The organism is Roseisalinus antarcticus (genome assembly GCF_900172355.1).
Lineage (GTDB): Bacteria > Pseudomonadota > Alphaproteobacteria > Rhodobacterales > Rhodobacteraceae > Oceanicola > Oceanicola antarcticus_A.
Window position 1 is genome coordinate 1 of sequence record NZ_FWFZ01000010.1, and the last position, 115,343, is coordinate 115,343.

Annotated in this window: 83 protein-coding genes and 3 pseudogenes (1 of these 86 running past the window's edge); 60 read left to right on the forward strand and 26 right to left on the reverse strand. The window is 66.7% G+C overall.

Annotated features, from left to right (window positions below; genetic code table 11):
• Positions 1 to 640 precede the first annotated feature (640 nt).
• The 4 genes from ROA7023_RS24425 (at position 641) to ROA7023_RS11155 (ending at position 4,174) form a co-directional block, all read left to right on the forward strand.
• The gene (locus ROA7023_RS24425; protein WP_159458484.1) at positions 641 to 1,030 is read left to right on the forward strand and encodes a type 2 periplasmic-binding domain-containing protein; all 390 of its coding nucleotides are present in this window, start codon (positions 641 to 643) and stop codon (positions 1,028 to 1,030) included.
• Positions 1,027 to 1,632 (forward strand): TRAP transporter substrate-binding protein DctP, encoded by a 606-nt coding sequence (gene dctP / locus ROA7023_RS24430; RefSeq protein WP_159458485.1) that lies wholly within the window; start codon positions 1,027 to 1,029, stop codon positions 1,630 to 1,632. The genes ROA7023_RS24425 and dctP overlap by 4 nt, the downstream gene beginning before the upstream one ends.
• 64 nt (positions 1,633 to 1,696) lie before the next feature.
• A complete protein-coding gene (locus ROA7023_RS11150; RefSeq protein WP_306372486.1) occupies positions 1,697 to 3,664 on the forward strand; it encodes a TRAP transporter large permease subunit in 1,968 nt (655 codons plus the stop codon).
• Between the two features lie 51 nt (positions 3,665 to 3,715).
• Entirely contained in the window at positions 3,716 to 4,174 is a 459-nt protein-coding gene (locus tag ROA7023_RS11155) for a RidA family protein (RefSeq protein ID WP_085879126.1), read from the forward strand.
• 416 nt (positions 4,175 to 4,590) lie between these two features.
• Here ROA7023_RS11155 and ROA7023_RS11160 read toward each other — a convergent pair whose 3' ends face one another.
• Together ROA7023_RS11160 and ROA7023_RS11165 are read right to left on the reverse strand one after the other, a co-directional pair.
• Positions 4,591 to 5,079 (reverse strand): MarR family winged helix-turn-helix transcriptional regulator, encoded by a 489-nt coding sequence (locus ROA7023_RS11160; RefSeq protein ID WP_200812490.1) that lies wholly within the window; start codon positions 5,077 to 5,079, stop codon positions 4,591 to 4,593.
• A 123-nt stretch (positions 5,080 to 5,202) separates the two neighbouring features.
• On the reverse strand, positions 5,203 to 5,679 hold the full coding sequence (locus ROA7023_RS11165; protein ID WP_085879127.1) for a MarR family winged helix-turn-helix transcriptional regulator: 477 nt from the start codon (positions 5,677 to 5,679) through the stop codon (positions 5,203 to 5,205).
• 51 nt (positions 5,680 to 5,730) lie between these two features.
• On the opposite strand from ROA7023_RS11165, the gene ROA7023_RS23795 reads away from it, so the two are divergent.
• On the forward strand, positions 5,731 to 6,117 hold the full coding sequence (locus ROA7023_RS23795) for a hypothetical protein (RefSeq protein WP_159458486.1): 387 nt from the start codon (positions 5,731 to 5,733) through the stop codon (positions 6,115 to 6,117).
• A 211-nt stretch (positions 6,118 to 6,328) separates the two neighbouring features.
• Here the strand turns inward: ROA7023_RS23795 and ROA7023_RS11170 are convergent, their stop codons facing one another.
• Positions 6,329 to 7,294: an IS1595 family transposase gene (locus ROA7023_RS11170; RefSeq protein ID WP_085879128.1), complete on the reverse strand. Its 966-nt coding sequence runs from the start codon at positions 7,292 to 7,294 to the stop codon at positions 6,329 to 6,331.
• Between the two features lie 256 nt (positions 7,295 to 7,550).
• Between ROA7023_RS11170 and ectA the strand changes: the two genes are divergently transcribed.
• From ectA to dacB, 5 genes are all read left to right on the forward strand, one after another.
• Positions 7,551 to 8,081: a diaminobutyrate acetyltransferase gene (ectA, locus tag ROA7023_RS11175; protein ID WP_085879129.1), complete on the forward strand. Its 531-nt coding sequence runs from the start codon at positions 7,551 to 7,553 to the stop codon at positions 8,079 to 8,081.
• 55 nt (positions 8,082 to 8,136) lie between these two features.
• The gene (gene ectB, locus ROA7023_RS11180) at positions 8,137 to 9,426 is read left to right on the forward strand and encodes a diaminobutyrate--2-oxoglutarate transaminase (protein WP_085879130.1); all 1,290 of its coding nucleotides are present in this window, start codon (positions 8,137 to 8,139) and stop codon (positions 9,424 to 9,426) included.
• A gap of 5 nt (positions 9,427 to 9,431) precedes the next feature.
• Positions 9,432 to 9,824: an ectoine synthase gene (locus ROA7023_RS11185; protein ID WP_085879131.1), complete on the forward strand. Its 393-nt coding sequence runs from the start codon at positions 9,432 to 9,434 to the stop codon at positions 9,822 to 9,824.
• Positions 9,811 to 11,283, forward strand: a complete 1,473-nt coding sequence (locus tag ROA7023_RS11190) for an aspartate kinase (RefSeq protein WP_268807991.1) — start codon at positions 9,811 to 9,813, stop codon at positions 11,281 to 11,283. The genes ROA7023_RS11185 and ROA7023_RS11190 overlap by 14 nt, the downstream gene beginning before the upstream one ends.
• A gap of 159 nt (positions 11,284 to 11,442) precedes the next feature.
• Positions 11,443 to 12,957 (forward strand): D-alanyl-D-alanine carboxypeptidase/D-alanyl-D-alanine endopeptidase, encoded by a 1,515-nt coding sequence (dacB, locus tag ROA7023_RS11195; protein WP_085879133.1) that lies wholly within the window; start codon positions 11,443 to 11,445, stop codon positions 12,955 to 12,957.
• Between the two features lie 15 nt (positions 12,958 to 12,972).
• Here the strand turns inward: dacB and ROA7023_RS11200 are convergent, their stop codons facing one another.
• Complete coding sequence (locus ROA7023_RS11200; protein ID WP_085879134.1) at positions 12,973 to 13,392, reverse strand: tellurite resistance TerB family protein; 420 nt, start codon at positions 13,390 to 13,392, stop codon at positions 12,973 to 12,975.
• 138 nt (positions 13,393 to 13,530) lie between these two features.
• Here ROA7023_RS11200 and ROA7023_RS11205 point away from each other — a divergent pair, with 138 nt between their 5' ends.
• From ROA7023_RS11205 to ureG, 17 genes and pseudogenes are all read left to right on the forward strand, one after another.
• Positions 13,531 to 15,111, forward strand: coding sequence for a lysine--tRNA ligase (locus ROA7023_RS11205; protein ID WP_085879135.1), 1,581 nt, complete (start codon positions 13,531 to 13,533; stop codon positions 15,109 to 15,111).
• Positions 15,112 to 15,196: 85 nt separating this feature from the next.
• On the forward strand, positions 15,197 to 15,607 hold the full coding sequence (locus ROA7023_RS11210; protein WP_085879136.1) for a DUF4864 domain-containing protein: 411 nt from the start codon (positions 15,197 to 15,199) through the stop codon (positions 15,605 to 15,607).
• A gap of 201 nt (positions 15,608 to 15,808) precedes the next feature.
• Positions 15,809 to 18,097, forward strand: a complete 2,289-nt coding sequence (locus ROA7023_RS11215; RefSeq protein WP_085879137.1) for a glycosyl hydrolase family 28-related protein — start codon at positions 15,809 to 15,811, stop codon at positions 18,095 to 18,097.
• 166 nt (positions 18,098 to 18,263) lie between these two features.
• On the forward strand, positions 18,264 to 19,061 hold the full coding sequence (locus tag ROA7023_RS11220) for an urease accessory protein UreD (protein ID WP_503128314.1): 798 nt from the start codon (positions 18,264 to 18,266) through the stop codon (positions 19,059 to 19,061).
• A 6-nt stretch (positions 19,062 to 19,067) separates the two neighbouring features.
• Positions 19,068 to 19,370, forward strand: coding sequence for an urease subunit gamma (locus ROA7023_RS11225; protein ID WP_085879139.1), 303 nt, complete (start codon positions 19,068 to 19,070; stop codon positions 19,368 to 19,370).
• A gap of 83 nt (positions 19,371 to 19,453) precedes the next feature.
• Positions 19,454 to 19,756, forward strand: a pseudogene (locus ROA7023_RS25050) (urease subunit beta); the annotation flags it as partial.
• 90 nt (positions 19,757 to 19,846) lie between these two features.
• Entirely contained in the window at positions 19,847 to 20,122 is a 276-nt protein-coding gene (locus ROA7023_RS25055) for a lysozyme inhibitor LprI family protein (RefSeq protein ID WP_234992173.1), read from the forward strand.
• A gap of 41 nt (positions 20,123 to 20,163) precedes the next feature.
• The gene (locus ROA7023_RS11235) at positions 20,164 to 20,463 is read left to right on the forward strand and encodes a hypothetical protein (protein ID WP_085879140.1); all 300 of its coding nucleotides are present in this window, start codon (positions 20,164 to 20,166) and stop codon (positions 20,461 to 20,463) included.
• Entirely contained in the window at positions 20,460 to 20,972 is a 513-nt protein-coding gene (locus tag ROA7023_RS11240) for a GNAT family N-acetyltransferase (protein ID WP_085879141.1), read from the forward strand. The genes ROA7023_RS11235 and ROA7023_RS11240 overlap by 4 nt, the downstream gene beginning before the upstream one ends.
• Positions 20,969 to 21,232, forward strand: a complete 264-nt coding sequence (locus ROA7023_RS11245; RefSeq protein WP_085879142.1) for a hypothetical protein — start codon at positions 20,969 to 20,971, stop codon at positions 21,230 to 21,232. The genes ROA7023_RS11240 and ROA7023_RS11245 overlap by 4 nt, the downstream gene beginning before the upstream one ends.
• A gap of 18 nt (positions 21,233 to 21,250) precedes the next feature.
• Positions 21,251 to 21,484, forward strand: a complete 234-nt coding sequence (locus tag ROA7023_RS11250; protein ID WP_085879143.1) for a hypothetical protein — start codon at positions 21,251 to 21,253, stop codon at positions 21,482 to 21,484.
• Between the two features lie 18 nt (positions 21,485 to 21,502).
• On the forward strand, positions 21,503 to 23,212 hold the full coding sequence (ureC, locus tag ROA7023_RS11255) for an urease subunit alpha (protein WP_085879144.1): 1,710 nt from the start codon (positions 21,503 to 21,505) through the stop codon (positions 23,210 to 23,212).
• A gap of 155 nt (positions 23,213 to 23,367) precedes the next feature.
• Positions 23,368 to 23,580 (forward strand): DUF1127 domain-containing protein, encoded by a 213-nt coding sequence (locus ROA7023_RS11260; RefSeq protein ID WP_085879145.1) that lies wholly within the window; start codon positions 23,368 to 23,370, stop codon positions 23,578 to 23,580.
• 137 nt (positions 23,581 to 23,717) lie between these two features.
• Positions 23,718 to 24,161, forward strand: a complete 444-nt coding sequence (locus tag ROA7023_RS11265; RefSeq protein ID WP_085879146.1) for a hypothetical protein — start codon at positions 23,718 to 23,720, stop codon at positions 24,159 to 24,161.
• Positions 24,158 to 24,709 carry an urease accessory protein UreE gene (locus ROA7023_RS11270; RefSeq protein ID WP_085879147.1) on the forward strand — a complete coding sequence of 184 codons (552 nt, stop codon included), beginning with the start codon at positions 24,158 to 24,160 and terminating at the stop codon, positions 24,707 to 24,709. The genes ROA7023_RS11265 and ROA7023_RS11270 overlap by 4 nt, the downstream gene beginning before the upstream one ends.
• Complete coding sequence (locus ROA7023_RS11275) at positions 24,699 to 25,343, forward strand: urease accessory protein UreF (RefSeq protein WP_085879148.1); 645 nt, start codon at positions 24,699 to 24,701, stop codon at positions 25,341 to 25,343. The genes ROA7023_RS11270 and ROA7023_RS11275 overlap by 11 nt, the downstream gene beginning before the upstream one ends.
• Before the next feature lie 118 nt (positions 25,344 to 25,461).
• A complete protein-coding gene (ureG, locus tag ROA7023_RS11280; protein WP_085879149.1) occupies positions 25,462 to 26,091 on the forward strand; it encodes an urease accessory protein UreG in 630 nt (209 codons plus the stop codon).
• A gap of 66 nt (positions 26,092 to 26,157) precedes the next feature.
• Here the strand turns inward: ureG and ROA7023_RS11285 are convergent, their stop codons facing one another.
• The 4 genes from ROA7023_RS11285 to ROA7023_RS11300 form a co-directional block, all read right to left on the reverse strand.
• Positions 26,158 to 27,117: a 2-hydroxyacid dehydrogenase gene (locus tag ROA7023_RS11285; RefSeq protein WP_085879150.1), complete on the reverse strand. Its 960-nt coding sequence runs from the start codon at positions 27,115 to 27,117 to the stop codon at positions 26,158 to 26,160.
• Positions 27,114 to 27,452, reverse strand: coding sequence for a tRNA-binding protein (locus ROA7023_RS11290; RefSeq protein ID WP_085879151.1), 339 nt, complete (start codon positions 27,450 to 27,452; stop codon positions 27,114 to 27,116). Before ROA7023_RS11290 ends, ROA7023_RS11285 begins: the two co-directional genes overlap by 4 nt.
• Positions 27,445 to 28,260 (reverse strand): pyrroline-5-carboxylate reductase, encoded by an 816-nt coding sequence (gene proC / locus ROA7023_RS11295; protein WP_085879152.1) that lies wholly within the window; start codon positions 28,258 to 28,260, stop codon positions 27,445 to 27,447. Before proC ends, ROA7023_RS11290 begins: the two co-directional genes overlap by 8 nt.
• 84 nt (positions 28,261 to 28,344) lie before the next feature.
• Positions 28,345 to 28,845 (reverse strand): type III secretion system chaperone family protein, encoded by a 501-nt coding sequence (locus tag ROA7023_RS11300; protein ID WP_085879153.1) that lies wholly within the window; start codon positions 28,843 to 28,845, stop codon positions 28,345 to 28,347.
• 376 nt (positions 28,846 to 29,221) lie between these two features.
• Here ROA7023_RS11300 and ROA7023_RS11305 point away from each other — a divergent pair, with 376 nt between their 5' ends.
• Complete coding sequence (locus ROA7023_RS11305) at positions 29,222 to 30,253, forward strand: M42 family metallopeptidase (RefSeq protein ID WP_085879154.1); 1,032 nt, start codon at positions 29,222 to 29,224, stop codon at positions 30,251 to 30,253.
• A gap of 71 nt (positions 30,254 to 30,324) precedes the next feature.
• On the opposite strand, the gene ROA7023_RS11310 is transcribed toward ROA7023_RS11305, so the two are convergent.
• From ROA7023_RS11310 to ROA7023_RS11320, 4 genes and pseudogenes are all read right to left on the reverse strand, one after another.
• Positions 30,325 to 31,410, reverse strand: a complete 1,086-nt coding sequence (locus ROA7023_RS11310; RefSeq protein ID WP_085879155.1) for a calcium-binding protein — start codon at positions 31,408 to 31,410, stop codon at positions 30,325 to 30,327.
• Between the two features lie 72 nt (positions 31,411 to 31,482).
• Positions 31,483 to 31,596 (reverse strand): annotated as a pseudogene (locus ROA7023_RS25665) (calcium-binding protein); the annotation flags it as partial.
• A gap of 23 nt (positions 31,597 to 31,619) precedes the next feature.
• Positions 31,620 to 55,661 (reverse strand): annotated as a pseudogene (locus ROA7023_RS11315) (tandem-95 repeat protein); the annotation flags it as partial.
• Complete coding sequence (locus ROA7023_RS11320; protein WP_234992162.1) at positions 55,658 to 56,215, reverse strand: toxin-activating lysine-acyltransferase; 558 nt, start codon at positions 56,213 to 56,215, stop codon at positions 55,658 to 55,660. The gene ROA7023_RS11320 and the pseudogene ROA7023_RS11315, both read right to left, overlap by 4 nt.
• Positions 56,216 to 56,812: 597 nt before the next feature.
• Here ROA7023_RS11320 and ROA7023_RS11325 point away from each other — a divergent pair.
• The 16 genes from ROA7023_RS11325 (at position 56,813) to ROA7023_RS25815 (ending at position 74,178) form a co-directional block, all read left to right on the forward strand.
• Positions 56,813 to 57,130 carry a hypothetical protein gene (locus ROA7023_RS11325; protein ID WP_085879157.1) on the forward strand — a complete coding sequence of 106 codons (318 nt, stop codon included), beginning with the start codon at positions 56,813 to 56,815 and terminating at the stop codon, positions 57,128 to 57,130.
• A 183-nt stretch (positions 57,131 to 57,313) separates the two neighbouring features.
• Entirely contained in the window at positions 57,314 to 57,991 is a 678-nt protein-coding gene (locus ROA7023_RS11330; protein ID WP_159458488.1) for a TMEM175 family protein, read from the forward strand.
• Complete coding sequence (locus ROA7023_RS11335; RefSeq protein WP_234992163.1) at positions 57,988 to 60,114, forward strand: amylo-alpha-1,6-glucosidase; 2,127 nt, start codon at positions 57,988 to 57,990, stop codon at positions 60,112 to 60,114. Before ROA7023_RS11330 ends, ROA7023_RS11335 begins: the two co-directional genes overlap by 4 nt.
• A gap of 45 nt (positions 60,115 to 60,159) precedes the next feature.
• Entirely contained in the window at positions 60,160 to 62,889 is a 2,730-nt protein-coding gene (locus tag ROA7023_RS11340; protein WP_143535530.1) for an MGH1-like glycoside hydrolase domain-containing protein, read from the forward strand.
• 55 nt (positions 62,890 to 62,944) lie between these two features.
• Positions 62,945 to 64,837, forward strand: a complete 1,893-nt coding sequence (locus ROA7023_RS11345) for a GMC family oxidoreductase (RefSeq protein WP_085879159.1) — start codon at positions 62,945 to 62,947, stop codon at positions 64,835 to 64,837.
• A complete protein-coding gene (locus tag ROA7023_RS11350; protein ID WP_085879160.1) occupies positions 64,834 to 65,898 on the forward strand; it encodes a ferritin-like domain-containing protein in 1,065 nt (354 codons plus the stop codon). Before ROA7023_RS11345 ends, ROA7023_RS11350 begins: the two co-directional genes overlap by 4 nt.
• A complete protein-coding gene (locus ROA7023_RS11355) occupies positions 65,895 to 66,380 on the forward strand; it encodes a hypothetical protein (RefSeq protein WP_085879161.1) in 486 nt (161 codons plus the stop codon). Before ROA7023_RS11350 ends, ROA7023_RS11355 begins: the two co-directional genes overlap by 4 nt.
• Positions 66,373 to 67,287 (forward strand): myo-inosose-2 dehydratase, encoded by a 915-nt coding sequence (gene iolE, locus ROA7023_RS11360; RefSeq protein WP_085879162.1) that lies wholly within the window; start codon positions 66,373 to 66,375, stop codon positions 67,285 to 67,287. The genes ROA7023_RS11355 and iolE overlap by 8 nt, the downstream gene beginning before the upstream one ends.
• Before the next feature lies 1 nt (position 67,288).
• Complete coding sequence (locus ROA7023_RS11365) at positions 67,289 to 67,828, forward strand: PPC domain-containing DNA-binding protein (RefSeq protein ID WP_085879163.1); 540 nt, start codon at positions 67,289 to 67,291, stop codon at positions 67,826 to 67,828.
• Positions 67,825 to 68,715, forward strand: coding sequence for a sugar phosphate isomerase/epimerase family protein (locus ROA7023_RS11370; protein ID WP_085879164.1), 891 nt, complete (start codon positions 67,825 to 67,827; stop codon positions 68,713 to 68,715). The genes ROA7023_RS11365 and ROA7023_RS11370 overlap by 4 nt, the downstream gene beginning before the upstream one ends.
• Positions 68,716 to 68,724: 9 nt before the next feature.
• Positions 68,725 to 70,110 (forward strand): peroxidase family protein, encoded by a 1,386-nt coding sequence (locus tag ROA7023_RS11375; RefSeq protein WP_143535531.1) that lies wholly within the window; start codon positions 68,725 to 68,727, stop codon positions 70,108 to 70,110.
• Between the two features lie 13 nt (positions 70,111 to 70,123).
• Entirely contained in the window at positions 70,124 to 70,912 is a 789-nt protein-coding gene (locus ROA7023_RS11380) for an oxygen-binding di-iron domain-containing protein (protein WP_085879165.1), read from the forward strand.
• Positions 70,913 to 71,149: 237 nt separating this feature from the next.
• Positions 71,150 to 71,548: a GFA family protein gene (locus ROA7023_RS11385; RefSeq protein WP_085879166.1), complete on the forward strand. Its 399-nt coding sequence runs from the start codon at positions 71,150 to 71,152 to the stop codon at positions 71,546 to 71,548.
• Positions 71,549 to 71,696: 148 nt separating this feature from the next.
• A complete protein-coding gene (locus ROA7023_RS11390) occupies positions 71,697 to 72,554 on the forward strand; it encodes a LysR family transcriptional regulator (protein ID WP_234992164.1) in 858 nt (285 codons plus the stop codon).
• Positions 72,555 to 72,688: 134 nt separating this feature from the next.
• Complete coding sequence (gene wrbA / locus ROA7023_RS25810; RefSeq protein WP_442475987.1) at positions 72,689 to 73,681, forward strand: NAD(P)H:quinone oxidoreductase; 993 nt, start codon at positions 72,689 to 72,691, stop codon at positions 73,679 to 73,681.
• A 311-nt stretch (positions 73,682 to 73,992) separates the two neighbouring features.
• Positions 73,993 to 74,178: a hypothetical protein gene (locus ROA7023_RS25815; protein WP_442475988.1), complete on the forward strand. Its 186-nt coding sequence runs from the start codon at positions 73,993 to 73,995 to the stop codon at positions 74,176 to 74,178.
• Here ROA7023_RS25815 and ROA7023_RS11405 read toward each other — a convergent pair.
• The 3 genes from ROA7023_RS11405 to ROA7023_RS11415 are packed head-to-tail and all read right to left on the reverse strand — an operon-like array spanning position 74,175 to position 79,174.
• Positions 74,175 to 75,824, reverse strand: coding sequence for a hydantoinase B/oxoprolinase family protein (locus tag ROA7023_RS11405; RefSeq protein WP_085879167.1), 1,650 nt, complete (start codon positions 75,822 to 75,824; stop codon positions 74,175 to 74,177). The two genes, ROA7023_RS25815 and ROA7023_RS11405, sit on opposite strands and share 4 nt — an antisense overlap.
• Positions 75,821 to 77,893 (reverse strand): hydantoinase/oxoprolinase family protein, encoded by a 2,073-nt coding sequence (locus ROA7023_RS11410; protein WP_085879168.1) that lies wholly within the window; start codon positions 77,891 to 77,893, stop codon positions 75,821 to 75,823. Before ROA7023_RS11410 ends, ROA7023_RS11405 begins: the two co-directional genes overlap by 4 nt.
• Positions 77,894 to 77,899: 6 nt before the next feature.
• Entirely contained in the window at positions 77,900 to 79,174 is a 1,275-nt protein-coding gene (locus tag ROA7023_RS11415) for an NAD(P)/FAD-dependent oxidoreductase (RefSeq protein ID WP_085879169.1), read from the reverse strand.
• Positions 79,175 to 79,298: 124 nt separating this feature from the next.
• Here ROA7023_RS11415 and ROA7023_RS11420 point away from each other — a divergent pair, with 124 nt between their 5' ends.
• The gene (locus ROA7023_RS11420) at positions 79,299 to 79,703 is read left to right on the forward strand and encodes a rhodanese-like domain-containing protein (RefSeq protein ID WP_085879170.1); all 405 of its coding nucleotides are present in this window, start codon (positions 79,299 to 79,301) and stop codon (positions 79,701 to 79,703) included.
• Between the two features lie 14 nt (positions 79,704 to 79,717).
• On the opposite strand, the gene ROA7023_RS11425 is transcribed toward ROA7023_RS11420, so the two are convergent.
• The gene (locus ROA7023_RS11425) at positions 79,718 to 80,494 is read right to left on the reverse strand and encodes an IclR family transcriptional regulator (RefSeq protein WP_200812491.1); all 777 of its coding nucleotides are present in this window, start codon (positions 80,492 to 80,494) and stop codon (positions 79,718 to 79,720) included.
• A gap of 308 nt (positions 80,495 to 80,802) precedes the next feature.
• Here ROA7023_RS11425 and ROA7023_RS11430 point away from each other — a divergent pair, with 308 nt between their 5' ends.
• The 6 genes from ROA7023_RS11430 to ROA7023_RS24760 all read left to right on the forward strand — a co-directional run bounded on the left by ROA7023_RS11430 (position 80,803) and on the right by ROA7023_RS24760 (position 87,259).
• Positions 80,803 to 81,801: a TAXI family TRAP transporter solute-binding subunit gene (locus ROA7023_RS11430; protein ID WP_234992165.1), complete on the forward strand. Its 999-nt coding sequence runs from the start codon at positions 80,803 to 80,805 to the stop codon at positions 81,799 to 81,801.
• 133 nt (positions 81,802 to 81,934) lie between these two features.
• Positions 81,935 to 84,199, forward strand: coding sequence for a TRAP transporter permease (locus ROA7023_RS11435; RefSeq protein ID WP_085879172.1), 2,265 nt, complete (start codon positions 81,935 to 81,937; stop codon positions 84,197 to 84,199).
• A gap of 137 nt (positions 84,200 to 84,336) precedes the next feature.
• Positions 84,337 to 84,702, forward strand: coding sequence for a RidA family protein (locus ROA7023_RS11440; protein WP_085879173.1), 366 nt, complete (start codon positions 84,337 to 84,339; stop codon positions 84,700 to 84,702).
• Between the two features lie 200 nt (positions 84,703 to 84,902).
• Entirely contained in the window at positions 84,903 to 85,982 is a 1,080-nt protein-coding gene (locus ROA7023_RS11445) for a Gfo/Idh/MocA family protein (RefSeq protein WP_085879174.1), read from the forward strand.
• Positions 85,983 to 86,077: 95 nt separating this feature from the next.
• Positions 86,078 to 86,809, forward strand: a complete 732-nt coding sequence (locus ROA7023_RS24755) for an alpha-amylase family protein (RefSeq protein WP_200812492.1) — start codon at positions 86,078 to 86,080, stop codon at positions 86,807 to 86,809.
• Positions 86,810 to 86,926: 117 nt separating this feature from the next.
• Positions 86,927 to 87,259 carry a hypothetical protein gene (locus tag ROA7023_RS24760; protein ID WP_200812493.1) on the forward strand — a complete coding sequence of 111 codons (333 nt, stop codon included), beginning with the start codon at positions 86,927 to 86,929 and terminating at the stop codon, positions 87,257 to 87,259.
• Here ROA7023_RS24760 and ROA7023_RS11455 read toward each other — a convergent pair.
• Together ROA7023_RS11455 and ROA7023_RS11460 are read right to left on the reverse strand one after the other, a co-directional pair.
• Positions 87,190 to 89,295 carry a hypothetical protein gene (locus ROA7023_RS11455; RefSeq protein WP_234992166.1) on the reverse strand — a complete coding sequence of 702 codons (2,106 nt, stop codon included), beginning with the start codon at positions 89,293 to 89,295 and terminating at the stop codon, positions 87,190 to 87,192. The genes ROA7023_RS24760 and ROA7023_RS11455 overlap by 70 nt on opposite strands.
• Positions 89,295 to 90,521, reverse strand: coding sequence for an ATP-grasp domain-containing protein (locus ROA7023_RS11460; RefSeq protein ID WP_085879175.1), 1,227 nt, complete (start codon positions 90,519 to 90,521; stop codon positions 89,295 to 89,297). The genes ROA7023_RS11455 and ROA7023_RS11460 overlap by 1 nt, the downstream gene beginning before the upstream one ends.
• Positions 90,522 to 91,124: 603 nt before the next feature.
• On the opposite strand from ROA7023_RS11460, the gene ROA7023_RS11465 reads away from it, so the two are divergent.
• Positions 91,125 to 91,901, forward strand: a complete 777-nt coding sequence (locus ROA7023_RS11465; protein WP_085879176.1) for a transglutaminase-like domain-containing protein — start codon at positions 91,125 to 91,127, stop codon at positions 91,899 to 91,901.
• 32 nt (positions 91,902 to 91,933) lie between these two features.
• On the opposite strand, the gene ROA7023_RS11470 is transcribed toward ROA7023_RS11465, so the two are convergent.
• The 7 genes from ROA7023_RS11470 to ROA7023_RS11500 all read right to left on the reverse strand — a co-directional run bounded on the left by ROA7023_RS11470 (position 91,934) and on the right by ROA7023_RS11500 (position 104,121).
• Positions 91,934 to 93,877 (reverse strand): acyl CoA:acetate/3-ketoacid CoA transferase, encoded by a 1,944-nt coding sequence (locus tag ROA7023_RS11470; RefSeq protein ID WP_234992167.1) that lies wholly within the window; start codon positions 93,875 to 93,877, stop codon positions 91,934 to 91,936.
• Positions 93,852 to 94,829, reverse strand: coding sequence for an alpha/beta fold hydrolase (locus tag ROA7023_RS11475; RefSeq protein WP_085879178.1), 978 nt, complete (start codon positions 94,827 to 94,829; stop codon positions 93,852 to 93,854). The genes ROA7023_RS11470 and ROA7023_RS11475 overlap by 26 nt, the downstream gene beginning before the upstream one ends.
• Positions 94,826 to 96,625: a PHA/PHB synthase family protein gene (locus tag ROA7023_RS11480; protein ID WP_085879179.1), complete on the reverse strand. Its 1,800-nt coding sequence runs from the start codon at positions 96,623 to 96,625 to the stop codon at positions 94,826 to 94,828. The genes ROA7023_RS11475 and ROA7023_RS11480 overlap by 4 nt, the downstream gene beginning before the upstream one ends.
• A gap of 71 nt (positions 96,626 to 96,696) precedes the next feature.
• Positions 96,697 to 99,210 (reverse strand): CoA transferase, encoded by a 2,514-nt coding sequence (locus tag ROA7023_RS11485; protein ID WP_085879180.1) that lies wholly within the window; start codon positions 99,208 to 99,210, stop codon positions 96,697 to 96,699.
• Positions 99,211 to 99,287: 77 nt separating this feature from the next.
• Positions 99,288 to 100,850 (reverse strand): BCCT family transporter, encoded by a 1,563-nt coding sequence (locus tag ROA7023_RS11490; protein WP_085879181.1) that lies wholly within the window; start codon positions 100,848 to 100,850, stop codon positions 99,288 to 99,290.
• 101 nt (positions 100,851 to 100,951) lie between these two features.
• Positions 100,952 to 102,613, reverse strand: a complete 1,662-nt coding sequence (locus ROA7023_RS11495) for a GMC family oxidoreductase (protein WP_085879182.1) — start codon at positions 102,611 to 102,613, stop codon at positions 100,952 to 100,954.
• 14 nt (positions 102,614 to 102,627) lie between these two features.
• Positions 102,628 to 104,121: a CoA-acylating methylmalonate-semialdehyde dehydrogenase gene (locus ROA7023_RS11500; protein ID WP_200812496.1), complete on the reverse strand. Its 1,494-nt coding sequence runs from the start codon at positions 104,119 to 104,121 to the stop codon at positions 102,628 to 102,630.
• A 116-nt stretch (positions 104,122 to 104,237) separates the two neighbouring features.
• Here ROA7023_RS11500 and ROA7023_RS11505 point away from each other — a divergent pair, with 116 nt between their 5' ends.
• The 3 genes from ROA7023_RS11505 to ROA7023_RS11515 all read left to right on the forward strand — a co-directional run bounded on the left by ROA7023_RS11505 (position 104,238) and on the right by ROA7023_RS11515 (position 106,381).
• The gene (locus ROA7023_RS11505) at positions 104,238 to 105,179 is read left to right on the forward strand and encodes a LysR family transcriptional regulator (protein WP_085879184.1); all 942 of its coding nucleotides are present in this window, start codon (positions 104,238 to 104,240) and stop codon (positions 105,177 to 105,179) included.
• A gap of 115 nt (positions 105,180 to 105,294) precedes the next feature.
• Complete coding sequence (locus ROA7023_RS11510; protein ID WP_085879185.1) at positions 105,295 to 105,975, forward strand: spermidine synthase; 681 nt, start codon at positions 105,295 to 105,297, stop codon at positions 105,973 to 105,975.
• Between the two features lie 199 nt (positions 105,976 to 106,174).
• A complete protein-coding gene (locus ROA7023_RS11515; RefSeq protein WP_085879186.1) occupies positions 106,175 to 106,381 on the forward strand; it encodes a cold-shock protein in 207 nt (68 codons plus the stop codon).
• On the opposite strand, the gene ROA7023_RS11520 is transcribed toward ROA7023_RS11515, so the two are convergent.
• A complete protein-coding gene (locus tag ROA7023_RS11520; protein ID WP_159458489.1) occupies positions 106,369 to 107,943 on the reverse strand; it encodes an AGE family epimerase/isomerase in 1,575 nt (524 codons plus the stop codon). The two genes, ROA7023_RS11515 and ROA7023_RS11520, sit on opposite strands and share 13 nt — an antisense overlap.
• A 382-nt stretch (positions 107,944 to 108,325) precedes the next feature.
• On the opposite strand from ROA7023_RS11520, the gene ROA7023_RS11525 reads away from it, so the two are divergent.
• From ROA7023_RS11525 to ROA7023_RS11545, 5 genes are all read left to right on the forward strand, one after another.
• Positions 108,326 to 109,171 carry a 4-helix bundle domain-containing protein gene (locus ROA7023_RS11525; protein WP_143535532.1) on the forward strand — a complete coding sequence of 282 codons (846 nt, stop codon included), beginning with the start codon at positions 108,326 to 108,328 and terminating at the stop codon, positions 109,169 to 109,171.
• A gap of 3 nt (positions 109,172 to 109,174) precedes the next feature.
• Positions 109,175 to 109,834 (forward strand): Fe2+-dependent dioxygenase, encoded by a 660-nt coding sequence (locus tag ROA7023_RS11530; RefSeq protein WP_085879189.1) that lies wholly within the window; start codon positions 109,175 to 109,177, stop codon positions 109,832 to 109,834.
• A 318-nt stretch (positions 109,835 to 110,152) separates the two neighbouring features.
• Positions 110,153 to 112,381: a 1,4-alpha-glucan branching protein GlgB gene (glgB, locus tag ROA7023_RS11535; RefSeq protein WP_085879190.1), complete on the forward strand. Its 2,229-nt coding sequence runs from the start codon at positions 110,153 to 110,155 to the stop codon at positions 112,379 to 112,381.
• Positions 112,378 to 114,762: a glucosylglycerol hydrolase gene (gghA, locus tag ROA7023_RS11540; protein WP_234992168.1), complete on the forward strand. Its 2,385-nt coding sequence runs from the start codon at positions 112,378 to 112,380 to the stop codon at positions 114,760 to 114,762. The genes glgB and gghA overlap by 4 nt, the downstream gene beginning before the upstream one ends.
• A 146-nt stretch (positions 114,763 to 114,908) precedes the next feature.
• Positions 114,909 to 115,343 carry the 5' portion of a formate/nitrite transporter family protein gene (locus tag ROA7023_RS11545; RefSeq protein WP_085879192.1) on the forward strand. Its footprint extends 381 nt past the window's final position, so 435 of the gene's 816 nt are visible here — the first part of the coding sequence; its start codon is at positions 114,909 to 114,911; its stop codon lies off the right edge, out of view.

Here is a 115,343-nt window from a genome sequence, read left to right on the forward strand (position 1 = left end):
TACGCGCAAGCGCGTCAGAAATCGCAAGGTTTTCGTGGGTATCGACCAGAAACCTTGCGATTCCGGATATTATCAAAACTAGAATAAGAATACATTGTCAGATGCTTACGGGAAAATCACAGGCGACTCGGCTACGATCTTCAGTCTGGAAGAAAGCCTCGACCGACGCGGTGTCGTCAGCACCCCTGCGCCTGCTCGTCGAGATCCGGATGCCCTTTCGGCAGGGCGGGAATGTGACCTCAAGTGACAGGTGTGGGCTGGTCGCAGGTGCGCGGGAGGCCAAAGCAAGATGGGGTGCGACAACTGCGGGACATCGCTTTGGCCGATTGCGCGATGCCCCGGGCACCCGATGCTGGGTCCTGCGGCAGCAGCCTGCACAAGCAGGGCATCCAAGAAGTAGGCAGAGGCGCTCAAATCCTGTGCCGCTGACCGTCGGACCATCGGCGGGGTTGATAGCCCGGGCCGGTCCACCGAGGAGCGTTGACAGCGTGCAAAGGATTGCGCGATGGTTCGGGCATGGCTGAGATTCCTGGCCTTTCGGCCCTGTCGCCCGGAGATGGAGAAGAAGATGAAATATGTTGGAAATGCCACTAAGATTTTGGGTTTGCTTATTTTTCCCGCACTGGCAACCGCGCAGGAGATGGTCCCGATCACCATTTCCGCGAGCCATCCCACGGCCGTGCCATGGGTCGGCGCCCTGCAGACCTTCGTCGTCGAGCCGTCGAACGCCCGGCTCGAGGAGATGGGCTCCGACTACCGTATCGAATGGACCGAGGCCTTCGGCGGCTCGCTTTACGATTTCAACGAGACGCTCGAGGCGGTCGAGACCGGCCTGACCGACATGGGGTGGGTCGGCGCCCTCTGGGAGGGCTCGAAGATGCCGCTGCAGAACGTGATGTTCTCGACGCCCTTCGTGACCAGCGACCCGGTGCTGGCCGTCGAGGTCCTCAACGAGATGAACGCGACCATCCCGGCGAGGAACACGAGGAGTGGACCAGCCACAACCTCGTGTTCCTCGGCGCTTCGGTGAATGACACCTACCACCTGTTGACCACCTTCCCGATCGAGACGCTCGATGATCTCGAAGGCCGGACGATCGTCGGCGCTCCGCCGCTTGCCCCGTGGCTCGGCGGCACCGGCGCGATCGCGGTCGCGGGCGGGCTTCCGTCCATGTACCAGCAGATCCAGACCGGTGTGGCCGAGGGCACGATCATCATTCCGACCGGCGCCTATCCGCTGCGTCTGCACGAGGTCGCGCCCTATGTGACGCTCGTCGACACCGGCGTCACCACGACCGGCGGCCTGGCCGTCAACGCGGACAGCTGGGACCGGTTTCCCGAGGATGTGCAGACCGTCCTAACGGAACTCGGGCTCGAATACAGCCTTGGCCACGCGCAGATCGTCAAGGACATGAGCGACGAGATCGTGCAGCGTATGGGCGACGAAGGGTCCACCATCTACCCGCTGCCCGACAGCGACCGCGCCGCCTGGGTCGCGGGGCTTCCCGACCTTGGCGCCAACTGGATCGAGGCTGTTTCGGACCAGGGCCTGCCGGGCGCCGAGGTCATGAGCGCCTTCATGGAAGGTGCCCGGGCGCGCGGTGCCGAGCCGCTGCGCAACTGGGACGAGTAGCAGGCGGCGCAGCCGACGGACGCGGGGCGGTGCCCGACGCCGCCCCGGAGCCGACGATCGAAAGATGACACAACCCATGGCAGAGCCGGTCAAGACGCGCCGCCCGACCGGCGGCGCAGGGGCGATGATCTCTCGCGGGCTCGACCTGGCCACCAAGACCGCCGCCGGCGTCAGCTCGGTCTGGATCATGCTGGTCATGCTCATGGTCTGCGTCGACGTGATCTCGCGGTCGTTCCTGAACAATCCGCTCGCGGGCGTGGCCGAGATCGTGTCGTTCTCGGTCCCGGCCTGTGTCTTCCTGGCGATCCCCTACACGATCGGAACTGGACGGTTCCTGCGGGCCGATTTCCTGTTCGGGGCCTTCGTCGCAAGATCCTATCGCGGCGGTGCGCTCCTGAGCTTGGCGATCAATGCCGCCGGCGCACTGGTGTTCCTGCGCATCTTCGGGGCTGTCTGGCCGCGCCTCGTGGACGAGATCGTCGAGAGCGAGTTCTTCGGCTCCATCGGCGCCTTCACCGCGCCGACCTATCCCTTCACCGCCGGCATCGTCATCGGCACCGCGCTTGCGATGCTCCAATTCGCGGCCCTTGCCCTGGCCGACGTTCGGCGGGTCGTCGCGGCGGACGCGGCGCATCCGGTGCGGAAAGAAGTGCCCGGCCTGCTGATCGCGGGTGCCCTCCTCCTGCTGGCGGTGTTCGGTGTATCATACCTCTTCATGACGGATCTGACCCGGCAAGGCGTCGGGCTCTTTGGAATCGTGGCGATGGTCGCGCTGGCCTTCGCGGGGATGCACCTGGCGACCGCCCTTCTGATCCTGTCTTTCCTGGGCATCTGGGTGATCCGCAACACCGTGGCGGTCGCTGACGGCTCCCTCGGCATCGCGGTGACGGGCTCGATCAATGCCTATGCCTTCGCCGTCATCCCGCTCTTCGTGCTGATGGGCCTGTTGATCGAGGTCGCCGACGTGGGCCGCGACGCCTTCTCGGTCGCCGCGCGGCTGCTTCGGCGCGTCCGGGGCGGGCTGGGCGTGGCCACCGTCTTTGCAAACGCGGTTTTCGCCGCCATCACCGGCAGTTCGATCGCCTCGGCCACCGTTTTCACCCGCGTGGCCACCCCGGAGATGGAGCGTCACGGCTATACCAGCACTTTCGCCGTGGGCGTTGTCGCGGGCAGTTCTGTCCTCGGCATGTTGATCCCCCCGAGCATCCTGTTGCTGATCTACGGCCTGATCGCCGAGGTCTCGATCGGGGCGCTGTTCACGGCCGCGCTCCTGCCCGGGCTTCTGCTGGCGGCGGCGTTCTCGGCGCTGGTCCTGTTGCTCGCCCGGTTCGCGCCGGGCTTCGTCGGGGATGCCGTGCCCTCCGAAGACCTCGACGACGTGTCCCCGACCGAGATCTCGCGCCGGCTGCTGCCGATCCTCGCCCTGATCGCCCTTGTCCTGGGCGGAATCTACGGTGGCTTCTTTACCCCGACCGAATCCGGCGCGGTCGGCGCCGCAGGGGCCCTGGTCATCGCCTTGGCACGCCGCAGCCTGACCCTGAGCGGGCTGAAGGAGATCCTGCTGAAATCCGCCGAGATCTCCAGCGCGATCCTGTTCCTGGTCGTCGCCGCCAACCTCTACAGCCGGATGCTGACGCTCAGCGCGATCCCGCAGGACATCACCGCCTGGGTCATCGGGGCGGAGCTGGGCCTCTTGAGCTTCCTGTTCCTCTACCTGCTGATCGTGATCGTCATGGGCATGATCCTGGATTCCGTCTCGATCATGCTGCTGCTCTTGCCGCTGATGCTGCCGATCGTCATCTCGCTCGGGGGGGATACGGTCTGGTTCGGGATCGTGACCGTCGTGGCCGTCGAGATCGGACTTCTGACCCCGCCCTTCGGGTTGGCGGTCTATGTGGTCAAGGGCACCCTGCCCGACGGCAAGGTCACGCTTCCGCAGATCTTCCTCGGGACTATGCCGTTCGTGCTGGCGATGGTTGCCGTCGTCGTCCTGCTCATTCTCGTTCCGCAGATCAGCCTGATGTTCCTGTGATCCGGGCGTCATCCTGACCCAAGTCATTCACCCAGCGAAAGGAAAGCGCTCATGCCCCTGACCAAACCATTCAAGACCTCGCCCTCGAACCCCGCCGTCTCCGAGATCCAGACCCGGCCCGAGCGGATCGCCGACATGCCCTATGCGCCCGCGATCCGGGTGATGGCCGGCACCAACATGCTGTGGATCTCGGGCGCCACCGCGTCGGACCTCTATCACAAGCATCCCCACGATTTTTCCGAACATGACCATTCCGCGCGGATCGAGGACCAGGTTCACAACGCAATGGCCAACATCAAGGAGATCCTCGACCAGGAGGGGCTGACCTGGACGGACATCGTGTTCTCGCGCAAGTACATGACCGACATGCGAGATTTCGAGACCATCATGATGACCCTCAAGGAATATTTCGGAGACTGGACCCCGGCGAGCACGGCGATCTGCGTCAACGCCCTGTCGACCCCGGGCGCCAGGATCGAGCTGGAGATGGTCGCCGCCTACCCGGAGTAGGCCGCCGCCCCCGAGGACGCCCATGAAACGGTGCGACCGGCCGTTGTCGCGTGAGCCATGGCCACGCGCCGACGCGGATTTCCGCGGGCCGGGGCTGTGCACGGGCGTCGCTCCGGGTCGGCGGGATGGATTTTCGACCAGGCGGTGTGGATCAGATAGCTGCGCCGGATCGGACCGGGTCCAGCCATGCTTGCCGGCAGATCGTTGTCATCGAGAGCTTCGAAGATCAGCCCGCCGAAGCGATTGGGTGTAGAGGGTCGACTGGTCCCGGCTCCAGATCGAGCCGCGGATGCGGCATGATCTGGACGGTCCGGAAATTGTCGAGAGTGGCTCCTTCGATACGCGTCGAGCTTGCGAACCCCGGGGCGGGCGCAGTGCCGTGCAATGAACCGTGGGACCGGGCGCCCCTGCAGGTGTCACGGATTTGCCTGCAGCTCCGCGACATTGGCCAGGATTCGGCGCATCACGGTGAGGAAGACCTCGACATCCGCCTCGGGCACACCCTCCAGCAGCCGGGATTCCCGCTCCAGTGCGATGGTCAGGATCCGGTCGTGGATGTCCCGGCCCGCGGCCGTCAGGGTCCAGGACTTCCGGCGGGGGTCGGAGCGTTCCGCCTGGGGACGCGCGAGGCCCCGGGCCTCCAACGAGGCGAGCGAGCGGCTGACCGCGCTCTTGTCCAGATGGATCACGCGGCAGATCCGGCGCGCGGCACATCCCGGCTCTATCGCGAGCGTCGTCATGACCCGCCACTCCATGATCCCGACGCCGAACCGGTCGAGGTAGACACGGCTCGCCCCGCGCGAAATTGCGTTGGTCACGGCGACGAGGAAATAGGGAACATAGCGATCCAGATCCAGCAGCCGCTGGCCGTCGCGCATCTGGATCGGCGGGGGGCGGTGTTCCACGGCAGCTCCGGGACAATGGCGTGTTGCCAAGTCAACCCACCATCCACATGCGACCGCATCGGGTCAACCGTTTTGCTTTTGCCCGGCGGTCAACGACGGAAAAGCTGAACGCGGTGGAAGAGCCTAGTGGCGGCCGCGGATGTCGCCGATCTCGAGAACCGGCGAGGCGTCGATCTCGTCCGCGTCAAGCAGGGCCGCGACCCGTTCCAGCGACGCCACGATCTGCGCCTGCTCCCAGTCCTTGAGCGCCTCGAACTTGCGGACATAGCGCTGTTGCAGGGCGTCCGGCGCCTCGGCGATCGTCTCGGCGCCGCGTTCGGTGATCAAGATGTTGATCTGCCGTCGGTCGGTCACGGATTTCTCGCGATGAACCATGTCCTGCGCGACCAGCTTGTCCACCAGAGAGGTCACCGTGGCCTGGGAAATGCCCATCTTGACCGATATTTCCTTCGCGGTCCGGCTACCCGTTTCGGCGACAAGCTGAAGGACGCGAAACTGCGCCGCCGACAACCCCGAGGCCTGTGCAAGCTGACGCCCGAACTGCTCGGTCACGCGAAGAATGCGCCGCAGCGCAATCAGGCTTTCATCGGTTCTGTCCATCCGCGTCCCTTCGGCCACCAGCGAAGTCACATTTACAGAGGATATCGAAGCGTGGTGCGCTCAGAGGTGTTTGACTTTATCGCCAATAGTCAAGGCATACGGGCTGATGCAACACTTTTGGAGAAGTCGAAAGCGCAGCCGCATATACGATCGAGCACTGCAGCATTTTACAAGTATGCTTGGTTTTATCATTTCAAACACATCGGCCCCAAAATTCTCAGAAGCCGAACAGAGGCGATGATTACAGCCGCAGCACTTGGTACGAAAAAAGGGCAGGCGGTATACACGTCTGCTGTCAATGACGTGATGCAGCAAACCGTTCAACGACAACAGTGGAAAACGTTCTTTCCTAGAGCAGTCGCTGACCCGTGCCTGCAAATTGCCGATTATTTCGCCTGGTCAATCCAGCGGAAGTGGGAGCGTGGCGACACAGCCTAGTATGACCAAATCGGCGATAAGATCGCAACGGAGTACGATCTTTGGCGCACGGGGACGACGCATTATTATTAGGGAAAAAGCGCGGCCCGCTATCTCAGCTATCCTGTGACGGAAGCGCCCGAGGGGGCTTATCACTGAGCAAGGGCCGCTCTTCATATATGGCGCACCGAATGGATTCTGTCAATAGAATCAGGTGCTTTTGTCGATTTTATTAGTTAGGTCCTTGATATGTAAGGCGCTTGCCGACCACGGCCCGCAGCGCAATCTCACCGCGCTCAACATCCTCAACACCATTGGCAGAGCGATTGTTATAGCGGAAATCGAACTCCGCTGCGTAACGGTGCAGGTGCTTCTTGGCGCAGTGCTGATACACGCCCTTCATGCCGCGCTTGAAGATGCTGTAGAAGCCCTCGACGGTGTTCGTGTGAACCTCGCGATCCTCGCGACGCACATACTCACCGGCACTGTGGTTTACCCAATCGTGACCGGAAAAATCCGGGCTGGCAACGAGGCCTTGATACTGGCGCGCTTCGTCGGTCAGAACAAACGCCTCTTTGGCGATGTTCTCGCGCAGGATCGGAACGAGGGTGGATTTCTTAAGGTCGTCCACGACAACGCTCTTGGCGCGCTTGGTGTCGCGGTCAACGAGGGTAAGCACCTTCATCTTGTGAGCGCCGCCACGGGCGTTCTTTGCCTTGGTGACGCCCGGCTCCTTGCCGATGAACGTCTCGTCAACCTCAACCGCGCCGCCATTGCCGCCAAACGGGGACAGCGCGCCATCGCGCATACACTCGCGGATGCGATGCGCCATGAACCACGCGCTCTTGTGCGTGATTTCCAGAACGCGGTGGAGTTGGTGCGCGCTGATGCCCTTCTTGCTGGACACCATAAGGTGAATGGCTTGCAGCCACTTGTGCATGGGGATGTGGCTTTCCTCGAAGATGGTGCCCTTGCGCACGGTGAACTGCTTGCGGCACTCGCGGCACTTCCACAGGCCGTGACGCTCGACGCCCTCGGGGTTCTTCTTGCTCGGCTTGGAACGAACGCCGGTCAGGCGATACGCACGGTCCACCACGCCGCAATGCGGGCAAACCGGACCTTCGGGCCAGATGATGCTCTCGACGTGCGCAAAGGCTGCGGCTTCGTCGTGCATATACGGTTTGCTCAGAACGGACATGGCGGTTTTCCCTAACTGCTTAACCCCAATATAGGAATCTCAGTTGGGTTTGTCAAATATACAATCGCCTATCGAAGCGTTCAATGAATGTCTTTGGCTCATACTTCATAGGATAAAGCAAAATTTGGCAGAATATCTAGGTCTTTTTGGACCTCGATCACTTGACTTAAGGAAATCTGAGTATATTTACTTCGCCATGCTAAGCAAAATCAAAACCAACGCTTAGAGAACCGAAGTAAACGAGGGAGGCCCCGCAATGGCCCCGACAGTTGAAAACATCCGCGCCCCGCGCACCACGTTCCGAAAACCGTCCGCCGAGGACGGTGCACAGGTCTGGGACCTCATCCGCGCCTGCAAGCCGCTCGATGAAAACTCGATGTATTGCAACCTTCTGCAATGCGACCACTTTCGCGACACCTGCATTCTGGTCGAGCTCGAGGGTGAAATCGCCGGCTGGGTTTCGGCCTACGTGCCGCCGACCGACCCGGACACGGTGTTCGTATGGCAGGTCGCCGTGCACGAGCGCGCCCGCGGGATCGGACTTGGCCGCAGGATGCTGGACGCCCTGCTTGCCCGCCCCGAAACGCGCGGCACCCGGCGCCTTCAGACCACCATCACGAGCGACAACGAGGCCTCCTGGGCTCTCTTCCGGAGCTTCGCCGACAAGCGTGGCGGCACCTTGACCGCCGAGCCACATTTTGAAGAAGAAGACCATTTCGATGGTCATCACGCGACCGAGAACATGGTCACGATCGAGTTCGCAGCCGAGGCCCGCAAGGCCGCCTGATCGGACCTGTCCGATCCGCGCGAACCCGACACCACACTCCCTGAAAGGAAATCCCATGCCGAAGGACAACTCTGTCCCGACATCCATCTTTGTGCGCCGCGAATCCGAGGCGCGCAGCTATTGCCGCAGCTTCGACACGGTCTTCAGCTCCGCCTCCGGGTCGGAGATGACCGATGAAGACGGCCGCACCTATATCGACTTCCTCGCCGGATGCTCGTCGCTGAACTACGGACACAACGACCCGGACATGAAGCAGGCGCTGGTCGACCACGTCATGGCCGATGGCATCGCCCACGGCCTCGACATGTACACGACGCAGAAGCAGGCGTTCCTCGAAGCCTTCGAGGAGAAGATCCTCAAGCCGCGCGGCATGGACCACAAGGTCATGATGACCGGCCCGACCGGCACCAACGCCGTCGAAGCCGCGATGAAGCTGGCCCGCAAGGTCACTGGCCGCACCAACATCATCGCCTTCACCAACGGCTTTCACGGCATGACCATGGGCGCCCTGGCGGCGACCGGCAACGCCGGCAAGCGCGCCGGCGGCGGCATGGCGCTGCACGGGATCACCCGGATGCCCTACGAGGGCTCGCTGGGCGACGTCGACACGCTCGCCTTCATCGAGGCGATGCTCGACAATTCCTCGTCCGGCATCGACGCCCCGGCCGCCTTCCTGGTGGAGCCGGTCCAGGGCGAAGGCGGGCTGAACGCGGCCTCGGCCGAATGGCTGCAAGGCATTGCCCGCCTTGCGAAAAAGCATGGCGCCCTGCTGATCGCCGACGACATCCAGGCCGGCATCGGCCGCACCGGCACGTTCTTCTCCTTCGAGGAGATGGACATCGAGCCGGACCTGATCCCGCTGGCCAAGTCGCTGTCCGGCATGGGTCTGCCCTTTGCCGCGCTGCTGCTGAAGCCCGAGTTGGACATCTGGAAGCCGGCCGAGCACAACGGCACCTTCCGCGGCAACACCCATGCCTTCGTGACCGCCCGCGTCGCGCTCGAGAAATTCTGGAGCGACGACAGCTTCCAGCGGAAGATCGCGGCGAAATCGGTCGCGCTGACCACCGCGCTCGGCCAGGTGGCCGACATGGTCGACGGTGCGCAGCTCAAGGGACGGGGTATGATGCAGGGGGTCGACGTCGGCTCTGGCGAGCTTGCCTCCGACATCTGTGCGCGAGCCTTCGACAAAGGCCTGATCATTGAGACGTCGGGTGCAGAGGACGAGGTCGTCAAGGTCCTCGCCCCGCTCACCACGCCCGACGCAGTCTTTGCCAAGGGCCTCAACATCCTCATCGACGCGGCACGCGACGCGCTTGCCGCCCACACATCCATAGCAGCGGAGTAACAGACATGATCGTCAGAGACTTCCACAAGATCGTCGAAAATGACCGGGACCGCGTGGTCTCGGCGGAGCAATGGTCCTCGGTCCGCATGTTGCTGGCCAATGACAAGATGGGCTTCTCGTTCCATATCACCTTCCTCGAGGCCGGGTCGGAACACACGTTCCACTACAAGAACCACTTCGAGAGCGTCTATTGCATGGAGGGGTCGGGCTCGATCACGGACCTTGCCACCGGCGAGACGCACGAGATCCGGCCGGGTGTGATGTATGCGCTCGACCAGCACGACAAGCATATCCTGCGGGCCAAAGAGCAACTGGTCATGGCCTGTTGCTTCAACCCGCCGGTCACCGGCAATGAAGTCCACCAAGCGGATGGATCCTATGCTCTTGAAGACAGTTAACGACGCAGACCGTGCTGACCCGTCCTGGGCGGGCCAGCACACGGTTGAAAAGATCGGCGGCACCTCGATGAGCCGCGTGCGCGACCTGCTCGACACGCTCTTCATCGGGGACCGCGAGGATCCCTACAACCGCATCTTCGTGGTGTCCGCCTTCGGCGGCATCACGAATCTCCTGCTCGAACACAAGAAATCGGGCGGCGCCGGGGTCTATGCCGCGTTTGCCAACGACGAGGAAGACAGCGGCTGGCTGACCGCGCTCAAGACCGTGGCCGAGGCCATGGCGAAGGCGCATCGCGAGGTGCTCGACCATCCCGGCGACCTGGCCCAGGCCGACGAGTTCGTCCGCGAGCGCGTCGAGGGCGCCCGGTCCTGCCTCTTCGATCTGCAGCGTCTGTGCTCCTACGGGCACTTCCAGCTGTCGTCGCACATGATGTCGATCCGAGAGCTTCTGTCCGGCATAGGCGAGGCGCATTCGGCTTTCGTCACCACGCTGCTGTTGCAGCGCCACGGTGTGAACGCCCGGCTGGTGGACCTCTCCGGCTGGCGTGACGAGGGCAATCTGAGCCTCGACGAACGGATCCGCGCGGGGCTGTCCTCGGTGGAGCTGACCGAAGAGCTGGCGATCGTGACCGGCTACGCCCAGTGCGGCGAAGGCCTGATGCGCGAATTCGACCGCGGCTATTCCGAGGTGACCTTTGCCACGATCGCCGCGCTGACCAAGGCGCGCGAGGCGATCATCCACAAGGAGTTCCACCTCTCCTCGGCCGATCCGAAACTGGTCGGTCAGGACCGCGTCCGCAAGCTGGGCCACACGAACTACGACGTGGCCGATCAGCTGTCCAACATGGGCATGGAGGCGATCCATCCGAAGGCCGCCAAGACCCTGCGCCAGGCGGATGTGCCGCTGCGCGTGACCAACGCGTTCGAGCCCCATGATCCGGGCACGCTGATCGACGACAAGCCGGCCGAGACGCCGGGTGTCGAGATCGTCTGCGGCCTCAACGTCGTGGCGCTGGAGCTGTTCGAGCAGGACATGGTCGGGGTCAAAGGCTACGACTCGACCATTCTCGAGGCGCTCAAGCGGCACAACGTCTGGATCGTGTCGAAGACGACCAATGCGAACACGATCACGCACTACGTGCAGGCCTCGCTCAAGACCGCGCGGCGCGTGATTGCCGATCTGGTGGAGATCTACCCCTCGGCCGAAATCAGCGCCCGGTCGATTGCGATCGTCTCGGCGATCGGTCGCGACCTGAGCGGTCTCAAGGGCGTCACGCGAGGGCTCGCCGCGCTGGAAAAAGCCGGCGTCAATGTCATCGCCGTGCACCAGACGCCGCGCAATGTGAATCTCGACTTCGTGTTGGCAGCCGAGGACCGCGATGCGGGAATCACCGCGCTGCACAATGCGCTGATCTCTCCGGATCAGTCGGATACGGCGCAGGACCGCGCCGCCGCCTGATCCTTCAGGGAGGGGCGGGACATTGCGGGTCCCGTCCGAAGGACGCCTCGCAGCCTTTTCCAGGGCTGCGGGGCAGTTTTGTGTCCGGACACTGCGAAGTGAAAGCTGCGCCGAAACATACCGTTGCCGCCCGGCAGCGGCCCGAATAGGGTCCGCGTCATGCGCGGTCATATATCAAGACGAACAGTTCTCGGCGCACTGGCGTCTGCCCTCGGAACGGCGGCCCTTGCCGACGCGCCCCTGACATCCCTGCGCCCGCGGGCCCGGCCATCGGGTGCCGCCGCGGCCGCCACCGACATCGCCCCGATCCCCCCCGAGGCCCGCGCCACGCTCGAACAGATCGTCGCGGACGCCCGGCTCGAAGGCACGGTCAGCATCGCCGTCGCCGACACCTCGGGGCGGATCATCGAGGGCCAGGCGCAGGACACCGCCCTGCCCCCGGCCTCCGTCACCAAGTCGCTGACCGCGCTCTACGCGCTGGAAACTGTGGGGCCGGAGCACCGCTTCGTCACCAGGCTGATCGCGACCGGACCGGTCACCGATGGCCGGCTCGACGGCGACATCGCCCTTGTCGGTGGCGGCGATCCGACGCTCGAGACCGACCACCTATTTTCGCTCGCAGCAGAGCTCAAGGCCGCCGGCATCCGCGAGGTGACGGGCCGTTTCCTCGTCTACGGCGGGGCGCTGCCCTACGAGGACGAGATCGACGAAGGCCAGCTCGACCATCTGGGCTACAACCCGGCGGTTTCGGGGCTCAACCTCAACTACAACCGGGTGCATTTCGAATGGGCGCGGACCGGGTCCAGTTACCGGGTGACGCTGGATGCGCGCAGCGCGACCTATCGGCCCGAGGTGACGATCGCCGAGATGCGCGTCGCCGACCGGTCGCTGCCGGTCTACACCTATGCCGCCGCCGGGGATCTCGACCAGTGGACGGTCGCCCGCGGGGCGCTTGGCGACGGGGGCTCGCGCTGGCTACCGGTGCGGCGTCCGGCGCTCTATTGCGGCGACGTCTTCCGGACCTTCGCCCGGTCGCACGGCATCGTCCTGCCCGCCGCCGAGCAAGTGGCGACAGAGCCCACGGGCAGCGAGGTCGCCCGCCACAGCTCCGGCCGGCTCCAGGACGTGATCCGCGACATGCTGCGCTATTCGACCAACCTGACCGCCGAGGTCGTGGGCCTCACCGCCACCGCGTCCACCGGCAACACGCCCCCCGACATCCCGACCTCGGCCGCCGCGATGAACCTCTGGCTCGAGGACCGCTTCGGGGTGGAGGCCGGTTTCGTCGATCATTCCGGTCTTGGCGACGCCTCGCGTATCTCGGCCGCGCAGATGGTCGGGATCCTGACGTCCCCGGGCGTGATGGAGCGGCTGATGCCGGTCCTCAAGGAGCATGACCTGAAGGATGCCGAGGGCGCCCCGATCGCGAATTACCCCGCGACGGTGCATGCCAAGACCGGCACGCTGAACTTCGTCAGCGCCCTTGCCGGGTTCATCCGCACGGCCGAAGGAGCCGACGTCGCCTTCGCGATCTTCTGCGGTGATCTGGACGCGCGCGAGGCCGCGAAGGCCTCGGGCGATGAGATTCCGGCCGGATCACGTTATTACAATGGCCGCGCCCGCAACATGCAGCAGCGGCTTTTGCAACGCTGGGGGCTGATCTACACCGGCTAGGCGGCGCCGGCCGGGTCACAACCGGATGTGCCTGGCCCGTGCGCCCCTTTCAATTGCTGCGGCGTGCAGGCGGTCGATATCGAATTCGTAGCGGATTTCCTCGAGGATCCGGACCTCGGTCTGCGCGACGATTCCATCGGCGGCCGCGACATCGCAGGCCAGCGCATAGGCAGTCTCGTTCAGGCGGTCCGGCAGCGCACCCTTCACCAGGCCAAAGATCGCATCCAGCCCGTCTTCCTGCTCCAGCAGGTCGAAAACGGTCTGGGACACCCGCTTGAGATTGTCCGAATCGTATTCCGCGAAGATCGGCAGATTATTGATAAGGTTCGATATTTCCATCAACTCGGCGGTGCGGATCGTTTCATCCGATGCCGAGACCGTAACCATCAAAGCCACAAGCGCATCCTGTGGCGAAAGTGAAAGGCTGTCTGTCATTGTCCTGCTCGTTGGCTCCCTCTGGTCGTCAACTTATTGACGCAGCACTCCCCCCGCAATAGGACGACCCGCGCCCGTCGGTTGCCGGCCGCACTTTCCGCGCCCGTCCCGGGGCCGACCCAAATCCACGAGGAAGAGATGTCCGATCTGCGTGACGCTGCCATGAACTCCAAGGCCTGGCCCTTCGAGGAAGCGCACCGCCTTCTCAAACGCTATGAAAGCGACAAGGATCCAAAGGGTTACGTCCTGTTCGAGACCGGTTACGGCCCATCCGGCCTGCCCCATATCGGAACGTTCGGCGAGGTGCTGCGCACCACGATGATCCGGCGCGCCTTCGAGGTTCTGTCGGACGTCCCGACCCGGCTGATCTGCTTTTCCGACGACGTGGACGGCATGCGCAAGGTGCCCGAGAACGTGCCCGACCGCGCGGCTCTGGCAGAGCATCTGCAAAAGCCCCTGACCTCGGTCCCCGACCCCTTCGGCACCCACGACAGCTTCGGCGACCACAACAACGCGATGCTGCGCCGCTTCCTGGACACGTTCGGCTTCGAGTACGAGTTCTACTCGGCAACAGAATTCTACAAATCGGGCCAGTTCGACGCGGTGCTGCGCCGCGCGGTGGAACGCTACGACGACCTGATGGCGGTGATGCTGAAATCCCTGCGCGAAGAGCGCAAGCAGACCTATTCCATCTTCCTGCCGATCCATCCCGAAACCGGCCGCGTGCTCTATGTGCCGATGAAGGCGGTGAACCCGGCCGACCACACGATCACCTTCGACGACGAGGACGGCCGCGAATGGACGCTCCCCGTGACGGGCGGCAACGTCAAGCTGCAGTGGAAGCCGGACTTCGGCGCCCGCTGGGCCGCCCTTGGTGTGGATTTTGAAATGTATGGCAAGGATCACAGCACTAATACCCCGATCTATGATCGCATTTGTGAAATTCTCGGCGGCCGCAAACCCGAGCATTTCACCTACGAGCTGTTCCTCGACGAGGCCGGACAGAAGATCTCCAAGTCGAAGGGCAATGGCCTGTCGATCGACGAATGGCTGACCTATGCGTCCACCGAAAGCCTCAGCTATTACATGTTCCTCAAGCCCAAGACCGCCAAGCGGCTGCATTTCGACATCATTCCCAAGGCTGTGGACGAATATCACCAGCAGCTGCGCGCCTATGCCGATCAGGACGCGGCCCAGCGGCTGGCCAATCCGGTGTTCCACATCCACGGCCACAACGTGCCGGCCTCGACCATGGTCGTGCCGTTCTCGATGCTGCTCAACCTTGCGTCGGTGGCAGGCGCCGAGGACAAGGAGACGCTCTGGGGCTTCATACGCCGCTACGCACCCGAGGCCACGCCCGAGGGCAATCCCGACCTCGACGCCGCGGCGGGCTTCGCGGTGCGCTATTACAACGACTTCGTCAAACCGTCGAAGACCTTCCGCGCCCCGACCGACACCGAACGCGCCGCCCTCGCGGACCTGCGGGACCGGCTCGCGGCCTGGGACGGGCCGACCGACCCCGAAGAGCTGCAATCCATGGTCTTCGCCGTCGGCAAGGCCCACGGGTTCGAGCCGCTGCGCAGCTGGTTCTCGGCCCTCTACGAGGTCCTGCTCGGTGCCAGCCAAGGCCCGCGTTTCGGCGGCTTCATTGCGCTCTACGGCGTTGAAAACACGCGTGATCTGATCGACGCGGGCCTCTCGGGCGATCTTGCCGGCTGAGGCGAGCGTCGGATCATTTGAAACTGATCGGCCCCGGCGGCCGTATCTTCGGGCAGGATCCACGAAACCTGCCCGGAGGCCCGCCATGCTGCGCCAGATCGCCCTGTCCCTGACCCTCGCCCTCTTCGCCCTCACCGCCCAGGCCCAGGAGCCGCCTGCCCCCGCCATCGAAGAGGTCATCAGCAGCCAGCTCCAGGCCTTCAACGACCGGGACCTGGCAGAGGCTTTCCAGTTCGCCTCGCCGATGATCAAGGGGATGTTCGGCAACCCGGCCACCTTCGGCATGATGGTCCAGCGCGGCTACCCGATGGTCTGGACCAATTCCGAGGCCCGTTTCCTCGAGCTGCGCGAGATCGGCGGCGCCCTCTACCAGAAGGTCATGATCCGCGACGCGGCCGGTTCCCTGCACGTTCTCGACTACAAGTTGATCGAAACCGCCGACGGCTGGCAGATCGACGGCGTCGGCCTGCTGCCCGCGCCCGACCTCGGCGTCTGACGGCGCCCCGGGCGCGGCCGGGCGGGCGGGTGTCATTGCCCTGGGCAATGCAGGCGCCCGCAGGGCCGCGCAACACCCACCGTGACGGTGGCCAAGGCCACGCTTAACGCCGAGCGGATACCCCTTTCGTCGACGCCGAAGGTCCCTGACCCCGGCGGCCGGTCATATCTGCGCCCTCAGGGCGGCAGGAAAGGGGATAGAATGAACAAGGCGATTACCGACGGTGTGGTGTTCATGCCACCGCCCTTTGCCAACGGGCTCGATGTCTGGTCCAGCGGAGACGGCACCCCCGGCTCCCCGACTTACCAGGGCGCAGGGCCCGGTATCTTCGTCGTGGCAGACCAGAATTTCGACGGCTGCCTCGAAGTCATCAAGATCGACAACATCCAGAAGGTCCGCCACATGGGCGAGACCCCGATCTTTCCCGGCTGCTACCTGCGGGTAACCGCCCGGGTCAAGGTCGTGGGCGGCCCGCTGCCCTCCGTCAGGATCGCCGGCTGGGCCGGCAGATCGGGCGGAAACCATGTCACCGGCGTCACCGAAACCGGTCCCGCCACGCAGCTGACGGCCTTCGGCGAGGTGGTCGAGATCTCGGCCATCGTCGGCACCGGCGCCCGGCAAGGGGTCGACATGGTCTGGCCCAGCGCCCTCTACGGCCATTTCGGCATCGACATCATCGGCCCCAATTCCTCGATCGTCCGGGTCGACGACATCGTGATCGAGGACGTGACCTCGGTCTTCCTGCGCGACATCATGGCATTCGTCGACGTCCGGGACTACGGGGCGCTCGGCGATGGCAGCACCGATGACAGCGCCGCCTTCGAGGCCGCCGACGCCGCCGCCAACGGCCGCACCGTCAACGTGCCCGCCGGCACCTATTACCTCGGCAGCAACGTGACGCTCGAGAACCGCGTGTCCTTCGAGGGCACGGTCGTCATGCCCGACGACAAGGTCTTCGTGATGCAGAGGAACTACGATTACAATTCCTACCTGCTGGCCTTCGGCGACGAGGAGCTGGCCTTCCGCAAGGCCTTCCAGGCGCTCTTCGCCCCGTCCGATCACGAAAGCCTCGACCTCTGTGGCCGGCGGATCGCGATCTTCGGCCAGATCGACATGCAGGCCGCCGTCGGGACCACCGCCACGTTCGCCCAGCGCCGGGTGATCCGCAACGGCCAGATCCTCGCGGCCTCCACCGGGGATTGGGATGACACGGTGGTGACCTCCCAGGCGACCTATTCGACCTTCAGCTCCCGGACCCTGAGCAATGTCGCCAACATCGCCGCCATAGAGCGCGGCATGCTGGTCACCGGCAGCGGTGTGGGCCGCGAGGTCTATGTCGTCTCGCGCAATCTCGCGCAGAACAGCGTCACCCTCAGCCAGCCGCTCTACGATGCGGCCGGCACGCAGAATTTCACCTTCCGCCGGTTCAAGTATCTGCTCGATTTCTCCGGCTTCGACGCGCTGTCGCTGTTCCACTTCGAAGACATCGAATTCCAGTGCCAGGGCTATGCCTCGGCGATCATGCTGCCGCGTGACGGCGTCGCGAACCAGGTCCGGGATTGCTTCTTCACGCGGCCGAAGGACCGCGCGATCACCTCGATCGGCTCGGCCTGCCAGGGCCTGCAGATCGACGACTGCCAGTTCCTGTCGGACGAAAGCAACAAGACCGCCCAGCAGCGCAAATCGATCGTCCTGAACGCCAACAACAACGACCTCAAGATCCGCGGCAACCGCGTGGTGCACTTCAAGCATTTTGCCGTTCTGGCCGGGTCGGGCAACCTGATCGTGGGCAATCACTATTTCCACGGCGACGGGGTGATCCAGGGCGTCCGCAACGGCGGCGTGGTCCTGACCCTGCCCAACTGCCAGACCGTCTTCACAGGCAATTACATCGACAACAACTTCATTGAGTGGACCAACGAGCATGACCCCACACCGGCGCTCGGCGCCCAGTTCTCGTTCGGCGGACTGACGGTGACGGGCAACACCTTCATCGTGTCGAACCCGGCCTCGAACTTCTCGTGGATCGTGATCAAGCCCTACGGGCCGGGCCATTTCGTGCATGGCTTCGCGGTGACCGGCAATGTCTTCCGCACGCTGAACGGCAATATCGACAAGGTCGAGAAGATCGACACCACCTTCGCGGATCTCAACTATGCCCGGATGCGCAACATCGAATTCCGTGGCAACGCCTATACCGGGATCAACCGCGAGACGTTCAACCCCGCCTCTGTTGTCCACAGCCAGAACACCCTCGCCAAGAACTGGATCATCGGCACCAACGATGTGCTGCCGTTCCGCGGCCGGCCGCGCTTCATCGAAAGCGTCGTCCCCGAGGGGCGGCTGCTCAACGGGGCGAACAACACGAACTTCGACTACTTCTATACCAACGGGGATTACGACCCCTCCAACAAGACCTTCAGGGTGGTCTTCAGCGAGCAGGTAACCGGCACGATCCGCTGCATGGTGCGGACCGACAATCCGACCTGACAATCCGATCTGAGACACCGCGCGACCGGGCTGCCCAAATCTTGGGCAGCCCGCCACCGGGCCCGGGTCGCCTTGCCCTTGCGCAGGGGCAAGGCTCTGGCACCTCTCGGCGTTCCGGGGCAGGATCCCCGCAAAGGAGAGCCGGGCCATCAACGCGCCACTTGCCATAGCCGCCGTCCAGCAACCCCGCACCCGCGGGGCGGGGCGACTCGTTGTGCGGCGCTCGGGGGCGGACAGCCGCATCGCCGATCTCTACCAGCAGGGCTCCCTCAAGGTTCTCTTCCCCGGACGGCCCGCCCAGACGCTCGAGGCGGTCACCCTCAATACGTCCGGCGGCCTCACCGGCGGCGACAGGATCTCGTTCGAGGCGGAGGTCGGCGCCGGGGCCCGGCTTTGCCTCTCCACCCAGGCGGCCGAACGCGCCTATGCCAGCCGCGACTGTGAACCTGCCCGGGTGACGACGGGTTTGACCCTGGGCGAAGGGGCAATGCTGCACTGGCTCCCGCAGGAAACCATTCTCTTCGACCGCGCCGACCTCTGCCGCACGCTCGCCGTGGACATGGTCGAGGATGCGACGCTGCTCGCGGTCGAGCCCCTGGTCTTCGGCCGCCATGCCATGGGCGAGACGCTGCGGACGGGGCATTTCACCGACAGCTGGCGCGTGCGCCGGGGCGGGGTCACGATCTACGCCGAGGCCCTGCGCCTGGCCGGCGACATCCCCAGGCTTCTGGCCACGACGGGCGCCGGGGCGATGGCCACGCTGCTCTATGCCGCCCCGGACGCCGAGGCCCACCTCGCCGCGACCCGCGCCAGCCTTCCCGCGCCCTCGGGCACATCCCTCTTGCGCCCGGGCGTTCTGGTGGCAAGGGTGCTGGCGAAGGACGCATACGAACTCCGGCGCCTGATCGTGCCGCTCATAGAGCGGCTGTCGGCGGCGCCACTGCCGAAAGTCTGGAGGCTCTGACCACATATGCAGCTTACACCCCGGGAAAAGGACAAGCTCCTCGTCGCCATGGCGGCGGAAGTCGCGCGCAAACGCCGCGAGCGCGGTGTCAAACTCAACCATCCCGAAGCGATCGCCCTGATCACCGAGGCGGTCGTCGAAGGGGCGCGGGACGGCCGGGCCGTCGCCGACCTGATGCAGGCCGGTGCGCAGGTCCTGACCCGGGCGGAGGTCATGGAGGGCGTGGCCGAGATGATCCCCGAGGTGCAGGTCGAGGCGACCTTTCCCGATGGCACCAAGCTGGTCACCGTTCATGAGCCGATCCGTTGATCCGCCCCGTATCCGAATATTCGCGAATATTCGGTCCGATTATTCGCGAATAATCGGGGGCCCCAGAGACAGGAGTACCAGACATGATCCCCGGAGAGATCTTTACCCTGCCCGGCGACATCACCCTCAACGAGGGCCGCGAGGCGATGACGTTGATGGTTGCCAACACCGGCGACCGGCCGGTTCAGGTCGGCAGCCATTTCCACTTTGCCGAGACCAACGCAGCGCTCGACTTCGACCGCGAGGCGGCCCACGGCATGCGGCTGGACATCGCAGCGGGCACCGCCGTCCGCTTCGAGCCGGGCCAGCGGCGGGAGGTGCAACTCATCGCGCTTGTCGGCGACCGCAAGGTCTTCGGCTTCAACGGCAAGGTCATGGGGCCGCTGGCCCTTGTGCTCGCCCTGTTCCTGGCGGCACCTGACCGGGCCGCCGCGCAGGACCTCGACTGCAGCCGCAGCGACTTGCCCCAGCAGGCCATGAACGCCTGCGCCTACAGGGAATTCGAGGCCGCCGACGCCACGCTGAACGCCGTGTGGAGCGATGCCATAGCCTTCGCGCGCAGCCACGACGCGGGCGATGCCCTGCTCTCCGCGCAGCGGGCGTGGTTGCCCTATCGCGACGCGGCCTGCGCTGCCGAGGCCGCGCTCTTCGACGGCGGCAGCATGGCCCCGCTGATCCGCAACACTTGCCTGACCGCCCTGACCGAGGAACGCACCGACCACCTGCGTTTCTTCGCCGAGATGGGCGCCTAGGCGATGGCGCGTGCGGCACGGGCAACGGAAGGACGCTAGAAATGCGCATCGAGGATGCCACCCGCCTCGGCACGGTCTGCTGGCGGCTCTGGAGCGAGAGCCAGGCGGTCATCGCCTACCGGCTGCTCGACGTGACAGGCCTGAAACCCACCGCACCGTCGGAGCTGGCGCGGATGGCGGTCGAGAAGCCGCTGGCCTTCGCCGAGGCGACCTTCGCGGCGACCGAGGCCGCGATGCGCGGCCGCCGCCCGGACCAGATCGCCGTGACCGCGCTCGAGACCCTGCAAGCCCGCACCGGCGCCAACAGCCGCCGCCTGCGCAACCCCGAGGCACCCCGATGACGCAGCCCGTCGCGATCGCCCCTGTAACCACGGCGCAGGACGGTCGTGCTGTCGTGGCCCTGGTCCGGGAATTCTTCGATTTCCTGTTCGAGCGCTACCCCGACAGGAAAGCGATCATCGACGACTACATGGTCCAACAGGACATCGCCGGCGAGCTGGAGCGCCTCGCCACCAACGGCCCCAGGGAAGGCGGCGCCTGCCTTCTGGCCCGGCTCGACGGTGACCCCGTCGGCACATTGATGCTCAAGCGGACCACGCCAGAGCTGTGCGAGATGAACCGGATGTTCGTGCGCCCGGCCGGCCGGGGAAAGGGCGTCGGACGTGCGCTCATCTCGGCGCTGTTCGATACGGCCCGCGCCATGGGCTATACCGAGATGCGGCTCGAAGCGCTGGATCGGCACCACGAGGCGCTTCCGCTCTACCGCGCCATGGGTTTCGAGACCGAGGCCGACCCGCCCCCCTTCGTGCGCGACACGCCCGGCGTCGTCTCGCTCTGGCGCAAGCTGTGACCCGGCTTTTCCTCCTCCTCGTGCCGCTGCTGCTGTCGGCCTGCGCCACGGCGCCGCCGTCGACCGAGGGCACACGGGGCTTTTTCTGGGGGCTGCTCGACGGGGCGGTCGCGCCGATCGCGTTCGTGCTGTCCCTCTTTTCCGAAACCATCGCCGTCTACGCCGTCCCGAATTCGGGCGGCTGGTACGATTTCGGCTTCCTCCTCGGCCTGACCTGCTGGGCCGGCGCAGGAGCTGCCGCCAACAAAAGGAGCCGCTGATATGTGCCCGAAAGGAGAATGAATTGGCTTGTGAAACCACTCTCGCAGGCTGACCTCCAAAAGAATTCGATCCACAAGCCAATTGAAGCAACTTACTCTGCCTTTGAAATTAATGGGCAGAAGCTTTTGCAGATTGACTCATACGGCTCGTCGAGCCGCCAGATGCCGGGAAAGAAAAGCCAAAGCATCCAAATTGATCGAGACGCCGCAAAACAACTCTTCGATGTGCTGCGCCAGCACTTCGACTTCTAAGCTCAAGGAGCCGCTGACATGCCAGCCACGATCTCCCGCGCCGATTACGCCGCCATGTTCGGCCCCACCACGGGCGACAAGCTGCGCCTTGCCGATACCGACCTGGTGATCGAGGTCGAACGCGACCACACGGTTTACGGCGAAGAGGTCAAGTTCGGCGGCGGCAAGGTCATCCGCGACGGCATGGGCCAATCCCAGGCCACCCGGGCCGAGGGTGCCGTGGACACCGTCATCACCAACGCGCTGATCGTCGACCACACCGGCATCTACAAGGCTGACGTGGGCCTGCGAGACGGCCGGATCGCCGCCATCGGCAAGGCCGGCAACCCCGACATCCAGCCCGGGGTGAACATCATCGTGGGCCCCGGCACCGAAGCCATCGCCGGCGAGGGCAAGATCCTGACCGCGGGCGGCTTCGACAGCCACATCCATTTCATCTGCCCGCAGCAGATCGAGGATGCGCTGCATTCCGGCGTCACCACCATGCTCGGCGGCGGCACCGGCCCCGCCCATGGCACGCTGGCCACGACTTGCACCCCCGGGCCCTGGCATATCGGCCGCATGTTGCAGGCCATCGACGGCGTGCCGATGAACCTCGGCCTTTCAGGCAAGGGCAACGCCTCGCGCCCGGACGCGCTGATCGAGATGATCGAGGGCGGCGCCTGCGCCATGAAGCTGCACGAGGATTGGGGCACCACCCCCGCCGCCATCGACAATTGCCTCAGCGTCGCAGACGACATGGACGTGCAGGTGATGATCCACACCGACACGTTGAATGAAAGCGGCTTTGTCGAGAACACCGTCGCCGCCATGAAGGGCCGCACGATCCATGCCTTCCACACCGAAGGCGCCGGTGGCGGCCACGCCCCCGACATCATCAAGATCTGCGGCGAGCCGTTCGTGCTGCCCTCCTCCACCAACCCCACCCGGCCCTTTACCGTGAACACGATCGACGAGCATCTCGACATGCTCATGGTCTGCCATCACCTCTCGAAGTCGATCCCCGAGGACGTCGCCTTTGCCGAAAGCCGCATCCGGCGCGAGACCATCGCCGCCGAGGACATCCTGCACGACATGGGCGCCTTCTCGATCATCGCGTCGGACAGCCAGGCCATGGGCCGCGTGGGCGAGGTGCTGATCCGCACCTGGCAGACCGCCGACAAGATGAAGAAACAGCGCGGACGGCTGGCCGAGGAGGCCGGCGAGAACGACAACCTGCGCGTCCGCCGCTACATCTCGAAATACACCATCAATCCCGCCATCGCCCATGGCATGAGCCACGAGATCGGCTCCATCGAGGTGGGCAAGCGCGCCGACCTCGTGCTCTGGTCGCCGGCCTTCTTCGGGGTGAAGCCCGAGATGGTGCTGATGGGCGGGATGATCGTGCTGGCACAGATGGGCGATCCGAACGCCTCGATCCCCACGCCGCAGCCGGTCTATTCCCGCCCGATGTTCGGCGCCATGGGCCGCGCGGTCGAACGCTCCGCGATCACCTTCGTCAGCCAGGCCGCCCAGGCCGCCGGTATCGGCAAAAGCCTCGGCCTCGCCAAGGACACCGTGGCCGTCAGGAACACGCGCAACATCGGCAAGAAGGACCTGATCCTGAACGACGCCCTGCCCCATATCGAGGTTCACCCGGAAACCTACGAGGTGCGTGCCGACGGCGTCCTGCTCACTTGTGAACCCGCCGAGGTGCTGCCCATGGCACAACGGTATTTCCTGTTCTGAGGAGGCTCAGGCCCGGGGCCTCTGCCCCGCCCCAACTGACTGCATCCACGCCACTGCAATGCTGCATTGCAGAATTGGAGATTCAAGAATGACCGATCGCTGCTATATGACTGCACAGGGGAGAAAACCACGACCAAAGGACAACGAGGTTTCCAATGGCATTCATTACCAGCACTCAAGCAGATGCCCCACGCTCGGGCAGCTTCCTTGCCGCGATCAGGAGGGGCTTCAGCAGCTACATCGACGGGCTATCCCGCGCGGACGAGCTTCAGCGGCTCACGAGGATGAGCGATCGCGAACTGTCGAACATCGGCGTCGAGCGTTCGGACATCGTGCGCTACGTCTTCCGCGACCGCATCGGCTTCTGATCCTGGCACTGGCCGCCCTTGCGGGGGCGGCCCAGGCGCAGGACGGCTGCCCCGGTCCCGAGACGCTCGCGACCTCCGGCATCCGTCTCACGTCGTCTGACGGGACCGTCGAGATCTTCTCCCGTCTCGCCCCCGACGTGATCCGCGCCGCGGCCACCGAAGACGGCCAGACCGTCTATTGGTATGACATGGCGCTGGGGGTCTATTCCATCGTCTACGGAGAGATGGACGACCGCGCCCCGCTCCTCTCCGCCCGGATGACCACCGCCTACGCGATGCCGCCCGGCGAAATGCAGGCACCCGAACCCGGCCTTCAGGCAGACCTTTCCGCGCTGGTGCTGGATGCGAACGGCGTCCGGCAGGAACAGCACGGCTACAGCTTCGCCGAGCCGGTTCCGGTGCGGATCGGCAGCTGCGCCTATACCGGTCTCCCCTTCAGCCAGACCTTCGACACCGATCCCGGCAATGTCGACGGCTTCATGTACCTGACCGAGCTCGGCATCGCCTATTACGCCTGGAACGAAGCCCCCGGCGAAGAGCGGGTGGACTATGCCCCGACCGACATCGGGGCCGCCCGATGACCGAGCTGCCCCCGGCCCACGAGATCCGACGTCACAGCCATGGCGCACTCGCCGACGTGGTCTCGCTCAGCTACGACGGGCGCCTCCTGCGCCGCAGGCGTCTGGAGACCGACGGCGGCGCGGCGTTCCTCGTCGACCTGCCCCAGACCGTGTCCCTGGATCACGGCGACGCCTTCCTGCTGGGCGACGGCCGGCTGATCGGCGTGGTGGCGGCCGAGGAAGACCTGCTCGCCGTGACCGCCGCACCCGCCGACATGGCCCGCGTGGCCTGGCATATCGGCAACCGCCACGCCCCGGCCCAGTTCGAGCCCGATCCGCCCCGCATCGTGATCCAGCGCGACGCGGTCATGGGCAGGATGCTGGCCGGGATCGGCGCGACCATCCATGAGGTGCGCGAGCCCTTCACGCCCGAGGGCGGCGCCTATGGCCACGGCCGCACGATGGGCCATTCCCACGACCACCCTCACGCCCACGATCACGCCCACGATCACGCTCAGACACATGACCACCCCCACAGTCATGATCACGATCACACCCATGACCACTGACGGCGCTGGCCTGCTTCTCACCCAATGGCTCTCGCCAGCCTTTCCGCTGGGCAGCTTCGGCTGGTCCCACGGGCTTGAACAGGTCGTCGCCGAAGGCGAGGTCACCGACGCCGCCACCCTCCAGCGCTTTCTGGAGACCGTGTTGTTCCACGGCGCGGGGCGCAGCGATACGATCCTGCTGGCCGCCGCCCACCGCTCGGACGCCGCAGAGCTTGCCGACATCGCCGATATCGCCCAGGCTCTGGCCCCCTCCGCCGAGCGCCGCGACGAGACGCTGGAGCAGGGCGCAGCCTTCGCCCGCACAACGCGCGAGGTCTGGGGCCTCGCGCTTCCGGACATGGCGCTTCCGGTCGCGGTCGGACGCGCGGCGCGGCTGATGGACCAGCCCCTGACCCCCACCGCCAGGCTCTATCTTCAGGCGATGCTGTCGAACCTGATCCAGGCCGCGCAACGTCTGATGGCGCTCGGCCAGACCGACGGCCAGCGCATCCTGGCCCGGCTCACCGCCGCGATCCCGGCACAGGCGGACAGCCTCACCGACCTCGGCATCGACGATCTGGGCACCTTCACCCCCGCGCTCGACGCCGCCTCCATGCGGCATGAAACCCTGCAGCCACGGCTCTTCCGCTCATGACGCCCTGCCCTTCATTGCCTTCCCATATCCCGGGGGTGAATGGGCAAGGCGCAGCCTTGACCAGAGGGGGCAGCGCCCCCGCACCACCCGCACACCCCTCGCCACAGGAGACCTCGCGATGACCTCCCCCAACGGCCCCCTCCGCGTCGGTATCGGCGGCCCCGTCGGCGCCGGCAAGACGACGCTGACCGCCCGCCTCGCCGCCGCGCTCAAGGACCACCTGAGCCTCGCGGTGATCACCAACGACATCTACACCCAGGAAGATGCCGAGGCCCTGATGCGGATGCAGATCCTGCCCGCCGACAGGGTGATGGGGGTCGAGACCGGCGGCTGCCCGCACACCGCGATCCGCGAGGACGCCTCGATCAACCTCGCCGCCATCGACCGGCTGCGCGACCGCCACCCCGACCTCGACCTGATCCTGATCGAGAGCGGGGGAGACAATCTTTCGGCCACGTTCTCGCCGGAACTGGCCGACGTGACGATCTACGTGATCGACGTGGCCGCGGGCGAGGAGATCCCGCGCAAGGGCGGCCCCGCCATCACCCGCTCGGATATCCTGGTGATCAACAAGACCGACCTCGCGCCCCATGTGGGCGCCTCGCTCGAGGTCATGGCCCGCGACGCCAAACGGATGCGCGGCCCCCTGCCCTTCGTCTTCACCGCCCTGCGCAAATCCGAAGGTGTCGAAGAGGTGGTCTCCCTGCTGGCCCGTATCGGCGGCCTGTCCCTGCCAGTCGAGGCCTGACGCCACGCCCTGACACCGGAGAAAAGCCACGCCGCCCGGAATCCCGCACCCGGCGCCAAAGACGGATCAGACCCCCTGCGGCAGCGGCCTGCCCTCGGCCCAGGCCCGCACGTTCCGCACCGCGACCATGCCCATCGCCACGCGGGTCTCGAAGGTGGCCGAGCCGAGATGCGGCAGCAGCACGCAATTGTCGAGCGCGGTCAGCCGCGCCGGCACGTCCGGTTCATTGACATAGACGTCGAGCCCGGCACCCTTGATCGCGCCCGCTTCCAGCGCGTCGATCAGCGCGGTCTCGTCCACCACCTCGCCCCGCGCTATGTTGATGAAGATGCCCGAGGGCTTCATCGCCGCAAGCGCCGCGCGGTCTATCAGCCCGGTGGTTTCGCGGCCGCCCGGAACCGTGACGACCACGAAATCCGCTTCCGACATCAGCTCGGCCAGGCTCTCCACCTGCCGCGCGGGCAGGCCCGCGTCCTTGCGGGACCGGTTGTAGTAGATCACCGGCATCGAGAAGCCGTAATGCCCGCGCCGCGCCACGGCCTGGCCAATGCGGCCCATGCCGACGATCCCGAGCGTCTTGCCCGTCACGTGGGTGCCCAGCAGACCCTTCGGGCCGAACCCGCTCCAGGCGCCGGAGCGCACCATCCGCTCGCCCTCGCCGGCCCGCCGCGCGGTCGCCAGAAGCAGGGTCATGCCGATGTCGGCCGTCGCATCGGTCAGGACATCCGGCGTGTTCGACACGACGAGGCCATGCGCCTTGGCGGCCGCGTCGTCGATATGGGAATAGCCCACGCCGTAATTGGACAGCACGCCACAGCGGATGGTCCCGGCCATCTCGAACACCTGCGCCGAGAAGTCGTCGCCGATCGTGGGGATGATCGCGTCATAGGTCTCGAGCGCCCGCGCCGCGGCGGCGGCATCCAGCGCCCCGTCGCCCTCGGTGACATCGAAGCTTGCACGCAAGGCGTCCAGAACCGGCGCCAGCGTCTGCCGGGTGATCAGCAGTTTCTTTCCGGTCGCACTCACAGCATCCGCCCTCCGATTGGCACGTCCTTGTCCGGCGCGATCAGAACGACCCCGCCGTCGTCGTCGTGAACGCCCAGCACGAGCACCTCCGACATGAATTTCCCGATCTGCCGGGGCGGAAAGTTCACCACGCCCATGACCATCCGGCCCACCAGATCCTCTGGGGTGTACTGCGCGGTGATCTGCGCCGACGAGCGGCGCTCGCCGATCTCGGGCCCGAAATCGACCCAGAGCTTGATCGCGGGCCTGCGCGCCTCGGGATAAGGCTCGGCCCGCAGGACCCGCCCCGCCCGGATGTCGACCTTCATGAAGTCCTCGAACCCGATCTCAGCCACGTCCGAGCTCCCGCGAGCGCTCGGCCGCCGCATGGACCGCCCGCCGCAGAAGCGCGGGGAACCCGGCCTCTTCGTCCATCAGCACCTCAAGCGCCGCCTGCGTGGTGCCGTTGGGCGAGGTCACGTTGACGCGCAACTGCCCGGGATCCTCCTCTGCATCCTCCGCCAGCTGGCCGGCCCCGCCCACGGTCGCCCGCGCCAGTGCCAACGCCAGCTCCGGGCTCAGCCCTTCGGCCGCACCCGCCGCGGCCAGAGTCTCGATCAGGTGAAAGACATAGGCCGGACCTGAGCCAGAGACGGCGGTGATCGCATCCATCTGGTCTTCGCTCTCCAGCCGCACGGTCTGCCCGACGGCCCCGAGCAGACGTTCGGCCAGCGCAAGGTCCGCCTCGCCCGCGACGCCGTTGCCGATGGTCGCCGTGATCCCCCGGCCCACGGCCGCGGGCGTGTTGGGCATCGCCCGCACGATGGGCGTCTGCGGCCCCAGCGCCCGCTCGAACCGCGCAAGCGAGGTTCCGGCCGCGATCGAGACGAACAGCGTCTTGCCGCCGCCGAAATCGGCCGCCTGGGGCAGCGCGTCATCCATCATCTGCGGCTTGACCGCGACGAGGACGACCGCGGGGCTTGCCGGGACCTCCTCGTTCAGGTGAACACCGCGGCCCTGCAGCCAGTCGGAGGGCTTGGGGTCGATCACCCAGACCGCCGACGGGGACAATCCGCCGGCCAGCCATCCGGCCAGCATCGCCGAGCCCATTTTTCCGCAGCCAAGCAGGACGAGCCCGCGCTCTTCTATGTCATTCAGTTTCATGTCGGCGAGTTTTGCCGAGGCCAGAGGCAGATGCCAACCCGTCGCGACCGGAGCGGCCAGAAAATTCGCGAATTTTCTGGGGCGTCACGCGGTGCCGTAGGCTTCCGCAATGGCCACCTGGATCGCATCCTTCGGCGAGTGCCCGCCCCAGGTGACCAGTTGGAACGCCGGATAGAACCGCTCCGCCCCCATGACCGCGGCACCGATCAGCGTGTCGATCTGCTCGGGCCCCGCGACCTGGTCGCCGGCCAGCACCAGGCCATAGCGCCAGACCATCAGTTTCTGCTCGTCCCACCAGGTGAAGGCCCCAGACCACACCAGGTCGTTGGCCCGGTTCAGAACCTCGTAGAGCTCGCCGATACGATCCTGCGGCGGCTCCATCTCGAAGGTGCAGATCAGCCGCAGCGTCTCGTCATAGGCCGACCAGGCGAGCGTGATCGAATAGGTCCGCCATTGGCCTTCCACGGCCATCGCAATCTGATCGTCGCCGATGCGGTCGAATTCCCAATCGTAATGCTCGGCAATGTGTTCGACGAGGTCGATCGGGTGAATGTCGTCGCTCTGGATGTGTTCGGTCAGCGCCATGGTCGGGCCTCCTGTAGTCTAGCGAAAGGCCCTGGGCAGCGCCCCAACCGCTAGATGACTGCTCAAGGGAGGCGGTGCATGGCCGACCTCCTCACTAAATATGGTGGACGCCGGCCTTGAGGCTGTAAAGCAGTTTCTTGGGGACAAGTTCAATTTCCCGGCCCGTGGCCGGCCTTGCCGCGGGAATGGGCGATCCTGAAACTGCCCTGACCGGGGCGGGCCGTCGGGGATGAAGGTGCCGGCGCGGGCCGCCTTGTCCTGCCATCTTGCCCTGACGAAACCGGCGCATTTCACCCGATCGGGACTGGCATCGGGGCACGGCGCATGGTTCCCTGCCCCCGACCCTTTCATTTCCCTGCCAAACAAGGATCGAACGATGAATATCGACCTTCTCAGACGCCTTTGCGAAACCCCCGGCGTGCCGGGCCACGAAGAGCGTGTCCGCGCCCTGATCGAGGCCGAGGTCGGCGGGCTCTTCGACGAGGTCTCGACCGATGTCATGGGCTCGCTTCACTGCGTGCGTCGCGCCGCCAGCGAGGGCGCACCCAAGGTCATGTTGCTCTGCCACATGGACGAGATCGGCTTTCTGGTGAGCCACATCACCGACAAGGGCTTTGTCTACCTGCAGCCCGTGGGTGGGTTCGACCCGCGCAACCTCTTCTCGCGCCGGGTCCTGGTCTGCACGGGGTCGGGCGATCTGAAAGGCGTGATGAACCCGGGCGGCAAGCCGGTCCATATCTCCTCGCCCGAGGACCGCAAGAAGGTTCCCGAGGTCAGCGATTTCTTCGTCGACCTCGGACTGGGTGCCGCCACCGCCGACAAGGTCAGCATCGGCGATTACGTGGTCATGGACGAGCCCTTCCTCGAGATGGGCGACAAGGTCGTCTCGAAGGCGCTCGACAACCGGATCGCCTGCTGGCTCGGCATCGAGTCGATCCGGGCGCTGGGCGACGGCGGGCGCGGGGCGGAAATCCACGTCGTCTTCACCACGCAGGAGGAGGTCGGCCTGCGCGGGGCGCGGACAGCGGCATTCAAGGTCCGCCCCGACATCGGGATCGGCATCGACGTCACGCTGGCCTGCGACACGCCCGGCGTGCCCGAACAGGACCGGACGACCGTGCAGGGCAGCGGCTTCGGCCTGCATATCCGCGACGGCAGCTTCATCTCGGACAAGGCGCTTGTGGCCGAGATTGACGCCCTCGCCCGTGACAAGGGCATTCCGTTCCAGCGGACCATGCTGCGGTCGGGCGGCCAGGACGGCGCCGCGGCCCAACAGGCCGCCGCCGGGGCCCGCGCCATAGGGATCACCGTGGGCACGCGCTATATCCACACGGTCACCGAGATGGCCGACACCGCCGACCTCGGCGCGGCACGGGATATCCTGGCGGCCTATCTCCACAGCCTCTGAGGCGGTCCGCTTGCAGGACATGACGCACCGCGCATGGGCCTATCCCATGCGCGGGCGCAGTGGGCGACCTGTCAAAGCAGGGACCAGTCGCTCTCGTCGACCTCGTCCATGCTCCAGCCTTCGACGATGATCTCCTTGCCGCTGGCAAAGAAGATCCGCACGCCCAGGGTGCCGTCCGGCCCGAAGCCCTCGAACCCCGGCGTGTCGCCGGCAAAGAGCAGCATGTCCATCCCGTCCTCGAACCCGGTGACCACATCGCTGTCCGCGACGCCGAGGTCGCGGAAGATGAAGATGTCGCGGCCGTTGCCCCCGTCATAGACGTCGTTTCCGACACCGCCATCGAGCACGTCGTTGCCGGCGCCGCCCCGCAGCATGTCCGCCCCGACGCCGCCGTCGATCGTGTCGTCGCCCGCTCCGCCGGCCAGGTCGTCGTCGCCGGACCGGCCGAACAGCGTATCCTGCCCTTCTCCGCCGAGGGCCCGGTCAGCCCCCCGTCCGCCATAGATCAGATCCTCGCCATCGTTGCCGACCAGCGTGTCGGCCCCGTCGCTGCCCTTGAGCACGTCGTTGCCGGCGCCGCCGCGAAGCTCGTCGTCGCCGCGGCCGCCGTTGACCATGTCATCGCCGCCGCCGCCGAAGAGCGCGTCGTTCCCGGTGCGGCCGTAGAGGTCGTCGTCATCGGCGTTGCCGTTCAGCCGGTCCTCGCCCGCGCCGCCGAACAGCAGGTCATTCCCGCCGCTGCCGTTGATCGTATCGTCACCGGTCCCGCCCGAGAGCATGTCGTCCCCGGCGCCGGCGCGCAGGTAATCGTCGCCCGCGCCACCGTCGACGGTGTCGTTGCCCCCGCCGCCGTAGAGGTCGTCGTTGCCCTGCTGGCCGTACATCCTGTCGTCGCCGGCATTGCCGTTCATCCTGTCCGCCCCGGCACCGCCATAGAGCAAGTCCTCGCCCGCGCCGCCGTTCAGGGTGTCGTCGCCGTCGCCACCGCGCAGCAGGTCGTTGCCCTGGCCGCCGCGCAGGTAATCCGCGCCGTTGCCGCCGTTGACGGTGTCACGCCCGCCCCCGCCGTAAAGGTGGTCGTCGCCGGTATTGCCCGACAATACGTCATCGCCGGCGTTGCCGTTGAGCCGGTCGCGGCCGCCCCCGCCGAAAAGCACATCGTCGCCGGTGTTGCCGTTCAGCGTGTCGTCTCCGGGCCCGCCGACGACAGTGTCGTCACCGGCGCCGCCGCGCAGGTAATCCGCACCGGCCCCGCCGTCGACGGAATCGTTGCCGCCCCCGCCGAACAGGTCGTCGTTGCCGGACTTGCCGAACAGGCTGTCCGCCCCGGCATTGCCGTTGATCCGGTCGCGGCCCGCCCGCCATAGAGCAGGTCGGTGCCCATGCCCCCGTTCAGCGTGTCGTCGCCGTCGCCCCCGATCAGCAGGTCGTCATCCGCCCCGCCGCGCAGGTAGTCGCCGCCGCCGCCGCCGCTGAGCGTGTCGCGGCCGCCGCCGCCGAACAGGAAATCTCCGCCGATCCCGCCAAAGAGCCCGTCTTCGCCGGCATTGCCGTTGAGCCGGTCGGGCCCGCGCCCGCCAAAGAGCTGGTCGGCCCCGGTGCTGCCGTTCAGCGTGTCGGCGCCGTTGCTGCCGCGCAGCAGGTCGTTGCCCGCCCCGCCGCGCAGGTAGTCGCCGCCGCCGCCACCGTCGAGCGTATCATTGCCGCCCCCGCCGCGCAGGTCGTCACGGCCGCCGTCGCCGCTGACGGTGTCATTGCCGTCACCGCCGCGGACCGTCTGGGTGCCGCCGGGACGGGGGCCGCCACCGGTGACCGGCGCGTCGTTGCCTTCCCCGCTCGATCCGCCCGTGCCACCGGAGCCCGCGCCGGCGCCACCGCCATCGCCACCGCCGGACGTTGCCGCAACCGTGAACTGGAAGGTGTCGGAGGCGACTGCGGTGCCATCCGTCGCCAGAAGCTCCAGCGCCAGCGGGGTCGCGACACTGCCCGGGGCAGTCCCGCTCAGCGCGGTACCGTCAAAGCTCATCCAATCCGGAAGCGGCAGGCCGTTCGCGAGACGCAGCGCCAGCATCAGCGGATCGCCGTCCACATCCTCGAACACCGAGGCCGGGATGGCGATGTCGAAGGCCCCGCCGCCGGTCACGGTCTGGTCGGCGAAGGGCGCGACCACGGTCGGCGCGTCGTTGACCGCCCGCACCGTCAGCCGGAAGAGGTCCGAGATCGTCGCGGTCCCGTCGCTCGCCGAGACCCGGATGTCGAGCTGGCCGTTAAAATTCGCGGGCGGCTGCCCGGCAAGCCGCAGGGTCTCGGTATCCGCCGACAGCCATCCGGGCAGCGGGCTGCCATCCGACAGGGTCAGATCGAAGCTCAGAGCCTCGCCGTCGGGATCCGAGAACAGGCCCTGCTGCAGGGTGATGTCGAACGCCATGTCCTCGGTCACGAAGCGGTCCGAGAAGGCGCCGCCGAGGACGGGGATGTCGTTGACCGCCTCGATGTTCAGGTCGAAGTCGCGGGTCGTGGTCTCGATCCCGTCGGTGGCGCGGGCCTGCAACTTGAGGGTCCCGTTGAAGTTCTCCGGCGGGTCCCCGATCAGGCCGAGCGTCGCGGGATCGAAGCTGAGCCACGACGGCAGCGCGGCGCCGTCCGCCTGGACCACCGAGATCGTCAGCACGTCGCCGTCGATGTCCGAGAAGGCGTCGCCGGGCAGGGATTTCGCGAGCCGCGTGTCCTCGGTCCCGAAGATGTCGGGCAGGCGTCCGATCACCGGGTCGTCGTTGGCCGGATCGAGCAGGACCGTGACCTCTCCCTCGGCCGCGGCGCCGGTGCTGTCGGTGATGGCATAGCGGAAGCCGGCCGTGCCGTTGTCGCGGTTGAGGTCGGCGTCGGGGGTGAAGACGACATTTCCCAGACCGTCGAGCGCGACCGTCCCGCCCACCGCGTCCGACACGCCGGTCACGGCGCGGGGATGCCCGTCGGCGTCGCTGTCATTGGCCAGAAGCGTCGACAGCGGCGTGGTCAGCACGGCGTCTTCGGTGCCCGTCAGCGTGTCGTCGACGGCCACGGGGTCGTCGTCGACCGGCAAGACGTCGACGGTAAAGCGGCCCTCAATCTCGATGCCGGACGCGTCGGTGATCACGTAGCCAGCACTCAGGATGCCATTGGCGTCGGGCCCGGCATCAAAGCGGATCTGGTCGCCCTCCATCGACACTCTGCCACCCGAGACCCTGACGAAACTGATCGGGTCGCCGTTGGGGTGGATGTCGTTCGCCAGCAGGTCCGCCGGGTCGATCAGCAGGCTCTCGCCCTCGCTGATCGGGCCGAAGGCGTCGGGGAAGGCGATCGGCAGGGCCTGGTCGGTGGTCACCCCGATCAGCACGTCGGCCCGCGCGGTGCCGCCGTTGCCGTCGCTGATCCGGTAGGAAAAGCCGCCGTTGCCGAAGAAATCCGCGCGCGGGGTGAAGGTCACGGTGTCGCCGGTCAGCTCGACCGCGCCGTTCACCGGGTCAAGCACGCCGGTCAGGCTGAGGCCGTCGCCCTCGGGGTCGGTGTCGTTGTCCAGCAGGGCGGCCACGTCGATCTCGATCGCGGTGTTCATCGCGGTGAGGTACCCGTCGTCCTGCACGCCCACGGGGTCGTCGTTGATCGGCGCATAGCTGACGGTGATCTCTCCGTCCGCGGTCAACCGGCCGTCGGTGATGCGGTAGCCGACCGTGATGTCGCCCACGAAATTCTCGCGCGGGACCAGTTCATAGCTGCCGTCGGGCAGCAGGTTCAGCACCCCGTTCTCGACGTCGGGCAGGAAGCGGACGAAGCTCAGCTCGTCGTCGTCCGGATCGGTGTCGTTCGCAATCAGATCGGCCTGCACGAGGTTGATCGTGGTATCCTCGTCCTCCGCGAAGCTTTCCGGGCGGGCGATGGGCGCACGGTTGGTGCTGGCCAGCACGACGGTGACCGAGCCGGTGTCCTCGCCGTGGATATCGTCGGTCACGACGTAATCGAAACTCGCTGTGCCGGCGAAATCGGCATCGGGTGTGAAGGTGATCGTGCTGCCGTTCAGCGCGACGCTGCCGTTCGCCGCGTTCAGCACCTGGACCAGGGACAGCGTGTCGTCGTCGATGTCGGTGTCGTTGGCCAGAAGGGCGGCCGCATCGATGACGACCGGGGTGTCCTCGAACCCGGTCACGCGGTCGTCGACGGCCACGGGCGGCTGTTCGGTGGCCAGCACGTCGATCCGGACTGTGCCGGTGCCGGTCGCCCCGTCCTCATCGCGGATCGTGTATTCGAATAGCGCGGCGCCCGCGAAATCGGCCGGCGGAACGAAGGTGAATTCGGCCTCGGCGTTGCCGTCCACGGGCAGTGCGACGGGCGTCACATGGGTTTCCGTGGCCCCGGTGGAGGTCACGAGGATATCCAGCCGGTCCACCAGGGTCAGCGGCGGGGTGCCCGAAAGCGCGCCGGTGTCCGCGTCGATGCTCAGCCAGTCGGGCAGTGCGCTGCCGTCCGACAGGGTCGCCGCATGGGTGACACCCGCGCCGAGATCGGGGATCGGCGGCAGGTCGGCGCGGATCTCCCTGGTCACGACGGACAATGTGCCATCGGTGACCGGGCCCAGACCGGTCAGCCAGACCGGGCCGCCGTCGGGATCGGTGTCGTCGTCGAGCAGGTTCAAGATCGAGAAGGACAGCTGGTCGATGTCCAGCACCTCGAAGGCGTCATCGCCCGCGACCGGGTCGTCAGGCAGCGGCAGGACGTTCAGCACCACGGTGGCCGGCGTGTCCTGCACGGCGTCCTTGGTGTCGCGGGCGGTATAGCTCAGCACGATCCCGCCGGTGAAATCGTCCGGCGCGTCGATGCCGATGAAATCGTCCAGCGGCGTGATCGAGATCCCCGGACCGGCCTTGGTGTCCAGCAGCGGGTCGATCACCAGCGGCATCACCAGGGCGAAGGCCGGGCGATCCGCCTCGGTCGAGGCGGTGACGTCGACCCGCGCGTCGATCCGGCCGACCCAGGCATCGGGCGGGGTGCCGCCGAAGCGGCCCGAGGCGGCGTCGAAGCTCAGCCAGTCCGGCAGCGGCGAGCGGTCTGCGGTTTGCGCGTCCAGATCCTCGTCCCCGGCCAGCGGCAGGGCCATCAGCCCCAGCGCCTCGAAATAGGGATCGACCGCGAAGAGGTCGTTCAGCCGCGGATCGAGCGGCGCGAAGGGATCTATGGCAACCTCGATGCCGAAGGCGGGCGCCCCGGCATCCTCAGGTGTGAAGCTCACGCGGACGCGGGTGATATCCTCCTCGGCATCGGGGGCCACACCGGTCAGCGACAGGCTGCGGGTGCTGTCGTCGAAGGTCAGCCAGGCCGGCAGGTCGCGGCCGGTGGATTCCGCAGCGCTCCAGCTGCCGGTCCCGAGCGGCGCAAGAAGGGCTGTTTCGGACCAGACGACGCCGGTCGCAAGCCCCAGGCTGTCGGCGGGGTCGATGGTCAGCAGCTCTGTCCGCGCGACCGGCGCGCCGCCGGCCGGATCGGCATAGGCGAAGACCAGCGCCACGTCGAACGGCGGAGCGGTGTCATCGGGCGCAACCCCGGCAAAGCTGAGGGAGGCGGCATCGAACGACAGCCAGCCCGGCAGCGGGCTGCCATCCGCGAGCGTCGCGGTGACGCTGTTGGATTGCGGCAGGGTGATCGTCACCGGATCGCCGGTGAAATCCGCCGGATCGAGCTGCGCATCGACGGAGTGCTCGACCTCGTCCCCGGTCATGCGATTGATGTCCGTGAGGCTCAGCGTCACATCGACGGGGGGCGCACCCAGCGGTGGCGTGCCGGCAAAGCTGGCCGTGGCCGCATCGAAGCTCAGCCAGTCGGGCAGCGGGTCGCCGCCTTGCAGGGTCGCGCCGGTCGCCAGCGTTTCGATCACGAGCGGCGTCTCGGGGGCGAGCGGCCGGTCGTAGATCACCGGCTCGGGTGAGATCTCCACCGGCCCGGCCGCCAGATCGAACGTGTCGAGGACGAGGGCGCGTTCGACCAGCACCGTCTCGCCGCTCAGCAGGTCGGGTCGGGCGAAGGTCACGATGATGCCGACGGGACCGGCGTCCGCCTCGGGCGGGGTGCCACTGAAGGTGAGGCCGCCCGCATCGAAACTCAGCCAGTCGGGCAGCGCGCTGCCATCGGCCTGCCGCACCCCGATCGCCTGCGCCTGGGACACGGTCCCGACGTCGGACAGGCCGCTGCGGTCCAGCGCCGGACGCAGGGCGAAATCCACGTTGACCTGGCCCAGCAGGGTCACCTGCTCGAAGAACAGCACATCGCCCTCGTCGTCGCCGTCATTGGCGAATGCCTCGGCGGCGGTGACCGACAGGACCGTGTCCTCGTCCGCCCAGAGCACGTCGTCGCGGATCATCGGCGGGTCGTTGCGCGGCACGATGTTGACGGTGACGACGGCGGTATCCTGGTCCCCCTTCTCGTCCTCGAGGATATAGGTGAATCGGGCCGGCCCGTTGTAATCCGCCCGCGGGATGAACAGGATCGACCCGGTACCGTCGTATTCGACGCGGCCGTTCTCGGGGAAGCGTTCGATGCCGACGATCGAGATCGCATCGCCGTTCCTGTCGCTGTCGTTGGCCAGCAACAAGGCAGTGTCGATCAGCAGCGGCGCGTCCTCGAAGGTCTCGAGCTCGGGCATGTTGCGGTCGTTGACCGCGGTCGGCGGATCGTTGAGCGGGCGCACGCGCACCTCGACCCGGCCCGAGCCATTGGCGCCGAAACTGTCGGTCAGCTGGTAGGTGAAGGCGGCATCGCCCAGGGCTGCGCCGTCAAAGGCGACATGGGTGGCCGCGTTGCCCGTGGCGGCATTGCCGCCGGCGTCGGACAGGAACACGCTGCCGTTCGACCCTTCGGTCACGCCGGTCAGGGTAAAGCTGTCGCCCTCGGGGTCCTCGTCGTTGCTGAGCAGCGCGTCGATCTCGAACAATGCGGTCTGGCCAAGCCGCGCGACCCGGTCGTCTCGCCCGCCGCGCGGGCCATCGTTGACCGGCGCGAAGGTCACCTCGACCTCGGCGGTCGAGGTCAGCCCGTCCGGGTCGGAAATCGTGTAGCGGAAGCCCGCAAAGCCGAAATGGTCGCGCTGAGGGTTGACCGTCACGACCCCACCGAAAATGCCCACGTCGGCATAGGAGCCGGTCTTCAGCGCGCCCGGCGCCAGCGGCAGGCCGTCCGCGCCGATCAACGGCGCGAACCCGATGATCGAGAGGTCGTCGCCGTCGATGTCGCCGTCGTTGCCCAGCAGATCGGCGATGTCGATGGTCAGCGGCGTGTCCTCGATGCCGAGGATGGGACCGTCGTTGTTCGCTTGCGGCGGGTCGTTCACGGGCAGGATGTTGACCTCGACCCGCGCGGTCGAGACGCGTCCGAGTCCGTCGGTCACGTCATAGTCGAAGAAGGCGTCGCCGTTGACGTTCTCTGCCCCCAGGAAGCGCACGTTGCCATTCGCCAGCAGTTCGACCGTGCCGCCCGAGATGGCGGTCACGCCGGTAATCGTCAGGTCGTCGGCCCGGTCATTCTCTGTCAGCGCGGCGGCGGTGATCTCGAGCGGCTCGTCCTCGGTCGCAAAGCGGATCAGGTCGTCCTGGGCGTTCAGCGCCCGTTCGCTCGCCAGCGTCGCGATCAGGTCGCGATCCCAGATCGTGCCGTCCTCGAACACCACCTGCTCGATCCCGGTCTCGGGCCCGGCGAAATGGTTGGTGACAAGGACGCGGTCGGTCAGGATGCCTGCGCCCTGCTCGATCTCCAGCGTCAGGCTGTCGGAGCCGCCCTCGCGGACCACGCTCACATCCGAGGCGGCGATGCCGGGGCCCATCAGGATCCGGTCGATGTCGCCCGTGGCCCCCTGGTCGTCGATCGTGTCTTCGCCGGTATCGAGCGCCTTGACGTAATCGTCCGAGCCCGCCGCCCCCTGCATCAGGTCGTCGCCGCGATTGCCGTCGAAGGTCTCGTCCCTTGCGCTGCCGATCAGGGTGTCGTTCCAGACCGACCCGATCAGCGCCTCGATCGAGGCATAGGTGTCGCCCGCCGCCTCGCCCTCGGTCCCCACGCCGAGCCCGAGGTCGACGCTCACGCTTTCGTCGGCGTCGGCGAAGTTCGCGGTGTCGATGCCGCCGCGGCCGTCGATGCTGTCCGCGCCGCGCCCGCCGGTCACGGTGTTGGCGGCCGCGGTGCCGCGGATGGTGTCGTCGTGGAACGAGCCCTCGACGATCTCGATCGAGGTGAAGCTGTCGCCGGCGGCATCGCCCGAGGAGGCGGTGCCGCTCTGCATGTCGATGGTGATCCCGACCTCTGACGTCAGGAAGGACGCCGTGTCGATGCCCGCGCCGCCCAGGTGATTGTCCGCCCCGCGCCCGCCGACCAGCACGTCGTTGCCGCCCAGTCCGCGCAGCTCGTCATCGCCCCGGCCGCCGAAGAGGGTGTTGGCCGCGCCGTCGCCCTCCAGCAGGTCGTCGTGGCCCGAGCCGATCAGGTTCTCGATCCGGTCGAGCGTGTCGCCCTCGGCCTGGCCGCCCGCGGCGGTGTCGGCGATCAGCGAGATCTGGACGCCCGAGGCGCTCTCGGAGTAATCCACGGTGTCGTTGCCCGCGCCGCCGTCCAGGCTGTCGGCGCCGAGGCCGCCGTTCAGGATGTCGTCGCCGATCTCGCCCAGCAGCGTGTCCGCGCCGCCCCGGCCCACCAGGCTGTCGTTGCCGTCGCCGCCGCGCAGGGTGTTCTCGCCGCCGTCGCCGAAGAGGTCGTCATCGTATTCGCTGCCGACGAAGCCCTCGATCCCGAGGAAACGGTCGCCCTGGGCATGCCCGCCCTGGCCGATCCGGGTCTGCAGGTCGGCGCGGACGCCCACGTTGGAGCCGTCGAAGCTCGCAAGGTCGATGCCGTCGCCGCCGTTGATCAGATCCTCGTCGTCGCCGCCGATGATGAGGTCTTTGCCGCCCTCGCCGAAGATGTCGTCAGCCCCGGACAGGCCGAAGATCGTCCGGTCCTCGGCGCCGCCGAACAGCAGGTCACGCGCCTCGGTCCCCACGATGGTCAGCTCGACCCGGTCCTCGATGGTCACGGCGACGGTGCCGTCATCCTCCAGATCAGTCGGGTCGGCGAGGATGTAGTCGAACGCGGTCTCTCCGGCGAAGCCGTCGGCGTAGCGGATGACGACGAACTCGTCCTCGTAGACCTCGGCGGTGCCATCCTCGGTGGAACGGATGCCGGCGAAGTCCAGTGCGCCCCACTGGTTTTCGGGCATGTCCACGTCGCTGTCGTTGAGCAGCAGGTCCGAAATCCGAACCACCAGCGGCACGCCGCGGGTGCCGGTGGCTGTGTCGTCCCCGGCGGTGGGCGTGTCGTCCTGGGCGATGATCTCGACGCTGACGCGGCCGGTGTCGCTGCCGTGCCGGTCATCGGTGACGGTGTAGGAGAAGCTGGCAAGGCCGTTCTGGTTCAGCAGCGGGGTGAAGACCACGTTGCCATCGGCGTCGAGCGCCACGCTGCCCTTGTTGCCGGAGCCCTGCCCGACGCTGACCGAGGTGATCCGCATCGCGTCGCCGTCCACGTCGATGTCGTTCGACAGCAGGGTCGAGGCGAGGAAGGTCTGGGGCGCGTCCTCGAACAGCGTCACCGCATCGTCGAGGGCGACGGGCGGCGCGTCGGAGGTGGCCAGGAACAGCATCGAGACCACGGCGTCGTCGGTGGCGTTTTCGCTGTCCTGCACAAGGTAGCGGAAGGTCGCGACGCCGGTGAAGCCGGGATCGGGTGTAAAGGTGATCTGGTCGCCGTCGCGCACAGCCAGGCCGTCCGTCGCCGCCTGGACCGACACGAAGCTGACGGTCGCGTCCTCGGGATCGCTGTCGTTCGACAGAAGGTCCGCGATGTCGATCACCAGAGGTGTGTCGCGGGTGCCGTCGAGGAAGAAGATCGACGGGTCGGAATGGCTGTCGTTGCCCGCCCTGGGCGGGTCGTTGACGGCCAGCACGTTGACGAAGACCGTCGCCTCGGCGGTCACCCCGCGATCGTCGGCGACGGTGTAGGTGAACTGGCCCTGTCCGTTGAACCCGGCCCTGGGATCGGCGACGATGACACCGTTGAGCTCCAGCTCGATGTTGAGGCCGGTGCCGCCCCGTGCCGAGACGATGACCAGGTCGCTGCCGAGGGGCGAGCTGTCGTTGGCCAGAAGCTCATCGCTGGAAATCGCGAGGGGCACGCCCTCGTTGGTCTCGAAGGTGTCGTCGCCGGGCTGGGGCGGGTCTCCGGCGGCGGAAACGATCACCGGAACGATGGCTGTATCCGTCCCCCCGGCCCCGTCGCTGACCGCGTAGCCGAAGCTGCTGGTGCCGAGGAACCCGGCGTCCGGCGTCAGGATGATGTCGCCATTGGCCCTGAGCTCGACCGTCAGGTCGTCGCTGCCGGTCACGCCCGTGATCGTCACCCGGTCGCCGTCCGGGTCGGTATCATTGAGCAGCAGGTCGAACTGGCTGAAGGTCAGCTGCTGGTCGAGCAGCAGCTCGATCCGCGCGTCGTCATTGGCGACGGGGTCGTCGTTGACCGGCGTGACGGTGACATAGACCGTCGCCTCGCTCTGGCCGCCTTCGGGCGTGTTCGCCTCGTAGCGGAAGCTGGCGAGCCCGTTGAAATCGGCCGCCGGGGTAAAGACGATGGTGCCGCCGGTTCCGGTGCTCACGCTGCCGTTCTGCGCGCCGAATACGCGGCCCACCACCATCTGGTCGCCGTCGCTGTCGTTGGACAGCAGGCGCAGCGGCTCGATCGTGAGCGCACCGTCCTCGACCACGGCGAAGCCCTCGTCATCACGCGCCAGCGCCGGCGGGGTGACCCGGACAGAGGCCGTGCCGGTGGCAAAGCCGCCGACGCCGTCGGTCACCGTATAGGTGAATTGCGTCGCGCCGCGGAAGCCCGCGACCCCGGTCCAAAGGACATTGCCGTCGCCGTCGATCTCGGCCGTGCCGTTCGCCCCGCCGTCGACCGAGATGATCTGCAGCTCCTGCAGGTCGGCGTCGAAATCGTTGCGCAGCAGCGCCTGCGGATCGAGCCGAAGCGCGCTTGCCTCCTGCACCGAGAAGATGCCGTCCTCGACCGCCACGGGCGCGTTGTTGTCGAGGATCGTCAGAACCTCGGCCGAGGTCCAGACCGTGCCGTCCGAGAAGCGGACCTCTTCCACGCCGGTGTCGTCGGTGGACAGGAAGTTATGGATCGTGACCGTGTCGCCCGAGGTGGCGAAGCTGAAGACGATCGCGTCCGACCCCTTGTAGAGCCGCGAGACCCCGGTCTCGAGTGCGTTGAAATCGGGCAGCGACAGGATGTCGAGCGTATCGGCGGACTGGTCGTCGATCACCTCGTCGCCGTCGCCCTGGCGCACGACATAGGTGTCGTTGCCCCCGTAGCCGATCAGCAGGTCATTGCCGCCCCCGCCGGTGAGCGTATCGACCCCGTCAAAGCCGCGGATGTTGGCATCGCCCGGTCCGGCGGCGAAGGCCAGCACCGCCGTGCGCATCTCGGGCGTGCGCCACTCGGTGCCGTCCGAGAACTCCACCACGTCCACCCCGTCGGTGTCGCCCTTGAGGGCGCCCGTCAGCAAGATCCGGTCGGTCGCGCCCGGCATCCGCAGCACCAGGTCATCGCCGTCGGCGGGGCTGCGCCCCACGTCGGCAAGCTCGCCCGGGGCGATGTCGAGCAGGCGCAGGCGGTCCTCGCTGTCGCCGCCCTCGTCGGTGATGCGGTCGTCGCCGTCGCCGCGGCGCCAGATGTAGACGTCGTCGCCCGCACCGCCCAGTTGCAGGTCGTCGCCCCCCATCGCCTCAAGCTGGTCGCCCGCGCGGCTGCCCAGCAGGATGTCGTCGGCATCGGTCGGCTGGCCGAGGATCAGCTGGCCCTCGATCTCTTCGATGGTCAGGGTCTCGCCGGTGTCGGCGAAATGCACCTCTTCGATGCGGACAGAGGTGGTCGCGACCAGCCCGCGCACGACGGTGATCTCGTCGCCGCTGTCGGGCAGCCGCACGACGAGGTCCTCGCCGTCGCGCCCGCGCCGGGCAAAGCCCACCTCGGAGGGTGCGTAGCCCCGGATCTCCAGCCGGTCGATATCGGCCGATGAGCCCTCGTCGCGGATCACGTCGATGCCGTCGCCCCGGGTGTAGACGTAAAGGTCGCTGCCCCGACCGCCGAGGGTGAGGTCGTCGCCGAGCCCGCCCTCGATCGTGTCGTCCTCGGTCGTGCCCTCAAGGCGGTCGGCGCCGCTGGTGGCCTCGTTGCGCAGGGCGAGGGTCTCGAAATCGCTGCGGGTCCAGGTGGTGCCGTCGTCGAAGACGATCTCGTTCAGCCCGCGCGAGCTGAAGCCCGAGAACGACCCGCGGGCGGTGATCAGCCCGCTGTCGCCCGCGTCGGGCGCACTTTCGAGGATTTGAACCAGAAGGTCGCCGAACAGCCCCTCGGACAGGACCACCTCGTCCGGCGTCAGTCCCAGCAGCAGCAGCCGGTCGGTGTCGCCGGTGTCCGTCTCGACGATCAGGTCGAACCCGTCGCCGCGGCGATAGAGATAATCGTCCGACCCGTCGCCGCCCGACAGCACGTCGTCGCCGGCCTTGCCGTCGATCGTGTTGTCGTCGTCGCTGCCGATGATCCGGTCGGCGAAGGGCGTGCCCGCATCCGCGAGGATCGCGGCGGCGATGCCCGTCCGATCGATGGTCGAGCCGTCGCCGAATTCCACGATCTCGATCCCGTCGTCATCGTCGGCGCCCTCGGTCAGCATGCGTTCGAGCAGGATCGAGCCGCCATCGCCCGCGCCGGCCGCCGTTTCGGCGATGGTCAGCAGGATACCGGCGGGGGTCGCCGCGAAACTGACCGCGTCGGGGGCGATGTCGGTCAGGATCAGCCGGTCCTCGTCGCTGGCGAACCGGTATTCGGCCACGTCGATCAGCCGCATGTCGCCATCGCCACGGGCATAGCGATAGGTGTCGTCGCCGTCGCGCCCCAGGACGATGTCGTCGCCGGTCCCGGGGGTCACGTCGTCATTGCCGCGCGAGGCGGCGATGAGGTCGTCAAGCGGTGTCGAGGCTGCGTCGATCACGCCCTGCATCAGGGTGCGTACCGCCACCTCGGAGCCGTCGCTGAAGCGCACGGTCTCGACCAGGCCCTGGTCGTCGTTCTCGGTCGCGAAGGCCCGGACAAGGCGCACCGACCCGGCGGTCAGCCCGGTGCCGGTGTCGACGGTCAGCAGAAGGTCCTCGCCCTGGCGCGACGCCAGCAGGTTCGCGGGCAGAAAATCCGGGAATTCCAGCACATCGGGCAGGATGTTGTCGTAGTCGATGTAAGAGTATTCGCCGTTCTCGACGATGACGTCGGCGCCATCGCCATTGCGGTAGACATAGAGGTCGCCCGCCTCGGTGGTCTCGAAGCGGTCGTCGCCCGCGCCCATCTCGTAGGTCAGCGCGGGGCCGGCGTTGCGGACAAGGTTGTCACCGGCATCGAGCAGCCTGGCGGCGAAGGCCTCGGCAATCTCGGTCTGGCCCCAAACGGTGCCGTCGGCAAAGGCGATGCCCGCCAGAAGCATCTCTCTGTCGCCATTCGCAGGATAGCCGTCCACGATCCGCAGTGACCCGCCGTCGTCCGCGCCCGCGGCGCTTTCAGGGATCTTGATCACAAGGTCGTCGGCCTGGCGCAGGATCTCGATATCGGCCGGCGCCAGGTCGGTCAGATCAATCGTCAGGTCCGAATCGTAGGACCGCACAAGCACGATGTCGTCGCCGTCGCCGCGGGCGTAGGCCAATACGTCGGCACCTGCCGCCCGCAGGTCGACCGCGTCGTCGCCTGCACCGGGGGTGACGGTCTCGCCCCGGGGGGTGCCAAGGATAATGTCGTCGCCTGCTGTGAACTGGCTGGCCAGAAGGGTCGACAGAATGCTGCCATCTGTCAGGACAGTGCCGTCGTCCAGTGTGACCGTCACGCCGGCCCAGGCCGAGGAATAGCTGAAATAGTCGCGCAACTGGATCTCGCCCGCGTCCGAGCCATCGGGCAGCGTCGCCGCGATGGTCAGGACCAGCGCGTCATGGCGCCTGACAAAGGACAGGTCGGCCTCCAAGACAGACCGCAGGACGATCAGCCCGGCGGGTGGGCCCTCATAGCTCTGGTCTTCCCAGGCATCGTTGCCGTCGCCGCGCGTGTAGATATAGGTGTCCGTGCCTCCTTTGCCGCGGGCCCCGTCGTTGCCCTGACCGGGCTCGATTGTGTCGGGGCCACTGGTGCCTTCGATGAGATCCGCAATTGGCGTGCCCGCCGGTGCGCCGCCGGGGACAGGCAGGGCGTCGAGATCCATGGCGGTCCAGATCGTGGAATCCGAGAACACGATCTGATCAACCCCGTTGGGAATGAGCGTTCCCTCGCCGCCCTCGAAGTCATTGTATTCGCGCATCCTCAGGGCGAACTGGCCCCCGTCGCCCGCGCCGGGGGCGCTTTCGCCATAGGTGACACGATAGGCAAGATAGCTGACATACTCGGCGAACAGGATGTCGCCCGGCAGCAGGTCTGTCAGGGTCAGCGTGTCGGTGTCGGTCTCGTCCAGACTCCCATTGTCAAGAAAGCTGTCGGTCCCGTCGCCGCGCGCATAGGTAAAGGCCGTCGACCCTTCGTCGCCGTAAAAGACAGTATCACGCGGCCCGTTGGCTGGTGACCAGGCCCCGGTGGCAGGATCGATGAGTTCAAAGAAATCGGTGGGCAGCCGTGACAGGATTTCGGCATCGTCCCAGACAGTGCCGTCGTCAAAGGTCACTTCGCCAAAGCTGATCGCGAATGACGCCGGATCATAGATGAACCGGTATTCGGGTCTGTCGTCCAGCGTGACCGATCCCCCCCCGGCAAAGCTGAGGATCGCCCGCCCGAGGATCGCATCCCAGCCGACGGTGACGTCGCCAGGCGCAATCCCGGCCAGGTCCAGCGTGTTGGCGGTGGTTTCGGCGTCGTCGACGATCAGGTGGTGGCCGTCGCCCGCGGCATAGAGATAGGTATCCGCCCCGTCCCCGCCATAGGAGACGTCGTCGCCCAGCCCGCCGGTGATGGTGTCATTGCCGCCCCCGGCAGTAATCAGGTCATTGCCGCCCTGGGCGTCGATCGTATTGTCGGTCTCGTCTCCGGTCAGGTCGTCCGGGCCCGGCCCGGCAACGATCGCCGTCTGCGTCCGCAGGTCTTCGGCGGTCAGCGTGACACCGTCGGAAAAGGCAAAGGTCTGTATCTGGTTGCGATCGCCGCTGGCGAACATATCGTCAACGGTCAGCGATCCGGCACCGGTCAGGAAGGTCAGGACCAGAGAGTCGGGGTTCAGCGGGTCGCGGTTGGCGATGACATCGGTCGAGGCGAGATCAGGGAAGTCGACAATATTGACATCGGTGCCGACCTGCGCGGTGCTGTCGAACAGGATGTCGTGGCCGTCGCCCAACTCATAAATGTAGGTGTCCGAGCCACGGAAATCGCGACGTGCCTCGTCGGCGGGCGAGCTGTCCCATGTATCGTTGCCCGAGCTGCCAATTGTCGAGACCGGACCCGCCTCGGCCAGCATCGGCACGGCATTGGCCTCGATGTCGGTGCGGTTCCAGACGACGGGTGTCGCGCCGCCGCCAAAGACGATCTCGTCAATGGACGAGCTTCCGCCGACGATCCGGATCTGTCCGCGTTCCCCGAGGATGTTCAACGTCAGGCTGTTGTCGTCGCCAAAAAGTTCGCCCCAAAGGATGATGTCGGCAGGTGTCAGGTCTGGCAGGGACAGTGTCTGTCCCGTGATGTTGTCAATGGTGTCGATCCCGTCGCCGGGGCGGTAAACGATCGTATCGCCGCCAAAGCCGGTGCTGATCTCGTCAAAACCGCCGCCGGCCTCGATGGTTTCACTGCCGCTGTCGGTGGCGATCCGGTCGTCGCCTTCGGTCTTCGGGATGGAGGCGGCCATGCGCGCGTCCAGATCGTTGCGCCGCCAGACTTCGCCGCTTTCGAACTCGATCTGGTTGATCCTGTGCTCGGTTGCCGTGCCCTGGTCTAGCCGGATGCTGTCGGTCGATCCGGCGAAGGTCAGCACCACGGACCCCGGTTGGCGAAGGTCCTGGTTGACCGTCACGTCCTCGGGGAAATGCCCGAAGATTTGCAGCGTGCTGCTGCCTGAATCGGCGACGAAGACATCCTGCCCGTCGCCCGCTCGGAACACATAGGTGTCGTTGCCGCCGCCATTGTCGACCACGTCGTTGCCGGTCCCCGGCTCGAAGGTTTCGGTCCCGTCGAAACCGGTCACGCGGTCGTCGCCCGCCGTCTGCTGGGCGTCGATCAGGCCCTGAACGATGTCGGCGCGGGTGAGGATCGCATTGCCGTCGTCGGGCAGTTCGATGGTTTCGACGTGGTCAGGCGCATAGCTTCCCAGCTGGCGGACGATGACGATCCGGTCATCGGTCCCGACGAAGCGGATCTCGAGATCGTCCGGATCCGAGGGCGACTGGACAAAGATCAGCTCTGCGGCGGTATAGCCCCGGATCTCGATCACGTCGGCGTCCTGCTGGAACGATCCCTCGCGGATCACGTCGCGCCCGTCGCCGCGGGTGAAGACATAGCGGTCCTCGCCCCGGTCGCCGGACAGCAGGTCGTCGCCGCCCTCGCCCACCAGAAGGTCCGGGCCGTCGGTGCCGTTCAGGGTCTCGTTGCGGTCGGACTGGCGCTGCCCCTCCAGCGCGATCAGGATGTCGCCGATGTCCCAGGTCGTGCCGTCTGCAAACACGAACTCGGTGATCCGGCCTGAATTGGTGTCGAAGCCGTCGACGATGGTGATCTCGTCGCCGGGCAGAAAGCGCAGTACCAGGTCGTCGGGCCGGTCCGCATAGCGCACGACCGTCAGGTCGAGCGGGCCGTAGTCGCGCAGCACAAGACGGTTGGTTTCCGACGAACGACCGGAATCGTCGATGATGTCGCGGCCGTCGCCCCGCGAATAGATGTAGGTGTCGGCGCCGTCGTCGCCGTCAAGCCGGTCCGGTCCGGCCAGTCCTTCGAGCGTGTCGTCGCCATCGCTTCCCGACAGGCTGTCGGCGAAGGGGGTGCCCTGGCCGACCGTCATCGCGAACAGGGCGTCGCGGCTGAATTCGGTGCCGTCGGTGAAGGCGATCGTGTCCACCCCCTCGGGCAGGTAGCGCAGCAGGATCTCGTCCTCGGTGCCGTCGAAGGTGATCAGCAGCTCGTCGCGGTCCTGCACCGGCCGGCGGACGATCATCTCGTCGGGGCGGTAGCCGGTGATCTCGATCCTGTCGTTGCCTTGCGCGTCCGCGATCACGTCGCGGCCATCGCCGCGCTGGTAGAAATAGGTGTCGTCGCCGCGCCCACCCTGGATGTCGTCGTCGCCCTCGAGCCCGGCGATCGTGTCGTCGTAGCGCGAACCGGTGATCGCGTCGTCGCGCTCGCTGAACTGGCTGGCGACACCGGCGGCGATCAGGTCCTCTCCGGTCCAGGTGACCTGGTCGGCGAATTCGATCTGGGCGATGTTGCTGTTGGTCAGCGCCCCCTTGACGATCACGCCCTCGCCGGTCTCGGCGAAGGTGATGGCGATGTCGGGCCCGTCCAGGTCGACCCGCCGCACCTTGGCGTTGCTGGAAGATTGGTCGGCGAAGATCAGCCGGCTCTCGCCGCCCTGGCCGCGGGTGTCGATGATGTCGATGCCGTTGCCGACGTAGTGCACGAAGGTCTTGTCGCGGTTGCCCAGGATCACGTCGTCGCCCGCGCCGGTATCCAGCGTCAGCGACAGCCCGTTGCGGGCGTCGATCACGTCGTCGCCGTCGGTCGATTGCTGCACCACCAGCAGGCGGGTCACGGTGTCGGCGTCGATCTCGGTATCGTCGCCGGGGTCGGCCGCGTCGCCCTCGAAGACGAATTTCTCGATCCGGTCGGCAGCAGTGCCGCCGGCGCCCTGCAGGATGATCAGCGTGTCGTCGATCCCCGCGAAGCGCACCAGCAGATCCTCGCCCTGCTGGCTGAAGCGGATCATCTCGCGCACGATGCCGGCGCCGAAGACCACCGCGTCGATGCCGCCGGTGTCGCGGACCGAGTTGTCGCCGTCGCCGAGGTTGATGCGGTAGGTGTCGTTGCCGCCCAGCCCCTCCAGCGCGTCATCGCCAAGCCCGCCAACGAGGGTATCGTCGCGGTCGTCGAAGCCGGTGATCTCGTCGGTCCCGTCGGTCCCGGTGGTCATCGCGTTGCGGATGTCCTCGAGGTCCCAGATCGTGCCGTCGGCGAACTCGAACCGCTCCACCTGGCGGGTGGTGAGGCCCTGCACGATGGTCAGCCGGTCCAGCCCGTTGCCGAGATCGAGGATCAGGTCCTCGCCGTCGCGCAGGACGCGCAGGTCCTCGACCCGCACAAGGCTACCGAAGAGCACGGTGTCGATCGCGCCGGCGTCGGGCGTCTCGCTTTCCACAACGCGGTCGAGGTCATAGGCCCCGTCGAAGACATAGGTGTCGCCCGCATTGCCCCCGATCAGGGTGTCGTCGCCCTGCCGCCCGTCGAGCACGTTGGGGTTCGTGGTGCTGCCGGTGATCTCGTTGTCGCCGTAGTTGGCGCCGTCGATGGCCAGCTCTTCCTCGACATCGGCGATGGACTTCACCTGGCCGCTGGCGAACTCGAACAGCTCGACCCCCTCGCGGATGCTGGCGAACTGGTTCTGGATGCGCAGGGTGTCGACATGGCCGGCCAGGGTGATGAGCAGGTCGTCCCCGGCCCGCGAAAAGCTGACCATCGCCTCGGTGACGCCGGGGCCGAACAGGACCCGGTCCTCGGTCTCGGCATTGCGCCCGCCGCGGTCGGTCCAGGCCACGCGGGCCTGCACGTCGACGATGAGGTCCTCGCCGTAGCCGATGCCGAAGCGGTAGGTGTCGCCATCGGATTCGCCGATCAGCGTGTCATTGCCGGCAAGCCCGTCGAACAGCTCGGCAAAGTCGCTGCCGCGCAGCGTGTCGTCGCCTGCGGTGCCGATCACGTCGACCTGGTCGGGGTTCAGCGCCGTGAACTGGACCACCTGGTCGGAAAACACCAGCTCGTCGATGGCGTTGGCCTGCTGGCCCTCGCGGTTGTACTGCCCTTCGAGCCGCAGCACTTCGCCCGAGGATTTCAGCGTCAGCAGCAAGTCGCGGCCGTCGCGGTCGATCACCACGTCCGCCAGGGCAATGTCGCGCAGCTCCACCCGGTCGAAGCCGCCGGTGTCGAAGATCGTGTCGTTGCCCGAGCCTTCGTACCAGATATAGGTGTCGCCCGCCCCGCGCCCCTCGAGCCGGTCGTCGCCCTCGAGCCCGTTCAGGATGTCCGCGATATCGAAGCCGTAGAGCGTGTTGTCACCGGCATCGGCGGACAGGTCGATGACATGCTGGGCCAGCTTGGCGTAGTCCCAGACCACCCCGTCGCCGAAGCGCAGCTCCTCGATCAGGTCGGTGAAGCCGAGGATCAGCGTCTTTTTGTAGCTGTCCTGCAGGATGATCCCGTCGTCGGGGCTGTCGGTCAGACGCAGGGTGATCGTGTCCGACGGGCCCTCGCGCTCGAAGGTGAGGTCGGTCCAGCCGATGCCGTCCTGGAACTCGACCGCGTCGTAGCTGGCCGAGAACAGGTCGAGCGCACTGTCGTCGATCACGTCCAGCCCGTAGCCCCGGCCGAAGATGTAGACGTCGTTCTGCTCGCGCCCCGACAGCACGTCGTCACCGGCGCCGCCGTCGAGGACGTCGGCGTTGTGGTAGCCGTAGATCACGTCGGAGCCGTCGGTCTTCGCGTCCTCGATGATCGACTGCATGATGTCGGACTGGGTCAGATAGCTGCCGTCCTCGAACGTCACCCGCTCGATCGCCTCCTTGAAGATCAGGCCGATGAAGGGCGCGTTGAACCACGAGAACTGCCCTTCGATCGTGATGACATCGCCGGTCCCGGCACCGGTGTCGTCAAGCACGACGATGCGGGCGTCGTTCGATTGCCCGTCCCGCTCGAACCGCAGGTTGTCCTCGGTGATGTCGCCGAGGACCTGGACCATGTCCAGCTTCTTGACCGGGTCGTCGGTGGCGCGATCGTTGCTGTCGATGATCCGGTCCTGGCCGTCGCCCTCGCGGAAGATGTAGATGTCGCCGTCGCGGCCGCCGCGCAGCACGTCGTTGCCCTTGCCGCCCTCGATCACGTCGCGCGACTGGGTGCCGACGACCACGCCGGGCGCATCGTCGGGCTGGCTGACGGCAAAGGCCAGGTCCCACCAGTTCCACATCTCGCCATCGGCCCAGATGAAGCTGCCGACGCCGGTGTTGTTGGCAAAGTTGTAGCCGAACAGCGGGTCGATCAGGTCGCCCAGGAACTGGTCGCGCACCCGCAGCGTGTTGTCGGTGCCGATCACCTCGAACACCAGGTCAAGCCCGTCGACGCGCGCCGTGACCTGATCGGCGGTGTAGGTGGTAAAGCGCAGCTCGTCGGTCTTCGGCGCATCGACCAGCGCGACCTCGACATCGTCGATCACGTCGTTGCCGAAGTCGCCGCCGACGAAATAGATATCCGCCCCCGCGCCCCCGCGATAGGTCTGGTCGCCGCCGCTGAGATAGATCCAGTCGTCGCCCCTGGTGCCGTCGATCAGGGTGTCGGTCGCGACATGCTCGATCAGCTTGTCCTGCCGCAGGCCCAGCGCGTTCATGATCGCGGGCAGGTCAAGGACGGTCGGCTGGGTCTCGTAGGCGGGGATCAGGTTCTCGAGGACGAAGGACTGGTCCTTCTTGACCGTCGCGGCAAAGAAATCGTCGGTCGGCGTGATGTAGAAATCGGGATAGATGACCTGCAGGATCTCGTGCCAGCCCTGCAGGTACTCGGTCGCCCCGACCTCGTCACCCGGCGCACCGGCGAGAACGGCCTGAAAGATCGGCTCCAGCTCGAAGCTGGTGGCGGCGCTGAACCGGTCGCTGTCGGCGTCATAGCTCAGCCCCTCGGCGAAATCCTTCAGCCCGGTCTGCAGCGCCAGCCGCGCGGCGAAGCCCCGCGAGGTGTTGATGTAGCTTTCCATCACCAGGTCCATCAGCTCGATGGCCGAGGGGATGATGGTGCCGTCGTATTCGCCGGTATTGCCCAGCTCGATCGCGTCCTCGGGGCGGAACGCGCCCGTGGTGTAAGAGATCATGCCCGTGTCGGGATCGGTGTCGGCCTTCATGATCTCGGGCTGGAAGGCGACCCCGTAGAGGGTCGTGGCGAAGTGCAGCTGTCCGGCGGTGACGGTCTCGACCCGGTAGAAGCTGTCGTCGGTGGAGCCGAGCTCGTCCAGCCTGTCGAAGTCGATCTCGAAGTTGCGCAGCTTGAAATCGCCAGCGCGGCCGAGCTTGTCCTGCAACTCCAGCGCCCGGTCCAGGTTGCGCGCCCAGACATGGAAGCTGCCGTCGGCGTCGGTCACCTCGACCGAGTAATCCACCGCCTCGCCGTCGATGAAGTTGATCGCGATGGCCGGGACTTCGGGATCGGCGTAGCGGTTGAAACCCAGCGCCTCGACCCGCCATTCCTGGCCGTCGGGCGGCGCCATGGCCAGCAGATCGTCCAGGGTGGGCGCCGCGATGGGCGACCCGCCCGCGCCGGTGATCGGGGTGCCGCTGGCCAGCTGCCAGGAGCCGTCGGGCTGTTCGATGCCGTAGTCGCGGACCTCGGCCCGGTCGCCCACGATCTCCACGAGGTAGGGCGCCGCCGTCCGGTGGGTCAGCGCCGCGCCCCGGTCCTGGGGCGACCACAGCGCCTCCATCTGCCAGGCGCCATCGGCCGGGCTTTGGGCCATCACGTCGGCCAGGGTCGGCCGGTCGATGACCAGGCCGCCGCCATCGCGCAGCGGCGCGCCACTGGACAGCTCGTACCAGCCGCCGGTGTCGTCCTCGCGCCAGATCGCCCAGTCGACAAGCGCGCCGTCCGCCGCCAGCAGCACCGGCGTCAGCTCCTTGGTGCGATAGAGCGACTGGCTCCATTCCCCGAAGATCGGCGTGGCCTTCTCGCGGATGTCGGCCAGGTCGGCGACGGTCATGCCCGCGGTCGCCTCGTAGACGGTCCGCGACAGCATCAGGTCGTTGGACATGGCGACCGCAAGGTTGGTCATCGACCCGATGCCCTTGCCGTCGGGCGTGTCGTCGCCCTCCAGCCAGGGCGCGATGCCACGCTCGCCGCGATAGATAGAGATGGCGCGGTTGGTGTCGAACAGCACCTCGGTCACGTTGCCCGTGGTGCCATCGCTCCAGGTAAAGGTCGATTCCGCGGCAAAGACGTTGTCGAACGCCTCCACCCCATCGATATCCGTGGCGCCCGCGACATCGAACGAGATGATCCCCAGCTCGGACAGGGTGAAAAGGTCGAGCTCGTCGACGCGGCCGTCCTGGTCGAAATCGCGCCAGACGCGCAGCTCGGACCAGACATCGTCGGCGGCGTCGATCACCCCGTCGGAATTGCTGTCATAGGTCGCAAGCTCGTCGAAGCCCGAGACGCCGGGCGCCCCGAACATCTCGGTGATGTCCTCGATCTTGCCGTTGCCGTCCTTGTCGAGCACCAGAAAGCCGTCGTCGGGCCGGATCCAGCCGCTGCTTTCCGAGAAGAAGTCGCCGTCCATGTCGAAATAGACGCCGTCCTCGCGCTGCATCGTCTCGATCCCGTCGCCGTCGAGATCGAGGACCAGCGGGTCGTCCGCGCTTGACCAGATGAAGTTCTTGGCCATCTGCAACATGGCTTGCGCCTGGGTGATGACCGCGCCCCAGATCAGGGTGAAGATCGACAGCGCAAGCTCCTGAGCGCCGCCGCCGGGGCCGAAGGTCCGGAACACCATCCCGAGATCCCCGGCTTCGGGGATGCCCCACTTGGTATCGACATAGCCGCCCTGGTCATAATCCTGCACGACCATCGCCGGCGAGGCGTCGCCGGACTGTTCGGCTGCGTCGCCGATGCCCACCGTGTCGTAGATTTGGTTGTAGACCAGCAGCTGGTTGGAGGTCGTGTTGCCGTAGAAGACGAAAGGCAGCGTGTAATCCATCGCCAGGGAGTTCTGCGCGATGGTCGCCAGGAACGCGACGACATCGGCCGCGCTCGCCCCCATGATGGGCAGGTTGGTGCCGCCGCCCACGGGGATGCCGAACAGCTCGAGCACGTCGACCTCTTCGGCGTCCATGACGAAGGAGCCGGGCCAGAACCAGAAGGCGTCGAGCTTGCCGTCCCCCTGCTCGTCCCGGTTGCCGCCCCAGAGCTGGCCCTTGACGGCGGAGTTGAACAGCAGGTCGCTGCCGTCGCCGCCCACGAGGACGGTTCCGATGCCGCCGCCCGCCAGCAGCCGGTCGTCGCCATCGCCCCCCTCGACCCGTGCGCGGAATTCCTGCGCGGCGATCGTCTGGCCATCCTTGTCGGTCATGCCGCCGTCGACCGTGTCGATCGTGGCATTGGCCGGCTGGTTCTCGGCGTTGTTCCAGATGACGACGTCGTTGCCCTTGCCGGCTTCGACGACACCCCACAACGGCGCACCCGCGGAATTCGTGTCGGCCTGCCACGACATCTTGTCGAAGTAGTCGCTGGGGTTGTGTTCGGAATTGATGAAGAAGATGTCGTCCTTGTCGGTGCCGACAAAGCGGTGCGCCCCGACGACGACCGCCTTCGATCCGCCGCCGTTCGCCGCGGTCGCCTCGATCTCCTTGTTGGTGCCGCTGAGCCAGTCGACGAGCTTGGCGGCCTCGGCCTCTTTACCGGCCCTCGACAGCTCCAACTTGCCGTTGTCGGAGGTCTTGGTCGAGAACTTGCCGTTCACGAAGGTGACGCCGGTCGACATCTTGGAGAAATCGACCGTGTCGAAATCGTCCTCGGTCACCTGCTCCGGCGCGAAACGGTTGAAGTCGATCAGCAGCGGCGTCGGCTGACTGTTGACCAGCCAGTCGTTGACCGCCACCGTGTCTTGGCGGTGGGTCAGCAGGACACGTTCGATGTCCTTGATCGTGTCGACCTCGGTGTCGAGCGGATCGGTGAACTGGACGCCCATCCGGGTGGCGCCCGGCACGGTGAAGCTTTCGCCGAAGATGAACAGCAGCACGCCGCTGGCGTAGATGTCGCTCTCGTCGTCCCAGTTCCACTTGTCATAGCGGGCGGTGTCGTTGCCTTCGCTGCCGTGCAGCGTGTCTGCGCCGTAGCCGCCGCTGAGATCGTCGTCGCCCTTGCCGCCGACAAGACGGTCTTCGCCCTCGTTCGACTTCAGCCAGTTGTCCAGCGCGTTGCCGATCAGCATGTCGTTGCCGGCCTGGCTCAACGCGTCCTCGATCTCGACGCCGCTTGCGATGTTGTAGCCGCCGCCGATGGAGACCTTGGTCGCGTTGTCGTAGAGCCCGGACATGTTGCCGGCGCCGATGGTCAGCGGGTTCGCGATTTCACCGGCGACTGTCCCGTTGACGGTCAGCTGATACTCGATCTCCCGCAGGTCGGCGAGCAGATCGGTCATGTCGCCGGTCAGCGTTTTCTGCATGCTCGCGGGGTTGAGGTTGATGACCGCCTGCATGCTGCCGGTCTTGTACTCGATCCGGTCGCGGTCGCCCGCGCTGTCCCAGATCCCCATGTAGCTCTCGCCGATCGAGGCGTAATTGTCGCTGAAATCCAGGTCCAGCGCGTCGGTGGCCGGGTCCGTCATCACCCAGCGGCTGTCGCCGGTGGCGTTGGGCTTGACGCCGTACATGTTCTGGACGGCGGTGATGTCGAGCGCCATCGGCGCGGCCGTCTTGCCCTCGGTGTCGAAAGTCGCGGTCGTGTTCGTGTAGTTCCAGGTGTAGGACATGATCGTATGACGCATGTCCAGGTGGGCGGGCTGGCCGCCGGGATTGCCGGCGTTGAGCGCGATCGTTCCGCGGCTCTGGTTGTGGGGATGCGACAGGCCGAGGGCATGGCCGAACTCGTGCACTGTCACGTAATGGGCATAGCCCGCGCCGCCGGGATCGACGACCAGCGGCTTGACTGCCGAGGAATCGTAGCCTGACGGATTGCTGTAGTCGCTCTGCAAATAGGAGTCGCCGGGATCGGGGGCACCCGGCAGGTTCATGAACGCACTGTTCATGTCGACGTCGCCGATCCAGTAGTTCGTGACGGGCAGGAATGTCTCTGCCCAGCTGATCTGGGCGACCCGGGTCCAGGTGTCGAAGGACTCGCCGATGAAAGCCTTCAGCGCCGGGGCGATCGCCTGGTCCCGAACCAGGGCCGGCGTGTAGTTGCCGTTGAGCGCGGTGATGAGGAGCCCGCGCTCGTAGAAAAAAAACGTCGAGCTCGTTGGCTCCACGTAATTGACGGTGATCGTGCCGTCCCATTTCCAGTCGCCCTGGAGGTATTCCAGAAAATCGGCGTTGCTGCCGACGCCCGAGGATTGCGATGCTGTCATTTTTCGGCCTCCGCCTCAGACACCGACTGGGCGCCCATTTCGCGTAGCGTGTCCGCGCCGATCATCCCGGTCACCAGCGGGTGAATGCGCAGATCGCCGCCCTTCGTCAGCTTCTTCATGTTCGCCATCACCCGGCGCGTCATGTCCTGGCTCGGGGCGATCACGTCCAGCAGCCAGTTGATCTCGCCGCTGGTCCAGTCGTCGGGCTCGAGCCGCAGGGGAAAGACCCCGGCGCGGATCTGCTCGCGGATCTTCGCGTCGACCTGCTCGGACACGCTCGCCCAGATCACGGCCCCGGCCGCGCCGTCGATCGGGGTCTGCCCCTCGGTTGTCTGGGCGAGGGCGACACGGTCGCGCACCAGCGGGTCCAGCAGGACGCGTTGCAGTTCCGCAAGGCTGAGGTGGCGGTAGCGGGGCAGGACCATCATCGCCAGGACGACCTGCCCGAAAGCGGTCCGCAGGCGCTCGCGAATCGCCCCCACATGTTCGAGGTCCTGCTTGCTCGGCGCGTCGCCGTTCTTGTCCGACGCGCCTTCCGTCAATTCATCAGCCATAAGAAATCACTTCGAAACGTGGACGAAGAATCCGATCAATGGCTCACCATAGTCGGCGAAAATCCGTCGCGATAGCAATAATGTCATCCGCCGTGCGGGCCGGCCCGGACCCAGTGCCGCCGCGGTTCGCCGACTTGCCGGCCTCACCAAGCCCATGATTTCGCACCCCGGGCGGCGCCAGTTGAACGCCCGTCGCCTCGCTTCGCGCGTCGGGTGGCGCCCAGCGCGGCGGACCTGCGCATCATTTGAGCGCATGAATCCGAGATTTGCGGACGCCGCTTAACCCCAGGTTAGGACTCCGGTCGCTAAGCAGGTCAGGCGACTTGCTCCGGAGGAACCAGACGATGACCGACAGCAACAGACCCCTGATGCCATTGTGCGCGACATCCCCTCTCGCGGAGCCTGCCGCGTGAGCCGTGCAACCGCCCCCGCTTCCGCCTGCCAGGGCACCTGCCCCGACTGCAGCGCCGTCTTGGCGCGACCGGCCTGCCGGAGCCTGGAGCTTTTGCCCGAAACAATGCCCGGGCCCGACCCCACGACGGATCAGACCCGGCTCCGCCCTTTCCCCCAGCCCGTTCCCCAACAAGGAGAAGATACATGAGCAAGACATTCGAAATCGTGACATTCCGCCTCAAGGAAGGCGTGACGCATGAGGAATTCAACAAGGAAACCATGTCGATGGAGCGGAATTTCCTCGGCAAGCTGCACGGGTTCGCAGATCGCGACACCGGCATTTCCGACGACGGCGAAGTGGCCGTGGTGCTGCATTGGGACAGCGCCGAGGACGCGCAATCGTCGATCGACAAGTTCGTGGACGCCGAAGACACCAAGTCCTTCACCGCGATGATCGACATGGAGACCTTCAAGATGCGGCGCTTCTCGCTCACCGACCACTACGACCTGGTGTCCGGCTAGCCTGCCGCGACCGTCTATTCCCTCAGGCACCGGCTTGCCGGGATCGCGGGGGCACACACCGTCGCCCATCAAGATGGGGCACCGTACGGGACCCGGTGGCGATGACGCCACCGGATTTCATGGGACCACCCCGGGTCTGGCGCGGTCTCCGCGCCCAAAGCGACGATGACAAAGGAGCACACGATGCAGACTGCCGACCGTCCTGCCGATCAGACGCCGGGATTGCCATCCGGCATCCCGAAAGAGCGTGTGGCGGGCCTGTTCGACGGGATCGTGGCGATCACGGCGACGCTCCTGACGCTCGAATTCGCGGTCCCCGACTCTGGCGGCCCCCTCACGGCGGACCTTCTGGTCACGACGGGCAAGTCCGTCATCCATTGGGCGATCAGCTTCATCATGGTGGCGGTGATCTGGAACGAATTCCATTTCGTCTTCGCCCATTCGCGCCGCTGGGACAGCGGCCTGCTGCTGGTGACCTTCGGGCAGATGGCCCTGATCTCGCTGGTGCCCTTCGCCGCCGAACTGGTCGGCGAGAACCCGACGAGCCTGATCGCCGCGCTGATCTTTTCGGGGATCATGGGGGCGAATGGTCTTCTGGTCTCGGCCAACATCTACGTCCTGCAACGCAAGGATCACCTGCACGCGTTCGAGTGCGCCCACGCGGCCCTCGCCCGCAGACGTCGGGCGCAGATGCTCATCTATCCGGCGTGCCTGGTGATCTCGGTCACCGCCGCGATCCTGCACGACCCAATCATCGGCATTCTGGTCTGGGCGCTCTGCCCGCTCGCGCTCGCCGGCCATGTGCGCCACGCGGCCCGGACCTCGGTCACACCCCAGCCAAATTCGGAGGTCGCCATATGAGCCGCCTGCAACACCCGCCGCTCGCAGCCCCCATGGCCACTCCGGCGGCCCCGCTCTCGGGACTTGCCATGGCGCCGTCGGGCCTGCCGGTCCAGCACATGGGCCGCGAGATCTGCGCCGATCTCAAGGCTCTGGAAACCCGCGAATGGCTGATCACCAACGGGATCGGCGGCTATGCCGGCGGCAGCCTCGCCGGCACCAGCACCCGGGGCTATCACGGACTTCTTGTCGCAGCCCTCTCGCCGCCGGTTGGCCGCACCCTGATGCTTGCCAACGTGATCGAGACAGTCGAGATCGACGGACAGCGAACACCTCTCTCGACGATCCGTTGGCATGATGGCGCGGTCTCGCCCGCCGGCTGGATCGCGATGACCTCCATCACCTTCGAAGGCACGCTGCCCACCTGGCGGTTCACGGGCCAGGGCTTCACGCTGGAAAAGACCGTGTTCATGGATCACGGCGCCAACGTGACGCGTATCGACTACCGGATCGCGCAAGCGACCGGTCCGCTGAAACTGCGGGTCGAGCCCCTGACGGACTTCCGCGACTATCACGGCCGCAGCTTCGCGGGGGGGCCGCTGCCGCAGATCACGGCCGAGGGCCGGACCCTCACGGTCGCCGGTCCCGACGGGCCGGCCGGCGACCTGCACATGTGCCTCGAGACAGCGACCTCCGCGGTTCGCGCAGGCAACTTCCTCGACTTCGACTTGGCCAGGGAACGGGACCGCGGCCTGACGGATCGCGAAGATCACGTCCACGCGGGGTATCTCGAATGCTGGTTGAACCAGGGTGAAACGATCCAATTCGTGGCCTCGGCCGGGGAGCCGGTCGGCCCCGACTCCCGCGCCCGCTCGCGGGCGCTCGCGCGGGAGTCCGAAACCCTGTCCGTCTTTCAGGGTTCGGGCACTCAAGGCACCGACGGGCCGGGCAGAAAAGAGCGGGCAACGACGCCCCCTGCTGCGCCGCTGCCGGCTTGGGTTGCCCGGCTGGCGCTTGCGGCGGACCAGTTCATCGTTCGGCGGACGCTGAGCGGCGGCACCCCGGGCCACAGCATCATCGCGGGCTATCACTGGTTCGCCGATTGGGGCCGCGACACGATGATCAGCCTGCCCGGCCTCACCCACACCTGCGGGCGGCCGGAGGTCGCCGCCTCTGTCCTGCAAGCCTTCGCCGATGTGGTGGATAGCGGGATGATCCCCAACCGTTTCACAGACGATGGCGGCGCCCCCGAGTACAACACCGTCGATGCGACGTTCTGGTTCATCGAGGCGGTGAACTCACACTGGCGCATGACCGGCGACGATGAGTTCCTGCGGCAGATATTCCCTCTGCTGACCGGCGTCGTCGAGGCGATGCAGGCCGGCACCCGCTACGGCATTCAGGTCGCCGAGGACGGGCTGATCCGCGCCGGGGAGCCGGGCGTTCAACTCACCTGGATGGATGCCAAGGTCGGCGACTGGGTCGTCACACCCCGGATCGGCAAGCCGATCGAGGTCAACGCCCTGTGGCTGTCGGCCCTGCATTTCATGGCCGAGGCCGCACCGGTCGCGGGCGCCGACTCCGCGCCCTTTGCTGAAAAACTCACCAAGGCGCGAGCGGCGTTCGAACGCTTCTGGAACCCCGAGACGGGTCACGCCTTCGACGTCATCGACGGGCCGGACGGCAACGACCCGGCATTGCGCCCCAACCAGATCTTCGCCGCGCGGGCCGAACTCGCTGCCTTCGACGCTGACCAGCGCAAGGCCATCGTTGACAGCTGCGAACACGCGCTGCTGACGCCCGCGGGCCTGCGCAGCCTGGCGCCGTCGGACCCGGCTTACAAACCACGCTATGGCGGCGACCAGGTCGCGCGGGATGGCGCCTATCATCAGGGTACGGTCTGGCCCTGGCTGATCGGCCCATTCATCGAAGCACATCTCGACGCCTATGCCGACCCCGACCGCGCGGCCGCGATGCTCGCGCCCTTGGCCGACCAGCTGGGGATCGAAGCCATCGGCACGATCGGCGAGATCTTCGAGGGTGATGCGCCCCACGGCCCCCGCGGCTGCGTCGCGCAAGCCTGGAGTGTCGCCGAAGTCCTACGCGCCTGGCGCCTCATCACCGCACATGGATCGGATCGCTGACATGGCGCCGACGACCCTCGACCCCACCAATTCCGGAGCCCGCACATGACACTCACCGCCGAGGATCTGCGCCTTTCCCCCGAAACCCGGTCCGACTGGCTGCGCTGGGGCCCCTACCTCAGCGAGCGCCAATGGGGCACCGTCCGCGAAGATTACAGCGCCGGCGGCACGGCCTGGGATTCCTTTCCCCATGACCACGCCCGGTCCCGTGCCTACCGATGGGGCGAGGACGGAATTGCCGGCTTCTCCGACGACGCACAGCGCGTCTGCTTCGCGCTGGCCCTCTGGAATGGCAAGGATCCGATCCTGAAGGAGCGGCTGTTCGGGCTGACGAACGACCAGGGCAACCATGGCGAGGACGTCAAGGAAATCTATCACTACCGCGACGCGACGCCCAGCCACAGCTCCATGCGGATGGCCTACCGCTATCCCCAATGCGCATATCCCTATGCCGATCTCATCGACGAGAATGGCCGTCGCAAGGGAAGCGACCCGAGCAGCCAGGAATACGAGTTGCTCGATACCGGCGCCTTCGACGAAGACCGGTTCTTCGATGTCGAGGTCGAGTTCGCCAAGCGCGATACCGACGATATCCTCATCCGCATCACCGCAAAGAACCGCGGACCGGACCCGCACCGCCTGTGCCTTCTGCCGACGCTCTGGTTCCGCAATACCTGGAGCTGGGACCCCGACGCGCCGAAACCGCAGCTCGGCGCCGCCGGGGATAGCATCGTTTGCGTGGATCATCCGGAGATGGCGCCCCATCGGCTGGTCTGTCCCGAAGCCGACGCGCTGCTCTTCTGCGACAACGAGACCAATGCCGCCCGGCTCTACGGTGTCGATGGCCCTCTCTATCCCAAGGACGGGATCAACGACCACGTCGTTTCCGGCGCGGCAACAGTGAATCCGGAGCAGACAGGCACCAAGGTGGCCGCTCTCTACGACCGCGTCATCGGCCCCGGCGAGACCGCCGTCGTCACCCTGCGCCTGGTGAAGGGCAGTGCCGCCCGCAGCCTTCCCAAGGACACCGAAAAGGTCTTCGACATGCGCCGGTCCGAGGCAGATGACTTCCATGCCGCGCGTCTGCCCCACGACACCACCGAAGAGCGCAGGCAGATCTCGCGGCAGGCACTGGCCGGCATGCTCTGGTCCAAGCAGTTCTTCTACTACGGTGTCGCCGACTGGCTCGATGGCGACCAGATGCCGCCGCCCGAGGACCGGAAGGGCGGGCGGAATGCGCAATGGCGGCATTTCAACGCCCAGGACATCGTCTCGATGCCCGATTGCTGGGAATATCCGTGGTTCGCCAGCTGGGATCTTTGTTTCCACGCGGTCGCCCTCGCGCGGGCCGACGTGACCTTTGCCAAGGACCAGGTTCTGCTGCTCATGCGCGAATGGTACATGCACCCCGAGGGGCAGGTCCCGGCCTATGAATGGGCCTTCGGCGATGTCAATCCTCCGCTTCAGCCCTGGGCCGCCCTGCGGATCGCAGCCTATGAACAGCAGACCACGGGCAAGGTCGATCTCGGCTTCCTGCGCTCCGTCTTCGACCATGGACTGCTCTATTTCACCTGGTGGGTGAACCGGAAGGACGCCGCTGGCAACAACCTCTTCCAGGGCGGTTTTCTGGGCCTCGACAATATCGCAGTCTTCGATCGGTCTGCCGGATATCTTCCGGGCGGCGGACGGATCTATCAGTCGGATGGCACGACCTGGGTCGGCTTCTTCGCCCTCCAGATGATGGAAATCGCCCAGATCCTGGCCGAGGAGGAGCCGGAGAAGAACGACTTCGCCGCCAAGTTCTTTCAGCATTTCGTCTATATCGCTGACGCGATGGATCACGTGTCGCGGACGGCGAATGGCTCGGCCTCGCTGTGGGATGCCGAAGACGGGCTCTACTACGATGTGCTCGAGGTCCACGGCACGTTCAAGCCGCTCAAGGCGCGCTCCCTTGTCAGCCTGATCCCGATGATCGCGGCCTCCGAACTGGATGTCGACGCGCTGGAGACCGCCGAGAACGGCCGTTTCCACGACAGGTTGACGTGGTTCAGAAACGAAGAGGCCACGCTGCTGGACCGGGTGACCGGAGGTCATGCAATGGATCCCGGTCCCAGGATGCTGTCCTTCCTGTCGAAACAGGATCTGGCGCGGCTGTTGCAGCCCATGCTGGACGAGGCGGAGTTCCTTTCCGCCCACGGCATCCGCTCCATGTCCAAGCGCCACGAGGCCGAACCGTTCCGGATCGAGGTCGATGGAGAGACGTTCGAGGTCGGCTATCAGCCGGCGGAAAGCAAGTCGGGCATGTTCGGGGGCAATTCAAATTGGCGCGGGCCGGTCTGGATGCCCATGAACTACCTGCTTGTCGACGCCCTGCGCCGCTACGACGCCCACTACGGTGAGGGACTCAAGGTCGAGTGCCCAACCGGATCGGGCCAGTGGAAGACCCTGGGCGAGGTCGCCGACGAGATCTCCGAACGGCTGATCGCGATCTTCGAGACCGATCCGCAGGGACGCCGCCCCGTAAATGGCGGGGCCACGCGCTATGCCGGCGACGGATGGCGGGACGACATTCTGTTCTACGAATATTTCAACGGCGACAATGGCGCCGGGATCGGCGCCGCGCACCAGACCGGCTGGACCGGTCTCGTCGCAGTGCTGGTGGAGGAACAGGCGGTCCGTCACGCCACCAGGGGCGCCGGCCTCAGTCTCGTGGAGCAGGCCAGCGCCTGGACCGCTCCGGACCCGGTGGAAGAACTCAAGCCGACCGGCACCTGACCACGGCTCCCCCTTGCTCAGCCATTTCGTAACCTCTCCAGAATAGAGATTCTTCATGACGACAAACCTGTCCTCGCCGCCCCTGACAATCCCCCCCGAGGTTGCCTTCGGCACCGAATACGATGTCGCGATCGTGGGGTCCGGCGTCAGTGGCGCCATCATTGCCAAGCGTCTCGGCGCCCAGGGCTTTCGCGTCCTGGTGATCGAGGCGGGGTCGGGTCGCGACATCACCGTCTCGGACTACGCGGAGAGCGTGGAGCGGTTCTATACCACCGTGGGCAAGGACAATAACGCGCCCTATGCCCTGAACCCCGACGCCCCGATGCCGCGGGATTACCACACCAAGAAGCTCAACGACGGCGAGACCAACGACCAGGGATACCTGGTCCAGAGGGGCCCGCTGGAGATCGACAGCACCTACAGCCGCGTTCTGGGCGGCACCACGCGCCACTGGGAAGCGAAGGCCTTGCGCATGGTGCCGGACGATTTCCGCATGCGTACGACCTTCGGGCAGGGCCGCGACTGGCCCGTCAGCTATGACGACCTGGAGCCCTATTACCGCGAGGCGGAGCGCGAATTGGGGGTCTCCGGCGATGTCGAGCATCAGCGCTATGCCGGGCTCACCTTTCCTGAAGGCTATGTTCTGCCGATGCATCGGATGCCGCCCTCCTACCTCGATCAGGTGATGGCGCGGGACCTGGCAGGCATGGAGATTACTCTCGGCGACGAAAGCTGGCCGCTGGAAGTGCGCTCGACCCCGCAAGCGCGCAATGGCATCCCGAACAGGGCCTATGACAACGGCAAGGGCTATGTGCCGACCGGGGCGGTCAGCCTGCATCAGGCGGAAATGGGGGGGCGGTGCCAGGGCAACACGAATTGCGTGCCAATCTGCCCGGTCCAGGCGAAATACGACGCCCGCAAGACCCTCGGCGCGGCGCTCGGGTCAGGCAACGTGCACCTGCTGGGCGCCACGGTCGCCACCCGGGTCGAGATCGACGAGGTGTCGGGTCGGGTCACGGCGATCGAGTGCCTCAGCTACGGCGGACGCGACCGCGGCGAGACGACGGCGGGCAAGATCCGGGCCAAGACCTTTGTTCTGGCCGCGAATGCAGTCGAAAACCCGCGGCTGATGCTGGCCTCCGGGCTGGCCGGTCGCGCAGGTCTCATGGGGCGCAACCTGATGGATCACGTCTACCTGCTGACCTGGGCGTTGATGCCCGAAGTCGTCGGCGCTGGCCGGGGTCCGCTGTGTACCTCCGGCATCGAGGATATGCGCACCGGGGGGTATCGCGCCCGCCAGGCTGCGGTCCGGTTCTCCATTCACAACGATGGGTGGGGCTGGGCCACCGGCGCCCCCTACACCGACCTCGAAGACCTGCTGGAGATGCAGAACAAGTTCGGGGCCGATCTGCGCCGGGGGCTGGTAGACCGGGTGTCGCGCCAATTGCTGCTGGATTGCATGATCGAAGTCCTGCCCGACGAAAGCAACCGGATCAGCGTCGATCCGGCATTCCGCGACGCCCATGGCAACATGCGACCGGTGCTCTCCTTCGACGTGGGCAGCTACACGCTTGAAACGGCGGCTTTCTCAAGGCGACTGACCCGACAGATATTCCAGCGGCTCGGCGCCGAGGACCACACACGCTACGACCCGCGGGCACCCGGCTATGTGACCCATGACGGCGAAGGCTACGTGTTGCGCGGCGGCAATCACTGGGCAGGCACACACATGATGGGGACCAACCCCGCGTCATCGGTCGTGGATGCGCATCAGCGCAGCTGGGACCACGCCAACCTGTTCCTGGCCGGCGCCGGGTCCATGGCGTCGATCGGAACGGCGAACACCACACTCACCCTGTCCGCCCTTTGCCTGCGCACGGCAGAGGCCATTGCCCGGGATCTGGGCACCGGCACATTCACAGGCCAAACCGCGGGAGAATACGCATGAGCCTTCACGTCATCCAGAATGTCGAGGGGCTGCGACGGCACCTCTATGCCGCATTGCAGCTCGAGCATGCGACGATCCCGCCCTACCTCACGGCGCTCTATTCGATCCGTCCCGGCACCAACGCCGAGGCTGCGCAGATCATCCGGACCGTGGCGGTCGAAGAGATGTTGCACCTGACCCTCGTCGGGAACGTCCTCAACGCGATCGGCGGCAGGGTCGATCTGACCCGCCCGGGCTTCGTGCCCGCCTACCCCGCCTATCTGCCGGACGGAGAGACCGACTTTCAGGTCTCGCTGCAGCGCTTTTCGCCCGAGGCGGTCGAGACCTTTCTGCGGATCGAGCGTCCAGCGAGCCTCGACGCGCCCGAAATCCGCACCGTATCGCGCACCCCGCATCCCTCGGGGATCGACGCAGCGCGCGTCAGCGACGCTGGAGAGGAGCATTTTTATTCCATCGGCGAATTCTACAAGGCCATCGAATCCGGCCTCAAATTCCTCCATGCGCAAATGGGCGACAAGCTGTTCTGCGGGGACAGGTCCAGGCAGATCGGGCCGGAATACTACTATTCTGGCGGCAGCGGATTGATCGAGGTGACCGATATCGACAGCGCCCTCGCCGCGCTGGAGCTTATCGCCGAACAGGGCGAAGGGATTCATGCCGACATCTTCGACGAAGACGGTGAGATTGCCCACTACTACCGGTTTCATCAGCTGGTCGCGGGCAAATATTATCAGCCGGGCGACAGCCCGCACGAGCCTTCGGGGGCGCCGGTGCCCGTGGATTGGTCGGCGGTCTATCCCGTGCGCACCAATGCCAGGCTGGATCGGTTCTCGTCCGCGGATCTGCGCGAGAGCGCCGCTGCGTTCAACACAGATTACGCCAGGTTTCTCAAATCACTGACCGAGGCGTTCGACGGCAAGCCCGACCTCTTCCTCGAGGCGGTCGGCGACATGTTCCGGCTCAAGGACGCCTTCGGGCAGTTGGTTCGCACGCCCCTGGGCGACGACGAAACCGCCGCGCCCACGTTCGAGATCGACGCCGCGATGGAGGCCCTGAGATGACGCCATCGACAACACTTGATGCCTTCGCCAATCTCAGTGCGGCGCTCACGGGGTTCGACGCGGCCCAACTGATCGGCACCGGCAATGCGGAGCTATTTTGGGATTTGCTGGTCGCCCGCGCCGGTCCGGCCAACGCCGAGGCGCTGCTGACGGTCTGGACCGAGCAGGTCGAAGCCGAGGCGCATCGGGACCGCGCGATCCGGATCGCTATCCTCAGCGATCGTCGATACGGGCCCATGGCGCGAAACCTGATCCGTCTCTGGTACGTCGGCACTTGGAAACAATTGCCCGCCGACTGGCGCGGCGCCTATGCGCCGACCCTGGCGGACGGCGACATCATTCCGGCCCCCCAGGCCTATACCGAAGGGCTTCTATGGCCCGCCGTCGGGGCCAATCCGCCCGGGGCGAAACCCTTCGGCTATGCCATGTGGGCCAAACCCCCGCGCGTGACCCTCGATTCAAAGGATACCCCCCATGCTTGACGGAAGCTCCCTCTTCGACCCGGCCAATGTCTTCGTCGGCATTACTCCTACGGGCTGGACCAACGATGACTACCCGCTTCTGGGCAATGACATTTCGTTTGGCCAATGCGTCAGCGAGATGGCGCTGGCCGGCTTTCAGGGCTGTTCCATCGGACACAAGTTTCCCAAGGACGAGGCCGTTCTGAAGGCCGAACTCGACCGCCGCGGCCTGCGCGTGTCAGAGCCCTGGGCCTCTACCTTCTTCACCGTCCAGGACATGGCCGAGCGTACCGTCGCCGATTTTCGGAAGACCATGGCCTTCATCAAGCGCATGGGCGGGACAACGGTCGTGGTCGCGGAACTGGGCGGCGCAGTCCATCAACAATCGGTCCCGCCGATCGCGAACAAGCCTGTCTTTTCGGATGACCAATGGGCGGCGCTGGTGACCGGCCTGGATACCCTTGGCCGGATCGCGGCCGAGGACGGGATGACCCTTTGCTACCACCATCACATGGGCACCGGCGTGATGACCCGCGCCGAAACCGACCGGCTGATGCACGAAACCGATGAGCAGTTCGTCCATTTGCTGCTTGATACCGGGCACCTCTACTGGGCCGGCGACGATCCCCTCGAGATGGCGCAGGCCTATGCCTCGCGGATCCGCCATGTCCACCTCAAGGACATCCGCCACGACGTGATGGAGCGGTGCAACGCCACCCATCTCAGCTTCCTGGAATCCGTGATGGAAGGCGTCTTCACCGTTCCCGGCGACGGCGCGATCGACTTCGCCCCGATCTTCCAGACCCTGTCCAGCGCCGGTTTCAAGGGCTGGCTCATGGTTGAGGCCGAACAGGATGCGGCCAAGGCCAACCCGCTCGACTATGCCCGCAAGGCGCGGGCCTATATTCGCGATACGGCGGGGATCTGATATGCGCTACAGAATTCTCGAAGATATTGGCGGCAGGCGGAAATTCGTCCTCGTGCTTGATGCCGGCGAAGAGGTGACGGAGGCGGTTGCGCATTTTGCCGCCGAACTGGGCGTGAAGGGCGCCAGCCTGTCGGGGATTGGGGCGTTGTCCCGGTCCCATCTGGGCTGGTTCAATCCCGCGACCAAGGAATTTCGCGAAAACCAGATCGACGAGCAAACCGAAGTGCTCGCGATCACAGGCAACATTGCCGAGGCGGCCGAATCTGACGGCCACGGACATGAGCATCCACATATTCATGGTGCTGCCCAGGGGGTTCGCCTGCACATGCATATTGTTCTCGGATGCGGAGACGCGACCGTTCGGGGCGGGCATCTGGTTTCCGGCACCGTATCGCCCACGATGGAACTGATCGTGGAGGAAGCCGCCACCCATCTCACCCGCGGCCTCGATGCCTCCAGCGGTCTGGTCCTTCTGGAACCCCGTCAGCCCTGCCCCAACCGACTGGACGTGCCGAGACTGGCGGAAAGGGTGGCCTCATGAAATTCGCCGTCAATTCCCTGCTGTTCACCGGCACGATGACCACCGATGACCTGCCCCTGCTGAACAAGGTCGCAGACATGGGCTTCGACACGCTGGAGGTTACGCCGGTCGATCCGGATGCTTTTCCTGCCAAGGCCCTCCGCGCACGTGCCGCCGATCTGGGCCTGAGCCTGAATGCCAATTTCGCGCTGCCTGTCTCGGCCAACACCATCAGCCCCGATCCCGCCGTGCGCCAGGCGGGTATCGACCTTGGCCGAAAGGTCGTCGATCTGTGTGTCGAGGCCGGCGTAGAGATCTATTGCGGCGCCAACTATTGTGCCTGGGGCTATCTTCCCGGCCGACGCCGCACCAAGAAGGAATGGGATTGGGGGGTAGAGGCCTTCCGCGCCGTCTGCGCCCATGCCGCGGATGCGCCGATCACCCTTGCGGTCGAAACCCTGAACCGGTTTGAGAGCCACTTTCTCAACACGGCCGCGGACGCCGTGCGGTTTGTAGAGGAGGTTGGCCTGCCCAACGCGGCCGTCCACCTTGATACCTTCCACATGCTGCGTGAAGAGGATGATCTTGCCGGCGCGATCCGCGCGACCGGCAACAGGATGGCCTATTTCCACGCCTGCGGCAGCCAGCGCGGTGTTCCGGGTCGCGACATGGTCCCGTGGGACGCCACCTTCGAAGCGCTCCATGCGATCGGCTACGACGGCACCATCGGTATCGAAAGCTTCAACCCCGACAACGAGAAACTGGCCCAGCTCGTCTGCATCTGGCGCGATTTCGCGGCCAGCCCCGACGCCCTGGCCACGGAGTCGCTGGCCTACCTCAAGGTCAAGACGGCCGAGGTCTTCGGTCCGGACGCGGTCGCAGGCCTCGCCCGCCCAGCCGCGGAATAGGAGCATCCCATGACCGAAATGACCAAGCCGCAGGCGGGTATGCCAGATCTGACCGCGCCGAAACTGGCCGGTGCCGGCTGTCTGGCGCCCCGCCGGCCGCGCGGCGCCGCCGAAAGTGGTGGCGGCAGATATTCCCGGCTTTTCCCGGGATTGCCGCCGCTCGGCCCCGCCCCTGCGGTGCTGATCGCGCTGGGGCGCGAAGGCGGCGTTTGCGACGGCGGCATAGCCGTGCGGGAGGCGACGCCCGCAGCCGGTTGGCCGTTTTTCGGCCAGTTCATCGCCCATGACATCACCGCGGACCGGTCCCCGCTTGAGCGGACCGAGCATGGGGCCGTCTCGAACGCGCGTGCGCCACGGCTGAACCTCGAATGCCTCTACGGAGGCGGGCCGGCCGGCAGCCCTTACCTGTTCGACCGCGACGATCCCGCCAAGTTCCTACTGGCACCGGGCGGGAAGGACGTGCCCCGGGCTCGCCAAGGCATCGCGATCATCGGCGACCCCCGCAACGATTCACACCTGATCATGGCCGCGATGCACCTGGCCCTTCTCAAGGCGCACAATGCCTTCGTCGATATCGCGCGAAACCGCGGGGTGGACGAGGGCACCCTGTTTGACGCAGCGCGACAGGCCCTGACCTGGCATTATCAATGGGTTGTCACGCAGGAATTTCTGCCATCTCTCATCGGCGCGGATCTTGTAGCCGGCATTCTATCGGGCCGCGATGCGCTTCCTTTGCCGGAGGGCGCCACTCTGCCCCTCGAATTCGCCGATGCGGCCTATCGCTACGGCCACTCCCAGATCCGGCAGAGCTACATTCTCTCCCCCGGCGGCCCGACGCTGTCGCTCTTTCCAGATCTCCTCGGCTTTCGGCCCGTGCCGAAGGATCGGTCCGTGGATTGGCGGGTCATGTTCGACGGCGCCCCCGACGTCGGCACACAACGCGCGACCCGGATCAGCGAGCGTCTGCCCATGGCGTTGATCGCCCTGCCCGAAGAGGTCACTGGCGCGGTGCAGGAGCAGGGCTACCGGTCGCTGGCCAACCGCGACATGCAGCGTGGCGTCGTGACCGACCTGCCGTCGGGAGAGGCGGTGGCGCGAGCCCTGGGCGTCGCGCCTCTGCCGCGTGACGCGATCGGGCTGCAGGATTGGTCGGGCGAAACGCCCCTTTGGTTCTACATCGCCCGCGAGGCCGACACTTTGGGAGAGGGCGATCACCTCGGCCCCGTCGGCGGCCGGATCGTGGGCGGCGTGCTGCTGTCGCTGCTGCAGCGCGATCCAGCCTCCTACCTCACTCTCGAGCCGGACTGGAGGCCCGAGATCACGCCGCTCGACCCAACCCGGCCCTTTGCGTTGCTCGACCTTCTGATGCTCGGCGCCGATTCCCCAAACCACTAGCGAAAGACACGTCATGCCAAACGCTTACCAGATCTCCGACGAAGCTTTCGTCATCCCCGAATCCCTGCCCGTGCCCGGGGTCGGCAAGCTGCCCGTCAACGCCATGGTCCTGCGCGGGAAAGAGCCGATGATCCTCGACACGCTCGCGATCGTTCATCGCGATACATTCCTCGACGAGGTGTTCCGCATTGTCGAGCCCGAGGACGTGCGCTGGCTCTTTCTCAGCCACGAGGATCGCGACCATTCGGGCGCGATCATGCAGGTGATGGAGAAATGCCCCAAAGCCAAGCTGGTCACCAATTTTCTGGGGCTCGGCAAGCTGCACGAGGAGTTCGATTTCGATCCCCACCGGATCCACATCCTCAACGACGGCGACAAGCTGGACATGGGCGACCGGACCGTCCACGCGATCCGCCCGCCACTGTTCGACAGTTCGGCGACCACGGGAATCTGGGATCCGAAATCCGAGATCTACTATGGCGCCGATTGCTTCGGGGTCGTGACCGACGACATCCCCCAATACACCGACGAGATGAGCCAGTCGGAGTTCGAGGACGGGTACTATTTCATGAACCGCGCCAACCACATCTGGTTCGAGCACGTGCGGCCCGAGGCTCTGGCGGCGGGCGCGGAAAAGATCAAGGCGCTGGATGCCCGCATGATCGTCTCGGGTCACGGCCCGGTAGAGAGACGCAACGTGCCCGCCATGTGCAACATGATCAAGCGCATCTCGGACATGCCCGCGATCGAACTGCCCGGCCAGGACCTCTATGAGGAGATGCTGCGACCTGCCGCTGAATGACCGACAAGGGGGCCGGGCCACCTGGCAACCGGGAGGCGTCGCGGACGTCATGTCCGACGCCGTCCTGGCATCCGAAATGACCCGCGTTCCTGTCTTCGCCGATGGGACAACCGCATTGAAAAACGTCGGCGCTGCGCGACTTTGCGGTCCCGTTGCGGGCACGCCCGCGCCCGAACGATGGACGCATCTCGCGCGACCGCGTAACCTGCGCTGAAGCTGGGGAAATGGAGGCCGGTCATGGAGATGTTTGCGGGCGGGTGCCTCTGCGGCGACGTTCGCTTCGTGGCGACGGGGCGCCCCTTCCGCGTCGGGATCTGTCATTGTCTCGATTGCAGAAAACACCACGGGGCCCTGTTCTATGCCGCCGCCGTCTTTCCCCAGGACGCCGTGCGGATCGAGGGCACCCCGCGTGACTACGAAGGCCGCCTGTTCTGTCCACGCTGCGGCGGCTCCGTCCTCGCCCGCAGCGGAGACGAGGTCGAGGTGCACCTGGGGGCCCTGGATGCGACGGATCAACTGACCCCGACCTACGAAAGCTGGGCCCTGCGCCGGGAGGGATGGTTGCCGGTCTTCGCCGGTCTGGAACGATACGAGAAGGACCGCCACGAACCTCGGCGCCGTCAGGACCGGACCTGACATCGCGTCCCTGGCCGGCGCCAAGCGCAGATGGCGCACGGCCGGCCTCAGCAAAGGCACCCCGATCGCTTCCGGCAGCGGCAAGGGCATGCAACATGGATCCGGTGAGACAACGGCGGCCGGGGCACCGGACCGGCGATCTGCCAGGATGGACAAGCCTGCCGTCATGCATGCCTTTCGCCGCATCGTCGAGCAGGGCCGTTTCGCGCGTGCCGCCGAGGATCCCGGCGTGTCGCCCGCGCTTCTCCGCCGCGAGATCAGACTACTCGAAGACAGCCTCGGCAGCACCCGTCTGACGCGGACGACCCGGGCCGTGTCCCTGACGGACGCAGGCCGGCTGTATCACGAGGCGGCCAACAGCATCCTCGGGGCGGTTTTGCGGGTTGAGGCCCGGATCCGCGAGGGGGCCGGTGCGGTGCGCGGCCATCTGAAGGTCACCGCCTCCAGTTCCTTCGGACAGACGGTGATCGCCCCGATGCTTCCGGCCTTCCTGGAGGCCTGTCCCGATCTGGGCCTGTCGCTGTCGCTCGACGACCGGGTGGTCGACATGGTCGAGGGCGGTTGCGACGTCTCGATCCGGATCCGGCCCGCGATGCCGGTGTCCGCGCTGGTCGCGCGACGGATCGGCACCATGCGCCAGCGCATGTATGCCGCGCCCGCCTATCTTGAACGTGCCGGCACGCCCCAAGCCCCCGGCGACATCCGCGGCCAAAGTCTCGGCGGCTTCCTGCTCGCCGAGCACCTGACAAGCTGGACCCTGACCGGCCCCACGAGGACATATGCGCTCGACCTCGACCCCGCGGTGCGGGCTGGCAACGGTCTCGTGCTGCGGGACCTTCTGATCGCGGGGCGGGGCATCGGCACCTTGCCGGATTTCGTCTCGAACGGTCCCGAGGCGCGGGGCGAGCGAAGCGGGTCCTGCCGGAGCATGAACTGCCGGACCACGACATCTTTGCCGTCGCCGCATCCCGCCTCGGCATGGGCGCACGGGTCACCGCGTTTCTGAACCATCTGGTCGCGGCGCTGCGGGCCTGACATTCTTCAACCCGCTTGACGAGTGAAGTCAGAAACCGGCGGCTGTTCCCGCACGTCCCATCCCCGATCTTCACCGGTATCGACCCCCGGACCGGAGAGGATCCCATGACCCGGATTCTCGTCCTTTGCTATGCCAGATACGGCCAACTCCGCGCCCTGGCCCGGACCGAGGCCAACAACGCACGAAGCGTGCCGGGCACCGATGTCGACCTGCGACGCGTCCCCGAGACCGTGCCGGAAGCCGTCCGTCGAAACGCCGGTTCCGCCGCCGACGACACGCCCGTTGCCGCGCCGGCCGACCTCGAGGCCCATGACGCCATCCTGATCGGCACGCCGACGCTGTTCGGGATGATGGCCGGGCAGATGAAGTCGTTCCTGGACCAGGCCGGCGGGCACTGGGCGCACATTGCGCTGGTGGGCAAGGTTGCGGGCGTCCTCGCCTCGACCGGATCGAAGCATGGCGGGCATGAGGCGACCCTGCTGTCGAGCCAGATCCCGCTCAAGCCTTTCGGCATGCTCATCGTAGGCATGCCCCATACCTTCGCCGGCAAGACCTCGTCGGAGGCGGTGCTGGGCGGCGGTCCCTATTGCGCGGGGACCATCGCCGGCGCGGACGGAGCATGCCGGCCCGAAGTCGCCGACCTGGCCGGGGCCCGCATTCACGGGGCCCATATCGCCCGGATCGCGGCACGGCGGACCGCGGGCGCGGCCCTGGAGGCGGCGGCATGGCGTCGCTTCGCCCTGTCCCGCCTTTGCGCCTCGCCCCCCGGCCCGGCCCGACGTTCGTCCCGGACCAAGCGACGCCATGCCGCCCGCGCGACCGTTGTCCCGGCAACCAAATCGAGCGACCGCGCGACCGCGCCGGAAATCCCGACGAGGAGACCTCCAATGTCCCGAACCAAAGACATCCTTCTGACCGCTCGGGCCCCCGCGATCTGGGGCAGCACATACCTGGTCACGACCGAGGCATTGCCCCGGACCATCCCGTCGGCCTGGCGGCCTTTCGCGCCCTGCCCGCCGGGCTGCCGCTTCTGGCCGCTACACGTTGCCTGCCGCCCCGCGAGTGGTTTGGCCGGGGCTTCGTCCTCGGGGGTTTGAACTTCGCCACGTTCTGCGTGCTGCTGTTCGTCGCGGCCAACCGGCTGCCCGGCGGGGTCGCGGCGGCGGTGGGAGGTGTCGCCTCGATGGCGGCCGGCACTGTCCTCAGCCGCCGGTGGCGTCGCTCAGCTTCGCTGCGTGGCAACTCGCGGCGGGCGGGCTGATCCTGCTGCCGCTGGCACTGGTGGTAGAGGGCCCGATGCCGCATTTGACCGCCCTCAACCTCTGGAGCCTCGCCTGGTGGGCGCCGCGGCGCGCCATGCGCTCTGGTTTCGGGGGGGGGGGCGCGGCTGGAGCCTGGCGCCGTCTCGATGCTGGGAATGATGAGCCCGGTGACGGCGGCGCTTCGCGGCTGGATCCGGCTCGGGCAGGCGCTGAGCCCGCTGCAGATGGCCGGGGCGATCGTCGTCCTCGGTTCAGTTGGGGCGGGCCAATGGGTCAACCGCCCCGCCCCGGCGGCCGGGCGGCCCGGCCCCGCCCCCGGCGGCCGGTGCTAGTCGTCGTCCCCGTATTGCGTCCGCGCGGCCTCTGCCGTGATGAACCCCGCCGCGATATCCTCGGCGATCGCCTCCAGCGACCGTTTGCGCGGATCGCCGTGGCCGCCCCCGCCCGGCAGGCTCAGGCGCAGACGCTGGCCGTTGCGGACCAGTTGCCGGCCCTTCGACCTCAACTCGGTTCCGTCGGCCAGCTCGACCCGGCCCGGGGCGCCGTCGCCACCGCCCTCGCGGCCGCGGGCGGGGTGCCGGACCCGGTCGAACATGGCGTTGAAATAGAAGTCATAGCCCTCGCGGGCCTCGATCTCGATGGTCTGGCCGAGGCCGCCGCGCTGCGCCCCCGTCCCTCCCGAGCCCTCACGCAGGTCCTTGCGCCAGACCGTGATCGGGCCGACATGCTCGGTCGCCTCCACGCTCATCGTCGATACGCCCGAGGGGAAGGCCGTGGCCGAAAGCCCGTCATGGGCCGGCCGCGCCCCGGTGCCGCCGGAGTTGAACATCAGGATCTCGCGGTCGGGCAGACCGCTGGCCGGGTCCGTGGGCCGGGCCGAGATCTGGATGTTCCACAGGGCCGAGGCGCCTTCGGCGGGCACCACCCCCGGCATGGCCTTGTCCAGCGCCCCCAGCACCACGTCGGGCACGAGGTGCCCCATGACATGGCGGACCGAGACCGGCGCGGGGCGGCGCGCGGCCAGGATGGAGCCCTCGGGCGCGGTGATCTCGAACGGCTCCAGCGAGCCGGTGTTGTTGGGCACCTCGGGCGCGATCGCGCATTTCAGCGCGTAGCAGGCATAGGCGCGGGTGTAGACCTCGGGGCAGTTCACGCCGAATTTCGACATGCCCGAAGTCCCGGCGAAATCGGCGGTCAACCGGTCGCCCTCGACCACGAGCCTGACCTCCATGTGCACCGGCGTGTCGTAGCCGTCGACCTGCATCGTGTTGCCATAGCTGCCCGCCGGCACGGTCGCGATGGCCGCGCGGGTAGCCTTGCGCGAAGTCTCGATGATGAAATCGCTGAGGTCGCCCAGCGTGTCGATGTGGAACTCGTCCATCATCGACAGCAGGCGCCGTTCTCCGGTCTTGTTGCAGGCGGCGAGCGAATACATGTCGCCCACGGTCTGGTCCGGCGTGCGCACGTTGGCGCGGACCATCTCGATCAGCAGGGGCTGGACCTGCCCGCGCACGGCGAACTTGGTGATCGGGATCAGCAGGCCCTCTTCGTAGACCTCGCGCCCGTCCGGCCCGAAGCCGCGCCCGCCGATGTCGACCACGTGGGCGGTGCAGGCGAAATAGCCGATATGGACCCCGTTGCGGAACACCGGGGTGACCACGGTGATGTCGTGCAGGTGGCCGGTGCCGAGCCAGGGATCGTTGGTGATGAAGACATCGCCCTCGAACGTGTCCTGCGGCCCGATCCGGGCGGCGAAGTGGGTCACGCTCTCGGCCATGGCGTTGACATGGCCGGGGGTTCCGGTGACGGCCTGCGCCATCATCCGGCCCTGCCGGTCGAACAGCCCCGCCGAAAGGTCGCCCGCCTCGCGCACCGAGGTCGAGAACGCCGTCCGGATCAGCGTGGTCGCCTGTTCCTCGACCACCGCGATCAGGCGGTTCCACATGATCTGGAAATCAATGGTTGCGGTCGGCGTCATGGGCGGGCCTCCTTTCGGATCAGGCGCAGGCTGCCGTCCCCTTGTCCGATGACGCGGTAGCCGGAGGTGACGATGGTGCAGGTCTCGAACTCGACCACGATCGCGGGGCCCTCGACCATCCGGCCCGGCGTCAATTCCGAGCGCAGGACCTCGGGCGCGTCGACGATCCGCCGCTCCGCCGCATCAAGAAACTGCCGGGTGCGCAGCGCGGGTGCGGCCTCGCCGGCCGCGTGGCGGACCGCCGGCGTTACGGGGGGCAGGACGGTCGAGACGGTCAGCAGCCAGTTGGTGATCTCGACGGGCAGGCCGTCGATGGTGCGCCCGAAGAGGGTGCGATAGGCCTCCTCGAACAAGGCGTGGATCATCGGCACATCGTCGGGGCCCAGCCTGCGGTGGGGCAGGATCACCGGAATTTCCCAGCCCTGCCCGGAATAGCGCATCTGGGCGGTGAGCCGCGTCGTCCGCTCGAGCCCGCGTGCGCCGTCGTCGACGAAGTCATGGGCCTCGGCCTCCATCTCTGCGAGGGCGGTGGTGACCGCCTCGGCGTCAAAGGCATCGAGACGCTGGAACAGCCCCCGGGTCGCCTCGAAGCTGAACGGCGCCTTCAGAAACCCGATGGCGGAGCCCACGCCCGCGCCGGGCGGGATCAGAAGCTCGTCGATGCCCAGCTTTTCGCAAAGCCGGCAGGCGTGAAGCGGGGCGCCGCCGCCGAAGGCGATCATGGTGAAATGCTCGATGTCGCGCCCGTTCTCGACCGCATGCACACGCGCCGCGTTGGCCATGTTCTCGTCCACCAGCTCGGTGATGCCGAAGCCCGCGGCATCGGCGGTCATCTCCAGCGCCTTGGCCGCCGCCTCCGCCCGGTCGGGATGCAGACGAATGGAGCCGCCGGCGAAATTCTCGGGGTCCAGCCGGCCGAGCAGGAGGTTGGCATCGGTCACCGTGGGCTCTGTCCCGCCGCGGCCGTAGCAGGCGGGACCGGGCTCCGACCCGGCAGAGCGGGGGCCGACCCGAAGCCGCCCCATGCTGTCGATCGAGGCGATGGAGCCGCCGCCGGCGCCGATCTCGACCATCTCGACGACCGGGGTGGAAACGGTCATTCCCGAGCCTTTCTTGAAGCGGTAGGTGCGGGCCACCTCGAAGGTGTTGGCGGTCTTGGGCGTGCCGTCCTCGATCAGACAGATCTTGGCCGTGGTCCCGCCCATGTCGAAGCTGAGCACCTGGTCCAGCCCGTGCGCACGGGCGTAATCCGCAGCGAAGATCGCGCCCCCCGCCGGCCCGGATTCCAGCAGGCGCACCGGCTGTTCGACCGCCGTGTCGACCGAGATCAGCCCGCCACCCGAATGCAACAGGTAGACCGGGGCGGTCACCCCGACATCGCGCAGCCGGCTGACGAGCCGGCCGAGGTAATCGGAGACCTGGGGCTGGACATAGGCATTGGCGATCACGGTGTTGAAGCGCGGCAGCTCGCGCATCTGCGGCGAAATCACCGACGAGATCGAGATCGCGAGCTCCGGCGCCGCTTCCCGCAGCGCCTTGGCCATGGCGCGTTCATGGGCGTCGTTGGCATAGGCGTGGATGAGGCCGATGGCCACGGCCTCGAAGCCGCCGTCCAGCACCCGCGCGACCATCGCCGCGACCTCGGCCGGGTCGAGGGGACGCAGGACCTCGCCGTTCGGCCCCATACGCTCGTCCAGGGTAAAACGGTCCTGCCGGGGCACCAGAGGCTTGGGCAGGACGATGTTCAGGTCATATTGCTCGAACCGGTTCTCCGAGCGCATCTCGATCACGTCGCGAAAACCCTCGGTGGTGATGAAGGCGGTCCGGGCGCCACGCCGCTCGATCAGGGCGTTGGTCACGAGGGTGGTGCCGTGGATCACCTGGCGGATGGCGCCCGGGTCGACGCCGGCGTCCCGCGCCGCGCCGAGGATGCCGTCGATGATCGCCTGTTCGGGCCGGGCATGGCTGGTCATCACCTTGCCCGTCGCCAGGCCGCCCGGATGGGCGAGCGCGACATCGGTAAAGGTGCCGCCGATATCGACGCCGACGCGGATTTCACTGGGTGTCATTGTGGGTCAGATGCTCTTGATTACCTGGTTCGCGGCAAAGGCCATTTGATAGAGACGGGACATGATCGGCGCCGACCGGACCGGCGCGAGGTCGGTCATCGGCAGCGGCAACTCGGCCAAGTCCATGCCGGTCAGAAGCCCCGCCATCGCCTGCCCGAAAAGCGTGCCGGTGGTGATCCCGCGGCCGTTGTAGCCGACGGGGGTATAGAGGTTCTCGCCCAGCTTGCAGATCCGCGGCAGATGATCCGGCGTCATCGCGATCTGCCCGGTCCAGGCCTCTTCGAAGGTCACCGGGCCCAGCGCGGGGAACATCGCCGCCAGCTTCTTTTGCGCCCACCGATGAGAGGCGCCGCCCGCCGCCGTGCCCATGATCCTGCCCATACTGCCGAGGATCAGGCGGTCGGACATGTCGCGGCGCAGCGAGACCATGATCTTCCCGGTGCTCCAGAGCCCCTGCCGCCCCGGCAGGATGTCTTTCGCCGCCGGCCCGAGGGGCTCGGTCGCGAGCTGGAAGAAATTGATCGTCGTGTAGGCGCGCTTCAGCCCGGGCCAGAGATCGTCGGAATAGGCGTTCGTGCCCAGCACCACCGCCCGAGCCCGCAGATCGCCGCTTTCGGTCCCGACGATCCAGGCCCCGCCGTCGCGGCGCAGCGAGGTGACGCGGGTCCCGGTGCTGATCGTCGCGCCCGCCCCCCGCGCCGCGCGGGCCAGCCCCCGGCAATAGCCCATCGGGTTGATCGTCCCGGCCCGGTGGTCGAGCAGCCCGCCGTGAAACACCTCGGTGCCCGTCGCCGCAGCCACCTCGGCGCGGTCCAGCAGGTCGACCGGGGCGCCGAGGCGCTGCCATTCCGCGTGACGGGCCTTCAGCTCGGCCTGGCCGGATGGCGCGTGGGCGGCGTGGATCGTCCCGGTCCGTGTGACCTCACAGCGGATCTGGTGCCGCTCGATCAGGGAAAAGACATATTCGGGGGCCGCGCCGAACCGCTCGGTGAAACGCGGGCCGTAGGTCGGCCCGAGCGCCGTGCGCACCGCCGCGGGCGGGTGCCAGACGCCGGCGTTCACCAGCCCCACGTTCCGGCCGGAGCCGCCGTGGCCCAGTTGCTCGGCCTCCAGCACATGGGCGGACAGGCCGGCCTCCGCACAATGCAGCGCGGTCGACAGGCCGGTGAAACCTCCGCCGACGATGGCGACATCCACCGTGTCCGCCCCCGAGAGCGGCGCCGCGACATCGGGTTCCTGCGCGGACGCGGCCCAAAGCGAAATCGGTTTGTCGCGTGTCATCCGCCGCCTCCGTGCCCCGGGGCCGCGCCGCGCCGCGCCGCCGGGCTGCAAAAATGTTGCACCCTCGCCGTGAGGGTGTCAACATGCGACAAGATCGTTCCGAATAGCAGAACATCGAGGCGCCATGACCACGTTGAAGAAAACCGCATCCCAGATGGTGGCCGAGGCCCGCGCCCGCATTGAGGAGATCGAGACGAAGGACCTGATCGCGCGGCTGGACGACCCGGACCTGGTGATCGTCGACATCCGCGATATCCGAGAGCGCCAGCGCGGCGGATATATCCCCGGCAGCGTGCACGCCCCGCGCGGCATGATAGAGTTCTGGGTCGACCCCGACAGCCCCTATCACAAGGCGGTCTTTGCCCAGCCGGGCAAGAAATACGTCTTTCATTGCGCCTCGGGCTGGCGATCTGCGCTGACGGTGGCGACGCTGCAGGACATGGGGTTCGAGGCCGCGCATCTGAGAGAGGGCTTTTCCACATGGGCCGCACATGGCGGGCCTGTGGAGAGCCCTGTGAAAAAGGACTGACCGCGGCGCCCCCGCTACCCCCGGAGGAGCTTTTCCGACACGCGGGCCGCGGCCTCGCGCACCAGGGCGCCGATCCGGCCGGCATCGCCCTCGGCGAGGTTGATCTCGGGCAGAGAGATGCCCAGCGCCGCCACCGCCACCCCGTCGGGGAGGGTGACGGCGGCCCCGAAACTCAGGATATGTTCCCGATACTCGCCGCGGTCGAGCGCATACCCACGGGATTGCGTGGCCGCGATGTCGGCGTCCAGCGCCTCGATATTCGTCAGCGTCCTATCGGTGTGGCGGGTCAGGTTGCCCACCAGCTTGTCGCGCATCCGGCTGTAATTCGCGGCCAGGATCGCCTTTCCCGTCCCGACGCAATGGATTGGGGCCGACCCGCCCACGGTGTTCCAGGACCGGATCGGTTTTCGACTGTCGATCTTGTCGATGTAGACGATGGCCAGGTCCTCGGGCACGGCGAGATAGATCGCCTCTCCGGTCTGTTTGCTCAGGTAGGTCAGCTCCGGCCCCGCCATCTCGCGCAGGTCGAGGTGTTCGACCAGGTTGCGGCCGATCTGCCAGGTCTTGAGGGTGGCCGCGTAGGAGCGGTTGTCGAGGCGGCGCACGTATCCCAGGGTCGTCAGCGTCTGCAGAAGGCGGAAGGTGTTCGACTTCGTCAGGTCCAGCTCGCGGGAGAGCTCGGTCACGCCCTTGCCGCTCCGGGAGGCGGCGAGGCGCTCCAAGATGGCCAGCCCCTTCGACAGGGTGGAATCCACTTTCGGTGACTTCGACTGGTCTGCCATCTGGTCCATGCTCCCCCATCCGTTTCATATATCAGAACATTTGTGGCTGTTGAAGCGTGCCTGATTTCGCGGCATTCCCGCCCGGAAATGGCTGCCGGGCACCGCAGCCCGGCCCAGCCCGATTTCCCCGGTGCGCATGCTTTGTTGCCTGATGGCGTGGCGCCACGGTCAAGAAGGCTTGCTTTGCTCAACCTTTGGGTGACTATAGACCCCGCTGTGCGTTTTCGCGCATTGGCGGCACCTGAAGGCCGGAGGAGTGTCGGAGGTGTGGCGTGGCCAGGAGAGGGCCGTGCAAGTCAAAAAAAACGGGAGAAGACATGACAACATGTAAGATGGTTCACGCGTTGGCGGTTTCCGCGACGCTTATTGGAACGGGCGCATTCGCGGCAGGGCATGAGGACCGCGAGGGCTGGCCCGAGAGCTTTACCGTCGGCACCGCGTCCCAGGGCGGCACGTATTTCGCCTACGGCGCCGGCTGGGCGAACCTCGTGTCCGAAGAGCTTGGCATCACCGGCGGCGGCGAAGTGACCGGCGGCCCGATGCAGAACATGGCGCTCGTCCACACCGGCGAGGCGCAGTTCGGCATGACCACCATGGGCCCCGCAGCGGAATCCCTGGGCGGCACCAACCCCATCGCCCCCGGCCTGCAGATGACCAATGCCTGCGCGATGTTCCCGATGTACCAGACCCCGTTCAGCGTCACCGCGCTGGCCTCGTCCGGCATCACCACCATCGCCGACATTCCGGACGGGGCGCGCATCGGCTTCGGCCCGGCGGGCTCGACCTCCGACACCTACTTCCCGCGCATGATGGAGACGCTTGGCGTCGACTTCGAGCGTCGCAACGGCGGCTGGGGCGACCTGGGTGGCCAGCTTCAGGACGGCCTGCTGGACGTGATCGCCTTCGCGGCCGGTGTCCCGGTGCCGGCGGTGTCGCAGCTTGAGGTCCAGACGGACGTCAACATCATCGAGTTCACCGAGGAAGAGCAGGCAGCGATCCTCGAGGCCTTCCCGGTCGCCCAATTCGAGATCGCGGCCGACACCTACAGCACGCTCGAGTCCCCTGCCCGGTCCGTCTCGATGTGGAACTTCGCCATCGCCAACTGCGACCTGCCGACCAGCTTCGTCAAGGCCGTGGTCGACGTGGTGATGTCGGACAACGAGCGGATGGTGAACATCCACCGTGCGGCCGGCTCCACCCTGCCCGAGAACTGGGACAAGAACGGCGTCCTGATGTGGCACCCCGGAGCGGCGGAATGGTTCATCGAGAACGCCGGCGCGGACATTCCCGAGGACATGATCCACTCGTCGATGTAACCCGGCCCCCCCGAGGGCGAGACCGGAAAAGTGCCGCACCCTTCGCGGGGTGCGGCGCGTCCAACAAGAGACCCGGGCCGGCGCATCCGTTCGGTGACAAGTGTGTACGACATGACTTCAAGGGGATGGGACAATGTCAGATCAGCAAGCGGAGCAATTCGAGCCCGTGATCGCCGAAGGCGTCGATGAAGAGCCAGTAGAGCCGAATCGCCGCCAGTTCACGGGGCGCCTCGCGCCCTTCGCGGCCACGCTGGCCATCCTCTACGCCGCGTTTCACATGGCGGCGCTGAACGGGGTCTCGATCTCGAACTACACGGGGATCGAGATCCCCTTCCTGCCGCAATTCCCGCTGGAAACCTGGAATTTCCGGATCGTGCACATCGCCGGTGCGCTGGTTCTGGGTTTTCTGATCTTCGCCGCCCACGGCTTCGACCACGAGGGCGAACGCGACACCCCACTCCTGAGCCGCGCGGGCCTGGTGCTGTTCCTGCCGGTTGCCGCCGTCTACTGGACGGCGCTTCAGTTCATCCTTTCGGTCCAGAGCGGGGACCTGCCCGAAATGGGCGGGCTGGTGACCTGGGCCGCCTTTCCCGGCACGCCGCTTTACGCGCAAGAGCTGTGGTGGTTCGGCCTGCCCCTGCTGGTCGCGACCTTCGGCGGCATCGTCCTGAGCTGGTTCGAGCGGCGCCCCCGGGGCGCGGTTGCCACCTCCGACGTGGTCATGGCGCTTTGCGGGATCGCCATCGCGCTCTACCTGATCCCGATCTATTCCACCGCGGCGCGGAATTCCGTCGGCACGTCCTTTGTGCCCATCGGCGTGGCCTTCGCCGCCACCGCCGGCTCCGCCCTGATCCTGGAGCTGACGCGCCGTGTGGCGGGGCTCGCCCTGGTCGCCATCGCCGGCATCTTCCTCATCTACACCTTCACCGCGCATCTTCTGCCCGGCATCCTGGCGGTGCAAAGCGCCTACACCTGGCAGCGCTTCTTCGGCCACGTCTATTCCGACGCCGGGATCCTGGGGCCGACAACGGCGGTCAGCTCGACCTACATCATCCTCTTCATCATCTTCGCGGCGTTCCTCCAGGCCTCGAAGGTCGGGGATTACTTCATCAACTTCGCCTTCGCCGCCGCCGGCCGCGCCCGGGGCGGGCCGGCCAAGGTCGCGATCTTCGCCAGCGGCCTGATGGGCATGATCAACGGCACCTCGGCAGGCAACGTCGTCGCCACCGGCTCGCTCACCATCCCGCTGATGAAGAAGGTCGGCTACGAGAAGAAGACCGCCGGCGCGATCGAGGCCGCGGCCTCCACCGGCGGGCAGATCATGCCGCCGATCATGGGCGCCGGCGCCTTCATCATGGCAGAAATCACCGGCATCCCCTACACCGACATCGCCTTCGCGGCGATCATTCCGGCGGTGCTCTACTTCGTGTCGATCTACTTCATGGTCGATTTCGAGGCCGCCAAGCTGGGCATGCGCGGCATGCGCGAGGACGAACTTCCGAAATTCGCCAAGCTGGTGCGTCAGGTCTATCTCTTCCTGCCCATCATCATCCTGATCGTGGCCCTGTTCATGGGCTACTCGGTCATTCGCGCGGGCACGCTTGCCACGGTCTCGGCCGCCGTCGTCAGTTGGCTCACGCCCAACAGGATGGGGCCGCGCTCGATCCTGAAGGCGCTGGAGCTTGCGGGACTGATGTCGATCCAGATCATCGCGGTCTGTGCGGCGGCGGGCATCATCGTCGGTGTCATCAGCCTGACCGGCGTCGGGGCGCGGTTCTCGTCGCTCCTGCTCAACCTGGCGGGGGTCAGCCAGCTTCTGGCGCTGGTCTTCGCGATGTGCATCGCGATCCTGCTGGGGATGGGGATGCCGACCACCGCCGCCTACGCCGTCGCGGCCTCGGTCGTGGCGCCGGGCCTGATCGAGATCGGGATTCCGCAGCTCACGGCCCATTTCTTCGTGTTCTACTTCGCCGTGGTCTCGGCCATCACACCACCCGTGGCGCTGGCCTCCTATGCGGCGGCGGGGATCTCGGGGGCGAATCCGATGGCCACCTCGGTCGCGTCGTTCAAGATCGGGATCGCGGCCTTCATCGTGCCCTTCATGTTCTTCTACAATAGCGCGTTGTTGATGGACGGCAGCACGATCGAGGTCCTGCGGGCGGGTGCCACGGCCGTGTTCGGCGTATTCCTGCTCAGCTCCGGCGTGCAGGGCTGGTTCATGGGGTCGCGGACCGCGTGGTTCATGTGCGCGGCCCTGATGCTGGCCGCGCTGTTCATGATCGAGGGCGGGATCTTTACCGACCTGATCGGGATTGGCGCAGCGGTGGCGGTGTTCTTCGTCCAGAAACTGCTGCACCCCGCACCGGACGCGCAGATCTCGGTGCGCGGGGCCGACTGAGCCCGGTCCGGGGCAGGCAGGCGATCCGCCCGTCTGCCCCGGCCGCCGTCCCGTTCGGGTCGGCAATCGCCCGCTTCGCGGTTGTATTTCCCGCGTGATTGGGGAACGTGCCCACATCACAGGAAAGGAAAGATCCCATGACCAAGGAATACTACGGCAGCGCCAAGGTCCCCCTCACCCCTGTCGTCCGCGCGGGCGATTACGTCTTCATCTCCGGCCAGGTGCCGTTCGACGCGGACGGCAACATCGTTCCGGGCGGCATCCAGGCAGAGACCCGGGCCGTCCTCGACAACCTGCGGGCCTGCCTCGACATGGCGGGGTGCGGCTTGGAAGACGTGATCAAGACCACCGTCTGGCTGCGCGACCGCGACGACTTCGCCGCCTTCAACGAGGTCTACGGCGCGGCCTTTTCGCACAATCCCCCGGCGCGTTCGGCGACGGAAAGCCGTCTCATGATCGACATCGCGGTAGAGATCGAGGCCATCGCCTACAAGCCGCTCTGACCGGCCAGCCCGCACCAGAGAGGCCATGCCGCAGGTTGGAAACGGACAAGTTTGCCGTCCTGAAAGAGCCTTCTGGCGCCGTCTGAGGTCGAAATCATGACAGGCGACGGAACGGCCCCCGGGGCATGGCGCCCCCGGGTGCGGCTTGCACCGGCACCCGCCCGGTGCGACCGCGCCACCCGACAAAGGAGGAGAACAAGATGACCGATCCAGTGCGCGTCCTGGTCGTGGGCCTCGGCAACATGGGGGCCTCCCACGCCTCGGCCTATCACCGCAATCCCGGCTTCGAGATCGTCGGACTCTGCACCCGAACGATCAGGTCCAAGGCGCTTCCGGACACGCTCTCCGACTATCCGCTCTTCGAGGACTACGAAGCCGCACTTGCCGAACTGAAACCCGACGCCGTGTCGATCAACACCTGGCCCAACACCCACGCCGACTACGCGCTCAAGGCGATGGATGCAGGCGCCCATGTCTTCATGGAAAAGCCGATCGGCACCACCAACGCAGAGGCCGAGGCCGTCGTCGCCAAGGCCCGAGAGACGAACCGCAAGCTGGTGCTGGGCTATATCCTGCGGGTCCATCCGTCCTGGATCAGGTTTATCGAGCTGGGCCGGACCATGGGCAAGCCCTTGGTCATGCGGCTGAACCTGAACCAGCAAAGCTCCGGCGATGCGTGGTTCTGGCACAAGGACCTGATCGACAGCCTGACCCCGATCGTCGATTGCGGCGTCCACTACGTCGACGTGATGTGCCAGCTGACGGGCGCGAAGCCGCTGCGCGTCCACGGCATCGGTGCGCGGCTCTGGGACGCGGCGGACAAGCAGAACTACGGCCACCTGCACGTGACGTTCGACGACGGCTCCGTCGGCTGGTACGAGGCCGGCTGGGGCCCGATGATGTCCGAGACCGCGTTCTTCGTGAAGGACATCGTGGGGCCCAAAGGCTCCGTCAGCCTGGTTCCCGACCCGACGGCGGCCACGGACAAGGACCTGTCGGACAGCGCCGACATCGACAAGCACACCAAGACAGATGCGATCCGGGTGCACCACGCGGATGTCGGCGCCGACAAGACGTTCACGCAGGCGGACGAGATCCTGTCGATGGAGGACGAGCCGGATCACCAGCAGCTCTGCGACCGCGAGCAGGACTTTTTCCTGAAGGCGATCCGCGAGGATCTCGACCTGGGCGAGTCCATGGACGCCGCGGTCAATTCCCTGCGCATCGTGCTGGCCGCCGAAGAGAGCATCGCAAAAGAACAAGTCGTGCGGCTCGATTGAGCAGGTCGGGAGGCATTCATGCGAGAAATTGACAAGGCCCGCGATCCGGTGCCCGGCGGCGGGCCGACAAACATGGCCGGCACGAGCGGCGCAGGGTGAAGAACGTCTCGGTCTGGACCTACCCCTGGGACCTGCACGACCTCGGCCCCGACGCGGCCATCGCCACCCTCGCCGCCGAAGGGGTCGATACGATCAGCCTCGCCACCTCTTATCACGCAGGGCGCTTCCTTCAGCCGGGCAACCCACGGCGTCGGGTCTGGTTTCCGCAGGACGGCACCGTGTACTACCGCGTCGACCCGGCCCGCTGGACAAGCCAGGAGATCATCCCACTGCAGGCCGATATCGTGGAGAGCGAGGGCGACATGCTCTCCCGCCTCTGTGCCCTGCGCGAGACCGGCGGGCCGCAGGTCTCTTGCTGGACGGTCTGCCTGCACAACACCCGGCTGGGCATGGCGCATCCCGACCATGTCATGCGCACGGCCCATGGGGATCCGCATTCCTATGCGCTTTGTCCCTCCAGCCCGGCCGCGCGGGCCTATGTCACGGGCGTGGTGGCGGAGATCGCAGAGCGCTATGCCCCGGACAGGATCGAGCTGGAAAGCCCGGATTTCATGGGCTTCGACCACGGGTTTCATCACGAGAAGGACGCGCTTGGCCTCCTGCCGGAGGATATGTTCCTGCTGGGGGTCTGCTTCTGCCGCCATTGCATGAATCGCGCCACGCATGCCGGCGTTCCGGCCGAGGCCGCGAGGGCGCGGGTCGCGGACCTGCTCGACGCGGCCTTCGCCCGCGAGCTGCCCCGAAGCCGATTCCCGGATTTTCCGTAGGCGGGCATCGACGCTTTTGCCGGCGAGGCCGCCCTGCATGCCTTTCTGACATGGCGCAGCGCACCCGTCAGCTCTCTGTTGGAGGAGGTCGTCACCGCTGCCGGAGGGGCGTCGAAGGTGCTGCTGATCGACGCCGAGGGCTCCTGGACGGGCGGCGTGGACACGGCCGCGGCCGCGCGGATCTGCGACGGGATCCTGTCTTGCGCCTATGTCACCGCGCAAGACAGGATCGCGCCGCTGATGGCCGAGACCCGCGCCCTGCTGGGCCCCGACAAGACGCTGATCGCGGGCTTTCTGCTGTCACATCCGCAGGTCGCCGACGCGGCGGATCTGGCGGACCGTGTCGCCGCCGCGGCGCCCCATGTGGACGGGCTGAACTTCTACAACCTCGGGCTGGTGCCGCCGGCGCGGCTGCGGTGGATTTCAAAGGCGCTGCAAGGGCTTGCCTGACCGGCGCCCCGAAGGCCTAGCCCTCGGGAAGCCTGTCCGACGCCCAGCTTGACGCGGCCTGTGCCCGAAGCGCCTCGACGGTCTCGGCCGGAACACTGTCGGCGGTGCGGTGGCCCCCCCAGCGGCTCGTCGTGGAACAGATAGACGCGGGACAGGAACTGCCCGAACTCCAGCGACCCTTCGCCGTGGCGTTCGCCGTTTCCGCTGGTCGAGACGATGACCCCGCCGCCCCAATCCTGGCCACTGTCGTTGTTGGGATTGTAGAAATAGACCCGCATCACGCCCGACTGGTCCTCGGCGACCCGCAGGATGGCGATCGCGTGCCAGCCGACGAAGGTCTGGTTCGGATCGGTCACGGCGATGCCGGCGGGCTGCGGATGGCTGACAGGGCGGTCACCGTTGTGATCGGGATGATAGGTGGCGAAAAACCGGCGCAGGAAGCTCTCGTATTCCGAGAGCTTGCCCGTCGTCACATCCACCGCCACGGCACAATCGCGCGAGACCCACCAGCCATGGAACTGCGGATTGATCCAGCGGTGCGGATCGCCTTCGCGCCCGACGCAGAGCCGCCCCATCTCGGCATAGACCTTGTCGAGATGTCCGACCAGCAGCACCGACACCGGGTCGGCATCGATCGGGCCGAACCCCGCCAGCCCCGCGGGCAGGTCGGCGGAATTGATCGGCGTGCCCTCGAACTGCATCAGCACCGCATCGAATTCCGACACCTGCGAGACGATATGCAGCAGGAAATCGGGCTCGATCAGCGACCACATGGCGATGGCGCGCGCCGACTGGCATGTCGGATTGGCGCCCTGGCCCACGCCAAGCGGCTGACCCAGCACCTGCAGCACACCGGCGAGCAGATGGGTCTCGGGCGGGACGACCTCTCCGAAGCCCAGCGCGAGGCGCTCGCAGGCGCTGCCCTGCACCTGTTGCTGCAATTGCCGCGCGAGGGCCGGAACCATGGGCCCGTGGTGCAGAACGCCACGGTCCAGCAGCATCGCCAGGCCATAGAGCGCCTGGGGCGTGGACAGGGTGACGCCCGCGCGGATCAGATCCTCGACCAGGCGCTGGTAATGACGCCAGCAATCGAGGCCGGTGGTGCCGAGGCCGAGGGTTTCGGGCACCAGCGACCTGTCGCGATATTCCAGCACGTGGCGCAGGAACGCGACGTGGTAGTCGGACACGAGGCCGGTGTCGTGCATCGCACGGGCAAAGCCCATCGCCTCGCGCGAGAGGCTGGGTTCGTCGAACCGGTCGATCCGCGCCAGATAGGCCTCGATCCCCGGATCGTCGAGCGAGGCGACCGTGGGCCCGAAGAGCGCGCTTACCAGACGTTCCGCCCCCAGACGCTCTCCGCCGGGCCCGGTGCCTTTTTCGTTCAGGGCGACGGCGATCTGGGCGATCATGTCCTTGGCCATGTTCACCTGCACCGAACGCTGTTCGAGCAGGCGCCAGATCTCCTTGACCAACACGCCAAGAACGTCGGTCAGACCGATATGCTCGGAGATGAATTTCAGGAGGTCTCGCTTGAGGGTCCAACGCTCACCAAGGCTTCGGGCCGCCTCGTCGGACTGGCCGAAGAGGTCGCGCAGGTTGAGCGCCAGCACCTGTGTCAGGAAGTGCCGCGCGGTGTCCTGGTGCAGGTTTTCATGCCGGGCCCGGCCGGTCGCGACGGCCAGAAATCGGCACAGGCTGACCGTCTCGAGCGCCGTGAACGCCGGATCCTCGGACAACAGTGTACCGCCCGAGATCTGCGGCAGCAGCGCCCCCGGGAAATCCCAGTCGGAGCCGGAGAACAGGCCCGCGTCATCCATGGCCACCGCCCGCTCGCGGATCACGTCGAGACCGCCCTCAAGCCGCACCAACCGGGCCACCACGTCGAGGACGGGCCGCTGATAGCGCAGCTTGGCGAAGGGCCGTGCCCGCTCGAGCCGCTCGATGGCGACGTCGAGTGTCCCGGCCAGCCGCGCCACCTGGGCGCGACTGTCCGGTTCCGAAGGGCGACCGTCGGGGGCCGTCGATGCAAAGGTCATCAGACGTAGTAGTCCAGTTCTTCCTGCCGCTTGAGAAGGTCCCGCAGCTCGTGCGGATTCTCACCGAAGAAATAGGCCAGCCCCCAGTGGGTGCCGAAGGCCGAACGCTTCGCGACCTTCTGCTCGCGCGGGTCCGACAGCTCGTGAAACTCCAAATACGGGTGGTTCGCCGTCTCTTCGGGCACTTCGAGCCGGCTGACCACCCGACGGCGGGGATAGACGCCGAAGCACCCGGCATGGCCCTTGGCATCCTTGACCGGCGTCGGAAAGAAGGCGTCGAGCTCTTCCTGAGTGGTCTTGGGGTCGAAGGCGACGACGAGGGCCTGGTAGCCATTGAAGCCATAGGCGCGCTCGATCAGCTCCAGCCCGTTGAAGCCCGGCGGACGATAGGCGACCTCGCCGAAGTAGAGCGTGTTGTCGCTCGTGAGGAAGTACTCGGGGTGGATGAAGCCAAACTCGATGTCGAAGGTCTCGATCAACTTCTCGATCTGCTCGGTGATCCGGGCGCGGTGCTGTTCCAGCTCGGGTGTGGCGGGCACGAAGACCGAATAGCCCAGCGTGACATATTCCGAGATGTTCAGGAACTGGATCTTGCCGTTCTTGATCCAGGCCTCCACCGCGAATTCCCAGCCGTCGAGGTGGCTTTCCAGCAGGGCGGGAAATTCGTCGTCGGGGATGTTGTCCACATCCTCGGGGGTGCGGATCACCCGGTGACCGGCCGTGCCCGACTTGTCGAACGCCTTGAAGTGGATCGGGTCGTTCACGTCGCCGTCCAGCTTCAGCAGCGTCTGGTTCACGCGCTTGAGAAAGCGGATCACGTCGCCGCGGTCATGCGCCTCTTCGAAGACGCCCACGCGGATGCCGCCCAGCTGGGCGCGCCGTTTCATCAGCGACTTGTCCCGGAACAGCATCGCCTGGCCAAGCAGGCGCGGGTTCTTGAGCAGGACCGCGTTGATCGCGCCCGCCCATTCGACGGTTTCCTCGAAGATCGGAATGGCCACGTCGACGCCCATCTCTTCAAGCTGGTGGGCCAGCTCGTAGGAGCGTTCGTTCAGACGGTCGAAATCCCAGGGAACGAACGGAATGTCGTTCTGCTTGCAATAATCCTCGGCCCAGGGCGGCGCCACGACGACATAGCGGCGATCGAACCGGTCGATCGCGTCGATGGCGTTGAGGCTCCAGCCCAGAATGGCGATATAGCCCTTTTCAGGATTCTTGTTGGTCATTTGTTCTTCCTTTTGTTCTTCCTTTTTCGTCGGCAAAGATCAACGGGTCATTGATAGCCCCGTCCACTCGCGGATCTCTGCAAGGTCCTGCATCAGGATGCGGTGATAGTCCGGATTTGAACGGGCCTGATCTCACATATCGTCCCGGATTGAAAGGGAGAGCCCCCGGCGCGGCCCCGGACGAGGTGTCTCCAGCGGCGACGGACCCCGCCATACAGGGCCGGATCCGCGCAGGCGGCTCCGCCGGACGGGAGCGTCTTTCGCACTCGGCCCGGGCGCAGGCCGCGCATCATCGATTCGGCCCTCCGGCGCCCTGCGGCGCCGATGGGAAAACTGGCAGCCGGCCGAATTTCAGGCAGATCTCGCCGCGCAGAGGGCCGGGTCCGGGCGCGCACGCGCGAATTCGGGGGGCAGGTGCGCGAAAGTGGCCTGATCCGGTTGCAGGCCCCCGCGCCGGCAGGGGCACCGGGCGCGTCCTCGTTGCACATTTTCTTCGGGACAGTTACGGCATTGCGACCACGAACCGGCGATCCCGCGCCTTTGCAGGGCGCCCGATCAGCCCCCCCTCATTCCGCGGCACCGGCCCCGGCGAAAGGATCCCAGATGCGCATCTCGATCGAGGTCACGATGACTTATCGTTTCCCCGAACCGAACACGGTCTTCTTCGCCATCGAGGCGGCCGATTATGATGGCCAGACGATCGAACAGCAGCGGATGATGCTGGGCGAGGCGACGGTCGACCGGATCGCCGGCGACTCGGGCGTGGGTCAGCGGATCTGGGCGCGTGTGCCGGGCAATGACATGGAATTGTATTACACCGCGACGATCGACGTCACGCGCCCGGCGATCCCGCTGGTCGGGCTGGAGGCAATGCCGCTGCACAGGCTCCCCGCCGAGGTGGTCCCCTATCTGCGGCCGTCGCGCTATTGCCAGTCCGACAAGTTCATCGCCTTCGTCAACAAGCGGTTCGGCCATCTGCAGGGGGGCGCCAAGATCGCCGCCATGCGCGACTGGATCGAGGCGGAACTGTCCTATGTGCCCGGCAGCTCGGATGCCGACACCAACGTGCTTGAAACATTCGCCGGGCGGCAAGGCGTCTGCCGCGACTACGCCCATCTGTTCTGCACCATGGCCCGGGCCGCGCAGATCCCGGCCCGCGCGGTCGCAGCCTACGGGGCGGACGTGGTGCCGCCGGATTTCCACGCGGTGGCCGAGGTCTGGCTCGGCGATGCCTGGCACCTGGTCGACCCGACCGGCATGTGCCAGGCGGACGGGCTGGCCGTGGTCGCGGTCGGGCGCGACGCCTATGACATCGCCTTCATGGAGTCCCAGGCGCCGGCGGAGCTCATCACCCAGATCGTCAACGTCGCGCGGGTCTGATCGGGCGGGGGCGACAGGCGGCCGGCCCCGCCCTACCCTGCCCCGTCGTCGCGCGTCCGGGCGAGGAAGGCCTTGGCTTCGTCCACCGTCTCGAAGACATGCGAGCCCACGTCGCGCCGCAGCACATCCCCGATCTTGACCCGCATGAAGGCGGAGTTTGAAAACCGGGTGACCGTGCCGTAATAGCCGTCTTCCAGGTCCCGGACCATGGCGGCATAGGCCGTGGCGATCTCCGGGTCGATCTGCGCGTCGTCGTAGTTCACGATCACGTCGACCCGGTTGCCCTGCGCCCGGCAGACCTGCTCGATCCGGGCGCGGATGCGGGCCACGTCCTGCTCGCGGCGCACGCGGAGTTTCTCGAAGTTGATGAACAGGGTCCGGCCGTCCGGGTCCATCGCGATGCGGTCTTCGATGCCGAGGGCCAGCAGGTCGGACCGCAGCCCCATGGGCGGGTCGGCAAAGATGCGGGCATCCATGAGTTTGGGGCTGTCCAGGATCGGCGCGAAATCCATCTGGCCCAGGATGTCGCGGTCGATATCGACCCCCGGCGCCACCTCGACCAGGTGCAGCCCGTCGCGCTCCAGCGCCAGGACACAGCGCTCGGTCACGTAGATCACCTTGCGGCCCTGCTCTGCCGCCCGCGCACCGGCAAACGTGGTCTGTTCCACCTGCCGGACGAACTTGCGCACCGCACCCTCGCGCCGGATCACCAGTGCGCCGTCCTCGACCGACGTCTCCAGCCCGCCCGAGGTGAAGGTGCCGGTGAAGACCAGCGCCCGCGCGTTCTGGCTGATGTTGATGAACCCGCCCGAGCCCGCCAGCCGCGCCCCGAACCGCGAGACATTGACCGACCCGGCGCTGTCGGCCTCGGCCATGCCGAGAATGGCCAGATCCAGCCCGCCGCCGTCGTAGAAGTCGAACTGCAGGTTCTGCGCGATGATCGCGTCGGTGTTGACCGCCGCCCCGAAATCGAGGCCCGACGCCGGGCGCCCGCCGATCACGCCGGGCTCGGTCGTCAGGGTCAGATAGTCCAGAAGCCGCTCTTCGCCGGCGACCGCGGCGACCCCCTCGGGCATGCCGATGCCGAGGTTGACGACGCCGTTGACCGGCAGCTCGAAGGCCGCCCGGCGGGCGATGATCTTGCGCAGGGTCAGCTCTCCGGCCGGCATCTCGTCGGTCTGGACGCGGAACGCGCCGGTGAAGGCGTGGGAGAAGGGCGTGGCGAAGGTCTGGACGTGATCGCCGGGCTCGGCGACGACGACGGCATCGACGAAGCCGCCGGGGATCTGAACCTCGCGCGGGTGCAGGGTGCCGGGGGCCGCGATCCGCTCCACCTGCACGATGACCAGGCCGCCGGAGTTCTTGACCGCCATCGCCTGGCTGAGGTTGTCGAGCGTCAGCGCCTCGTTCTCGAGGGTGACGTTGCCCTTGGGGTCCGCGGTGGTGCCGCGCAGCAGGGCCACGTCGATCCGCGGGGCGGGATAAAAGAGGTATTCCCTGCCCCCCAGCTCGATCAGCTCGACCACCGGGTCGGTCGAGACGGCGTTGATCCGCCCCCCGTCCTGCCGCGGATCGACGAAGGTCTCGAGGCCGACGCGGGTGACGAGGCCGGGCCGCCCGGCCGCGATCTCGCGGAACTGCTGGCTGATGACGCCCTGCGGCAGGTTGTAGGCCTTCATCCGCCCCTCGACGGCGAGGCGGGCCATTTTCGGGATCAGCCCCCAGTGGCCCCCGATGGCTTCGGCGACAAGCCCGTCGTGGCCCAGGCAGTTCAACCCGCGGTCCTTGCCGTCGCCCTGCCCCGCGGCGAAGAACAGCTTGATCCCGCGCGGGGTGCCGGTGTCCAGGAAACGGGTCTCGAGCGCCTTCAGCAGCGCCTCGGGCACGCCGATGCCGACGAAGCCGGAGGTGGTGATGCGGTCGCCGTCGCGGATCAGGCCGATGGCGTCTTCAACTGCCGTTATCTTGTCGCTCACGTCCCGGCTCCTCTTCTGTCGCATCCAGCCAGGACAGGATCGGGTCGATCTGTGCGGCGGTGTTGAGCGTCGGCGTGTGGCCCACGCCGTCGAATTCGATGACGCTGGCGCCGGGCTGCTCGGCCACCATCCGGGCCAGAAGCTCCGGCGTGAGAAAGTCGGAGTTCGTGCCGCGCAGGATCAGGATCGGGCATTTGATCCGTTTCCAGTAGGTCCAGAAGTTGAAGCGGACCAGCAGCCAGTATTGGCGAAAGTTCTCGCCGATGCCGGGGTCGAAATGCGGCGCATAGGACCCGTCGTCTTCGCGGTAGACGCTGGTATGGGCCATGTGGCGCCAATCGTCGTCGGTCATCGGGCCGAAACCGGCGTAGATCTCGCGCAGGTGGGCCTCGGTCGCGGCGTAGTCCGCCAGCCGGATCGGCCCGGCGAGGTAGCCGGCCACCCGGCGCAGCGCGGGCATCGGCACCTCGGGGGCCACGTCGTTGATCACCAGCCTGCGGATCGGAGAATTCGGCAGGCCCGCCATGACGATCCCGCAGAGCCCGCCGAGCGAGGTGCCGATCCAGTCGACCTCGGAACAGCCCGCGGCGGCCAGCACCGCGGTCAGGTCGCAATTATACTGGGGCACGTGGTAATCGTCGGGATCGGGCAGCCAGTCGCTTGCGCCCCGGCCCACAAGATCGGGGCAGACGATCTTGCGACGACCCGCCAGCGCCCGGGCCAGCGGGTCGAAATCGCCGCCGTGCCGGGTCAGCCCGTGGACGCAGAACAGCGGCCTGACATCGTCCGGTTTTCCCCAGACATGGTAGGCGATCATGTGAAAGCCCTTGGGGTTGATCGCGCGGACGTAGGTCAAGCTGTCCTCGGTCCGCCGGAACTCGTCCAGCGACCAGTTGGGCGCGGCGCGGCCGCCCCCGCCGGGCCGCGCCGGTCGAGGCGCGTTCACGGTCATCGGACCTGCACGTATCGCCCCGGCGCGGGCTCGATGACGCCATGCTTGCGCGATCCGATCCCGGGCGGGGCCACCTTTTCGCCGGGGTTCTGCGTCGCCAGCCAGTCGTTCCAATGCGGCCACCAGGAGCCGGCGTGCTGCTCTGCCCCGGCGTGCCAAGCCGGTGCGTCCGGGCCGGTCAAGGCGTTGGTCCGGTAGCCGTATTTCACCTTGGTCGGCGGATTGACCACACCGGCGTTATGGCCCGAGCCGCCCAGCACGAAGGTCTTGTCGCCCCCGAAATGCTGCGCCCCGGCGAAGGTCGAGGCCCAGGGGCAGATGTGATCCTCTTCGGCGGACATGAAGTAGAGCGGCACGTCGACCCGGCCGAGGTCGAGCGCGACGCCACCGATCTCCACCGCGCCGGGTTCCCGCAGGAGGTTCCGGTTGTAATAGGTCTCGAGATACCAAAGGATCATCCGGGCCGGCAGCCGGGTCGAATCCTGGAACCAGTAGACCATGTCGAAGGGCAATTGCTCCTTGGCCAGCAGGTAGTTGTTGACCACGTGCCCCCAGATCAGGTCGTTGGCCCGCATCAGCGAAAAGACCGACGACATCTCCTCGCCCGAATGGTAACCGCGCGTCTCGACCGCGCGCCGAAGGGTGGCCAGCTGCGCGTCGTCGATGAACACGCCGAGGTCGCCGGATTCTTCGAAATCGGTCATGCAGGCCATCAGCGTGGCGGAATGGACCGGGCGTTCGCCCCGGGCAGCCAGATAGGCGAGCATCGTCGCGACCAGCGTGCCGCCAATGCAGTAGCCGGCGACGTTCACGTCCCTGGCGCCGGTGATCTGGCGCATCACCTCGATAGCCTCCAGCGGGCCTTCGAACATGTAGTCGTCGAACCCCTTCTGCGCGAGCTCCGGCCCCGGATTGACCCAGGAGATCAGGAACACCGTGTGGCCCTGATCGACCAGCCATTTCACCATGCTCTTGTCGGGCGTCAGGTCCAGCGCGTAGTACTTGTTGATCCAGGGCGGCACGATCAGCAGCGGGCGGGCGTGCACGGTATCGGTGCCGGGCGCGTACTGGATCAGCTGCATGAGGTCGTTCTCGAAGACCACGGAGCCTTGCGTCGTCGCGAGGTTGCGGCCGACCTCGAAGGCGTCGGGATCGGTCATGGTGATCTTCAGCCGCCCCTGCCCGCGTTCGAGGTCGCGCAACAGGTTGGAGAACCCCTCGACAAGGTTCTGGCCGCCGGTCTCCCGCGCCTTCTCGATGACCTCGGGGTTGGAATGGGCGAAATTCGTCGGCGACAGCGCCTCGATCGACCGCCGGGTGTAGAAGCTGACGATCTTGCGGGTGTGCGGGTCCATGTCGTTGGGCTGATCCGCCAGCGCCTGGGCATAATCCGCGTAGATCAGGTAGGCCTGCTTGAGGTGGTCGAACACCGCCTCCTCGCTCCAGGCCTCGTTGCGGAACCGGCCGTCGCCCCTGGCCGGAACCGCGACGGGCTCGGGTCTTTCGCCGCCGCCAAGACGGGCGGTGCCGGCCTGGAACAGGCGGCCCATCCGCTCCCAATAGGCGGTGTTGGCCTTCATCAGCGCCTGCGGATCGCGCATCAGCGTGAGGTTCCAGTCCCAAAGGGCGCGCGAGACCGCGGCGGGGTCGAAGCCGGGCGGCACGTCGCCCTTCTGCTGGCGGTCCATGAAGGCCTGAAAGATCGCCTGCGTGCGCTGAGCCACGTCCGCCGCCTGGCGGGCGGCCTCGGCGGGATCGAGAGGCGTGTCCGCCGTGGTCTTGTGCTTGTCGGCCATCGCGGCTTTTCCTTTCACCGTTCGCCGGCGCGGCGTGTTTGCCGCACCGGCATTCCGGGGTTTCTGGGGGGTCAGCTGGGCAGGTATTCCCTGCTCCAGCTCTCGCAGACCGCGCCGTCGGCGATCATCCGGTCGATGGCCACGGAGTCATAGCCCAGCTCTTCGAGGATCGGGCGCGTCGAGGTCCCGAACTTCTCGGCCGGGTCGAGCGCGTAGATCGTCCCGTGCGCGGGGCGGATCGCGAAGGGATCGAGCTGGGTGATCACGTGCCCGCTCGGGTGGTCCTCGTAGACCGAGAAGGCATAGCTGCCGCGATCGGTGCCGGGCGTCCCGTCCGCCGGGCGGCTGTTGTAGGCCCGGATCGACTCGATGTTCTCGCAGACGGTGGCGCCGATGTCGGCGGCCTGCAGCCGCTCGGCCCAGTCGCTGGCCCGCGCCGCGCCGAAGGCGGTGGCGAGGAACGCGGCCCGCCCGTCGGCCGGCACGTCGATGATCCCTTCCAGACCCTCGACCGTGTTCAGCCGTGGCAGGTCGCTCTCTTCGGCGCTGAGCAGGACGAAATTGTTCGACGCGGTATAGTAGAACCGGACGAGGTCGTCGTAGCCGTTGACCTCGCGCCCCGAGGGTTCGTCGAAGAGACCGCGCCGCTCGTAGTCGTAGCAATACGGGATCTGCGCCAGCCCGCTGAGCGCCGAGAGTGAGGTCCGCGGCCGCCCCGTCACCCCGGTCTTGAGCTTCTGGTAAAGCGCCGCGGCCACGCCCAGCGATCCGCCGAAGCCGCACATGACGTCGATCGTGCCGACATGGGCGTGCTCTTCGGGCGTGTCCATCCCGCCGCCGAAGCGCAGCATGATCCCCGTGGTTGCCTGCACCAGGTCGTCATAGCCCAGATAGTTGGTCCGGGGCCCCGGACGCACGCCGCCGAAGCAGTCGAGCTTGCAGAAGATCGCGTCGGGGTTGAGCTTCTTGAGCGAGTCCGCGTCCAGGCCCAGCGCCTTGACCTGCCGGTCGGGCGCGTTCCAGACGATCACGTTGACCGAGGCCACCAGCTTTTCGAACACCTCCCGACCCTCGCCGGAGGAGATGTCTGCCAGGATCGAGCGCTTGCCACGGCCGTGCGACAGGCTGAAGATGACCGTGTTCCAGCTGTCGTAATTCGGGGTCGGCGGGTCGATCTTGATGACCTCGGCGCCGAAGCGGGCGAGGTAGGACACCGAATGCGGCCCCGCGATCACGTTGCACATGTCGAGCACGCGCACCCCGTCCAGCCAGCCGGCCTTTTCGCTTCTGGGTTTGGGGCGCGGCAGTTTCGTCGGCATCCGGCGCAGCTGTTTCAGCGCGCCCGCGACCGTGACCCAGCGCCGCCCCGTGGGCGCGAGCATTTCTTCGCCGCTCTCCTCGAGCCAGACCATCGGGCCGGGCTGGGTCATGGTGCCGAATTCCGAATCCTCGACCTCGACCATCAGGCCGGCGGTCTCGGCGTGGTCGTCGTTGATCCACTCCTGCAGCCAGCGCTGCGGGGCGCCCGGGAACTTGCCGCGGCCAAAGATCCGCTCCCATTCCTTGGCGGTGCGGGTCATGAACACGTGCTTCATCCGCTCGGCGATCCTGTCTGCCCAGAGTTTCGGCAGCGGGTAAACGCCCAGCGAGACGTCCGATTTCCACTCGGAGACGGGCAGATAGGTGTCCTCCTCCTCGGTGAGGCCTTCGGCGACCAGCTCGTCGTAGATCCCCAGCGTCTTGAGACAGCGCTTGGCGTGGTGCTTGTGGCTGGGGCAGACGACGTAGAACATCCGGCCGTCCTTGCACTTGTAGGAACGGTAGAACGGATCGAGCATCTCCTGCAGCTCTTCGTAGGTGACGTTCATCGGCAGGCCCTCGACCCGCCGGCGCTCGATCTCGGCCTCGCGCTGAGTCTTGTAGCGGTCGGGGTAATTCTGGACGTTGATCGAGTTGTAGCAGAGCCCCTCCATCACGGCCGATGCCAGCGGGACCTCGATCTCGTCACCGTAGCCGGTGCGTTCGCGCGACTGCAGCGCCAGGACGACCGCCGAGGCCGCCAGCATCGTGCCGTAGGCCGAGGCGAGCGGCAGCGGCGAGAAGGACGGGTTGATGCCCATCAGCACGCGGTTGAGGCCCATGTCCGTGAACACGCCCGAGCAGGCGGCGATGATGCTTTCATAGGCGCGCCAGTCGCGGCGCAGCGCATCGTTGGAGGCAAATCCGGGGATCGACAGGGTGATCAGCTCCGGCCGGTCCTCGCGGAGCGCGGGAAAGTCGATGCCCAGCCGCGCCATCACGCCGGGGCGGAAGCTCTCGACCACGATATCGGCCTCGGCGATCAGGTCCAGCGCCTCGGCCAGGCCCTCGGTCGTCTTGAGGTCGATCGTCACGATCATCTTGTTGCGGTTCAGCGTCGCGTTGGCCGGGCTGACCCAGGGCGGGCCTGACGGCGGGTCGACGTGGACGACGGTGGCACCGAGATCCGCAAGGATCATCGCGACTGCGGGGCCGGCGATATACTGGCCGAAGTCGACGACCTTGACGCCCTTGAGGGGAAGAGTGGAAGCGGTGCCGTTTGTCATTTTGGTCTTCCGAAGCTGGAGAATTGTTGGTCGCGGGGGCCCCGGCCCGGGTTGCGGGCCGGGGCGCCGGTCGCCGGCTACTCGGCCGGCTGCTTGGTCACCAGGTGGTGCAGCCTGGCTTCGGTGCCGAAGTCTTCCTTGAGCCAGCGCAGCAGCGAGAAGCACAGGATCACCAGCACCGGAATCAGCGGCAGGGCGACCACGATGGTCGAGGTCTGCACCGGCTTCAGCCCGCCCAGCTGGATCAGCACGACGCCGACCGCTGCGAGGATGAAGGCCCAGGCAAGCCGGATGGACCGCTTGGGCTCCTGGTATCCCGACAACTTGCGCGAGGTGACCGAGGCCAGCACATAGGCCGCGCTGTCCAGCGTCGTCGCAAGGAAGATGAAGCACAGGATGATGAAGACCACCGTGATCAGCCCGGACATGGGCATCGTGCCCAGGATGGCCTGCACGGTCGCGGGAATGCCGCTTTCGCTCAGGATTGCCGAGACGTCGAGGACGCCGGAGATCTGCAGGTTGAGCGCGTAGCCACCCCAGACCGCGAAGAACACCCAGCAGCCGAGCGATCCCCAGACAAGCTCTGCCACGATCAGCTCGCGGATGGTCCGGCCGCGGGAGATCCGCGCGACGAACAGGCCCATCATCGGTGCGTAGGCGATCCACCAGGCCCAGTAGAATACGGTCCAGTCCTGCGGAAACGTCGAGTGGTCGACCGGGTCGGTCCACATGCTCATGGTGACGAAGTTAGACGCCATCTGGCCGAAGCTGTTGACCCAGCCGTTCACGATGAAGAGCTTGGGCCCGATGATGAAGGTGAAGGCCACGAGGAAGATCGCGAGGATCACGTTGGTGTCCGACAGGATCTTGATGCCCTTGGACAGACCGAACCAGACCGACGCGCCGAACATGGCCGTCCAGATGGCGAGGATCGCGAGATCGAGCAGCAGCGACGGCTGCACGCCGAACTGTCCGCTGACCAGGGTCGAGACGAGCGGGACAGCCAGGCCGAGCGAGGTGCCGACACCGCCGACCACGCCGAAGACCACGATGGAATCGAGCAGAACGCCGCCCCAGCCATCCACGTGCTTGCCCAGAACGCCGCCCGCGGCCACCGACAGGCGCACGCCCGGGTTGCCGCGGACATACATCGAATAGGCGATCGGGATCGCGGGCACGCAGTAGATCGCCCAGGGCGTCAGGCCCCAGTGGAACTGGCCGTAGGTCAGCGCCCATTCCGCCGCTTTCGACGACATCGGCTCTACCGCGAAGGGGGGGCCCTGCATGTAGTAGATCGGCTCGACCCAGGCCCAGTTGACGATGGCGATGCCGATCCCGCCACAGAATATCATGGCGATCCAGCTGAAATAGCTGAACTCGGGCACATCATCTGGGCCGCCCAGACGCACGTTGCCGTATCTGCTGATCGCGAGACCGATCAGGAAGACCACGGCGGACAGGCCGGCCAGAAGATAGAGCCAGCCGAACTGGCCGGTGACGAAGCTGAAGGCCGCGCTGACGGCGGCGGGGCCGGCCTCGGGAAACAGCAACATCGGGGCAATGACGGCGGCAAGCACCGCGAGCGACGGGATGAACACGCGGCGGTCGAGCCGGTCGTCCCCTGGTTTGTGGTAAGTCATGGTCGGGTCCTCCTCCCGCGCCGGCACCGTCGTGTGACGAGAGGCGTCGGCGATCAATGTTTGGGTCGGTGTCGTGCAGAATGGTCGGTCCGGGGTGCGCGTTACCCCGCCATCTTGATCCAGCGTGCGGCTTTCTCTGCTATCATGAGGGTCGGGGCGTTGGTGTTGCCGCTGGTGATCTCGGGCATGACGCTGGCGTCGACGACGCGCAGCCCCTCGATTCCGCGGACCCGAAGCCGTGTGTCCACGACAGCGGTCGGATCATCCGCCCGGCCCATCTTGGCGGTGCCGGTCGGATGGAAGATGGTGTTGGCGATGTCGCCGGCGAGCTTGGCCAGCTCGTCGTCGGACTGGAACTCGACGCCCGGTTTCCACTCCTGCGGCTGGTACTTCTGCATCGCCGGCTTCGACATGATCTCGCGCACCTGCCGCAGGCTCTGGGCCGCGACGTGGCGGTCGTCATCCGTGGACAGGTAGTTGGGCGAGATCTCGGGCGCGTCGTCGAAGCGGTTCGACTTGATCCGGACATGGCCGCGGCTGGTGGGGTTGAGGTTGCAGACGCTCGCGGTCATCGCCGGGAACGGGTGCAGATCCTCGCCGAAGGCATCGAGGCTGAGCGGCTGGACGTGGTATTCCAGGTTCGCATGGGCCCGCTCCGGGTCAGAGCGCGAGAACGCGCCAAGCTGGCTGGGCGACATGCTCATGGGACCGGAGCGTTTCAGCACGTATTCCAGCCCGATCTTGGCCTTGCCCACCATGGAATTTGCGATGGTGTTCAGTGTTTTGGCGTTCTTGACCTTGAAAACGGCGCGGATCTGCAGATGGTCCTGCAGGTTCTCGCCGACCCCCGCCAGGTCCGCGACCACATCGAGGCCCTGCGCCTTGGACAGCGCCGCCGGGCCCACGCCCGACAATTGCAGGATCTGCGGAGAGCCGATGGCGCCGGCCGACAGCACGACCTCGCTCTTGGCACGCACGGTGACCGCGTCGCCGCCGCGGCGCACGATGGCGCCGGTGCAGCGGGTGGCCCCCGACTGCGTCGTCTCGAACACCAGGCGCTCGACCTGGCTTTCGATCCAGACGGTCAGGTTCTTGCGGTTCTTGATCGGGCGCAGAAAGGCCTTGGGGCCGTTCCAACGCCAGCCGGATTTCTGCGTCACCTCGAAATAGCCCACACCGGCATTGTCGCCGCTGTTGAAATCCTCGGTGCTCTCGATGCCGGCCTCGTTGGCGGCCGCGGCGAAAGCCTCGAGCACGTCCCAGCGCAGGCGCTGCTTTTCGATCCGCAGCTCTCCGCCGCCGCCGTGCAGGTCCGAGAACCGGCTGTTGTCGCCGGTCTGCGGATCGGCGCCACCGTCGAGCCGGTAGTGATGCTCGTGCGCCTTGAAGTCGGGCAGCGCATTCTGCCAGGTCCAGTCGTCGTCGCCGGTCAGCCGGGCCCAGTTGTCATAGTCGCGGGCCTGGCCCCGCATGTAGATCATGCCGTTGATCGAGGAGCACCCGCCCAGCGTCTTGCCGCGCGGATAGCGCAGCGAGCGCCCGTTGAGCCCCGGGGTCGGCTCGGTCTGATACAGCCAGTCGGTCCGCGGATTGCCGATGCAATAGAGATACCCCACCGGCACGTGGATCCAGATGTAATTGTCCTTCTTTCCGGCCTCCAGCAGCAGCACCTGTTTCGACGGGTCCGCGCTCAGGCGATTGGCAAGCAGGCAGCCGGCGGTGCCTGCCCCCACGATGATGTAGTCGAATGGATCCCTGGGCATGTCGCTCTCCGAACTCAGCGCGAGACGGGCATGGCGAACTCGGCACCTTTGGAGATGCTTTCGGGCCAGCGCTGCATGATGGATTTCTGCTTGGTGTAGAAACGGACACCCTCTTCGCCATAGGCGTGCATGTCGCCGAACAGGCTCTTTTTCCAGCCACCGAAGCCGTGCCAGGCCATGGGCACCGGGATCGGGACGTTGATGCCGACCATGCCGACCTGGATCTTGCGGCCGAACTCTCGCGCCACGTTGCCGTCGCGGGTGAACAGGCTGACGCCGTTGCCGAACTCATGCGCGTTGATCAGCTCGACGCCCTCCGCGAAATCCGCGACGCGGATGCACGACAGCACCGGGCCGAAGATCTCCTCGCGGTAGATCGTCATCTCGGGGGTGACGTGGTCGAACAGCGTGCCGCCCAGCCAGAAGCCGTCGTCATGCCCTTCGACCTTGTGCCCGCGGCCGTCCACCACCAGCCGCGCACCCTCGGCCACGCCCTTCTCGATGTAGCCGGTGATCCGGGCATGGGCGGCGGCGGTGACGACCGGGCCCATCTCGGCGTCCATCTCGACACCGTTCTTGATCACCAGGTTCTGCGCCCGCTCGGCCAGCATCGGCATGATGCGGTCGCCCACATCCCCGACCAGCGTCGCGACCGAGATCGCCATGCACCGCTCGCCCGCCGACCCGAAGGCCGCGCCGACCAGCGCGTCCACAACCTTTTCCAGGTCCGCGTCGGGCATCACCAGCATGTGGTTCTTGGCCCCGCCAAGCGCCTGCACCCGCTTGCCGTGCCGGGCGCCGGTCTCGTAGATGTAGTTGGCGATGGGGGTGGAGCCCACGAAGGAGATCGCCTGCACGTCGGGATGCTGCAGCAGCGCGTCGACGGCCACCTTGTCGCCGTGCACGACGTTGAAGACGCCGTCGGGGAACCCGGCTTCCTTCATCAGCTCGGCATACATCAGCGACGGCGTGGGATCCGTCGGGGACGGCTTGAGCACAAAGGTGTTGCCGGCGGCGATGGCGACCGGGAACATCCACATCGGCACCATGACGGGAAAATTGAACGGGGTGACACCGGCCACCACGCCAAGCGGCTGGCGCAGGGTCCAGTTGTCGATCCCGGTCGAGACCTGGTCGGTGAAATCGCCCTTGAGCAGCTGCGGCATGCCGCAGGCGAACTCGACGATGTCGATGCCGCGCTCGACTTCGCCGCGGGCGTCGGTGAAGACCTTGCCATGCTCGGCGGTGATGGCGCGGGCCAGCGCGTCCTTGTGCTGGTTCAGCAGGTTGAGGAACCGGTTCATGATCCGGGCGCGGCGGATCGGCGGCGTATCGGCCCAGGCGGGAAAGGCGGCCTTGGCGGCGGCGACCGCGGCGGCCACGTCCTCGTCATCGGCAAGTGCGACCCGGCCGGTCACCTGACCGGTGGCGGGGTTGTAGACGTCCTGCGTCCGTTCGCTCCGGCCCGAGACCTGCTGTCCGCCAATATGGTGTTTGATGTGGGTGATGGTCATGCCGATCTCTCCTGGCTGAGTTGGCAGGACGTAGCGTCAAGGCGTTCGCGAAATCCAATGACTAATGGCCCGACCCATTATAAGCTGCGCAAATAAAGAGCAGGAAAAGTATGCGGCACCTCACAGATCTGCGCACGCTGACCGCCTTCGTCACGGTCCTGCGGGAGGGCAACGTGACCCGCGCGGCGGAGATGCTGCACCTGTCCCAGCCCGCCGTGACGCTGCAGCTCAAGCAGCTGTCGGAGGCTTGCGGGATGGAGCTTTTCCACCGCACGCCAAAGGGCCTGAGCCCGACCCATCAAGGCGCATTGCTCGCGGTGAAGGCGGAAAAGGTCCTGTCCGCGATGGCGGAATTCGGGCATGCGGCCCGGACCCTGACCGGCGGCATCCAGGGGCGCATCCGGATCGGCACGGTCATCGACCCCGACTTCACCCGGCTGGGCGCCTTTCTGGCCGAGCTGAACCGGGCCGCACCGGGGTTGGAGACCGAGTTGTTCCACAGCGTCAGCGGCGAGATCCTCGCGCGGGTGCTTCGGGACGAAATCGACGCCGGCTTTTTCCTCGGAGAGCTCGACGTCGCGGCCCGCGCCGGGGACGAGACGATCGCCTCGCGGATACATCAGCAACTGCTTGCGCGATTTTCCTATTTCGTGATCGCGCCGCCCGGCTGGGAAAACCGGATCCGTGGCAAGGATTGGACGGATCTGGCGCAGCTGCCATGGATCGGCACGCAGAAATCCTCGGTCCACAACCGGCTTCTGACCCGGATCTTCGGCGACCTTGGCGTCACGCCGCGCACCGTGGCGCGGGTCGACCAGGAATTGTCCATGCTGGCGATGGTCCGGTCCGGCATCGGGCTCAGCCTCTGCCGGGATTCGCTTGCGTTGTTCGAAAAGCAGGCGAACGGCGTGGCGGTCGCCGACCGGGTAGAGATCGGGACCACGCTCAGCTTCATCACCCTGGCCGAGCGGCGGAGCGACCCCCGGGTCGCCTGCATCTTCGACGCCATGTCCGGCGTATGGTCCGAGAACCCGTCGCCCCTTGGCGCCTAGGCCTGTTGCCCGCCCGCTTGCCGCGCGGCACCTGCGCGCAAGGCCAAGATGACGGGTGCCTCCGGGTGGCAGACCGGTTAAGGGACGTCCGCAACGGCAGGAAAGAGGCCCCCGAATGCAGCCATGGATCCAGCAGGCGACGGCGCAGACGCCGCAAGGTGTCACGCTCCGGCTGTGGCAACGGGGGGAGGAATTCTCCATCCGGCTCACGGACGGCAACGAGCTGATGAACAGCCGCCTCGGCGGGTCCGAAGAGGCGCTGGCGACGCTCGCGCTCGAGCATTTGCAGGCGAGGCCCGCGCCCCGCGTGCTGATCGGGGGGCTCGGGATGGGGTTCACCCTGCGGGCCGCGCAGACCCTCTCGCCTCAGGATGCGGTGTTGGTCGTGTCGGAGATCGTGCCGGAACTGGTCGACTGGGCCGCGACGCACATGGCCGCGGTGTTCGGGGAATGCCTCTCTGACCACCGGGTCGAAATCCGCAAGGGCGATGTCGGCGCCGAGATCCGGGCGGCGACGGGGGCCTTCGATGCGATCCTGCTGGACGTGGACAACGGCCCCGACGGGTTGACCCGCGACGGCAACGGGGCACTCTATTCCGACGCGGGGCTCCGCGCCGCCCGCAAGGCCCTGACCCCGGGTGGCATTCTCGCGGTCTGGTCCGCAGCGCCGGATTCGGCCTTCACCGCGCGGCTGGCGAAGGCCGGCTTCACGGCCCGGGCGCATGGCGTCCGCGCCGGCCGTTCGGGGCGCGGAGGACGGCACACGATCTGGACCGCGGTTCGCCCCGCAGGCTGAGGGGCGGCGCAAAAGAAACCGCGCCAGCGCGCGATGAGCCATGGACAGACCGCCCCGGACCTGTCAAACGTCCTCTCGCTAACTTCCCTCTATCGATCCCCTGCGTTCCCTACCGGACTTCAGCGAACTCGATCTTGGCCGGCGACGCCACGCTGTTGCACTTCCGCGAACAGGTTGAATACACTAAGGAGATCTCACGATGGCCAATGGCACCGTGAAATGGTTTAACGCAACCAAAGGTTTTGGCTTCATTGCACCCGAGAGCGGTGGCAAGGACGTCTTCCTGCACATTTCCGCCGTCGAGCGGGCAGGTCTGACCACGGTCAGCGACGACCAGAAAGTCACCTACGACGTGGAAGCCGGCCGTGACGGCCGCGAGTCCGCCGCCAATCTTCAGCTCGCCTGAACGATCGGTCCGACTTTGGAACAGGGCGCCTCCGGGCGCCCTTTTTCGTTTGTGCGCCTGCCTTGCCGTGCTGGCCGCCTGCGGCCGCCCAGCCGCAGGAGGGCCAGCGCCGACAGCAGTAGGACGGCCCCCGCCGGCACCGGGACGGCCGAAAGCGCGGCAGTGCCGTAGGTCAGCCCTGTCAGTTCCACGCGCTGGACCGGGCTCTCGGCGGCGGCGAACAGGCTGACCGGCGGCACGGTGAACGGATCGGCGGTGAAGCCATAGGCCAGCGTCTCGGGCAGTACGCCGCCCGGGCGGGCAAAGAACAGCTCTGCCGTGCCGTCCTGCCGGGCGCTGGAGGAGAGATAGGAAATCAGCGCGTGCTCGAAGCTGTGAAAGCCGGCCTTCCACTCCCAATGCTTCGAATAGCCGGTGTCCGGCGTGTTGGAGGCAAGGTCGACGATGCCCCAGATGCCGCCGTCGGCATCGTCCACGAAATGTTCGAGCCAATAGGCCTGGGTTTCCATCAGCCGGTCCCGCATCTGGGGCCGTTCGATCGCGAGGGACGCGGCGTATTGGTCAAGCTCCGCCCAGGACCACCAGACCGCCGCGTCGTCCGGATTGCCCTCGGCGTCATAGCCCGTGGTCCAGGCCCCGTCCGTGCGCCAGGCGAGATCCAGCACGCCCGCCGCAGTCTGCAGGGCGAACCGCTCGAGTTCTGTGTCACCGGCGAGTTTGGCGGACTGGTCGATGAACCACGCCGCCTTGATCGAATGGCCGAGGTCGGCATTGGCCAGCGTCCCTGCCGGGGTGTCCCGCGTCCGCCGGAACAGGCCGGTCGTCGGGTCATAGAATGCCTCGCGCAGGTATCGCGCGGTCTCCAGCGCGTCCGTCACGATGGCCTCGCGGTCGGCGAGCGGCGCATTGGCGGCCAGCAGAGTCTGCCAGGCGTTGAGCTGATCGAGGTGGCTGACGATCCTGTTGCCGGGCCCCGCGGCCCCCGGAACCGCCCGCCAGCCCCCGGTGGCCGGGTCGCGGAAGGTCGCCGTCAGCTCTTGGCTGACCGCGTCGATCTGCTGGCCGAGTTCCGCATCCCCGGTGAGGTAATGCAGAAAGGTCGGCCCCAGCAGCCCGTAGGCCTGTTTCTGACTGTTCGCCCCGCCCGACCCCGTCCAACTGTCGCCCGTGTTGACGTCGTACACCTCGTTGAAGATGCCTGTATCGGTGTTCAGAAAGGTGTCGAACTGGTCGTGCGCTCCCGCGCGGGCGAGGTCCAGCCAGGCGGTGTCGCCGGTCATGTGGAAGGCCACCGCATAAGAGAAGACCTGCCGGGATTGCGCGACCAGCGTCCGCCGCGGGTTGCTGGCCTGCCAGGCGCTGACGCCGCCACAGGCGACCCCCGGGGTCGGCAGAGACCCATCGTTGCACAACCGGCCCGGAAAATTCCCCGCCGGGTCACCTTCCGCCGCGCTCCAGAACGGAAGCAGGTCCTGGGTCAGATGCCGCAGCCATGTGTCGGGGTCCGCCACATCCTGCGCCGCGGCTGGCAGGGTGGAAAGGCACGCAACCAATCCGGCCACCAGGGATCTTTCGATTTTCGCCAACATGCTCACTCGCACAGGATACGGTTCCGGGGTCCGGCGGCGCGCCCGCTTGCCTGTCTGGCGCGGCACACCGGTTTTTCAAAGCTGCGACAGGTCGCCGAGAGCGCCCGCACCGCCGATCGTTCGCGCCAAGCCTACGGTCAGCGCGTTGTTCGACGCAACGACGAATTCCGCTTGCGCTTGCCGGGCCCCGTTCCCAATGGCGCCCCGGGCCGGCGGTTCCAGAGCGGTCAGAACCTTGCAAAACGGCCACCAGAGGCCTGACATGATAATTCCGACTTTTTTTGTCGGCATTGTTGACAGCGCACAGCAGGCTTGTCAGACAACGGGCATTGTCATCGAACAAGGAACTTCGGACATGACCGAAACGACAAGACCCCGCGCCGTTGCCGCACGGCGCATGATCGGCCTGACAACCGCCGCGACCACGGCGCTCGTCGGCCTGTCGGCCGTCGCCGGCTCGCCGGACCGCGGCAGCTGGGGGGCCGGCGACGACAGGCTCACCCTGGCGCAGGCCTCGGGCGAAGGCGGTGGCGTCACCGGGGGCGAGGTGGAAGGCGAAGGCGAAGGCGGCGGCATGGTCGACCTCGATCAGGGGCTGCAGCGCGACCTGAGCTTCATGGAGGGGCACATTCGCGCGGGCCTTGCACTCTATGAAGAGGGCGACCTCCAGGCGGCAAAGACCCACATGGGCCACCCGATCAAGGAGAAATACGGCGCGGTGAGCGAACCGCTGGCCGAGCTCGGCTACAGCCGGCTTCGCGACCAGATCGAGGCGATTGCCGCCGCGACCGAGGCCGAGGCGCCCTTCTCCGAGGTCCAGGCGGCGTTCGACACCGCCCGCGCGACCATCGAGGAGGTTCGCGCCGAAATCTCGCCGCAGGACCAGATGCTGGGCCTCGCCGCCCTGCTCCGCGTCGCCGGCGACGAGTACACCGTCGCGGTCAACGGCGGCGAGATCTCCAACCTGCACGAGTACCAGGACAGCTGGGGCTTTGTGCAGGTGGTCGAGGCGGAGCTGCGGCAGTTGACCCGGAACGACGACGAGGCCCTGGCCGCGGCGGGGGCGAACGGCCTGGATTACCTCGGCCAGACCGAGGCCGCCTTCGGCGACCTGCAGGGGCGCGGCGAGATCGCCCTCGACCCCAGCCTGCTCTATGTTGCCGCGGCACGGGTGGAACTGGAAGCGCTGGGACTGAGCTGACCGATGATCCTTGTCATCGCAAACGTACTGGATGCGCACGAGGTGGCGGCCCTTCGGGCTGCCGCCGAAAAGCTCGACTTCGTCGACGGCAAGACCACGGCGGGGCGCTATGCCCGGGACGTCAAGCAGAACCTCCAGGCCAGCCCGTCGAAGGCGCTGGACGGTCTCTTCGAAAAGGTCTCGGGGGCGCTCTCGGCCAACGAGGTGTTCCAGGCCGGGGCCCGCCCGCGCGGCTTCGCGCGGATGCTGCTGTCGCGCTATCGCAGCGGCATGGCCTACGGGCTGCATGTGGACGACCCGATCATGCAGGGCCAGCGCACGGACCTGTCCTTTACCCTGCCGCTGTCGGATCCCGCAGAGTATGACGGCGGCGGGCTGGTGATCGACGACGGTCTCGAGGAGCGGGTGATCCGCCTCGCCGCCGGGGACGCGGTCGTCTATCCCACCAGCGCCCTGCACCGGGTGGAACCGGTGACCCGCGGCGAGCGGATGGCCTTCGTCGGCTGGGTCACCAGCCGGGTGCGCGACCCGGCCCGCCGCGAGGTCCTCTACGATCTCGACGTGGCGGCGCGGGAGGTCTTCGAGACCTTGGGCAAGACGCCCGCCTTCGACCGGCTGTTCAAGGCCAAGAGCAACCTCTACCGGATCTGGGCCGACGACTGACGCCATGGAATGCGCCCGGCGCGCGCCGTCCACCCTCGCGCCCGGGGGCGTGGCCGGGGCGCTTCCCGCGGGGCCCGAAACAGCGGTATCGGTCTTTGCCCATCGCACATGATGGTCGCAGATGGCGCTGCGGGGCGCGGTCATATTGTGCGTTTTGACACCCGAAACCCAAGCTATATCATACAATCATGTTGGGGCCGGCCTGGCACTCCGGCCCAGCGCCCGGGGGACGGGTCCGGGCCAGGGGCCCGCGCCGTCCGGCGTGGCGCCCGATCCGTGCGCAACCAGTGCCCGGTCAAAAAACACGACGGAGACGATATGATACGTCCGCAAGCAACGAATGCGGTGCCAACGGACCTTCCGCTGGCGCCGGAAACAGACGCAACCTCCCTGGAGGACTTCGTCACGGGCCGGCACAGAGACCCGTTCTCCGTCCTCGGCGTCCACGAGCGCGACGGGGCCTGGTCTATCCGCATCTTCGCCCCCGGCGCGACGGAGGCCGAGGTCGATATCGACGGCACGGGGCGCGTGCCGCTCGCGGTGTTGCACGAGGCCGGGGTGTTCGGCGCCGTCCTGCCCACGCGGCCCGGCCGCTACACCGTCCAGGCCCGCAACGACGGCGGGGACTGGGGTTATCTCGATGCCTATCAGTTCGGCCCGGTCCTGGGCGAGATGGACGAGCACCTGATCTCGGAAGGGGCGCACATGCGCCTCTGGCGGACGCTCGGGGCGCGGCCCATCGCTCACGAGGGCGCGGACGGCGTGGCCTTCGCCGTCTGGGCCCCGGACGCGCGGCGGGTCTCGGTGATCGGCGATTTCAACGATTGGGACGGGCGCAGGCATCCGATGCGCCGGCGCGGCACGTCCGGCGTGTGGGAGCTGTTCATTCCCGATCTCGGCACCGGTGCGCGCTATAAATACGAGGTCGCCGGGGCGGATGGCGGCCTTCCAAAGCCCAAGAGCGACCCAGTCGGGCTCCAGGGCGATCTGCGGCCCGACAATTGCTCCATCGTGCGCAGCCTCGACGAGTACAGCTGGCAGGACGGGGCGTGGATGCGCGACCGCGGGGCGCTCCAGCGCACCGATGCGCCGATCTCGATCTACGAGGCGCACCTGGGCAGCTGGCGCAAGAGGCCGGACGGCACCTGGCTGAGCTACCGCGAGCTGGCCGAGACACTGGTGCCCTACGTGAAGGACCTCGGCTTCACCCATATCGAGTGCCTGCCGGTCTCGGAACATCCGTTCGACGGGTCCTGGGGATACCAGCCGGTCGGGCTTTACGCGCCCACGAGCCGCTTTGGCCAGCTCGACGATTTCCGCGCCTTCGTCGACGCCTGCCACGCGGCGGGGCTGGGGCTGATCCTCGACTGGGTGCCGGCGCATTTTCCGACCGACGCCCACGGGCTAGCCAAGTTCGACGGCACCGCCCTTTACGAACATGGCGACCCGCGGGAGGGCTATCACCCGGACTGGAACACGCTGATCTACAACCTGGGCCGCAACGAGGTGAACAACTACCTCGTCGCGAACGCGCTCTACTGGACGCGCGAGCACCATGTCGACGGGCTGCGGGTCGATGCCGTGGCCTCGATGCTCTACCGCGATTACAGCCGCAAGGACGGCGAATGGATCCCGAACCGCCACGGCGGGCGCGAGAACCTGGAATCCATCGACTTCCTGCGCCGGCTCAACGCCACGGTCTACGGCGACGACCCCGGCACCATGGTCATCGCCGAGGAATCGACCGCCTGGCCCGGCGTCTCGCGGCCCGTGCACGAGGGCGGGCTGGGGTTCGGGTTCAAATGGAACATGGGCTGGATGCACGATACGCTGGAATACATGTCCCAGGATCCGCTTTACCGGGCGCATCACCACAACAAGATGAGCTTCGGCCTGAACTACGCGTTCAGCGAGAATTTCGTGCTCTCGCTCAGCCATGACGAGGTGGTCCACGGCAAGGGCTCGCTCTATGACCGGATGCCGGGGGATGCCGCCGCCAAGCTCGCCAACATGCGGGCCTATTACGCGTTCATGTGGGCGCATCCGGGCAAGAAGCTACTGTTCATGGGCCAGGAATTCGGCCAGCGCCCCGAGTGGAACGCCGAGGCGCAGCTTGACTGGGACGCCCTGCAGAACCCGGGCCACGCCGGGCTGAGCCGCCTGGTGCGCGACCTCAACGGGCTCTACCGCGACATGCCGGCCCTGCACGCCCGCGACTGCCGCGCGGACGGGTTCGAGTGGATCGACGGCGCGGCCGAGGCCGCCAGCGTCTATGCCTGGATCCGGCGCGGAGAGGACGGCTCAGCACCGGTGATCGCGGTGTTCAACTTCTCGGGCGTGGCGCAGTCGGACTGGCGGCTGGGCGTGCCACAGGACGGGTTCTGGCGCGAGATCCTGAACTCCGACGCCGGCATCTATGGCGGCCGGGACCGCGGCAATCTGGGCGGCGTGGCCTCGGCCCCGACGCCGAGCCATGGCCAAGCCAACTCGATCTCGCTTACCCTGCCACCGCTCAGCGGCATTTACCTTACCCTGGAGACCGCATGATGGATGCAATCCCACACCCCACCGAGGTGACCCAGAACGTCGCCGCCACCGAGGCCCTGTCCCAGTGGACGGAGAACGTGCTGCAAAGCGGTCATCCCGCCTTCGAGACCTCGCGGATCATCGCCGAGCGGCTTGGGGCGCATCGGCGCGGCGACACCTGCGAGGTGATGTTCTGGGCACCCGAGTTGCAGGAGCACAGGGTGTCGGAAGGCGACGTCTTCATCGAGGTGCTCGACGTTGAGGGCGATATCAGCCTGCTGCGCTCGCGGCAGGAGCTGAGCTTTCGCCGCACCCGCATCCCGGTGACCCTGATCGACGCCTGGTGCATGGCGGCGATCGACGGGATGAAGGCCGGCACCCGTGAGCAGGTGGGCAGCTTCTACTCTCTGGTCTGGCGCGACAGCGAGAACAACTGGAGCCGGATCTTCGACCCGCTCTCGGCCTCCGTGCCCTTCGGCCCCTTCGCGCCGGCGGAGTATTACGACATCGAGGCGATGCAGGCCGCGCGGACGGACAGGGCCTACTACGCCGAGCTGCCCGAGGGCGAGACCCACAAGTTCGGCCCCGCCACCAGCATTCAGCAGATCCACGTCCCTACCGCCACCGCCAGCATGAGCATCGCGGGCCTGACCCGGCACTACAACACCCTGGCCGAGCGCATCCGGCACGGAGCGGAGCTCGAACCCGCCGAACGGATCTTCATGGGCTATGACGCGGTGCAGCTTCTGCCCGTAGAGCCGACGACGGTCTATGAGGCGGGCCCCGATTTCTGGACCGAGATCGAGGACGGGGACGACCGGCTTGTGGTCGACATCCGCCGGCCGGACACGACCAACTGGGGCTATGACGTGGTGATCAGCGGGATGGCCGCGATCAACCCCTCGCTGCTGGAGACCGACCGGCCCGACGAGCTGCTGGACCTCGTCGCAGCCCTGCACAATTTCCCGGGCAAGCCAAAGAAGCTGATCTTCGACGTGGTCTACGGCCACAGCGACAACCAGGGGCTGCGGGCGCTCAGCCATCACTATTTCGCCGGCCCCAACATGTACGGACAGAACCTGAACTACCGCAATCCGGTGGTCCGCGCGATCATGCTCGAGATGCAGCGGCGCAAGGTGAATTTCGGCGCCGACGGCGTGCGGGTGGACGGGGCGCAGGACTTCAAATGGTGGGATGCGGATGCTGATATGCTGCGCCACGACGACGAGTACCTGCAGGAGATGGCCGACATCGTCCAGGAGGTCGCCGGCCGGAAATACCGCCCCTGGTTCATCTTCGAGGACGGCCGCCCCTGGCCCGACGAGGACTGGGAGCTGAGCTCGGATTACCGCGCGGTGATCGAGAACCAGCGCGACGACGACGTGTTCCAGTGGGGGCCGCTGACCTTCGCCCACAACACGCCGTTCCTCTACACCTTCTGGCTGTCCAAATTTTGGCGCATCCAGGAGATCCTGCGCACCGGCTCCAACTGGATCTCGGGCTGCGCGAACCACGACACCCTGCGCCGGGGCACCCAGATCAATCCAAAGCTCAACATCAACACCCGTCTCGGCGACACCCGGATGGAGATCCTCGACAAGGCCTACGACCACCCGGCGGCACAGATGCTGACCTATGCGGCCTTCCCCGGTGTGCCGATGGATTTCCTGAACGCCATGGCGCGGGCGTCCTGGGGCTTCATCCGCAACCAGGACGACAAGTACGGCGTCAAGATCGTGGCCGAAGAGGCGATCTCGCTGAACTGGCAGGTGGATGCCTATACCTACTCGGAGCCCGGCAACTTCCGCCGGCTCAAGGCGATGGGGTTCGACCACCGCGAAGGGCTGGAACGGTTCTTCGTGGTCCTGCCGGCGCTGGTCGAGGCCTCGGATTACGACCTCGACGTGATGGCGACCATGCTCAACGACATCGACCCGCCGCTGGAAGGCCCGCGGCCCTACGACCCGGCCCTGCTGAAGGAGGTCGCGCGGGCCTGGATGGACGACATGCACGATTACTGCAACGTCTCGAACTACCTCGACCGCCTTGGCGACGCCCATACCGACTACATGCTGAAGCTGCGAGAATTCCGGGCGGCGCGGCCCTGGCTGCGCGACAATTACGGGCCCCGGGACGTCTTCGACTATGCCACGCCCACGCGCGGGTCTGTGGCCTTCCGCTCGCTGCGGCACGGGCCGGACGGAGAGCAGGTCTTTGCCATCGCGCATCTCGAGGGCAAGCCGCTGCTGGACGTGGACCCGACCGCGCTGCCCATCCCCGGTCTCGAGGGCGGCGGCTGGACGGTGGCCCTGCGCACGCCGACCATCGGCAGCGATTACGAGGGCGGCCCGATCACCCTGCACGACAGCATGGCCGTCCTCTATACCCGCAAGACGCCCTGAGCCCCACCCTTCCCCCCTCCGGTCGCCCCGGCCGGAGGGGGATGATCTGCGGCGGGGTGCGCGGGGCCCAACTGGCCGGCACAGGGATTCAGCCTAGGTGTCGGGGGCCGGACGAAACGCGGCACACATTCGGAAGGCAGGACAACATGGGCGATGCATTCGATCTGGATCGCGACGAACGCGAGCAGGTGAAGGAGTTCGAGAAGCCGCCCACCTCCGTCATCTACGAGGCGATCCGCAGGCAAGGCGAGCACGAATTGTCCCGCACCGCCAGCGCCCTGTGGTGGTCCGGCGTCGTGGCCGGCATCGCCATCAGCACCTCGGTCCTGGGCAAGGGGTTCCTCACCGCCGTGATGCCGGAGGCCGGCTGGGCGTCCGTGGTCTCGAACTTCGGCTATTGCGCCGGCTTCCTGATCGTTATTCTCGGGCGGATGCAGCTTTTCACCGAGAACACGATCACGCCGATCCTGCCGCTGTTCCTCGACCCGACGGCCGAGAAATTCCTCAAGATCGGGCGGCTCTGGGGGATCGTGTTCCTGGCCAACATGGCCGGCTGCCTGGTGGCGGCTCTGGTGATCTCT

What these genes read in the sequence shown, in the direction of transcription:
- ROA7023_RS11165 (WP_085879127.1), bottom strand. Translation starts at nt 5,679, where the DNA reads ATGGACAGAACCGATGAAAGCCTGATTGCGCTGCGGCGCATTCTTCGC.
- ROA7023_RS11515 (WP_085879186.1), top strand. Translation starts at nt 106,175, where the DNA reads ATGGCCAATGGCACCGTGAAATGGTTTAACGCAACCAAAGGTTTTGGC.
- ROA7023_RS11170 (WP_085879128.1), bottom strand. Translation starts at nt 7,294, where the DNA reads ATGTCCGTTCTGAGCAAACCGTATATGCACGACGAAGCCGCAGCCTTT.
- ROA7023_RS11205 (WP_085879135.1), top strand. Translation starts at nt 13,531, where the DNA reads ATGTCCGATCTGCGTGACGCTGCCATGAACTCCAAGGCCTGGCCCTTC.
- ROA7023_RS24425 (WP_159458484.1), top strand. Translation starts at nt 641, where the DNA reads ATGGTCCCGATCACCATTTCCGCGAGCCATCCCACGGCCGTGCCATGG.
- ROA7023_RS11420 (WP_085879170.1), top strand. Translation starts at nt 79,299, where the DNA reads ATGACCACGTTGAAGAAAACCGCATCCCAGATGGTGGCCGAGGCCCGC.
- ROA7023_RS11505 (WP_085879184.1), top strand. Translation starts at nt 104,238, where the DNA reads ATGCGGCACCTCACAGATCTGCGCACGCTGACCGCCTTCGTCACGGTC.
- proC (WP_085879152.1), bottom strand. Translation starts at nt 28,260, where the DNA reads ATGAAACTGAATGACATAGAAGAGCGCGGGCTCGTCCTGCTTGGCTGC.
- ROA7023_RS11465 (WP_085879176.1), top strand. Translation starts at nt 91,125, where the DNA reads ATGCGCATCTCGATCGAGGTCACGATGACTTATCGTTTCCCCGAACCG.
- ROA7023_RS11270 (WP_085879147.1), top strand. Translation starts at nt 24,158, where the DNA reads ATGACCGAGCTGCCCCCGGCCCACGAGATCCGACGTCACAGCCATGGC.
- ROA7023_RS11210 (WP_085879136.1), top strand. Translation starts at nt 15,197, where the DNA reads ATGCTGCGCCAGATCGCCCTGTCCCTGACCCTCGCCCTCTTCGCCCTC.
- ectA (WP_085879129.1), top strand. Translation starts at nt 7,551, where the DNA reads ATGGCCCCGACAGTTGAAAACATCCGCGCCCCGCGCACCACGTTCCGA.
- ROA7023_RS11335 (WP_234992163.1), top strand. Translation starts at nt 57,988, where the DNA reads ATGAGCCGCCTGCAACACCCGCCGCTCGCAGCCCCCATGGCCACTCCG.
- ROA7023_RS11445 (WP_085879174.1), top strand. Translation starts at nt 84,903, where the DNA reads ATGACCGATCCAGTGCGCGTCCTGGTCGTGGGCCTCGGCAACATGGGG.
- ROA7023_RS11235 (WP_085879140.1), top strand. Translation starts at nt 20,164, where the DNA reads ATGCGCATCGAGGATGCCACCCGCCTCGGCACGGTCTGCTGGCGGCTC.
- ROA7023_RS11455 (WP_234992166.1), bottom strand. Translation starts at nt 89,295, where the DNA reads ATGACCTTTGCATCGACGGCCCCCGACGGTCGCCCTTCGGAACCGGAC.
- ROA7023_RS11305 (WP_085879154.1), top strand. Translation starts at nt 29,222, where the DNA reads ATGAATATCGACCTTCTCAGACGCCTTTGCGAAACCCCCGGCGTGCCG.
- ROA7023_RS11355 (WP_085879161.1), top strand. Translation starts at nt 65,895, where the DNA reads ATGACGCCATCGACAACACTTGATGCCTTCGCCAATCTCAGTGCGGCG.
- ROA7023_RS11485 (WP_085879180.1), bottom strand. Translation starts at nt 99,210, where the DNA reads ATGACAAACGGCACCGCTTCCACTCTTCCCCTCAAGGGCGTCAAGGTC.
- gghA (WP_234992168.1), top strand. Translation starts at nt 112,378, where the DNA reads ATGATGGATGCAATCCCACACCCCACCGAGGTGACCCAGAACGTCGCC.
- ROA7023_RS11215 (WP_085879137.1), top strand. Translation starts at nt 15,809, where the DNA reads ATGAACAAGGCGATTACCGACGGTGTGGTGTTCATGCCACCGCCCTTT.
- ROA7023_RS11150 (WP_306372486.1), top strand. Translation starts at nt 1,697, where the DNA reads ATGACACAACCCATGGCAGAGCCGGTCAAGACGCGCCGCCCGACCGGC.
- ROA7023_RS25055 (WP_234992173.1), top strand. Translation starts at nt 19,847, where the DNA reads ATGAACGCCTGCGCCTACAGGGAATTCGAGGCCGCCGACGCCACGCTG.
- ROA7023_RS11240 (WP_085879141.1), top strand. Translation starts at nt 20,460, where the DNA reads ATGACGCAGCCCGTCGCGATCGCCCCTGTAACCACGGCGCAGGACGGT.
- ROA7023_RS11330 (WP_159458488.1), top strand. Translation starts at nt 57,314, where the DNA reads ATGCAGACTGCCGACCGTCCTGCCGATCAGACGCCGGGATTGCCATCC.
- dacB (WP_085879133.1), top strand. Translation starts at nt 11,443, where the DNA reads ATGCGCGGTCATATATCAAGACGAACAGTTCTCGGCGCACTGGCGTCT.
- ROA7023_RS11225 (WP_085879139.1), top strand. Translation starts at nt 19,068, where the DNA reads ATGCAGCTTACACCCCGGGAAAAGGACAAGCTCCTCGTCGCCATGGCG.
- ROA7023_RS11435 (WP_085879172.1), top strand. Translation starts at nt 81,935, where the DNA reads ATGTCAGATCAGCAAGCGGAGCAATTCGAGCCCGTGATCGCCGAAGGC.
- ROA7023_RS11275 (WP_085879148.1), top strand. Translation starts at nt 24,699, where the DNA reads ATGACCACTGACGGCGCTGGCCTGCTTCTCACCCAATGGCTCTCGCCA.
- ROA7023_RS11525 (WP_143535532.1), top strand. Translation starts at nt 108,326, where the DNA reads ATGACCGAAACGACAAGACCCCGCGCCGTTGCCGCACGGCGCATGATC.
- ROA7023_RS11405 (WP_085879167.1), bottom strand. Translation starts at nt 75,824, where the DNA reads ATGACGCCGACCGCAACCATTGATTTCCAGATCATGTGGAACCGCCTG.
- ROA7023_RS11375 (WP_143535531.1), top strand. Translation starts at nt 68,725, where the DNA reads ATGACCGAAATGACCAAGCCGCAGGCGGGTATGCCAGATCTGACCGCG.
- ROA7023_RS11365 (WP_085879163.1), top strand. Translation starts at nt 67,289, where the DNA reads ATGCGCTACAGAATTCTCGAAGATATTGGCGGCAGGCGGAAATTCGTC.
- ROA7023_RS11380 (WP_085879165.1), top strand. Translation starts at nt 70,124, where the DNA reads ATGCCAAACGCTTACCAGATCTCCGACGAAGCTTTCGTCATCCCCGAA.
- ureC (WP_085879144.1), top strand. Translation starts at nt 21,503, where the DNA reads ATGCCAGCCACGATCTCCCGCGCCGATTACGCCGCCATGTTCGGCCCC.
- ROA7023_RS11530 (WP_085879189.1), top strand. Translation starts at nt 109,175, where the DNA reads ATGATCCTTGTCATCGCAAACGTACTGGATGCGCACGAGGTGGCGGCC.
- ROA7023_RS11155 (WP_085879126.1), top strand. Translation starts at nt 3,716, where the DNA reads ATGCCCCTGACCAAACCATTCAAGACCTCGCCCTCGAACCCCGCCGTC.
- iolE (WP_085879162.1), top strand. Translation starts at nt 66,373, where the DNA reads ATGCTTGACGGAAGCTCCCTCTTCGACCCGGCCAATGTCTTCGTCGGC.
- ROA7023_RS11390 (WP_234992164.1), top strand. Translation starts at nt 71,697, where the DNA reads ATGGACAAGCCTGCCGTCATGCATGCCTTTCGCCGCATCGTCGAGCAG.
- ureG (WP_085879149.1), top strand. Translation starts at nt 25,462, where the DNA reads ATGACCTCCCCCAACGGCCCCCTCCGCGTCGGTATCGGCGGCCCCGTC.
- ROA7023_RS11425 (WP_200812491.1), bottom strand. Translation starts at nt 80,494, where the DNA reads ATGGACCAGATGGCAGACCAGTCGAAGTCACCGAAAGTGGATTCCACC.
- ROA7023_RS11495 (WP_085879182.1), bottom strand. Translation starts at nt 102,613, where the DNA reads ATGCCCAGGGATCCATTCGACTACATCATCGTGGGGGCAGGCACCGCC.
- ROA7023_RS11415 (WP_085879169.1), bottom strand. Translation starts at nt 79,174, where the DNA reads ATGACACGCGACAAACCGATTTCGCTTTGGGCCGCGTCCGCGCAGGAA.
- ROA7023_RS11185 (WP_085879131.1), top strand. Translation starts at nt 9,432, where the DNA reads ATGATCGTCAGAGACTTCCACAAGATCGTCGAAAATGACCGGGACCGC.
- ROA7023_RS11320 (WP_234992162.1), bottom strand. Translation starts at nt 56,215, where the DNA reads ATGGCTGATGAATTGACGGAAGGCGCGTCGGACAAGAACGGCGACGCG.
- ROA7023_RS11510 (WP_085879185.1), top strand. Translation starts at nt 105,295, where the DNA reads ATGCAGCCATGGATCCAGCAGGCGACGGCGCAGACGCCGCAAGGTGTC.
- ROA7023_RS11250 (WP_085879143.1), top strand. Translation starts at nt 21,251, where the DNA reads ATGAATTGGCTTGTGAAACCACTCTCGCAGGCTGACCTCCAAAAGAAT.
- ectB (WP_085879130.1), top strand. Translation starts at nt 8,137, where the DNA reads ATGCCGAAGGACAACTCTGTCCCGACATCCATCTTTGTGCGCCGCGAA.
- glgB (WP_085879190.1), top strand. Translation starts at nt 110,153, where the DNA reads ATGATACGTCCGCAAGCAACGAATGCGGTGCCAACGGACCTTCCGCTG.
- ROA7023_RS11370 (WP_085879164.1), top strand. Translation starts at nt 67,825, where the DNA reads ATGAAATTCGCCGTCAATTCCCTGCTGTTCACCGGCACGATGACCACC.
- ROA7023_RS11340 (WP_143535530.1), top strand. Translation starts at nt 60,160, where the DNA reads ATGACACTCACCGCCGAGGATCTGCGCCTTTCCCCCGAAACCCGGTCC.
- ROA7023_RS11430 (WP_234992165.1), top strand. Translation starts at nt 80,803, where the DNA reads ATGACAACATGTAAGATGGTTCACGCGTTGGCGGTTTCCGCGACGCTT.
- ROA7023_RS11460 (WP_085879175.1), bottom strand. Translation starts at nt 90,521, where the DNA reads ATGACCAACAAGAATCCTGAAAAGGGCTATATCGCCATTCTGGGCTGG.
- ROA7023_RS11200 (WP_085879134.1), bottom strand. Translation starts at nt 13,392, where the DNA reads ATGACAGACAGCCTTTCACTTTCGCCACAGGATGCGCTTGTGGCTTTG.
- ROA7023_RS11260 (WP_085879145.1), top strand. Translation starts at nt 23,368, where the DNA reads ATGGCATTCATTACCAGCACTCAAGCAGATGCCCCACGCTCGGGCAGC.
- ROA7023_RS11475 (WP_085879178.1), bottom strand. Translation starts at nt 94,829, where the DNA reads ATGACCGTGAACGCGCCTCGACCGGCGCGGCCCGGCGGGGGCGGCCGC.
- ROA7023_RS11440 (WP_085879173.1), top strand. Translation starts at nt 84,337, where the DNA reads ATGACCAAGGAATACTACGGCAGCGCCAAGGTCCCCCTCACCCCTGTC.
- ROA7023_RS11325 (WP_085879157.1), top strand. Translation starts at nt 56,813, where the DNA reads ATGAGCAAGACATTCGAAATCGTGACATTCCGCCTCAAGGAAGGCGTG.
- ROA7023_RS11350 (WP_085879160.1), top strand. Translation starts at nt 64,834, where the DNA reads ATGAGCCTTCACGTCATCCAGAATGTCGAGGGGCTGCGACGGCACCTC.
- ROA7023_RS11410 (WP_085879168.1), bottom strand. Translation starts at nt 77,893, where the DNA reads ATGACACCCAGTGAAATCCGCGTCGGCGTCGATATCGGCGGCACCTTT.
- ROA7023_RS11490 (WP_085879181.1), bottom strand. Translation starts at nt 100,850, where the DNA reads ATGACTTACCACAAACCAGGGGACGACCGGCTCGACCGCCGCGTGTTC.
- wrbA (WP_442475987.1), top strand. Translation starts at nt 72,689, where the DNA reads ATGACCCGGATTCTCGTCCTTTGCTATGCCAGATACGGCCAACTCCGC.
- ROA7023_RS11480 (WP_085879179.1), bottom strand. Translation starts at nt 96,625, where the DNA reads ATGGCCGACAAGCACAAGACCACGGCGGACACGCCTCTCGATCCCGCC.
- ROA7023_RS11300 (WP_085879153.1), bottom strand. Translation starts at nt 28,845, where the DNA reads ATGGCGCTGACCGAACACATCCAGAGCGACGACATTCACCCGATCGAC.
- ROA7023_RS11345 (WP_085879159.1), top strand. Translation starts at nt 62,945, where the DNA reads ATGACGACAAACCTGTCCTCGCCGCCCCTGACAATCCCCCCCGAGGTT.
- ROA7023_RS25815 (WP_442475988.1), top strand. Translation starts at nt 73,993, where the DNA reads ATGCTGGGAATGATGAGCCCGGTGACGGCGGCGCTTCGCGGCTGGATC.
- ROA7023_RS11385 (WP_085879166.1), top strand. Translation starts at nt 71,150, where the DNA reads ATGGAGATGTTTGCGGGCGGGTGCCTCTGCGGCGACGTTCGCTTCGTG.